This is a genomic window from Devosia sp. 67-54 (assembly GCF_001899075.1).
Taxonomy (GTDB): domain Bacteria; phylum Pseudomonadota; class Alphaproteobacteria; order Rhizobiales; family Devosiaceae; genus Devosia_A.
This window is the reverse complement of record NZ_MKVA01000011.1, coordinates 111854-221912: the sequence shown is the minus strand read 5'-3', so window position 1 is coordinate 221912 and position 110059 is coordinate 111854. Positions and strand designations below refer to the sequence as shown.

At 68.3% G+C, this 110059-nt stretch carries 121 protein-coding genes (1 of these 121 only partly in view); 45 read left to right on the top strand and 76 right to left on the bottom strand.

The window, feature by feature from the left end; all coding sequences use genetic code 11:
* Positions 1–33: 33 nt before the first annotated feature.
* Together rpsT and mutM are read right to left on the bottom strand one after the other, a co-directional pair.
* A complete protein-coding gene (gene rpsT, locus BGO82_RS17910) occupies positions 34–300 on the bottom strand; it encodes a 30S ribosomal protein S20 (protein ID WP_291306987.1) in 267 nt (88 codons plus the stop codon).
* Positions 301–499: 199 nt separating this feature from the next.
* The gene (gene mutM, locus BGO82_RS17905; protein WP_291306986.1) at positions 500–1384 is read right to left on the bottom strand and encodes a bifunctional DNA-formamidopyrimidine glycosylase/DNA-(apurinic or apyrimidinic site) lyase; all 885 of its coding nucleotides are present in this window, start codon (positions 1382–1384) and stop codon (positions 500–502) included.
* 146 nt (positions 1385–1530) lie between these two features.
* Here mutM and ubiE point away from each other — a divergent pair, with 146 nt between their 5' ends.
* From ubiE to BGO82_RS17875, 6 genes are all read left to right on the top strand, one after another.
* Positions 1531–2286 carry a bifunctional demethylmenaquinone methyltransferase/2-methoxy-6-polyprenyl-1,4-benzoquinol methylase UbiE gene (gene ubiE / locus BGO82_RS17900; protein ID WP_291306985.1) on the top strand — a complete coding sequence of 252 codons (756 nt, stop codon included), beginning with the start codon at positions 1531–1533 and terminating at the stop codon, positions 2284–2286.
* A gap of 3 nt (positions 2287–2289) precedes the next feature.
* On the top strand, positions 2290–3825 hold the full coding sequence (gene ubiB, locus BGO82_RS17895; RefSeq protein ID WP_291306984.1) for a 2-polyprenylphenol 6-hydroxylase: 1536 nt from the start codon (positions 2290–2292) through the stop codon (positions 3823–3825).
* 105 nt (positions 3826–3930) lie between these two features.
* Positions 3931–4530: a hypothetical protein gene (locus BGO82_RS17890; RefSeq protein ID WP_291306983.1), complete on the top strand. Its 600-nt coding sequence runs from the start codon at positions 3931–3933 to the stop codon at positions 4528–4530.
* 8 nt (positions 4531–4538) lie between these two features.
* On the top strand, positions 4539–4997 hold the full coding sequence (dut, locus tag BGO82_RS17885) for a dUTP diphosphatase (RefSeq protein WP_291306982.1): 459 nt from the start codon (positions 4539–4541) through the stop codon (positions 4995–4997).
* Positions 4951–5718 (top strand): DUF2259 domain-containing protein, encoded by a 768-nt coding sequence (locus BGO82_RS17880; protein WP_291306981.1) that lies wholly within the window; start codon positions 4951–4953, stop codon positions 5716–5718. The genes dut and BGO82_RS17880 overlap by 47 nt, the downstream gene beginning before the upstream one ends.
* Positions 5715–6428 (top strand): HesA/MoeB/ThiF family protein, encoded by a 714-nt coding sequence (locus BGO82_RS17875; RefSeq protein WP_291306980.1) that lies wholly within the window; start codon positions 5715–5717, stop codon positions 6426–6428. The genes BGO82_RS17880 and BGO82_RS17875 overlap by 4 nt, the downstream gene beginning before the upstream one ends.
* Before the next feature lies 1 nt (position 6429).
* Here the strand turns inward: BGO82_RS17875 and BGO82_RS17870 are convergent, their stop codons facing one another.
* The 4 genes from BGO82_RS17870 to fabA all read right to left on the bottom strand — a co-directional run bounded on the left by BGO82_RS17870 (position 6430) and on the right by fabA (position 8909).
* Positions 6430–6753: a helix-turn-helix transcriptional regulator gene (locus BGO82_RS17870; protein WP_291306979.1), complete on the bottom strand. Its 324-nt coding sequence runs from the start codon at positions 6751–6753 to the stop codon at positions 6430–6432.
* Positions 6750–7052, bottom strand: a complete 303-nt coding sequence (locus BGO82_RS17865) for a type II toxin-antitoxin system RelE/ParE family toxin (protein WP_291306978.1) — start codon at positions 7050–7052, stop codon at positions 6750–6752. The genes BGO82_RS17870 and BGO82_RS17865 overlap by 4 nt, the downstream gene beginning before the upstream one ends.
* Before the next feature lie 90 nt (positions 7053–7142).
* On the bottom strand, positions 7143–8369 hold the full coding sequence (gene fabB / locus BGO82_RS17860) for a beta-ketoacyl-ACP synthase I (protein ID WP_291306977.1): 1227 nt from the start codon (positions 8367–8369) through the stop codon (positions 7143–7145).
* Positions 8370–8387: 18 nt separating this feature from the next.
* Complete coding sequence (gene fabA, locus BGO82_RS17855; RefSeq protein ID WP_291306976.1) at positions 8388–8909, bottom strand: 3-hydroxyacyl-[acyl-carrier-protein] dehydratase FabA; 522 nt, start codon at positions 8907–8909, stop codon at positions 8388–8390.
* 147 nt (positions 8910–9056) lie between these two features.
* On the opposite strand from fabA, the gene irrA reads away from it, so the two are divergent.
* Entirely contained in the window at positions 9057–9515 is a 459-nt protein-coding gene (gene irrA / locus BGO82_RS17850; RefSeq protein WP_291306975.1) for an iron response transcriptional regulator IrrA, read from the top strand.
* Between the two features lie 206 nt (positions 9516–9721).
* Here irrA and BGO82_RS17845 read toward each other — a convergent pair whose 3' ends face one another.
* Entirely contained in the window at positions 9722–10246 is a 525-nt protein-coding gene (locus tag BGO82_RS17845) for an SH3 domain-containing protein (RefSeq protein WP_291306974.1), read from the bottom strand.
* Positions 10247–10408: 162 nt separating this feature from the next.
* Between BGO82_RS17845 and BGO82_RS17840 the strand changes: the two genes are divergently transcribed.
* From BGO82_RS17840 to BGO82_RS17830, 3 genes are all read left to right on the top strand, one after another.
* Positions 10409–11416: a D-glycerate dehydrogenase gene (locus BGO82_RS17840; protein WP_366246984.1), complete on the top strand. Its 1008-nt coding sequence runs from the start codon at positions 10409–10411 to the stop codon at positions 11414–11416.
* A gap of 102 nt (positions 11417–11518) precedes the next feature.
* Positions 11519–11776, top strand: coding sequence for a hypothetical protein (locus BGO82_RS17835; protein ID WP_291306973.1), 258 nt, complete (start codon positions 11519–11521; stop codon positions 11774–11776).
* 54 nt (positions 11777–11830) lie between these two features.
* Positions 11831–12811 (top strand): SDR family oxidoreductase, encoded by a 981-nt coding sequence (locus tag BGO82_RS17830; RefSeq protein WP_291306972.1) that lies wholly within the window; start codon positions 11831–11833, stop codon positions 12809–12811.
* A 233-nt stretch (positions 12812–13044) separates the two neighbouring features.
* On the opposite strand, the gene BGO82_RS17825 is transcribed toward BGO82_RS17830, so the two are convergent.
* Positions 13045–14742: a GGDEF domain-containing protein gene (locus tag BGO82_RS17825; protein WP_291306971.1), complete on the bottom strand. Its 1698-nt coding sequence runs from the start codon at positions 14740–14742 to the stop codon at positions 13045–13047.
* A gap of 161 nt (positions 14743–14903) precedes the next feature.
* Here BGO82_RS17825 and BGO82_RS17820 point away from each other — a divergent pair, with 161 nt between their 5' ends.
* Both BGO82_RS17820 and BGO82_RS17815 read left to right on the top strand, forming a co-directional pair.
* Entirely contained in the window at positions 14904–15272 is a 369-nt protein-coding gene (locus BGO82_RS17820) for a YciI family protein (protein ID WP_291306970.1), read from the top strand.
* A complete protein-coding gene (locus tag BGO82_RS17815; RefSeq protein WP_291306969.1) occupies positions 15269–16492 on the top strand; it encodes a DUF6596 domain-containing protein in 1224 nt (407 codons plus the stop codon). Before BGO82_RS17820 ends, BGO82_RS17815 begins: the two co-directional genes overlap by 4 nt.
* A gap of 226 nt (positions 16493–16718) precedes the next feature.
* Here the strand turns inward: BGO82_RS17815 and pnp are convergent, their stop codons facing one another.
* From pnp to BGO82_RS21090, 3 genes are all read right to left on the bottom strand, one after another.
* The gene (gene pnp, locus BGO82_RS17810; RefSeq protein ID WP_291307572.1) at positions 16719–18866 is read right to left on the bottom strand and encodes a polyribonucleotide nucleotidyltransferase; all 2148 of its coding nucleotides are present in this window, start codon (positions 18864–18866) and stop codon (positions 16719–16721) included.
* Between the two features lie 347 nt (positions 18867–19213).
* Entirely contained in the window at positions 19214–19483 is a 270-nt protein-coding gene (gene rpsO / locus BGO82_RS17805) for a 30S ribosomal protein S15 (protein WP_291306968.1), read from the bottom strand.
* 171 nt (positions 19484–19654) lie between these two features.
* Complete coding sequence (locus BGO82_RS21090; protein ID WP_366246975.1) at positions 19655–19852, bottom strand: hypothetical protein; 198 nt, start codon at positions 19850–19852, stop codon at positions 19655–19657.
* Positions 19853–19922: 70 nt separating this feature from the next.
* Here BGO82_RS21090 and BGO82_RS21085 point away from each other — a divergent pair, with 70 nt between their 5' ends.
* On the top strand, positions 19923–20309 hold the full coding sequence (locus tag BGO82_RS21085; protein WP_366246974.1) for a hypothetical protein: 387 nt from the start codon (positions 19923–19925) through the stop codon (positions 20307–20309).
* Positions 20310–20413: 104 nt separating this feature from the next.
* Here the strand turns inward: BGO82_RS21085 and BGO82_RS17795 are convergent, their stop codons facing one another.
* From BGO82_RS17795 to BGO82_RS17755, 9 genes are all read right to left on the bottom strand, one after another.
* Positions 20414–22126, bottom strand: coding sequence for a sensor histidine kinase (locus BGO82_RS17795; RefSeq protein WP_291306966.1), 1713 nt, complete (start codon positions 22124–22126; stop codon positions 20414–20416).
* 142 nt (positions 22127–22268) lie between these two features.
* The gene (truB, locus tag BGO82_RS17790) at positions 22269–23159 is read right to left on the bottom strand and encodes a tRNA pseudouridine(55) synthase TruB (protein ID WP_291306965.1); all 891 of its coding nucleotides are present in this window, start codon (positions 23157–23159) and stop codon (positions 22269–22271) included.
* A gap of 129 nt (positions 23160–23288) precedes the next feature.
* A complete protein-coding gene (rbfA, locus tag BGO82_RS17785) occupies positions 23289–23711 on the bottom strand; it encodes a 30S ribosome-binding factor RbfA (RefSeq protein WP_291306964.1) in 423 nt (140 codons plus the stop codon).
* Between the two features lie 9 nt (positions 23712–23720).
* Positions 23721–24287, bottom strand: coding sequence for a hypothetical protein (locus BGO82_RS17780; protein ID WP_291306963.1), 567 nt, complete (start codon positions 24285–24287; stop codon positions 23721–23723).
* Positions 24288–24550: 263 nt separating this feature from the next.
* Positions 24551–27316: a translation initiation factor IF-2 gene (infB, locus tag BGO82_RS17775; RefSeq protein WP_291306962.1), complete on the bottom strand. Its 2766-nt coding sequence runs from the start codon at positions 27314–27316 to the stop codon at positions 24551–24553.
* A gap of 22 nt (positions 27317–27338) precedes the next feature.
* Positions 27339–27956, bottom strand: a complete 618-nt coding sequence (locus tag BGO82_RS17770; protein ID WP_291306961.1) for an RNA-binding protein — start codon at positions 27954–27956, stop codon at positions 27339–27341.
* 20 nt (positions 27957–27976) lie between these two features.
* Entirely contained in the window at positions 27977–29572 is a 1596-nt protein-coding gene (gene nusA, locus BGO82_RS17765; RefSeq protein WP_291306960.1) for a transcription termination factor NusA, read from the bottom strand.
* The gene (gene rimP / locus BGO82_RS17760) at positions 29573–30199 is read right to left on the bottom strand and encodes a ribosome maturation factor RimP (RefSeq protein ID WP_291306959.1); all 627 of its coding nucleotides are present in this window, start codon (positions 30197–30199) and stop codon (positions 29573–29575) included. It abuts the gene before it with no gap.
* 171 nt (positions 30200–30370) lie between these two features.
* The gene (locus tag BGO82_RS17755; protein ID WP_291306958.1) at positions 30371–31042 is read right to left on the bottom strand and encodes a flavodoxin reductase; all 672 of its coding nucleotides are present in this window, start codon (positions 31040–31042) and stop codon (positions 30371–30373) included.
* Positions 31043–31321: 279 nt separating this feature from the next.
* Here BGO82_RS17755 and BGO82_RS17750 point away from each other — a divergent pair, with 279 nt between their 5' ends.
* Positions 31322–31579, top strand: a complete 258-nt coding sequence (locus tag BGO82_RS17750) for a hypothetical protein (RefSeq protein WP_291306957.1) — start codon at positions 31322–31324, stop codon at positions 31577–31579.
* A 60-nt stretch (positions 31580–31639) separates the two neighbouring features.
* Here BGO82_RS17750 and BGO82_RS17745 read toward each other — a convergent pair whose 3' ends face one another.
* From BGO82_RS17745 to miaB, 11 genes are all read right to left on the bottom strand, one after another.
* Entirely contained in the window at positions 31640–32044 is a 405-nt protein-coding gene (locus tag BGO82_RS17745; protein WP_291306956.1) for a helix-turn-helix domain-containing protein, read from the bottom strand.
* Positions 32045–32197: 153 nt separating this feature from the next.
* On the bottom strand, positions 32198–32911 hold the full coding sequence (trmB, locus tag BGO82_RS17740) for a tRNA (guanosine(46)-N7)-methyltransferase TrmB (RefSeq protein ID WP_291306955.1): 714 nt from the start codon (positions 32909–32911) through the stop codon (positions 32198–32200).
* 5 nt (positions 32912–32916) lie between these two features.
* The gene (locus tag BGO82_RS17735; protein ID WP_291306954.1) at positions 32917–33156 is read right to left on the bottom strand and encodes a DUF433 domain-containing protein; all 240 of its coding nucleotides are present in this window, start codon (positions 33154–33156) and stop codon (positions 32917–32919) included.
* A gap of 74 nt (positions 33157–33230) precedes the next feature.
* Positions 33231–34490, bottom strand: coding sequence for a methionine adenosyltransferase (gene metK, locus BGO82_RS17730; protein WP_291306953.1), 1260 nt, complete (start codon positions 34488–34490; stop codon positions 33231–33233).
* Positions 34491–34662: 172 nt separating this feature from the next.
* Positions 34663–36276 carry an apolipoprotein N-acyltransferase gene (lnt, locus tag BGO82_RS17725; protein ID WP_291306952.1) on the bottom strand — a complete coding sequence of 538 codons (1614 nt, stop codon included), beginning with the start codon at positions 36274–36276 and terminating at the stop codon, positions 34663–34665.
* 71 nt (positions 36277–36347) lie between these two features.
* Positions 36348–36716, bottom strand: coding sequence for a helix-turn-helix transcriptional regulator (locus BGO82_RS17720; RefSeq protein WP_291306951.1), 369 nt, complete (start codon positions 36714–36716; stop codon positions 36348–36350).
* The gene (locus tag BGO82_RS17715) at positions 36709–36912 is read right to left on the bottom strand and encodes a type II toxin-antitoxin system RelE/ParE family toxin (protein WP_366246972.1); all 204 of its coding nucleotides are present in this window, start codon (positions 36910–36912) and stop codon (positions 36709–36711) included. The genes BGO82_RS17720 and BGO82_RS17715 overlap by 8 nt, the downstream gene beginning before the upstream one ends.
* A gap of 81 nt (positions 36913–36993) precedes the next feature.
* On the bottom strand, positions 36994–38037 hold the full coding sequence (locus BGO82_RS17710; RefSeq protein WP_291306949.1) for a hemolysin family protein: 1044 nt from the start codon (positions 38035–38037) through the stop codon (positions 36994–36996).
* 3 nt (positions 38038–38040) lie between these two features.
* Positions 38041–38433 (bottom strand): rRNA maturation RNase YbeY, encoded by a 393-nt coding sequence (gene ybeY, locus BGO82_RS17705; protein ID WP_291307571.1) that lies wholly within the window; start codon positions 38431–38433, stop codon positions 38041–38043.
* Positions 38434–38596: 163 nt separating this feature from the next.
* Positions 38597–39616 (bottom strand): PhoH family protein, encoded by a 1020-nt coding sequence (locus tag BGO82_RS17700; RefSeq protein ID WP_291306948.1) that lies wholly within the window; start codon positions 39614–39616, stop codon positions 38597–38599.
* Positions 39617–39679: 63 nt separating this feature from the next.
* The gene (gene miaB, locus BGO82_RS17695; RefSeq protein WP_291306947.1) at positions 39680–41080 is read right to left on the bottom strand and encodes a tRNA (N6-isopentenyl adenosine(37)-C2)-methylthiotransferase MiaB; all 1401 of its coding nucleotides are present in this window, start codon (positions 41078–41080) and stop codon (positions 39680–39682) included.
* A 73-nt stretch (positions 41081–41153) separates the two neighbouring features.
* Between miaB and BGO82_RS17690 the strand changes: the two genes are divergently transcribed.
* The gene (locus BGO82_RS17690) at positions 41154–41528 is read left to right on the top strand and encodes a VOC family protein (RefSeq protein ID WP_291306946.1); all 375 of its coding nucleotides are present in this window, start codon (positions 41154–41156) and stop codon (positions 41526–41528) included.
* Between the two features lie 30 nt (positions 41529–41558).
* Here BGO82_RS17690 and BGO82_RS17685 read toward each other — a convergent pair whose 3' ends face one another.
* The 7 genes from BGO82_RS17685 to trpS all read right to left on the bottom strand — a co-directional run bounded on the left by BGO82_RS17685 (position 41559) and on the right by trpS (position 46370).
* Positions 41559–42392 (bottom strand): lysophospholipid acyltransferase family protein, encoded by an 834-nt coding sequence (locus BGO82_RS17685; protein ID WP_291306945.1) that lies wholly within the window; start codon positions 42390–42392, stop codon positions 41559–41561.
* Between the two features lie 10 nt (positions 42393–42402).
* Positions 42403–42843: a Fur family transcriptional regulator gene (locus BGO82_RS17680; protein WP_291307570.1), complete on the bottom strand. Its 441-nt coding sequence runs from the start codon at positions 42841–42843 to the stop codon at positions 42403–42405.
* Positions 42844–42853: 10 nt separating this feature from the next.
* Positions 42854–43336 carry a ribosomal protein S18-alanine N-acetyltransferase gene (rimI, locus tag BGO82_RS17675; RefSeq protein ID WP_291306944.1) on the bottom strand — a complete coding sequence of 161 codons (483 nt, stop codon included), beginning with the start codon at positions 43334–43336 and terminating at the stop codon, positions 42854–42856.
* Positions 43333–43935, bottom strand: coding sequence for a tRNA (adenosine(37)-N6)-threonylcarbamoyltransferase complex dimerization subunit type 1 TsaB (gene tsaB / locus BGO82_RS17670; protein WP_291306943.1), 603 nt, complete (start codon positions 43933–43935; stop codon positions 43333–43335). Before tsaB ends, rimI begins: the two co-directional genes overlap by 4 nt.
* A gap of 137 nt (positions 43936–44072) precedes the next feature.
* Positions 44073–44630, bottom strand: coding sequence for a NifU family protein (locus tag BGO82_RS17665; protein WP_291306942.1), 558 nt, complete (start codon positions 44628–44630; stop codon positions 44073–44075).
* A gap of 144 nt (positions 44631–44774) precedes the next feature.
* Positions 44775–45245, bottom strand: coding sequence for a universal stress protein (locus BGO82_RS17660; protein ID WP_291306941.1), 471 nt, complete (start codon positions 45243–45245; stop codon positions 44775–44777).
* A gap of 90 nt (positions 45246–45335) precedes the next feature.
* Entirely contained in the window at positions 45336–46370 is a 1035-nt protein-coding gene (gene trpS / locus BGO82_RS17655; RefSeq protein WP_291306940.1) for a tryptophan--tRNA ligase, read from the bottom strand.
* A 166-nt stretch (positions 46371–46536) separates the two neighbouring features.
* On the opposite strand from trpS, the gene BGO82_RS17650 reads away from it, so the two are divergent.
* Positions 46537–47697: a glycosyltransferase gene (locus tag BGO82_RS17650; protein WP_291306939.1), complete on the top strand. Its 1161-nt coding sequence runs from the start codon at positions 46537–46539 to the stop codon at positions 47695–47697.
* A 16-nt stretch (positions 47698–47713) separates the two neighbouring features.
* Here BGO82_RS17650 and murJ read toward each other — a convergent pair whose 3' ends face one another.
* From murJ to BGO82_RS17615, 7 genes are all read right to left on the bottom strand, one after another.
* Entirely contained in the window at positions 47714–49270 is a 1557-nt protein-coding gene (murJ, locus tag BGO82_RS17645; protein ID WP_291306938.1) for a murein biosynthesis integral membrane protein MurJ, read from the bottom strand.
* A gap of 216 nt (positions 49271–49486) precedes the next feature.
* Positions 49487–52300, bottom strand: a complete 2814-nt coding sequence (locus tag BGO82_RS17640) for a [protein-PII] uridylyltransferase (protein ID WP_291306937.1) — start codon at positions 52298–52300, stop codon at positions 49487–49489.
* Positions 52281–54956 carry a DNA mismatch repair protein MutS gene (gene mutS, locus BGO82_RS17635; RefSeq protein ID WP_291306936.1) on the bottom strand — a complete coding sequence of 892 codons (2676 nt, stop codon included), beginning with the start codon at positions 54954–54956 and terminating at the stop codon, positions 52281–52283. Before mutS ends, BGO82_RS17640 begins: the two co-directional genes overlap by 20 nt.
* 209 nt (positions 54957–55165) lie before the next feature.
* The gene (locus BGO82_RS17630) at positions 55166–56773 is read right to left on the bottom strand and encodes a glycoside hydrolase family 43 protein (protein WP_291306935.1); all 1608 of its coding nucleotides are present in this window, start codon (positions 56771–56773) and stop codon (positions 55166–55168) included.
* A gap of 125 nt (positions 56774–56898) precedes the next feature.
* Positions 56899–58206, bottom strand: coding sequence for a xylose isomerase (gene xylA / locus BGO82_RS17625; protein ID WP_291306934.1), 1308 nt, complete (start codon positions 58204–58206; stop codon positions 56899–56901).
* Positions 58203–59666, bottom strand: a complete 1464-nt coding sequence (xylB, locus tag BGO82_RS17620; RefSeq protein WP_291306933.1) for a xylulokinase — start codon at positions 59664–59666, stop codon at positions 58203–58205. The genes xylA and xylB overlap by 4 nt, the downstream gene beginning before the upstream one ends.
* A 115-nt stretch (positions 59667–59781) precedes the next feature.
* Positions 59782–60822: a LacI family DNA-binding transcriptional regulator gene (locus BGO82_RS17615; RefSeq protein WP_291306932.1), complete on the bottom strand. Its 1041-nt coding sequence runs from the start codon at positions 60820–60822 to the stop codon at positions 59782–59784.
* Between the two features lie 117 nt (positions 60823–60939).
* On the opposite strand from BGO82_RS17615, the gene BGO82_RS17610 reads away from it, so the two are divergent.
* The 4 genes from BGO82_RS17610 (at position 60940) to BGO82_RS17595 (ending at position 63343) form a co-directional block, all read left to right on the top strand.
* Complete coding sequence (locus BGO82_RS17610) at positions 60940–61950, top strand: aldose epimerase family protein (RefSeq protein WP_291306931.1); 1011 nt, start codon at positions 60940–60942, stop codon at positions 61948–61950.
* A complete protein-coding gene (locus BGO82_RS17605) occupies positions 61947–62468 on the top strand; it encodes a DUF1697 domain-containing protein (protein WP_291306930.1) in 522 nt (173 codons plus the stop codon). The genes BGO82_RS17610 and BGO82_RS17605 overlap by 4 nt, the downstream gene beginning before the upstream one ends.
* Before the next feature lie 168 nt (positions 62469–62636).
* A complete protein-coding gene (locus BGO82_RS17600) occupies positions 62637–63089 on the top strand; it encodes a MarR family transcriptional regulator (RefSeq protein WP_291306929.1) in 453 nt (150 codons plus the stop codon).
* A complete protein-coding gene (locus tag BGO82_RS17595) occupies positions 63086–63343 on the top strand; it encodes a TfoX/Sxy family DNA transformation protein (protein ID WP_291306928.1) in 258 nt (85 codons plus the stop codon). Before BGO82_RS17600 ends, BGO82_RS17595 begins: the two co-directional genes overlap by 4 nt.
* A 168-nt stretch (positions 63344–63511) precedes the next feature.
* On the opposite strand, the gene BGO82_RS17590 is transcribed toward BGO82_RS17595, so the two are convergent.
* From BGO82_RS17590 to dnaK, 4 genes are all read right to left on the bottom strand, one after another.
* Positions 63512–64120 carry a histidine phosphatase family protein gene (locus tag BGO82_RS17590; RefSeq protein ID WP_291306927.1) on the bottom strand — a complete coding sequence of 203 codons (609 nt, stop codon included), beginning with the start codon at positions 64118–64120 and terminating at the stop codon, positions 63512–63514.
* 1 nt (position 64121) lies between these two features.
* Complete coding sequence (locus tag BGO82_RS17585) at positions 64122–64697, bottom strand: NAD(P)H-dependent oxidoreductase (protein WP_291306926.1); 576 nt, start codon at positions 64695–64697, stop codon at positions 64122–64124.
* 175 nt (positions 64698–64872) lie between these two features.
* A complete protein-coding gene (gene dnaJ, locus BGO82_RS17580; protein ID WP_291306925.1) occupies positions 64873–66012 on the bottom strand; it encodes a molecular chaperone DnaJ in 1140 nt (379 codons plus the stop codon).
* A gap of 124 nt (positions 66013–66136) precedes the next feature.
* Positions 66137–68044, bottom strand: a complete 1908-nt coding sequence (dnaK, locus tag BGO82_RS17575) for a molecular chaperone DnaK (protein ID WP_291306924.1) — start codon at positions 68042–68044, stop codon at positions 66137–66139.
* A gap of 306 nt (positions 68045–68350) precedes the next feature.
* On the opposite strand from dnaK, the gene BGO82_RS17570 reads away from it, so the two are divergent.
* From BGO82_RS17570 to BGO82_RS17555, 4 genes are read left to right on the top strand one after another with little or no spacing between them, the layout of a single operon-like run.
* Positions 68351–68776, top strand: a complete 426-nt coding sequence (locus BGO82_RS17570) for a hypothetical protein (RefSeq protein ID WP_291306923.1) — start codon at positions 68351–68353, stop codon at positions 68774–68776.
* 7 nt (positions 68777–68783) lie between these two features.
* Positions 68784–69410, top strand: coding sequence for a bifunctional nicotinamidase/pyrazinamidase (gene pncA, locus BGO82_RS17565; protein ID WP_291306922.1), 627 nt, complete (start codon positions 68784–68786; stop codon positions 69408–69410).
* Positions 69411–69466: 56 nt separating this feature from the next.
* On the top strand, positions 69467–69808 hold the full coding sequence (locus BGO82_RS17560; RefSeq protein ID WP_291307569.1) for a type II toxin-antitoxin system RelE/ParE family toxin: 342 nt from the start codon (positions 69467–69469) through the stop codon (positions 69806–69808).
* Positions 69805–70143 (top strand): transcriptional regulator, encoded by a 339-nt coding sequence (locus tag BGO82_RS17555; protein WP_291306921.1) that lies wholly within the window; start codon positions 69805–69807, stop codon positions 70141–70143. Before BGO82_RS17560 ends, BGO82_RS17555 begins: the two co-directional genes overlap by 4 nt.
* A gap of 24 nt (positions 70144–70167) precedes the next feature.
* On the opposite strand, the gene grpE is transcribed toward BGO82_RS17555, so the two are convergent.
* Positions 70168–70758 carry a nucleotide exchange factor GrpE gene (gene grpE, locus BGO82_RS17550; RefSeq protein WP_291306920.1) on the bottom strand — a complete coding sequence of 197 codons (591 nt, stop codon included), beginning with the start codon at positions 70756–70758 and terminating at the stop codon, positions 70168–70170.
* A 179-nt stretch (positions 70759–70937) separates the two neighbouring features.
* Positions 70938–72029 carry a heat-inducible transcriptional repressor HrcA gene (gene hrcA, locus BGO82_RS17545; protein WP_291306919.1) on the bottom strand — a complete coding sequence of 364 codons (1092 nt, stop codon included), beginning with the start codon at positions 72027–72029 and terminating at the stop codon, positions 70938–70940.
* Positions 72030–72149: 120 nt separating this feature from the next.
* Between hrcA and rph the strand changes: the two genes are divergently transcribed.
* From rph to hemW, 3 genes are read left to right on the top strand one after another with little or no spacing between them, the layout of a single operon-like run.
* On the top strand, positions 72150–72866 hold the full coding sequence (gene rph, locus BGO82_RS17540) for a ribonuclease PH (RefSeq protein ID WP_291306918.1): 717 nt from the start codon (positions 72150–72152) through the stop codon (positions 72864–72866).
* Positions 72859–73512 (top strand): non-canonical purine NTP pyrophosphatase, encoded by a 654-nt coding sequence (locus BGO82_RS17535; protein ID WP_291306917.1) that lies wholly within the window; start codon positions 72859–72861, stop codon positions 73510–73512. Before rph ends, BGO82_RS17535 begins: the two co-directional genes overlap by 8 nt.
* Positions 73499–74671 (top strand): radical SAM family heme chaperone HemW, encoded by a 1173-nt coding sequence (hemW, locus tag BGO82_RS17530; RefSeq protein WP_291306916.1) that lies wholly within the window; start codon positions 73499–73501, stop codon positions 74669–74671. The genes BGO82_RS17535 and hemW overlap by 14 nt, the downstream gene beginning before the upstream one ends.
* Here hemW and rhuM read toward each other — a convergent pair.
* Both rhuM and BGO82_RS17520 read right to left on the bottom strand, forming a co-directional pair.
* Complete coding sequence (gene rhuM, locus BGO82_RS17525; RefSeq protein ID WP_291306915.1) at positions 74668–75711, bottom strand: RhuM family protein; 1044 nt, start codon at positions 75709–75711, stop codon at positions 74668–74670. The two genes, hemW and rhuM, sit on opposite strands and share 4 nt — an antisense overlap.
* Before the next feature lie 48 nt (positions 75712–75759).
* The gene (locus BGO82_RS17520; RefSeq protein WP_291306914.1) at positions 75760–76947 is read right to left on the bottom strand and encodes a penicillin-binding protein activator; all 1188 of its coding nucleotides are present in this window, start codon (positions 76945–76947) and stop codon (positions 75760–75762) included.
* Positions 76948–77051: 104 nt separating this feature from the next.
* Between BGO82_RS17520 and rsmI the strand changes: the two genes are divergently transcribed.
* From rsmI to gshB, 3 genes are read left to right on the top strand one after another with little or no spacing between them, the layout of a single operon-like run.
* Positions 77052–77933, top strand: coding sequence for a 16S rRNA (cytidine(1402)-2'-O)-methyltransferase (gene rsmI / locus BGO82_RS17515; protein WP_291306913.1), 882 nt, complete (start codon positions 77052–77054; stop codon positions 77931–77933).
* On the top strand, positions 77902–78297 hold the full coding sequence (locus BGO82_RS17510; protein ID WP_291306912.1) for a YraN family protein: 396 nt from the start codon (positions 77902–77904) through the stop codon (positions 78295–78297). The genes rsmI and BGO82_RS17510 overlap by 32 nt, the downstream gene beginning before the upstream one ends.
* A complete protein-coding gene (gshB, locus tag BGO82_RS17505) occupies positions 78298–79242 on the top strand; it encodes a glutathione synthase (RefSeq protein WP_291306911.1) in 945 nt (314 codons plus the stop codon).
* Positions 79243–79251: 9 nt separating this feature from the next.
* Here gshB and BGO82_RS17500 read toward each other — a convergent pair whose 3' ends face one another.
* Positions 79252–79962 carry a DUF930 domain-containing protein gene (locus BGO82_RS17500; protein WP_291306910.1) on the bottom strand — a complete coding sequence of 237 codons (711 nt, stop codon included), beginning with the start codon at positions 79960–79962 and terminating at the stop codon, positions 79252–79254.
* 4 nt (positions 79963–79966) lie between these two features.
* Positions 79967–80983 (bottom strand): DUF930 domain-containing protein, encoded by a 1017-nt coding sequence (locus BGO82_RS17495; RefSeq protein WP_291306909.1) that lies wholly within the window; start codon positions 80981–80983, stop codon positions 79967–79969.
* Between the two features lie 79 nt (positions 80984–81062).
* Between BGO82_RS17495 and BGO82_RS17490 the strand changes: the two genes are divergently transcribed.
* Positions 81063–81722 (top strand): MarC family protein, encoded by a 660-nt coding sequence (locus BGO82_RS17490; protein WP_291306908.1) that lies wholly within the window; start codon positions 81063–81065, stop codon positions 81720–81722.
* A gap of 255 nt (positions 81723–81977) precedes the next feature.
* Here BGO82_RS17490 and BGO82_RS17485 read toward each other — a convergent pair whose 3' ends face one another.
* Positions 81978–82832 carry a GH25 family lysozyme gene (locus BGO82_RS17485; protein ID WP_291306907.1) on the bottom strand — a complete coding sequence of 285 codons (855 nt, stop codon included), beginning with the start codon at positions 82830–82832 and terminating at the stop codon, positions 81978–81980.
* A gap of 206 nt (positions 82833–83038) precedes the next feature.
* Here BGO82_RS17485 and BGO82_RS17480 point away from each other — a divergent pair, with 206 nt between their 5' ends.
* On the top strand, positions 83039–84562 hold the full coding sequence (locus tag BGO82_RS17480) for a YifB family Mg chelatase-like AAA ATPase (RefSeq protein ID WP_291306906.1): 1524 nt from the start codon (positions 83039–83041) through the stop codon (positions 84560–84562).
* A 566-nt stretch (positions 84563–85128) separates the two neighbouring features.
* Here the strand turns inward: BGO82_RS17480 and BGO82_RS17475 are convergent.
* On the bottom strand, positions 85129–86361 hold the full coding sequence (locus BGO82_RS17475; RefSeq protein WP_291306905.1) for an MFS transporter: 1233 nt from the start codon (positions 86359–86361) through the stop codon (positions 85129–85131).
* Between the two features lie 152 nt (positions 86362–86513).
* On the opposite strand from BGO82_RS17475, the gene BGO82_RS17470 reads away from it, so the two are divergent.
* The gene (locus tag BGO82_RS17470; protein WP_291306904.1) at positions 86514–87341 is read left to right on the top strand and encodes a DUF1295 domain-containing protein; all 828 of its coding nucleotides are present in this window, start codon (positions 86514–86516) and stop codon (positions 87339–87341) included.
* Positions 87342–87400: 59 nt separating this feature from the next.
* Here the strand turns inward: BGO82_RS17470 and BGO82_RS17465 are convergent, their stop codons facing one another.
* Genes BGO82_RS17465 through BGO82_RS17455 form a run of 3 tightly spaced genes read right to left on the bottom strand, consistent with a single transcriptional unit; the run spans position 87401 to position 89228 of the window.
* On the bottom strand, positions 87401–88087 hold the full coding sequence (locus tag BGO82_RS17465; protein ID WP_291306903.1) for a CPBP family intramembrane glutamic endopeptidase: 687 nt from the start codon (positions 88085–88087) through the stop codon (positions 87401–87403).
* A complete protein-coding gene (locus BGO82_RS17460; protein ID WP_291306902.1) occupies positions 88077–88736 on the bottom strand; it encodes a TMEM175 family protein in 660 nt (219 codons plus the stop codon). Before BGO82_RS17460 ends, BGO82_RS17465 begins: the two co-directional genes overlap by 11 nt.
* Before the next feature lie 48 nt (positions 88737–88784).
* On the bottom strand, positions 88785–89228 hold the full coding sequence (locus BGO82_RS17455) for a MarR family transcriptional regulator (RefSeq protein WP_291306901.1): 444 nt from the start codon (positions 89226–89228) through the stop codon (positions 88785–88787).
* A 104-nt stretch (positions 89229–89332) separates the two neighbouring features.
* On the opposite strand from BGO82_RS17455, the gene BGO82_RS17450 reads away from it, so the two are divergent.
* From BGO82_RS17450 to BGO82_RS17435, 4 genes are all read left to right on the top strand, one after another.
* Entirely contained in the window at positions 89333–89767 is a 435-nt protein-coding gene (locus BGO82_RS17450) for an Ohr family peroxiredoxin (protein WP_291306900.1), read from the top strand.
* A 98-nt stretch (positions 89768–89865) separates the two neighbouring features.
* Entirely contained in the window at positions 89866–90561 is a 696-nt protein-coding gene (pyrF, locus tag BGO82_RS17445) for an orotidine-5'-phosphate decarboxylase (protein ID WP_291306899.1), read from the top strand.
* 56 nt (positions 90562–90617) lie between these two features.
* Complete coding sequence (dapB, locus tag BGO82_RS17440) at positions 90618–91430, top strand: 4-hydroxy-tetrahydrodipicolinate reductase (RefSeq protein WP_291306898.1); 813 nt, start codon at positions 90618–90620, stop codon at positions 91428–91430.
* 5 nt (positions 91431–91435) lie between these two features.
* Positions 91436–92050, top strand: a complete 615-nt coding sequence (locus tag BGO82_RS17435; RefSeq protein ID WP_291306897.1) for a 2,3-bisphosphoglycerate-dependent phosphoglycerate mutase — start codon at positions 91436–91438, stop codon at positions 92048–92050.
* A gap of 148 nt (positions 92051–92198) precedes the next feature.
* On the opposite strand, the gene BGO82_RS17430 is transcribed toward BGO82_RS17435, so the two are convergent.
* Together BGO82_RS17430 and BGO82_RS17425 are read right to left on the bottom strand one after the other, a co-directional pair.
* A complete protein-coding gene (locus BGO82_RS17430) occupies positions 92199–93068 on the bottom strand; it encodes a bifunctional helix-turn-helix domain-containing protein/methylated-DNA--[protein]-cysteine S-methyltransferase (protein WP_291306896.1) in 870 nt (289 codons plus the stop codon).
* 62 nt (positions 93069–93130) lie between these two features.
* Positions 93131–93610 (bottom strand): DUF2244 domain-containing protein, encoded by a 480-nt coding sequence (locus tag BGO82_RS17425; RefSeq protein WP_291306895.1) that lies wholly within the window; start codon positions 93608–93610, stop codon positions 93131–93133.
* A 36-nt stretch (positions 93611–93646) separates the two neighbouring features.
* Here BGO82_RS17425 and nth point away from each other — a divergent pair, with 36 nt between their 5' ends.
* Entirely contained in the window at positions 93647–94345 is a 699-nt protein-coding gene (gene nth, locus BGO82_RS17420; protein ID WP_291306894.1) for an endonuclease III, read from the top strand.
* 91 nt (positions 94346–94436) lie between these two features.
* The gene (locus BGO82_RS17415; protein ID WP_291306893.1) at positions 94437–95441 is read left to right on the top strand and encodes an adenosine kinase; all 1005 of its coding nucleotides are present in this window, start codon (positions 94437–94439) and stop codon (positions 95439–95441) included.
* A 21-nt stretch (positions 95442–95462) separates the two neighbouring features.
* Here BGO82_RS17415 and BGO82_RS17410 read toward each other — a convergent pair whose 3' ends face one another.
* The 9 genes from BGO82_RS17410 to BGO82_RS17370 all read right to left on the bottom strand — a co-directional run bounded on the left by BGO82_RS17410 (position 95463) and on the right by BGO82_RS17370 (position 101181).
* Positions 95463–96329, bottom strand: coding sequence for a hypothetical protein (locus tag BGO82_RS17410; RefSeq protein WP_291306892.1), 867 nt, complete (start codon positions 96327–96329; stop codon positions 95463–95465).
* Between the two features lie 92 nt (positions 96330–96421).
* Complete coding sequence (gene coaA / locus BGO82_RS17405; protein ID WP_291306891.1) at positions 96422–97375, bottom strand: type I pantothenate kinase; 954 nt, start codon at positions 97373–97375, stop codon at positions 96422–96424.
* Positions 97376–97693, bottom strand: coding sequence for a phosphoribosyl-ATP diphosphatase (locus BGO82_RS17400; protein ID WP_291306890.1), 318 nt, complete (start codon positions 97691–97693; stop codon positions 97376–97378).
* Positions 97694–97710: 17 nt separating this feature from the next.
* Positions 97711–98499 (bottom strand): imidazole glycerol phosphate synthase subunit HisF, encoded by a 789-nt coding sequence (gene hisF / locus BGO82_RS17395; RefSeq protein WP_291306889.1) that lies wholly within the window; start codon positions 98497–98499, stop codon positions 97711–97713.
* Complete coding sequence (locus tag BGO82_RS17390; RefSeq protein ID WP_291306888.1) at positions 98496–98933, bottom strand: hypothetical protein; 438 nt, start codon at positions 98931–98933, stop codon at positions 98496–98498. Before BGO82_RS17390 ends, hisF begins: the two co-directional genes overlap by 4 nt.
* Entirely contained in the window at positions 98930–99253 is a 324-nt protein-coding gene (locus BGO82_RS17385; protein ID WP_291306887.1) for a hypothetical protein, read from the bottom strand. The genes BGO82_RS17390 and BGO82_RS17385 overlap by 4 nt, the downstream gene beginning before the upstream one ends.
* On the bottom strand, positions 99250–99984 hold the full coding sequence (gene hisA / locus BGO82_RS17380) for a 1-(5-phosphoribosyl)-5-[(5-phosphoribosylamino)methylideneamino]imidazole-4-carboxamide isomerase (protein WP_291306886.1): 735 nt from the start codon (positions 99982–99984) through the stop codon (positions 99250–99252). The genes BGO82_RS17385 and hisA overlap by 4 nt, the downstream gene beginning before the upstream one ends.
* Positions 99985–100141: 157 nt before the next feature.
* Positions 100142–100795 carry an imidazole glycerol phosphate synthase subunit HisH gene (hisH, locus tag BGO82_RS17375; protein WP_291306885.1) on the bottom strand — a complete coding sequence of 218 codons (654 nt, stop codon included), beginning with the start codon at positions 100793–100795 and terminating at the stop codon, positions 100142–100144.
* Complete coding sequence (locus BGO82_RS17370; protein WP_291306884.1) at positions 100792–101181, bottom strand: DUF2628 domain-containing protein; 390 nt, start codon at positions 101179–101181, stop codon at positions 100792–100794. The genes hisH and BGO82_RS17370 overlap by 4 nt, the downstream gene beginning before the upstream one ends.
* A gap of 76 nt (positions 101182–101257) precedes the next feature.
* On the opposite strand from BGO82_RS17370, the gene BGO82_RS17365 reads away from it, so the two are divergent.
* A complete protein-coding gene (locus tag BGO82_RS17365) occupies positions 101258–101413 on the top strand; it encodes a hypothetical protein (protein WP_291306883.1) in 156 nt (51 codons plus the stop codon).
* A 115-nt stretch (positions 101414–101528) separates the two neighbouring features.
* Here BGO82_RS17365 and hisB read toward each other — a convergent pair whose 3' ends face one another.
* Positions 101529–102116 (bottom strand): imidazoleglycerol-phosphate dehydratase HisB, encoded by a 588-nt coding sequence (hisB, locus tag BGO82_RS17360; RefSeq protein WP_291306882.1) that lies wholly within the window; start codon positions 102114–102116, stop codon positions 101529–101531.
* 105 nt (positions 102117–102221) lie between these two features.
* On the opposite strand from hisB, the gene hslV reads away from it, so the two are divergent.
* From hslV to recQ, 4 genes are all read left to right on the top strand, one after another.
* Entirely contained in the window at positions 102222–102779 is a 558-nt protein-coding gene (hslV, locus tag BGO82_RS17355; protein ID WP_291306881.1) for an ATP-dependent protease subunit HslV, read from the top strand.
* Between the two features lie 148 nt (positions 102780–102927).
* Positions 102928–104220, top strand: coding sequence for an ATP-dependent protease ATPase subunit HslU (gene hslU, locus BGO82_RS17350; RefSeq protein ID WP_291306880.1), 1293 nt, complete (start codon positions 102928–102930; stop codon positions 104218–104220).
* A 112-nt stretch (positions 104221–104332) separates the two neighbouring features.
* Positions 104333–105769 (top strand): hypothetical protein, encoded by a 1437-nt coding sequence (locus tag BGO82_RS17345; RefSeq protein ID WP_291306879.1) that lies wholly within the window; start codon positions 104333–104335, stop codon positions 105767–105769.
* 39 nt (positions 105770–105808) lie between these two features.
* Positions 105809–107626 (top strand): DNA helicase RecQ, encoded by a 1818-nt coding sequence (gene recQ / locus BGO82_RS17340; RefSeq protein ID WP_291306878.1) that lies wholly within the window; start codon positions 105809–105811, stop codon positions 107624–107626.
* On the opposite strand, the gene BGO82_RS17335 is transcribed toward recQ, so the two are convergent.
* The 4 genes from BGO82_RS17335 to BGO82_RS17320 form a co-directional block, all read right to left on the bottom strand.
* Complete coding sequence (locus tag BGO82_RS17335; RefSeq protein WP_291306877.1) at positions 107623–108066, bottom strand: hypothetical protein; 444 nt, start codon at positions 108064–108066, stop codon at positions 107623–107625. The two genes, recQ and BGO82_RS17335, sit on opposite strands and share 4 nt — an antisense overlap.
* Before the next feature lie 56 nt (positions 108067–108122).
* Positions 108123–108482: a helix-turn-helix transcriptional regulator gene (locus BGO82_RS17330; RefSeq protein WP_291306876.1), complete on the bottom strand. Its 360-nt coding sequence runs from the start codon at positions 108480–108482 to the stop codon at positions 108123–108125.
* Positions 108479–108988, bottom strand: a complete 510-nt coding sequence (locus tag BGO82_RS17325; RefSeq protein ID WP_291306875.1) for a Smr/MutS family protein — start codon at positions 108986–108988, stop codon at positions 108479–108481. Before BGO82_RS17325 ends, BGO82_RS17330 begins: the two co-directional genes overlap by 4 nt.
* 76 nt (positions 108989–109064) lie before the next feature.
* Positions 109065–109784 carry a Tim44/TimA family putative adaptor protein gene (locus BGO82_RS17320; RefSeq protein WP_291306874.1) on the bottom strand — a complete coding sequence of 240 codons (720 nt, stop codon included), beginning with the start codon at positions 109782–109784 and terminating at the stop codon, positions 109065–109067.
* Positions 109785–109999: 215 nt separating this feature from the next.
* On the opposite strand from BGO82_RS17320, the gene secB reads away from it, so the two are divergent.
* A protein-coding gene (gene secB / locus BGO82_RS17315; protein WP_291306873.1) for a protein-export chaperone SecB crosses the window boundary here: on the top strand, positions 110000–110059 show its 5' portion. The gene runs 441 nt beyond the window's last position; 60 of the gene's 501 nt are visible here — the first part of the coding sequence; the start codon lies at positions 110000–110002; its stop codon lies off the right edge, out of view.

The following is a 110059-nucleotide window of genomic DNA, read 5'->3' as shown; positions in this document are numbered from 1 at the left end:
GCCTCGTTTCGAGCTCGCGGCGAGAGCGCCGGATCAGGCCTTGAGGGCCTTCACGCGCGAGTTCAGACGGCTCACCTTGCGGGCCGCGACATTGGCGTGGACGATGCCCTTCTGCGCCGAGCGCGCGATCTCCGGCTCGGCCGCCTTGAGGGCCGCCACCGCGTCGTCGTGCTTGCCACCGGCAATCGCTTCCTCGACCTTGCGGATGAAGGTGCGCATGCGCGAGCGGCGCGACTTGTTGATCTCGGTGCGCGCGGCGATCTTGCGGGCGGCTTTCTTGGCCGAGGCGGTATTTGCCATCGTCGTCCTCTTTGTCCGGCGCGCGGAACGCCGCGCGAAACCCCCGGAGATGAAATGAAATCGGCGGCACCGGGCCGCCTAAGCTGGCGGGTCTATAGTTGGAAAATTTCCAACCGTCAATCGGAGTCTGGAGCGACAGGTCTTTGCATTGCTCTGGCCGATCGATCCCGAAACGGGATCGATCGACCAACCGCTTGGGTCAAAGCTTCTGGCACACCGGGCAGAAGAAGGTGGAGCGGCCGGACTGCACGATGCGCGCGATGGTGCCGGTGCAGCCGGGGGTGGGGCACGGCTCGCCCTCGCGGTCGTAGACGGCGAAACGGTGCTGGAAATAGCCGGAGCCGCCATCGGCGGCGCGGAAATCACGAAGGGTCGAGCCGCCCGCATCGATGGCCTCGGTGAGCACGGTGCGGACGCCGTCGGCCAGGAGGTCGAGCCGGGCGGAGGGTTTGCCCGATTTCAGCACCAGCTTGCCGGCCGGGGCGGTGGGGCGGATATGGGCGCGGTGCAGGGCCTCGCTGGCGTAGATGTTGCCGATGCCGGCGACCACCCGCTGGTCGAGCAGGGCCGCCTTGATCGGCGCCGCCTTGCCCTTGAAGCGCTGGGCCATCTCCTCGGCGTTGAAGGCGTTGCCCAGCGGCTCGGGCCCGAGGCCGCTGAGATAGGGCGAGTCCTCCTCGTGCTCGAACAGATCCATGAAGCCGAAGCGGCGGGCGTCGGCATAGATCAGCGTCAGCTTGCCGCGGCCCGGATGGGTGAGATGGACCACCACGTGGTCGTGTTTGACGTCCTCGCCCGGCTCGTAGTAGCGCGACGGCTCCTTGAACTTGCCCTCGGCGAAGCGATAGGCGCCGGTCATGCCCAGATGGCTGAGCCAGGTCTTGCCCGAGCTCAGATGGACCAGCAGATATTTGGCGCGGCGGCCGACGGAGGTGATGGTCTGGCCCTCGAGCGCGGCAGCGAAGCCGCGCGGAAACGGAAAGCGCAGATCCTTGCGGTTGAGGGTGACCTTGTCGATGCGGGCGCCTTCGAGATAGGGCGCAAGGCCGCGGCGGACGGTTTCGACTTCGGGGAGTTCTGGCACTCGCGGACTCTCAAGGCTGCCGGCTCTTGTTGTGGCGTTTCCGAACCGGAAGCCGCATGCACCTTTGCTGGAAACGCTCTATGGCCAATTCCAAGCGGCGCACTCCTTCTATATAGACACGGCCAGCACGCGAAAGGCTGACAACAATGGCTGAAACCACGCATTTCGGCGAACGCACGGTGCCGCTCGAGGCCAAGCAGGGGCTGGTCAACGAAGTGTTCCATGCCGTCGCCGACCGCTACGACCTGATGAACGACCTGATGTCGGGCGGCGTGCACCGGCTGTGGAAGGACGCGCTGGTGAGCCGGCTGGCGCCGCCCAAGACCGGCACCCTGCCCTATCGCGTGCTCGACATGGCCGGCGGCACCGGCGACATCGCCGAGCGCATCCTCAATGCCTCGGTGGGCTATGCCGAAGTGACGGTGGGCGACATCAACACCGACATGCTGCGGGTGGGCGAGGAGCGCGCCAGGCACTGGCGCTTCGGCAGCCAGGCGAGGTTCGTTGAGGCGAACGCCGAGGCGCTGCCGTTCGCCGACGAAAGCTTCGACGCCTATACGATCGCCTTCGGCATCCGCAACGTGCCGCGGATCGAGGTGGCGCTGGGCGAAGCGTACCGCGTGCTGAAGCGCGGCGGACGCTTCCTCTGCCTCGAATTTTCGGCGGTGGACGTGCCCGGCTTCGACCGGCTGTACAAGGCGTGGAGCGACCGCGCCATTCCGCCGATCGGCAAGGCGGTGACCGGCGACGGCGAACCGTATCAATATCTGGTCGAATCCATCCGCAAATTCCCCCCGCCCGGGCGCTTCACGGCGATGATCGAGCGCGCCGGATTCAAGCGCGTCACGCATACGGCGATGTCGGGCAATATCGCGGCGCTGCACGCGGCGTGGAAGCTCTAGCGTATGGGCATTGCCGCCACCTTCCGCCTGATGCATGCCGGATTCGTGCTGGCGCGCGAGGGCGCGTTCTCGATCGTGGACATTGCGGCGCTGCCGCCGGTGATGCGCACCGGGGTGCGGATCGGCCGGCTGCTCGAGCGCGGCTCGGTGAAGCGGCGCGGGCCGCAGGAGAATCTGCGGGCGGCGCTCGACCGGCTCGGGCCGACCTATGTGAAGATCGGGCAGACGCTGGCGACGCGCCCCGACATCGTCGGGCTGGAGGTGGCGGCGGACCTGGCGCAGCTGCAGGACAAGATGGAGCCGTTCGACCCGGCGCTGGTGCCGGTGCTGCTGAAGCAGGCGCTGCTCGAGCGGGCGGCGGACCTCACCGACATCTCGCCGCCGATCGCGGCGGCCTCGATCGCGCAGGTGCACCAGGCGACGCTGCATCGCAACGGCACCAGCGGCCGGGTGGCGGTGAAGATCCTCAGGCCGGGGATCAAGGAGCGCTTCCGCGCCGACCTCGAGGCGCAATATGCCGGCGCGGCGCTGGCCGAGCGCTTCATGCCCTCGCTGCGGCGGCTCAGGCCGACCGACGTGGTGTCGACGCTCGACCGCTCGGCGCGGCTCGAGCTCGACCTTCGGCTCGAGGCGGCGTCGATCTCGGAGATGGCCGAGAACATCAAGGACGACGAGGGCTTCGTCATCCCGGAGGTGAGCTGGGACCACACCGCCGAGACGGTGCTGACGACGAGCTGGGTCGACGGCATCCCGATCCGCGACCATGCGGCGCTCGACGCTGCCGGGCTCGACCGCAGGGCACTCAGCAGAATACTGCTCCAGTCGTTCCTGAAGCATGCCATCCGCGACGGCTTCTTCCATGCCGACATGCATCCGGGCAATCTGTTCGCCGATCCGAGGACCGGCGACATCATCGCCGTCGATTTCGGCATCATGGGGCGTATCTCGCGCAAGGAGCGGCGCTTCCTCGCCGACATCCTCTACGGCTTCATCACCCGTGACTACCGGATGATCGCCCAGCGGCATTTCGAGATCGGCTATGTGCCCAGGCACCAATCGGTCGACGATTTCGCGCTGGCGCTGCGCTCGATCGGCGAGCCGCTGCACGGGCGCAGCGCCACCGACATCTCGATGGCCAAGGTGCTGGGGCAGCTGTTCGCCACCACCGAGCTGTTCGAGATGCAGACGCGGCCCGAGCTGGTACTGCTGCAAAAATCCATGGTGCTGGTCGAGGGCGTGAGCCGCGGGCTCGACCCCGAGCTCAACATCTGGACGGTGGCCGAGCCGGTGGTGGGCGATTTCGTGCGGCGCGAGGCGGGGCCGCTGGGCCGGATCGAGGATTTGCGGGACAATCTCGCCGTGGCCGCGGACACGGTGGGCAGGCTGCCGGGGCTGATCAGGCGGGCCGAGGCGGCGCTCGACGATTACGACGCGGAAAAGCGCTCGCCGCAGCGGCACGGCACGCGGCGGCTGATGGTCGCCGCGTTCTGGGTGCTGGTGGTGATCGCCATCGCGCTGATCGCCAGCCTGTTCAGGTAGCATTCAGCCGTGCCACCCTACCGATCCGCTGCGCTTGCGGTGGCTCGGACCCGCCCATAGATTGGCGCCACTTCCGGCGGGGCGCGGAAAAAAGAGGGCAATGAGATGAAATTTGCAACCATCGGCCGCATCGCCGGCGTGCTGGCGCTGACCATGGGCCTGGCCGCCTGCGTCGACATGACCGAAGAACTCGCCGTCACCTCCGACACCACCGCCAAGGCGACCATGACCATGCAGATGGGCGCCGACGTCTATACCATGGTGAAGAGCGCCGACGCCTCCAACGACAAGGCCGAGGACAAGTTCTGCGGCAAGCAGGGCGAGACGCTGACCGAAAATGCCGACGGCAGCGCCACCTGCGTTGCGATCAGCGAAGGCACGTTCGACCAGCTCAAATTCGACGAGGGCGACAGCAAGCCGACCTTCACCCAGGTGTCGCCGGGCGTGGTGCGCGTGGCGTTCCCGACCAAGGACATGGCGGGCGATCTGGGCAAGGACAGCGATCCGCAGACCGCAGCGATGATGAAGCAGATGTTCGACGGCCATTATGTGACGCTGCGCGTCACCGGCCGGCAGATCACCGACTCCAACATGACGATCAATGGCGACAGGACCGCGGCCGAAATCAAGATCGCGTTCCTCGACCTGATCAACGGCACCGCCAAGCTCCCCGACGAGCTCTATGCGGTGGTGCAGACCAGGTAAGGACCAGCATGCCCGGCCGGATCGACATAGCGCTCACCTGGCTCGATCACGGCCGCGGGCTGGAGCTGCCCAGACAGCAAAGCGCGGGCGCGGCGGGAGTCGATCTCCTCGCCGCGCTCGCCTCCGACGCGCCGCTGACGCTGGCGCCGGGCCAGCGCGCCACCATTGCCTGCGGCTTCGCCATGGCGCTGCCCGCGGGCTACGAGGCGCAGGTGCGGCCGCGCTCGGGCCTCGCCGCCCGGTACGGCGTCACGGTGCTCAACACGCCGGGCACGATCGACGCGGATTATCGCGGCGAGGTGAAGGTGATCCTGATCAATCTGGGCGAGGCGCCGTTCGTGGTGCAGCGCGGCGACCGCATCGCGCAGATGGTGGTGGCGCCGGTGAGCGCGGTCGGCTTCACCGAAAAGGAGAGGCTCGATGCGACAGAACGTGGTTCTGGCGGCTTCGGCTCGACTGGCCGCTAGCCTTGCCGGGCTGGCGCTGGCGGCGGCCGGTCCGGCCTGCGCCGCCGACCGCGCCGAGATCGGCTTTCTCGGCTACGACGAGCGCGGCAGCTATTTCGCCTTCGAGGAATACGGCATCCACGACGGCTCGGGCGCGGCGTTTTCGAACATCTATGTGGTCGATGTCGCGACCGACACGTGGGTGCATGGCGCGCCGTTCACGGTCGATGCGACGCGCGACGCCGACCCGGAGGCAAGGCCGCTGAACCAGGTGCGGCGCGACGCGCGTGCCAGGGCCGACGCCACGCTCGAGCAATTGGGCATCGGCTGGCCGGTGCAGATCCTGGCGCTCAACGGCGATGGCGAGCACGGCGACACGAAATCCGTGGTGTTTTCGACACCCATTTGCTGCGGCCCGGCCACGACCGCGGACGACAGGCTGACCGTGACGCTGACCACCGCACCGGTCGCCAGGCTGCCCGAGATGTGCGCCGGCATTGCCGGCGACGATATTCCGATCGTCGGCTACACGCTCAACTTCACCACGCCCGAGGGGGCGCGGATCGTGCATGCCGACGGCGACACGCTGCCGAAATCACGCGGCTGCACGCTGGATTATGCGATCTACGCCATCGTCGGCGCGGCGGCGACCGGCGGCAGCCGCATCGCCATCGTCGCCAGTTCCCCCTTCGGCTTCGAGGGCCCAGACCGCCGCTTCCTCGCGGTGCCGCTCGACCGATGAGCCTGTCGCCCGACGAGACCCGGCGCTATGCGCGGCATCTGGTGCTGAAGGATGTCGGCGGCGCCGGGCAGCAGAAACTCAGGGCGGCACGCGTGCTGGTGGTGGGCGCGGGCGGGCTCGGCAGCCCGGCCATCGCCTATCTCGCTGCGGCCGGCGTGGGCACGCTGGGCATCGTCGACGACGATGTGGTGGGGCTCTCCAATCTGCAGCGGCAGATCATCCACCGCACGGCCGATGTGGGCGCCGCTAAGGTGGCGAGCGCCGGCGCCTTCGTCTCAGCGCTCAACCCGCAGGTGCAAATTGTCATCCACCGGATGCGGCTCGACGCCGGCAATGCCGACGGCGTCGTCGCCGGCTACGATCTGGTGCTCGACGGCACCGACAATTTCGAGACGCGCCGCATCGTCGCCGAGGCTTGCGAGCGCGCGGCAAAGCCGCTGGTGTCAGGGGCGGTGTCGATGTGGGACGGGCAGCTCACCGTGTTCCTGCCCGGCGGCCGGCGCTTCGCCGACCTCTATCCGATCGCGCCCGCACCCGAGGATCTGCCGAGCTGCGAGGTGGTCGGCGTGCTCGGCCCGGTCACCGGCGTCGTCGGCACGCTGATGGCGATGGAAGCCATCAAGCTGATCACCGGCACCGGCACGCCGCTCGCCGGCCGGCTGCTGCTCTATGACGGCCGCAGCGCCCGGTTCACCGAACTGGACTATTGATCTAGCGAACAGCGCTGACCAGCACCCGGCCGGCCTGCCGGTCGCGGCGGGGACGGATGATGATCTCGACATCCTGGTTGAGTGCGGTCAGGAACGCCATCAGCCGCTCGACCGAAAAGCCATCGAGCCGATAGTTGGCGAGCGCCGAGATTTTCGGCTGCGGCACACCGAGGATTTCGCCCGCTTCGGCTTGCTTCAGCCGGCGGGCTTTGATCAATCCGTTGATCTCGAGCGCCAGCCGCGTCTTGGTCTGCCGCTCCCCGGCATCGGCATAGCCGAGATCGGCAAAGACGTTGGCGGTGCCGCGTGTGATCTTGTCGCTCATTTTCGTGCCTCGTAGTCGGCGCGCGCCAGCCTGAGCCGCGCCGCAACCAGCTCCACATCCGTCGCGGCGGTGCGTATGCCGCTCGGGCTCTTTTTCTGAAACGCGTGCAGCACGTAGATCGCCTCGCCATAGCGCACGGTATAGATCGCCCGATAAGCGTTGCCGTCGAAGCTTTCGACCAACTCGAACACACCCGGCCCTTCGCCCTTCCACGGCTTGGCCCTGGGGTGTTTGCCGCCCAGTTGCGCGACGCCGAGGGCGAAGCCCATCTCGTCCTGCACGGGGCCGGGAAACGCCATATAGTCGCGCTTGGACGAGCCGATCCAGTGAACGGGCTTTTCGCTGGCTATCCTCCAGATATACCCTTTCGGGTATATCTGCAAGCCGCGTCAGAGCAGATCCGGGTGGCGGAACACCAGCGTGGCGTTGGTGCCGCCGAAGCCGAAGCTGTTGGATAGCGCGACGCCGATGTCGACGCCGTCGCGGCGGGCGCGCAGGATCGGCATGTCGGCGAAGGCCGGATCGAGCTCGTCGATGTTGGCGCTCTCGCACAGGAAGCGGTGCTGCATCATCAGGATGCAGTAGATCGATTCCTGCACGCCGGTGGCGCCGAGCGAGTGGCCGGTGAGCGATTTGGTGGCCGAGATCGGCGGGCAAGCCTCGCCGGTGCCGAACACCTGGCGCAGCGCCTCCATCTCCTTGGCGTCGCCGATCGGGGTCGAGGTGGCGTGCGGGTTGATGTAGTCGACCTTCTCGCGGACGGTCTCGAGCGCCATCTTCATGCAGCGCGTGGCGCCCTCGCCCGACGGAGCGACCATGTCGTAGCCGTCGGAGGTGGCGCCGTAGCCGACGATCTCGGCGAGGATGGTGGCGCCGCGGGCCCGGGCATGTTCGAGCTCCTCCAGCACCAGCACGCCGGCGCCGCCGGCGATGACGAAGCCGTCGCGCTTCGCATCATAGGCGCGCGAGGCCTTTTCCGGGGTGGCGTTGAAATCGGTCGACATGGCGCCCATGGCGTCGAACAGATTCGACATGGTCCAGTCGAGATCCTCGTGGCCGCCGGCGAAGACGATGTCCTGCTTGCCCATCTGGATCTGCTCGTAGCCATTGCCGATGCAATGCTTGGAGGTGGCGCAGGCCGAGGTGATGGAATAGTTGATGCCCTTGATGCCGAAGGGCGTGGCGAGCGTCGCCGAAGCGGTGGAGCTCATGGCCTTGGGCACGGCCAGCGGGCCGATGCGCTTGGGGCCCTTTTCGCGCGTGATGTCGGCGGCTTCGACCACGGTGTGGGTGGAGGGGCCGCCGGAGCCCATGACGAGGCCGGTGCGCGGATTCTGGATGTCGTGCGGCTCGAGCCCGGAGCTTTCGATCGCCTGCTGCATGGCGATGTAGTTCCAGGCGGCGCCGCGCCCCATGAAGCGGGTGGTGCGGCGGTCGAGCACCTCGAACGGGTCGAGCCTGGGGGCGCCATGCACCTGGCAGCGGAAGCCGAGCTTTTCGTATTCCGGCGCGAAGACGATGCCCGGGCGGGCGGCGCGCAGGCTCTCCACCACCTCGGAGGTGTTGTTGCCGATCGAGGAGACGATCCCCATGCCGGTAACGACGACGCGTCTCATGCCCTGCTCCTCCCGCCGCTAGGATGCGGCCGCCACAGCCGGGAACAGCCCGACGCGCAGATCCCTGGCCTCGTAGATAAGGTTGCCGTCGGCCTTCACGAAGCCTTCGGCAATGCCCAGCGCCACCTTGGAGCGGACGACGCGCTTGATGTCGATGCCATATTCGATCAGCTTGACATCGTCGGTCACCTGGCCGGTGAACTTGATGTCGCCGCCGCCGAGGGCGCGGCCGCGGCCGGGCGAGCCGCCCCAGCCGAGAAAGAATCCGGTCATCTGCCACAGCGCGTCGAGGCCGAGGCAGCCGGGCATCACCGGATCGCCCATGAAGTGGCATTTGAAGAACCACAAATCGGGGCGGACATCGAGCTCGGCGCGGACCTGGCCGCGATGGTGCGAACCGCCGGTGTCGTCGATCTGCGTGATGCGGTCGAACATCAGCATGGGGGGGAGCGGCAATTGGGCATTGCCGGGGCCGAAGAGCTCACCGCGCCCGCAGGCGATCAGCTCGTCATAGGCATAGGCGTTCTTGCGCTCCGCCATCAGGCTCGGTTCCACTGGTTAACGTGACCCGTGTGTATTGGGGGGACCGGAAGGGGTCAAGGCGAGCCGCCGCGACACCGCAACGCTTGTGCGGAAAACCCCGCAAAGCTATAAGTTTGCCGCAAAAGTCGAGTTTTTCGGGGATCCATGCACGACCGCCACATCTTCAGCCGCAACGTGCCGTCGCGACGCCCGTGCCTCACGGCGGTGCTGCGCATGGCGGGATTGCGGCCGACGCGGCAGCGCGTGGCGCTGGCCGAGATCCTGTTCGGCGGCGAGCACCGGCATGTGAGCGCCGAACAATTGCTGGCCGAGGCGCAAGCCGCCAAGGTCAACGTCTCGCTGGCGACGATCTACAACACGCTGCACCAGTTCCGGTCGGCGGGGCTGCTGCGCGAAGTGGCGGTGGATGCCTCGCGCAGCTATTTCGACACCGACACCTCGGACCACCACCATTTCTATCTCGAGGACGAGCAGCGGGTGACCGACATCCCGGCCTCGGCGATCGTGATCCAGAACCTGCCGGCGCCGCCGGACGGCATGACCATCACCCATGTGGACGTGGTGGTGCGGGTGAAAAAGGGCCCGGTGCCCGAACAGGTCTAGCCGACGCGCGGACGCAGCGCCGCAAGGGCGGAGAGTCCTTTTGCTCTGGCCGGTCAAGCCCGGAAGGCTCGATCGACCAACCGCTGGGGTCCTTTTCGCTCTGGCCCGATCAAGCCCGGGAAGGCTTGATCGACCAACCGCTGGGAGAAGAGTCCTTTTTCGCTCTGGCCGATCGAGCCCTATCGGGCTTGATCGGCCAACCGCTGTCAGTCGAAATTTTCGCCCTGGTAGACGCCCCAGAGATCGGCTTCGGGCAGATAGCCGGAGTAGTTCGACGGCGCGCCGCTGGCGGGATGGTCGGTGGCGACGACGGCGCACCAGCCCTTTTCGCAGCTGTTGATCTTGACCGGAAAGCCGGGCCCGACCCAGGCAACGACGCCGGATTCGTCGGAGGCGCCGGCATGCAGGCCGACCTTGTCGCCGGCGGCCTGGGTGACATAGCCGGCGCGGTTGCCCGATAGCATGTTCTGATGCACCCAGCCGGTGGAGCCGTCGACATCGCGGATCTTCCGCCAGACGTCGAATTCCTGGATGATTTCGACCGGAACGCCCGCCACCTGGTATTGCCAGGCGATGTCGTACTGGTAGCCGGGACCGACGCGGACGTTGGATTCCTTGGCCTTGACGGTCACGAAGCGCGGCAGCGGCAGGCCGCTCGGATTGGTGGCGGCCGCTTCGGCGAGACTGGGCAACAGGACGAGGGATATAAGAGCGAGGGCACGCAGCAACACGGCAGGACGCCTCATAGGCAGTTTGATCTTGGGCAGCTTGGCCCGGAAGTCGCGCTTTTCAGTCGATGGATGCATCGCGTGACGCAAAACCGGTTCCCACTTCTGCGCGCGATGCTCTATCGTTAGGCGATAGACCTTAATGGTCCTTGAAAGGCACGCGAGCTGACGGCAAATCGCCCCAAGATCCTGGTGACGCGGCGGCTGCCCGAGCCGGTGGAGCAGCGCATGGCGACGCTGTTCGACGCGCGCTTCAACCCGGCCGACGCGCCCTACAGCGCCGACCGGCTGGTGGCCGAGCTCGCCGGCGCCGACGTGCTGGTCAGCTCGATCACCGACCGGCTCGATGCCGAGCTGATCGCGCGGCTGCCGCGCGGCCTGAGGCTGATCGCGCAGTTCGGCAACGGCTTCGACAACATCGACATCGAGGCGGCCTATGCGGCGGGACTGACCGTCACCAACACGCCTTCGGTGCTGACCGAGGACACCGCCGACATGGCGATGCTGCTGATGCTGGCGCTGCCGCGGCGGCTGGTCGAGGGCGCCGAGGTGCTGCCGCGCGAGGGCACCTGGCCGGGCTGGTCGCCGACCTGGATGCTGGGGCGGCGGCTGCGCGGCAAGACGCTGGGCATCGTCGGCATGGGCCGGATCGGCAGCGCGGTGGCGAGCCGGGCCCGCAATTTCGGGCTCAACATCCACTATTTCTCGCGCAACCGGCGGCCGCCGCAACTCGAGGACAGGCTGGGCGCGACCTATCACGACAGCCTCGACGCCATGCTGCCGGCGGTCGACATCCTGTCGCTGCACACGCCGCTGACGCGCGACACCCACCACATCCTCAGCCGGGCGCGGCTGCTGACGATGCGGCCCGACGCGGCGGTGGTGAACGTCAGCCGGCCGGAGCTGATCGACGAGGCGGCGCTGGTCGACGCGCTGGCGGCGGGCCGGCTGTCGGGCGCGGCGCTCGACGTGTTCGAATCGAGCGCCGGCATCAACCCCGGGCTGCTGGAGCTGGCGCGGGCGCACAAGGTGGTGCTGACCCCGCACATGGCGTCGGCGACGCTCGAGGCGCGGCTGGAGATGGGCGACACGGTGATCGTCAACATCCGGGCGTTCGTCGACGGCCACCAGCCGCCGCACCGGGTGCTGCCGGAGACGCGGGCGCGGGCGTAGCGCCCCGGGCGCAAGGCGCGAAAGCGTGATCGGCGGCGGCTCGCAACCGTTTCGGGGCGGGCCTATTTATGGCGTATGCGAACGCTGCTGATAGCTGCAATCATGCTTGTGCCGAGCGCCGCGCAGGCGATGTGCGTGCCGGTACCGCCGGGCGACAACAGGGCGGAAAACCTTGCAAATGCAAGGGCTTTGACGCTGTGCCGGGTGCAGGAGCTGAGCGACGCCACGGCGCTCAAAGCCCAGCAATTGCAGGTGCAGGCGGACCTTGAGGCGCAGGCGCGCAGCTTCGAGCAGCAGCTCAGGATGCAGCAGACCTATGCCGCGGCGCAGCCACCGGCGGTGAGCCTGCCGCCGTTCTGACGCTTGCCAGGTCCAGGCCGATCCGCCACAGTTCGTGGAGTTTTGGAGGCGGCAATGGCGAAGGTCCTGTTCATTGGTGGTACGGGGCAGATTTCGCTGCCCTGCGTGGAACTTGCGGTCCAGAAGGGACACGCGGTCTCGGTGTTCAACCGCGGGCAGCGCCGTGACAGACTCCCAGGAAATGTCGCGTCGATCACCGGCGACATGGCGGATGCGTCAGGGTACGCACAGCTCGGCGGGCAGAATTGGGACGTGGTGGCGCAGTTCATGGTGTTCACGCCCGAGCAGATGCAGCGCGACATCGCCACCTTTGCCGGCAAGACCGGGCAGTACATCTTCATCTCGTCGGCGTCGGTGTACCAGAAGAGCATCGACAGCTATGTGATCACCGAACAGACGCCGGCGATCAATCCGTACTGGGCCTACAGCCAGGCCAAGATCGCCTGCGAGACGCTGATGAAGGCGGCCAAGGGGCTGCCCTGGACCAATGTGCGGCCCTCGCACACGGTGCGCACCGGGCTGCCGACGATGCTGAACGACGGCGACGCGGTGGCCAACCGCATGCTGACCGGCAAACCGGTGATCGTCGCCGGCGACGGCAATGCGCCGTGGACGCTGACGCGCTCGGAGGATTTCGCCGTCCCGTTCGTCAATCTGTTCGGCAACCCGCACGCGCTCTACGAGGATTTCCACATCACCGGCGACAAGGGCTTCACCTGGGACGCGATCTATACCGCGATCGGGCGCGGGCTCGGGGTCACGCCGAAGCTGGTGCATGTGCCGACGGACACGCTGTGCGCCTACCGGCCGGAGTGGACGGGCCCGCTGCGCGGCGACAAGAGCTGGACGGCGCTGTTCGACAACTCCAAGGTCAAGCGCATCGCCGGCGACTTCCGCTGCGAGACCAACCTCGACAAGATCCTCGAACAGCCGATCAAGTATTTGAAGCAGCGGATCGCCGACAAGGCGCCGTACAGCACCGAGCTCGAGGCGCTGACCGATCGTATCATCGCGGCGCAGACGGCGCTGCATTAGAACGATATTGTAGCGCTGGTGGTTGCGGCCCCCACCCCCGGCCCCTCCCCGGCGGCGCGGATGGCGCTGCATTAGGACGATACTATGTAGCCTGGTGGTTGCGGCCCCCACCCCCGGCCCCTCCCCGCAAGGGGGAGGGGGGCGATAGAGCCGCATTCGCTGGCGGCGCAATCATCGAGCGAAGGGATGCAGCAACAGGGTCCGCTTGCAGGCAAGCACCCCAGAACGCCAGCCTATTCGGCGGCCTGGAGGGCCGGAGCGGGGAGGCCGTCTTCGAGGCGGTCGAGCTGGAACGGGCGGGTGGGGGCGGTGGCGACGCGGTTGCGGCCGGCCTGCTTGGCGCGGTAGAGGGCGCTGTCGGCGGCGGCCAGCAGATCCATGACGCCGCTCGACGTGTAAGGCACCGAAGCGACGCCGAAGGAGGCGGAAATCTCGGCGGCGTGCGTCTCGCCGAGCGCGGCGATGCGCACGCGCAGCAGCTCGGCCTTGTCGGCGGCGCGGTCGAGGTTGCAGTCGGGCAGGATCACCACCAGCTCCTCGCCGCCGTAGCGGCAGACGATGTCGGTTTCGCGCAGGGCGCCGACGATGGTCATGGCGGTGTCGCGCAGCACGCTGTCGCCGAAGGCATGGCCGTGCTTGTCGTTGAGCGCCTTGAAGTGGTCGAGGTCGACCATGACCACGCTCACCTCGCGGTTCTCGCGGTCGGCGAGGCGGACGAAGCGCTGCAGGCAATCCTCCATGTAGCGGCGGTTGTAGAGGCCGGTGAGCGGATCGCGCAGCGCCTGGTTCCTGAGCTTTTCCCTAAGGCCCATATTGGCGAGGGCGAGGCTCATGCCGTCGGCGAGCGCCGAGCCGAGGCCGGTGATCGCCTCGAGCCGCTGTTCGGCGCGGGGCCCGGCGGCAAACAACTGGAACAGGCCCATGATCTCGCCGCGCGCGATCATGGGGATTTCGAGCACGGTGTCGTCGCCATGGTGATGCTCGCAGCACAGCTTGCTGCCATCGACGCGGTTGAGGTGCGGCTTGCCGCGCTTCAGCGCCCAGCACTGGTCGGCGGCGATGGCCTCGGGCGGCGCCCCGTCGTCGGGCCGGCCCCAGCTGGTCGACAGCACCAGCCGGTCGCGCGAATTGTTGAAGACGTAGAGGGCGCCGGAATAGCCGGGCAAGAGCTCGGTGGCGGTGGCCTTGAGCACCTGGTTGGCATCGCCATAATCGGTGGCGCTCTGCAGCACGTCGGCCATTTCGAACAGCCGCGCCACCTGCTCGCGCGAGGTGTCGGCGGACCTGAGCGCCGCCGAGCGGCCGAAGGCCTCGCGGGCGCTGGAGCGGAAGGCGAAGAACATGCCGCTCATCGCCAGCGTGCCCGACAGCACCTGCAGCACCAGCACCGCGAGGGTGCCGAGGCGGCTCGACTCGTCGTGCTGGCCGAGCGTCACCTGCGCCCCCTGCAACGCCGCCTGCGCCGTGTTGGTGATGGCGGCGACGGTGGCGGCGGTCTGCCGCTCGGTGAACAGCGCCCGCGCGTCGTCGGCATGGCCGTCGGCGCTCAGATTGACCGCCTCGGTCCAGTCCTGCACCAGCCGGTCGAGGGCGGCCGGCACGTCGGCCAGAGCATCGAGGGTGCCGCCGCGCTGGGTCTTGAGCAGCTCGAGATCGCGGAAATAGCTGGCCAGCGCGCCGCGTTCGCCGTTCAGCACGTGCGCCGCATCGCCATCGACCAGCTGCAGGGTGTTGACCGCGGCGCGCAGATCGTCGGCCTGGTGGCGCACCGCGCTCAGCGCCTGCTGCTGGCTGCTGACATAGGCGAAGCCGCCGATGGCGATGACCACCATGGCGAAGACCAGCAGGATGATGGCCGGCGGCAGCAGCACCTCGCTGCGCGGCCGGGGCACCGGGTCGGCGGCAGGCGGGTGGTCGCTGACGACGGACATGCTGACGGGCCCCGCATTGCCTCCAAGGTCTGCCGATGATGCCTGCCGGGGTTTGCGCGAAGGCTTCCCCGGCGGCGACAATTTCAGGCAAATTGCAACGGCGATGTCGAATTGGCCAAGGGGCGGTCGACCATAGGCAGCAGAACCATGGAGGCGTTGCGATGCGCTATATGTGCCTCGTGCATTTCGACACGAGCGTGATGGACACGGCCAGCCGGAGCGCGCGGCAGGACCTCGACCGCCGCTCGCTGGCCTATGACGACACGCTGCGGGCCGCGGGCCACTATCTCGCCTCGGCGGCGATCGAGGGTGGCGACAGCGCCGTGCTGGTCAGGGTGCGCGACGGGCGGATGTCGACCACCGACGGGCCCTATATGGAGAGCAAGGAACAGATGGCCGGCTTCATTCTGATCGAGGCGCGCGACATGAACGAGGCGGTGCGGCTGGCCGCCGGCATTCCGATTGCCGCGCTCGGCACCATCGAGGTGCGGCCGGTGTACGAAATCCCGACACCGCCGCCGCTGACGTGACCGGGTTCGACCTCGAGGGGATCTATCGGGCCGAGCGCGGCCGCGTGCTGGCCAGCCTGATCCGGCTGCTGGGCGGGTTCGAGCTGGCCGAGGAGGCGCTGGCCGACGCGTTCCTCGCGGCGGCGCAGCAATGGCCGCGCGACGGCGTGCCGGCCAATCCGCGCACCTGGCTGGTGTCGGCGGGCCGCTTCAAGGCCATCGACAAGCTCAGAAGGAGCGGCCGCTTCAAGGCCATCGCGCCGGAGATCAGCCGGCAGCTCGAAGACGAGGAGGCCGAGATGCCGGCCGAACGCGAAACCATCGCCGACGACACGCTGCGGCTGATCTTCACCTGCTGCCACCCGGCGCTGCCGCTCGACGCGCAGGTGGCGCTGACGCTGCGCGAGGTGTGCGGGCTGACCACCGAGGAGATCGCGGCGGCCTATCTCAGCAAGCCGGCGACGGTGGCGCAGCGCATCGTGCGGGCCAAGGCGCGCATCCGCGACGAGCGCCTGCCCTATGAGGTGCCGGCGCCGGCGGAGTGGCCGGACCGGCTCGATGCGGTGCTGCACACGATCTACCTGATCTTCAACGAGGGCTACGATGCCTCGTCGGGCGCGGCGCTGCTGCGGCGGGAGTTGTGCCAGGAGGCGATCCGGCTGGCGCGGCTGCTGCGGGAGCTGCACCCGGCCGCCGATATCGACGGGCTGCTGGCGCTGCTGCTGCTGCACCAGTCGCGCGCGGCGGCGCGCACCGGACCCGACGGCGGGCTGGTGCTGCTCGAGGCGCAGGACCGCACGCGATGGGACCGGGCGCTGATCGCCGAAGGCACGGCGCTGGCGGAGGCCGCCTTCGCACAGCCGCCGGTCGCCAGCTACACCATCCAGGCGATGATCGCGGCAACGCATGCACGGGCGCCCGACGCGGCGGCCACCGACTGGCGGCGCATCGCGGCGCTCTACGATGTGCTGCTGCGGGCCGAGCCGTCGCCGGTGGTCGAGCTCAACCGCGCCGTCGCCATCGCCATGCGCGACGGGCCGGCGGCCGGCCTGGCGCTGATCGCGCCGCTGGCGGCCGGGCCGCTGGCGCGCTACCGCTTCGCGCATGCGGCCGAGGCGGATCTGCTGCGGCGGCTGGGACGGAACGATGCGGCGGCAGCGGCCTATCGGCGGGCACTGGAGCTGAGCGAGCAGCAGGCCGAGCGGGCGTTCCTGGAGCGGCGGCTGGCGGAGCTGGAGTAGGGGGAACGGGGACGGCTCGCCGGTGTCGTTTCCGCTCCTCCGCGAGCCCGGTCTGGATTCCCGCTTTCGCGGGAATGACGATGTGGAGGGGGAGAGATGCTGACGGCCCCTCACCCGCCTCGCTGTGCGAGGCACCCTATCCCCGGAGGGGCGAGGGGAGAGGCGGCCTTGCAAAGCAAAAGGCCCGGGAGTGCTCCCGGGCCTTTTGTAGAACGCTGCTACAAGCTCACTCGGCGGGTTCGGCCGGGGCGTCTTCCCTGGCTTTTTCCTTGCCGGTCTCCTGGTCGACGACCTTCATCGACAGGCGCACCTTGCCGCGCTCGTCGAAGCCGAGCAGCTTGACCCACACCTTGTCGCCTTCCTTGACCACGTCGGTGGTCTTGCCGACGCGCTGGTCGGCGAGCTGGCTGATGTGCACGAGGCCATCCTTGGAGCCGAAGAAGTTGACGAAGGCGCCGAAATCGGCGGTCTTGACCACGGTGCCCTGGTAGACGGCGCCGATCTCCGGATCGTCGGTGATGCCGCGGATCCACTTGATGGCGGCGTCGATCGCCTTGCCGTCGGAGGACGAGACCTTGACGGTGCCGTCGTCCTGGATATCGACCTTGGCGCCGGTCTTTTCGACGATCTCGCGGATCACCTTGCCGCCGGTGCCGATCACTTCGCGGATCTTGTCGGTCGGGATCTTGATGGTCTCGATGCGGGGAGCGAACTCGCCCACCTGGCCGCGCGAGGCGGTGATGGCCTTGGCCATTTCGCCCAGGATGTGGGTGCGGCCTTCCCTGGCCTGCGCCAGGGCGACCTTCATGATCTCCTCGGTGATGCCGGCGATCTTGATGTCCATCTGCAGCGAGGTGACGCCGTCGGCGGTGCCGGCGACCTTGAAGTCCATGTCGCCGAGATGATCCTCGTCGCCGAGGATGTCGCTCAGCACCGCGAACTTCTCACCCTCGAGGATGAGGCCCATGGCGATGCCCGCCACCGGCTTCTTCATCGGCACGCCGGCATCCATCAGGGAGAGCGACGTTCCACACACGGTCGCCATCGAGGACGAGCCGTTGGACTCGGTGATCTCGGAGACGACGCGCAGCGTGTAGGGGAACTCTTCCGGCTTGGGCAGCAGCGGGTGGATGGCGCGCCAGGCGAGCTTGCCGTGGCCGATCTCGCGGCGGCCGGGCGAGCCCAGGCGGCCGGTTTCGCCGACCGAGTAGGGCGGGAAGTTGTAGTGCAGCAGGAAGGTTTCCTTCTTGGTGCCCTCGAGCGAGTCGATGAACTGCTCGTCGTCGCCGGTGCCGAGGGTCGCCACCACCAGCGCCTGCGTCTCGCCGCGGGTGAACAGCGCCGAGCCGTGGGTGCGCGGCAGCACGCCGACTTCGGCGGTGATCGGACGCACGGTGCGCACGTCGCGGCCGTCGATGCGGGTGCCGGTGTCGAGGATGTTCCAGCGCACGATCTTGGCCTGGAGGTTGTGCACCACCTCGCCCAGATGCTCGGCATTGACGGTGCCGGCCTCGATGCGGGCGGCGAAGGCGTCCTTCACCTTGGCGTTGGCGGCATCGACCGCGGCGTAGCGCTGCTGCTTGTCGGTGATCCTGTAGGCGGCGCGGAGGTCGTCCTCGGCGATCGCCAGCACGTCCTTTTCCAGATCGGAATAGTCGGGCGGGGTGAAGTCGCGCGGGTCCTTGGCGGCAAGCTCGGCGAGCTTGATGATGGCGTCGATGACCTTGCGCGACTGCTCGTGGCCGAACATCACGGCGCCGAGCATCACCTCTTCGCTGAGCTCCTGGGCTTCCGATTCGACCATCAGCACGGCGTCGGCGGTGCCGGCCATGACGAGATCGAGCTTGGAATCGGCGCGGCGGTCGACGGGCAGGTTCAGCACGTATTCGCCATCGACCCAGCCGACGCGGGCGGCGCCGATGGGGCCCATGAAGGGCACGCCGGAAATGGTCAGCGCGGCGGAAGCGGCGACCATGGCCAGCACGTCGGGATTGTTCTCCATGTCATGCTGGAGGACGGTGACGATGACCTGCGTCTCGTTCTTGTAGCCATCGGGAAAGAGCGGGCGGATCGGCCGGTCGATGAGGCGGCTGGTCAGCGTCTCGGCTTCGGTCGGACGGCCTTCGCGCTTGAAATAGCCGCCCGGAATCTTGCCGGCGGCGAAGTATTTTTCCTGGTAGTTGACGGTCAGCGGGAAGAAGTCCTGGCCGGGCTTGGCGGTCCTGGCCGAAACCACGGTGGCGAGGACCACGGTCTCGCCGAGCGTGGCGAGCACGGCGCCGTCGGCCTGGCGGGCGATCTTGCCGGTCTCGAGGGTCAGCGGCTGGCCGCCCCAGTTGAGCTCGACCTTGTGGTGATCGAAATTGATGGGCATGAGTGTCATGTCTTTCCATTCTGCCGGGCTGAGCGGGAACGCGGGGGCGTAGCCACCCCGCGAACTCATCCGGTGTGCCAGCTCGCCCCTCGCACCCCATGTGCAGGAGCGGCCCAAAATCGGCACGGTTTCCGCGCTGACGACCCCTTTGTCGGAGGGGGGCGGAACATGGACAAGACGATGAGCGGTTCAGTTTGCGGGTGGTCGCCGGGTGGCCGCAACAGCCCTGAGCCGCCGATGATCTCGCCATGCTCCGCATGGTTGCATCAGCCTACGCTTGGTCCGGCGCCACCAGGGCGGCGCCAGATGTGACAAGGGGAGCCGCAGCTCCCCACGCCGGATCGAAATCAGCGGCGGATGCCGAGGCTTTCGATCAGTTTCTTGTACCGCGGCTCGTCGACGCGCTTGACGTAGTCGAGCAGGCTGCGGCGGGTCTGCACCAGCTTGAGCAGGCCGCGGCGCGAATGGTGATCCTTGCCGTGGGTCTTGAAATGCTCGGTGAGGTTGTTGATGCGCTCGCTGAGGATCGCAACCTGGACCTCGGGCGAACCGGTGTCGCCCTTCTTGGTGGCATATTCGGTGATGAGCGCGGTCTTGCGCTCGGCCGTGATCGACATCGGGTGATCCTTTCAAAACGGAGGATTTGGGACACCCAGCCCCGGGATGTCGTCCAGGGCGGGCCACGAAAATCCGGGCCGAAACCACGGATTGGGCGCGCATATAGGGGAAATGTGGCACGAATGCCAGCGTTTTTCCTGCAAGGCGTCCGCGCGATGGCGGTGATCCGCCTAGAGGACAAGGTCGGTGTGCGCTTTCAGATCGCGTTTAACGCCGTGTCCCATGTGGTCAAGATAGACGCGCACCCCTTCGCGCCGTGCGAACTTGAAGGCCGGGATCATGTCGCTGTCGCCGGTGACCACGACGAGGACGCGGACCAGTTGGCGGAGCGACAACCTTGCGATGTCGAGGCCAATGCGCAGATCCACGCCCTTCTGGGCTGATGTTGGGCACGAGGTCCCTTGCGGTAATCACGCGCGGGCCACCGGCGGTGAGATTGTGAAGCGCGGCGCTCCCCAACGCCCAGCCATCCACCGACATTTCGCCGGAGCGGAGCGCAAAGTCCGGCAGCATCTCCAAGGCCTGCTGCAGCCCGAAATTCTGCGCATATTGCGGGTGTTGCGACAGGTCGAGCCGGGTCTGGTCGATCGGGTTGGTCAGGGTGCCGATCGCGGGCGGGGCGTCATAATAATAGACGCGAAGCAGTTCGTGCTCCTGCAGTTCGGCAATAGACTTTATCCGGTCGATTTCGGCCGAAACTTCCGCGACGGTCGGGAAATGCCTGTTCTTGACCTGCAGGCGAACCCGCATGAACCCGCCATCAACAAGAATGGCGTAACTCGGCTTCATCAAATGCTCAAAAAAACTGACCCCGTCCACTCGTAGCACTTTCGTGCTTTCCATCAAGGACGAATGAACGGGGCCGGATATCAGTGCATGTCATGTAAGACTGTTTGCCCCAAGCGTCAATCAAAGCGCCGGGGCACGCTTCAAGCGCCAGGCTTTTCGGCGTCTTCGGGGCCTTTGGCGGGGTCGATGGCGGTGAGGGGGATGGCGAAGCGCCATTCGAGGCCGTCGTCGTGGATGGTGCGCTCGACGGTGGCGCCGAGGGAACGGCCGACCATGTTTTCGAGCACGGTGGTGCCGAAGCCGCGGCGTTCGCTGGGGGGAGTGAACACCCGGACGTGCTCGCGCCAGTCGAGATCGAGGGTTTCGGCGGTGCGCGACCAGACCACCGCAAGGCTGCCGCCATCCTTCTGGAAGGCGCCGTATTTGACGGCGTTGGTGGCGAGCTCGTGCGCGGCCATGCCGAGGATCTGCGCCGCCTGGATGTTGAGGCGGACCGGCGGGCCCTCGAGCGTCATGCGGCTTTCGTCCTCGGGGCGGAACGGATCGAGCTGGCCGGTCAGCAGCTCGCGCAGATCGACGCCGACCACGCCGTTGGCGAGCAGCAGATCGGTGGAGCGGGCCAGCCCGAAGATGCGGCGCTCGAAGCTCTGCACGAATTCGGGCACGGATTCGGCGCCGCGGGCGGTCTGCTTGGCCATGGCGGCGATCACCGTCATCTGGTTCTTGCTGCGGTGCGCCAGCTCGCGCATCAGGAAGCGCACCTCGACCTCGGCCTGCTGGCGGCGGCGGCTCGCCTCTTCGAGCGCCGAGGAGACGGTGGCGATCTCGGAAATGGGATAATCGCGCGCCAGCACCGGCTGGCCGGCGCCCATGCGCTTGGCGTCGCTTTCGAGGCCGCGCACCGAGCGGCCGATCTGCAGCGTCACCCAGTACACCACCAGCACCACGATGGCGGCAAGCAGCAGGCCGCCGACCGCCAGCGACCACACCGCATCCATCAGCGGCTGCGAGATCACCGCGGCGGGGGCCCAGGCGATCAGCGTCCAGCCGGTCAGCGGCGACTGCCGGATGGCGGCGCGGTAGGTGAGATTGTCGGAGCGGATGGTGATGAGCCCGGCGGTGGTGTGGAGGTCGGCGACGCTGGCGAGGGTGAAGGGCCGCCCGCTGTCGCCGGGCCCTTCGGAGGAGGCGATGATGGTGCCCTTGTCGTCGAGCATGGCCACCTTCCAGCCGGTGGGCAGCTTGTCGGAGAGCAGCGAGGTTTCGAGCGAGCTGGCGTCGCGCGAGATGCCGAGGACGAGCGGCGCGTCGCGGCCGGTGAAGACGGGCAGCATGACGTTGACCACGGGGATGCGCGAAATGCTGCCGATGACGAGGCCGGAGACCACGGGGTCCTTGCTGTCGAGCGCCTTCCGGGCGCTCACCGGGTCGGAGCTGCGGACGGGTGGGGCGCCATGCGCGCTGCGGGTCGAGACGACGACGTCGAGGGCCTTGTCGAGCACGTAGACATAGGTGCTGGTGCCGGCGAGGGCGGCCTTCACCTGGTCGTAGAAAGCCTCGTATTCGCCGGCCTGCAAGGTGTCGGTGGTGGCGAGCACCTTGAGGGTCGAGATGTTGGCGTTGATCTCGCGATCGGCGGCCTGGCTGATCGAGCGGGTGGACCCGGTGATCAGGGTTTCGACCACGCGCTCCTGCGCCTCGTTGTTGCGCTGCAGCAGGATGGCGGAAAAGGCGAAGGCGGGGACCAGCGCCACCAGCGCCAGCACGAACAGATAGACCGCAATCGAGCGCGGCCGGCTCAGAGCCGCGGCCTTGCGAGCCGGGTCGGCGGGACTGGGCGGGACTGTGGCCACGAAAGATGCGACTCCGAACGCAGGCAGGAACCATAGTCGAGGCAAGCCGACGCGTCGATTCTGGCCGCATTCGCCCCCGCGACCTAGTATGCGCGAGGCCGGCCATTGGTTCCGCCGGGCGATGAAATTGTGCGCAGGCGCCCTAGCGCAGCACGCGCGCCGGGCGGAAATGGCCGGCGACCACGGCGCCGACCGCCACCACCGTGCCGTTGCAACTGGCCCAGGCCTCGTCGAGCGCGATGGGGGCATTGGCGCCGCGCAGCAGCACCTGGCCGCCATGACGCAGCAGCGCCGCCTCGTCGGGGCTCATGCGCAATTCGGGCACGTGCCGCAGCGCGATGGCGGTGGGCCTGAGCAGGGCGTCGCGGTCCGGGGCGGCCTCGATGGCGGCGAGCTCGACCATGTCGGCTTCGGCAAAGCCGCCGACGGCGGTGCGGCGCAGCATGACGACGTGGCCGCGGGTGCCGAGCGCCCGCGCCAGGTCGCGCGCGAGCGAGCGGACATAGGTGCCCTTCTCGCACGCCATCTCGAAGCGCGAGCGGTCGGGCCCATGGTCGAGCAGCGTCAGGGCGGTGACGGTCACCGGGCGGGCCTCGAGCTCGACCGCGGCGCCGGCGCGCGCCAGATCGTAGGCGCGCTCGCCAGCGACCCTGATGGCGGAGAAGGCCGGCGGGCGCTGCAGGATGGTGCCGATGAAGGCGGGCAGCGCGGCGCGCACCGCGTCCTCGGCGGGACGCAGATCGGCAGTGGCCACCACCTCGCCCTCGGCATCGTCGGTGGTGGTTTCGGAACCCCATTCCAGATCGAAGCGATAGCGTTTGCCGCCCGCCTGCACGTAGGGCACGGTCTTGGTCGCCTCGCCCAGGGCGATGGGCAACAGGCCGGTGGCCAGCGGATCGAGCGTGCCGGCGTGGCCAGCCTTTTCGGCGGCGTACAGCCAGCGCAGCTTGCCGACCGCCTGGGTGGAGGTCATGCCGTAGGGCTTGTCGAGGAGGATCCAGCCGGAGATGGGACGCTTGCCTGCCTTGGTCATGCGCCGGCCGTGGGGCAGCGCCCCCCTCCCCCTTGCGGGAAGGGGCCGGGGGCGGGGGCCATATGCACGGCCGGAGCGCGCTGCCCCCCTCCCCAACCCTCCCCCGCAGGGGGGGAGGGGGCCTGACTGCTAGCCCTTTGACGCGTTGTCGTCATCGTCGTGGTGATTGAGGTCGCGCTGCACGCGGTCGGATTTGAGCAAAGCGTCGATCTTGCCGAATTCCTCGAAGGTCTGGTCGACGAAGAAGCGGATTTCGGGGGCGTATTTGAGGTCGATCTCGGGGGCGACACGGCCGCGGATGAAGCGCTGGTGGCGGTTGAGGGCGGCGACGATCTCGGCCGCGCGCTCGCCGCCGAGCGGCATGACGTAGGCGCTGGCGAGCTTGAGGTCGGGCGACATGCGCACTTCGGGCACGGTGATGACGGCGCCGGCGAGCTCGGGGTCCTCGATTTCGCCGCGGGCGAACAGGCCGGCCAGCGCGTGGCGCACCAGCTCGCCGACGCGCAGCATGCGCTGGCTCGGGCCGGTGGATTTGTGGCGGTCGTGTTTCATCGCCCCGACCTAGGCGCTTGGCGGGCCGGGGTCAACGGGGGGCGGCGTCGCTGCGACCGCCGCCGGCGCCGCGGGCCGGCCCTCGATGCGGGCGGCCATGTCCTCGATGGTGCCCTCCTCGGGGAAGGCGCGGCGCGGCAGGATGATCACGTCCTCGTCGGTTTCGAGGAAGAGGTGGGTGCGGGTGAGGATGGAGCGGCGCACGTCGGCGAAGCGTACGGCATCGAGCTTGCCGGTGCCGACGAGGTCGAGCCGGTCGGGCCAGTCGCTGACGGTCACTTCGCTGGGGCGGCGGAAGCGGCGGCGGGCGCGCCACCATTGGCGCAGCGCGATGAGCAGCAGCGCCACGACGTAGCCGACCGCGACGGCGACGAGGACGAGCAGCGACGAGGTCATCGAGAGGCGCGGGCCGGCCCAGTCGTCGGGGACGAGCAGCGCCGCCGCGCCGCAGAGGCCGAGCCAGCAGATGAGCGCGATCACCCCGAGCGGACTCAGCCGGCCGGCCGCCTGCTCATAGGCCAGCGAGTCGGCGCGGGTGAGGGTGAAGGTCGCGATATGCAGCGGCTCGTCGGGCATGGGGGAAGTGTAGCACGGCGGCGTGACTATCGGCGACGATGGTGCAGTCGCGACCCTTTTCCCGCTTGCGAGGGAAGGTGGCACGCGCAGCGTGACGGAAGGGGGCGGCCACTAGCACCGAGCATGGGGCCGCCCCCTCCACCACGCTATCGCGTGGTCCCCCCTCCCCCGCGAGCGGGAGAGGAGCGCCGACTGCAAAATGCGAAGGGCGCGGATCACGCCGCGCCCTTTTGCCATGCCCTGTCGTGCGGCCAACCGCTGGCTTACAGCGAGCGCGTGACCTGTTCGACGCGGAAGCATTCGATGACGTCGCCGGGGCGGATGTCTTCGTAGTTCTCGAAGGCCATGCCGCATTCCTGGCCGGCGGGGACTTCCTTGACCTCGTCCTTGAAGCGCTTGAGCGTCTTGAGCTTGCCTTCGTGGATCACGACGTTGTCGCGCAGCAGGCGGACGCCGGCGCCGCGTTCGACGATGCCCTCGGTGACCTGGCAGCCGGCGACCTTGCCGACCTTGGTGATCTGGAAGACTTCCTTGATCGAGGCGTAGCCGATGAAGGTCTCGCGGCGCTCGGGCTTCAACAGGCCCGACATGGCGTTCCGCACGTCATCCACGAGGTCGTAGATGATGTTGTAGTAGCGGATCTCGATGCCGCCGCGGGTGGCGAGATCGTTGGCCTGCTTGTTGGCGCGGACGTTGAAGCCGATGATGATGGCGTTCGACGCCTCGGCCAGCGTGACGTCGGATTCGGTGATGCCGCCGACGGCAGAGAGCAGGATCTGCGCCGAGACTTCTTCGGTGCTCAGCTTGTTGAGCGAGGCGACGATCGCCTCGACCGAGCCCTGCACGTCGCCCTTGATGATCAGCGGGAATTTGGCGACGCCGGCGGCCTTGAGCTGGTTCATCATCTGCTCGAGGCTGGTGGCGCCGCCGGTGGCCGATTTCTCGCGCAGCTGGCGCTGGCGGTAGTCGGTGACCTCGCGGGCCCGCGCCTCGGTCTCGACCACCGAGAAGCGGTCGCCGGCCGAGGGCACGCCGGTGAAGCCGAGCACCTCGACGGGGGTCGAGGGGCCGGCGTCCCTGACCTGCTGGCCCTTGTCGTCGATGAGCGCGCGGACGCGGGCGAACTCCGTTCCAGCGACGACGATGTCGCCGACCCGGAGGGTGCCGCGCTGCACCAGCACGGTGGCCACGGCGCCGCGGCCGCGATCGAGCTTGGCCTCGATGACGAGGCCTTCGGCGCGACCGTCGCGCGGCACCTGCAGCTCCAGCACCTCGGCCTGCAGCAGGATGGTTTCGAGCAGCTTGTCGAGGCCGGTCTTCTTGACCGCCGACACTTCGACGTCGAGCGTCTCGCCGCCCATCGATTCCACCTGCACGTCGTATTGCAGCAGCTCGGTGCGGACGCGCAGCGGATTGGCCGAAGGCTTGTCCATCTTGTTGATGGCGACGATGATCGGGACGCCCGCCGCCTTGGCGTGCTTGATGGATTCGATGGTCTGCGGCATGACGCCGTCGTCGGCCGCCACCACCAGCACGGCGATGTCGGTGGCCTGGGCGCCGCGGGCACGCATGGCGGTGAACGCTTCGTGGCCGGGGGTGTCGAGGAAGGTGATCTTCTGCCCGTTCACCTCGACCTGGTAGGCGCCGATGTGCTGGGTGATGCCGCCGGCTTCGCCGGACACGACGTTGGTCTCGCGGATGGCGTCGAGCAGCGAGGTCTTGCCGTGGTCGACGTGGCCCATGATGGTGACCACCGGGGCGCGCTCGGTCAGATCCTCGGCCTTGTCGTCGGCGGGGATGTCGAACAGACCCGCCTCGACGTCGGATTCGGAGACGCGCTTGACGGTGTGGCCGAGCTCGGTGGCGATCAGCTCGGCGGTGTCGGCGTCGATGACGTCGTTGATCTTGAGCATCTGGCCCTGGGCCATCAGCAGCTTGATGACGTCCACCGAGCGCTCGGCCATGCGGTTGGCGAGCTCCTGCACGGTGATGACTTCGGGGATGGTCACCTCGCGGCTGAGCTTGGGCGCAGCCTGGACGTTGCGGCCCATCTTCTTGTCGCGGCGGCGGCGCATGGCGGCGAGCGAGGGCCCGCGGTCACGGTCGGATTCGGTGGTGGCGCTGGAGAGCGTCAGCCGGCTGCGGCCGAAGGCATCCTCGCCGGCGCGGCGGGTCGGCCGCTCGGGCGTGGCGCCGGCGCGGCGGTTCTCGGTTTCCATCGGCCGGCCGCCGACGGGCGCCACGGTGCGGGTGCGGCGGCCATCGGCTTCCGAGGGCGGCGCGGGCACGTTGGGGATCGGCGCCGGACCACGGCCGAAGCCGGGGCGCGCGCCGGCGGGGCCGGCCGGACGGCGATCGGCGCCGGGCGCGCCGGGACGACGGTCGGCACCCGGGCCGCCGGGGCGGCGGTCGGTGGAGGGGCTACCCGGACGGCGGTCGGCGCCGGGGGCGGCCGGACGGCGGGCCTCGTAGCCGCCGGTGCTGCGCGGCGCGGGCGCCGAACGCTCCTCGGCGGTGGCCTGCGGCGCCGGGCGCTCGGCCTCGAGCGTGGCGGCTTCGGCAGCGGCGGCCTCGGCGGCGCGCTCGGCCTCGGCGCGGGCGGCAGCCTCGCGCAGCTCGCGGCGGCGGGCATCCTCCTCGGCGCGGCGGGCCTCGGCCTCGGCGGCGCGGCGATCGTCCTCGGCCTGGCGGGCACCGGCCTCGCGCAGCGCCCGGACGCGGGCTTCGGACTCGGCGGTGGACAGGCCCGGCGAGCGCGGCACGGCGGACGGAGCGCGCAGCGGCGGACGGCCGCCATCGCGCGCCGGAGCGCCGCCCGCAGCCGGGCGCGGCGTCGCCGCGGCGTTGCCGCTCGGACGCGCCGGAGCCCCGGCATTGCCGTGCGGCACCACCCGGGTCTTGCGCTCGACGACGACGGTCGGACGTCCCGAGCGCGACAGGCCGGGACGTGCGCCGACCGCCGGACCGCCCTTGAGCGTCAGGGTCTTCTTGTGGGCACCGTCTTGCGTCTTGTCGTCGCTGTCAGCCATAAAAACTCGTCTCTTTCAAAGGTCAGTTGGCGATGTAACGTGCCAATTTCTCGGCCCGTTTCACCGCTGCTTCACCTGCTGCCCCTTGGGTCGGCGCAGCATGTATCACATTTTCGATCCCGAGCGCCAAACCCAATTGCGCGGAATCGAGCAATTCGAAATGCGGCCGCCGGGGGCGGTCAAACCCCTGCTCCGCCGCGGCCCTGTCGGCGGCGGTGAGGGTCGCCAGGAGCTTCCTGCGGCCATCCTCGGCGGCGTCGGTGGCGGTCAGCAGCGCGATCGCCTCGCCGGTTTCGAGCGCCGCCTTCACCTTGGTGGCGCCGGTCAGCAGCTGGCCGGCCTTGCGCGCCATCTGCAGCGCCGACACGAAACGCTGCTCCAGCCGGCGGCGGGTGAGCGCCGGCAAATCCTCGGGCACCGCGACGGCGCCCTTGAGGCTCCTGGCGAAGGCCTTCCTGCGCACCGCCTCGGCCACGGCCTTTTCGCCCAGGCTGATCCAGACGCCGCGGCCCTCGGCCCTGGCGTCGGTATCGGGCACCAGCACATCGTCCGGACCGACGACGAAGCGGATGAGCTCCGCCGCCGGCTTCACCGCATGGGTGAGCGCGCAGCGCCGTTCGATCTCGTCCTTGCCGGGCACCGGGCGGTGGTCGCCCGCATTTACGCGGGCGCTCCTTCCTCGAGCTCTTCGGCCGGCGGGGCCAGGTCGGCCTCGGTGATCCAGCCGGCCTTGAGGCGGGCATTGAGGATCATGTCCTCGGCCTCCTCGCGCGACACCGGGAAGTCCTTGAAGGTGCCGTCGAAGCGCTTCACCTCGCCGTCCTTGCGCTCGGTCCAGCCGACGAGGTCGTCGGCGGCGTTGCCGGCAAAATCCTCGACGGTCTTGATGCCGTCCTTGCCGAGGGCCACGAGCATGGCGGCATTGAGGCCGGGAATGTCGTAGAGCGCGTCGTCGACGCCGAGCGCGATGCGCTCCTCGTCGTTCTGGCGCTCGATCTCGGCGAGATATTCGGTGGCGCGGTTCTGGATTTCCGCCGCCGTTTCCTCGTCGAAGCCCTGGATCGAGGCGATCTCGCCGACGTCGATATAGGCGAGCTGCTCGACCGAGGAGAAGCCTTCGGACGCCAAGAGCTGGGCCACCATCTCGTCGACATCAAGGGCCTGCATGAACAAAGCCGACCGCTCGGTGAATTCCTTCTGCCGGCGCTCGCTTTCTTCCTGCTCGGTCAGGATGTCGATGTCCCAGCCGATGAGCTGGCTGGCGAGGCGGACGTTCTGGCCGCGGCGGCCGATGGCGAGCGAGAGCTGCTCGTCGGGCACCACGACTTCGATCTTTTCGGCCTGCTCGTCGAGCACCACCTTGGCGACATCGGCCGGCTGCAGCGCCGAAACCACGAGGTCGGCGATGTTCTCGGTCCAGGGGATGATGTCGATCTTTTCGCCCTGCAATTCGCCGACCACCGCCTGCACGCGGCTGCCGCGCATGCCGACGCAGGCGCCGACCGGATCGATGGACGAATCGTTGCTGGTCACCGCGATCTTGGCGCGGCTGCCGGGGTCACGGGCAATGGAGCGGATGGTGATGATGCCGTCGTAGATCTCGGGCACTTCCTGCATGAACAGCTTGGCCATGAACTGCGGATGGGTGCGGCTCAGGAAGATCTGCGGGCCGCGCTGCTCGCGGCGCACGTCGTAGATGTAGGCGCGGACGCGGTCGCCATAGCGGTACATTTCGCGCGGGATCAGCTCGTCGCGGCGGATGATGGCCTCGCCGCGGCCGAGATCGACGATGACGTTGCCGTATTCGACGCGCTTGACGGTGCCGTTGACGATCTCGCCGACGCGATTGATGTACTCGTCGTACATGCGCTCGCGCTCGGCGTCGCGCACCTTCTGCACGATGACCTGCTTGGCCGATTGCGCGGCGATGCGGCCGAATTCGATGGGCGGCAGCGGCTCGGTGACGAAATCGCCGAGCTTGGCGGCGGCGTTGCGGCCCTGCGCGTCGCCGAGCGAAATCTGCTTGCTCGGATCCTCGACCGCCTCGACCACTTCGAGCAGGCGCCACAGGCGCAATTCGCCGGTCTTGGGATTGATCTCGGCGCGGATCTCGGTCTCGGCGCCGTAGCGCGTCTTGGCCGCCTTCTCGATGGCGTCCTGCATGGAGGCGATGACGATCATGCGGTCGATCGACTTTTCCCGCGCCACCGCATCGGCAATCTGCAGCAGTTCAAGCCGGTTCGCACTAACGGCCATTTATTCAACCTCCTGGGAGAGTTCGGTATTGTCTGTAGAATCGACTTCTATCGTCTCGACGTCGTCGCCGGCATCGATCGGGTTCGCTTCCTGATCGGCTTCCGCCATGTGCAGGAGCTTGTCGGTCATCAGCAGCTTGGCCTCGGCGATGGCGCCCAGCGGCAGCACGTGGTCGGGGTCGGTGTCCCTGGGTGCATCGGGCAGGTGGATGGTGACGGTGTCGTCGCCCACCGCCGAAATGATGCCGCGGAAGCGCTTGCGGCCCTCGAGCGCGTCGGCCAGCTCGATCTTGGCTTCGTGGCCGAGATAGGTCCGGTAGTCGCGGGCGCGCACCAGCGGCCGGTCGATGCCGGGCGAGCTGACCTCGAGGTGATATTCGCGGTCGATCGGATCCTCGACGTCGAGCACCGGCGACAGGTCTTTGCTCAGCCGCTCGCAATCGGCGATGGTGAAGCGGCCATCGGCGTCCTCGGCCATGATCTGCAGCGTGCAGCCGTTCTCCTGCGTGACCTTCACGCGGACCAGCGCATAGCCCAGATCGTTGGCGACCGGCTCGACGATGCGCGCGATGCGCTGCTCGAGCCCGGTCTCGCGGATGTAGCGTTTCTCAGTCAGGTCGAAAGCCAATTGGCCCCTTAGTGCAAAAACAGCGTCTAATGCAAAAAGAGCGGGGGCCGGTCAGGGCACCCACTCTCCAAAGAGAGCATCGATGTTGGGAGCTATATAGCGCCGGAGGCGGGCTGGCGCAAGGGTGGGGCCTCCACCACGCCGTGTGTGGTCTCCTCCCCCGCGACTGCGCTACTTCTCCCACGTCACGTTTTCGACGTCGGCGCCGAGGTCCTTGAGGGTGCCGCGCAACTGCTTGACCATGGGGTCGGGGCCGCAGAGGTAGAAATTCTGGGCGAAGTCCCTGATGCGGGATTTGAGGAATTTGGCGTCGATCCGCTCGTGCGGCAGGCTCGATTGCGGATCGTCGGTGACGGTCCAGACGATGTCGAGGCCGCGCATGGCCTCGAATTCCTCGCGCAGGATGATGTCGGCCTCGGTGCGGTTGGAGACGATGAGGGTGTGGCCGTCGAGCTGCCGGCGGTGATGCAAATCGCGCAGGATGGCGATGAACGGCGTCACCCCCGCGCCGCCGGCGATGAACACGCCCGGCCCCTTGTAGGTGATGGTGCCCCAGACGTCGCGGATGAGCAGCCGCTGGCCCGGCCGGTAGCCGTAGAGGCGCTCGGTGACGCCGGCGCCGCCGGTGTCGAAATAGCTCTTGATGGTGAATTCGAGCTCAGGGTCGTCGGTGAGCGCGGTGAAGGTGAAGGGGTGCTTGTTGTCGCGCCAGCCGTCCTCGTCCAGCGACATCTCCGTCGCCTGGCCGGGCGTGAAGCCGTAACCGGCCGGGCGCTGCAGCCGGTAGCTGCGGACATTGTGGGTGACGTCCTCGATGCCGAGAATCTCGACGCTGTGTTCCATGCGGGGCCTCCGGAGATGCAACACACCCTAGCGCGAAATCATCCCGGCGGCCGCGGCGAAACAGCGGCATTTCCGCCTGGACCGCCGATGGTTTCGCAATGGAAACCGAGGCGCTTCGCGGCACGTGAGGTGCCGCGCGGCACCTCGCTCCCTTCCCCGTAACACTCTCTATTCATTCAGCTATTTCAAGAGCGTGCAGGGCAGCTATGCGGGCTTGGCGCGGCCGGGCGGGGCACGCATCTGAGGCTGGTCCAAGCATTTTCAGAAAGGGACACCAAAATGACCATCACCAAGCTTTCCGCCCTCGCCCTCACTGCCGCCGTCGCGCTGGGCGCGGCCGCGCCGGCCCTCGCGAACGATGGCTCGCCCGAGTTCGACGGCGCCTACTACCTGCAGCAGCTGCGCTATGACGGAGTGAACGCGATCGCGGTCAACGAAGTCACCGGCGACACCTTCCAGGCGACAGTGGTCGGCCCGAACGGGCACACCCTGTTCGAGCTGTTCGACAAGGACTCGCTGCGGCTGCTGAAGCGCTGAGCCGACGGGACTACACAAAGGAGCCGGCGGACCATCCTGCCGGCTCTTTTGCGTCCGGCGTCAGGCGCCGGGGCCGGACTGGGCGGCAAAGGCCGGCAGCGGCCCGGTGGAGCGGGCATCGAACAGGCGGCGCGCCTCGACGACGCTCTGCCAGTGCGTGGCGGCAAAGGCCTCGAACGCCTCGAACACTTTGAGGGCCTCGGCCCCGAGCGCGGTCAGCGCGTAGTCGACGCGCGGCGGAATGGTGGCGTAGCTGGTGCGCGAGATGAAGCCGTCGCGCTCGAGCGCCCTGAGGCTGGCGGTCAGCGCCTTCTGCGAAATGCTGCCGATCTCGCGCTGCAGCTCGGAGAAGCGCTTGGTGTCGCGCCGCAGATGCAGCACCACCGTGAGGTTCCACTTGCTGTGGCGGGCGGTGAGCAGGTCTTCGAGAATGGCGCCGTCGAGCGGCTGGCGGTTGGGCCCCATGTATAGACTCCGGCAGGCGCGGCCCCTCGCCACGCGGGTTTCCCTCGCGACGGCTCATGTTGGAAGCGGCAGGCCGGATGTCCAGAGGCGGCGATCGGCGCGATGCGAGATAAATCCGCTCGACCGGCCGCAGATCGCCGATTCGCCGGCGCCCTAGCGGCGGATGAATTCGAAATAGAACGAGACGGAGCGGCCTGCGGCGCGGGCCTTCTCCTCGTAGCGCGTCGGCTGCCAGCCGGGATAGGGCTCGTGCCATTGGCCGGGCCGCGCCGGCGCGAAGCGGAAGGCCGGGGCGCGCAGGATGTGGGCCAGCGTCCAGTCGGCATAGTCCTCGATGTCGGTGGCAAAGCGGAAGACGGCGCCGGGCTTCAGCACGCGGGCCAGCTCGCCCAGCGTCGTGGGCGAGACGAAGCGGCGCTTGTGATGGCGCGTCTTCGGCCAGGGATCGGGATAGAGCAGGTAGGCGGCATCGAGGCTCGCATCCGGCAGCTCGAGCAGGAGCTTCAGCGCGTCGTCGGTGAACAGCCGGACGTTGTCGAGGCCGGCCACGTCGACGGCTTCGAGCAGCTTGGCGATGCCGCCCGAAAACACCTCGCAGCCGATGAAGCCGGTGTCGGGATGTGCCGCCGCCAGCCGCGCCAGATGCTCGCCGCCGCCATAGCCGATCTCGAGCTCGACCCGCCGCGGTGCCGTGTGGAACAGCGCTCCAGGATCGAGCCCGCCCTGGGGCAGCTCGATTTCGATCGCCGGCAGCTTCTCGCGAAACAGCCGGTCCTGCCCCTTGTGCAGGCGCTTGCCGGAGCGGCGGCCGAAGAACGCCCGCGGCTCGCCGGCGACGGTGAGGGGATGGTGGGGATTGGTGGTCACGCGGCCTAGTCCGCTGCTCTGGCGACTACAGGGGTTTCCATGCATTGGGCGGCATAGTTGAGCGCGGCGGAAATGTCCTCACGGGACAAGTATGGAAAGTCGGCCACGAGTTCATCGATCGTATCCCCCGCGCCCAAGGCCGCCAGAATATCGCAAACCCGGATGCGCGTACCGCGGATGCGAGCGCGGCCGCCACACACACCCTCGGCGGCGGCGATACGATCACCCAGATCGATCTCATTCATTCCAGCCTCCTGCGCCCGACATATGGCCGCGCGCAGAAGGTTGCAAGTCGGACGCGGCCGCTAAGAGAGCGTGTTCACGCCGCCTTCACCGCCGCCTTGAGCGCGGGGACGAGGTCGGTCTTTTCCCAGCTGAAGCTGCCGTCGCGGCCGGGCTTGCGGCCGAAATGGCCGTAGGCCGAGGTCTTGGCGTAGATCGGCTTGTTGAGCTGCAGATGGTTGCGGATGCCGCGCGGCGAGAGGTCGAAGACGTTGCCAAGCACCGCCTCGAGCTTGTCCTCCTCGACCTTGCCGGTGCCGTGCAGGTCGACATAGATCGACAGCGGCTTGGCGACGCCGATGGCGTAGCTGAGCTGGATGGTGGCGCGGTCGGCGAGGCCGGCAGCGACGACGTTCTTGGCGAGATAGCGGGCGGCATAGGCGGCCGAGCGGTCGACCTTGGTGGGGTCCTTGCCCGAAAAGGCGCCGCCGCCATGCGGGGCAGCGCCGCCATAGGTGTCGACGATGATCTTGCGGCCGGTCAAGCCGGCATCGCCGTCGGGACCGCCGACCACGAATTTACCGGTGGGGTTGACGTGCCAGACGGTGTCCTTGCCGATCCAGCCTTCGGGCAGGGCCTGGCGCACATAGGGCTCGATGATCCGGCGCACGTCGTCCGAGCTCAGCGAGGCATCGACGTGCTGGGTCGAGACCACGATCTGGGTGACGCCGACCGGCTGGCCGTTCTCGTACTTCACCGTGACCTGCGACTTGGCGTCGGGACCGAGCTTTTTGGCATTGCCCTCGCCGGCCTTGCGGGCCTCGGCGAGCACTTCGAGGATCTTGTGGGCGTAGTAGATGGGGGCCGGCAGCAGCTCCGGGGTCTCGCGGCTGGCATAGCCGAACATGATGCCCTGGTCGCCGGCGCCGACATCCTTGTTGCCCTTTTCGTCGACGCCCTGGGCGATGTCGGCCGACTGGCCGTGCAGCAGCACGTCGATGCGCGCCTTCTTCCAGTGGAAGCCGTCCTGCTCGTAGCCGATGGCCTTGATGGCCTTGCGCGCCGTCGACTTGAACTTGGCCGGATTGACGATCGGAGCGCCCGAGGCGTCGTGCAGCACCTTGCCGTCCTTGCCCTTCTTGAGCAGCGTTTCGGGCACGCGCACCTCGCCGGCGATGATCACGCGGTTGGTGGTGGCCAGCGTCTCGCAGGCGATGCGGACCTGGCTGGGGTCCATGCCGGTCTTCTTGGCCTCCTTGAAGACGAGGTCGACGATCTCGTCGGAGATGCGATCGCAGACCTTGTCCGGATGACCCTCGGAGACGGATTCGGAGGTGAAGAGATAAGAAGACCGCAAGGCTGAAACCCCGAAAAGATGGCCAAAAACGCGAAAAATCGCGTGGTTCGGCTGGTCTTCTGTCACCGCGGCGGGGTGCGGTCAATGGGGATATAAAGAAAGCTTGATATGTCCCGGCGCCATGTGGCGGAAAATCCATGCGGGGGCGCGGGAGCCGAGCCGGACCCGTCGGTCAGATCCGGCGTGGCCGGCGGGTGCGGGTGACGAGGCCGGCGAGGATGCCCAGCAGCACGGCGGCGAGGAAGGGCCAGTTGCCGAAGCGGTCGAACATGGTCTCGGGCAGTTTCTGGCGCGGCACGACATCGAGGATGCCGGGCTCGCCGGGCGGCAATTGATCGGTGATGCGGCCGAGCGGATCGGCGGCGAAGGTGATGCCGGAATTGGTGACGCGCAGCATCGGCAGGCCGGTCTCGATGGCGCGCAGCAGCGCGTGGCGGGCGTGCTGGGCCGGGCCGATGGAGCCGTCGAACCATTCGTCGTTGGAAATGTTGAGCAGGAACTCGGCCTTCTGCGGATCGGCGCCGAGATCGCCCGAAAAGATCGCCTCGTAGCAGATCAGCGCGATGAAGGCCGGCATGCCGGGCGGGCTCATCAGCCGCCGGCCGTCGCCGGGGGCCCAGCCATTGGTGCCGGGCACGAACTGGCGGATGCCGAACAGCTTCCAGAAGTCGGCGAAGGGCAGATATTCGCCGAACGGCACGAGGTGCGACTTGTCGTAGCTGGCGACGATCTCGCCATCGGTGTTGATGGCGAGCAGCGAATTGTAGCCGGGGTTGGGCGCGTTCGGATCGGCCCCCACCGCCTCGGGCTCGCGCGGAGCGCCGGTGAGCAGCATGGTGGTGTCGGGCAGCATGCGGGCGATGCGCGCGAGGCCTTCGGGATACTGGCTCATGAAGAAGGGGAACACCGATTCCGGCCAGATGAGCTGGGTCTTGTCGGCAAGGCCGGGATCGTTCGGGCCGGTCCTGGCCGAGCTCAGATCGATCAGCCGGCCGACGATCTGCGGCGGATTGGCGGCGGCCCAGTCGGAATGCTCGGTGACCACTGGCTGCACCATGCGCACCTTCATGTCGGTGCGCTCGGCAATGGCGGTGCTGCGCAGGCGGTAGCCGCCATAGCCGATCTGCGCAGCGAGCACGGCGATGGCGAGAAAGAACGGCACCAGCCGCGTGGCAAGGCCGCGGCCGTCGGCGGGCCAGATCAGCGCCGGGGTCATGGCGAGGAGCGCGGCAAGCAGGGTCAGCCCGTAGACGCCGACCAGCGAGGCCAGCTGCATCATCTCCGTGTTGGCGGTGAGCGCATAGCCGAGCAGGTCAAACGGAAAACCCGAGAACAGCGTTCCACGCGCGTATTCCGCCGCGGCGAGGAAGGCGGCGAGCGTGACGATGCGCCAAGCGCCGTGGCTCCAGCAGAGATGGGCCAGCGCCGAGGCCAGCCCCCAGAACAGCGCGATCAGCGCCGCGAGGGCGAGGATCGCGAACGGCATGGGAATGAGGTAGAGCCCGCCCTCGAGCAGGAAGGCGGCGCCCAGCCAGTGGAAGGCGACGATGAAATAGCCCCAGCCGAAGGCAAAGCCGATGGCGAAGGCCGGGCCGAACAGGCGGCCGAGGCCGGTGCGACGCTCGGCGCCGTCGAGGGCCCAGACCCAGAACGGCATGGTGACGAACAGCGCCGGCAACACGTAGAGCGGCGGCACCGACAGCCCGGCCACGGCGCCGGCGACGAGCAGCATGAGGAAGCGCCGCCAGCCATGCGAGAGCATGGCCCACTCAGCCAGCCGGGTCATGGCGACGAATCAGGAGGCGGGATCAGCACGCCGGACCGTCGCCGCAGCGCGGCGCGCGGTCAAGGGCGAGGTCAGGGGACGAGATCGTCGAGCGTCAGGTTCAACACCGCGGCAATTTTGCGCAAAGTTTCAACCCCACCCTTCTTCTTGCCGCTTTCGAGCTCGGAGAGATAGGCGGCACTGATCTTGGCACGTGCTGCCAGCTCCGTAGCGCTCAGGCCCCGATATTCACGCCACACGCGAATGGAGTTCTCGCCATCGAGGAACCGATAAACTGTCTCGGCGGGGATGAGTTCTTCTTTGCCCGCTGCAATCTCCGCCTGAATGCGCCGGGCCTCGGCAATATCGAGGGCATCGATCAGTGCTTCATATTCGGCCAGAGGAACGAGGATCAGCGTCTCTCCGCCGGGGGTGATGATCTTTTGCGCGTGGCTACCCATAGATGCTTCCTCTCGGACCGATCCGCACGACGTCGAGCACGGCGCCTCGATCATCCATGACGACGCGCCAATCACCGACCCTGAGGCGAATATAAGGCTCGCCCTGCAACGCCTTGACGTTGTTCGCAAGACTGGCCGGATCGCGGGCGTATTGCTCGACCTTCTGCCGGACCCGTGCCGCATCGTTGGCCGGCATCCTAACCAAAGCGTTGCGAGCCGCCCTTGTGTAGCTGATCTGCCTCACAGGCACAAAGTTAGCAGAAAGCGATCCAAAAGCTCAAGAGTTATTAGCTGAGAGCGAAGCATCGGGCTTTGCTGCCTTGCCCGGGGCGGCGGGGGGCTTGCGCTGCTTCAGGCGCTTGATCTTGACGCGGCGGACCTGGCGGCTGTCGGCCTGCATCACCTCGAATTCGAAATTCTTGATGCCGCCGATCACCTCGCCCTTGACCGGCACGTGGCCGGCCAGCGCGAACACCAGGCCGCCGATGGTGTCGACCTCGTCGCCATGCTCGCCCGGATCGAAATCGGGGCCGATGACGCCCTCGACCTCGCCGATCTCGGCGCGGGCGGCGGCGATGAAGATGTTGGAATTGATCTTGCGGATCAGCGGGCCGTCTTCGGTGTCGTGCTCGTCCTCGATCTCGCCGACCACGGCCTCGAGCAGATCCTCGATGGTGACGACGCCGTCGGTGCCGCCATATTCGTCGATGACGATGGCCATGTGCACGCGCTTCAACTGCATCTGCTGTAAGAGGTCGCCCACCGGCATCAGCGGCGGCACGAACAGCACCTGGCGCGCGATGTCGAGCTTGCCCAGCTTGGATTTGAGCGCCGGCGACACCAGGCGGATCGGCATTTCCGGCTTCTTGTCGGGGTCGGTGATTTCGGCGGTGATGCGCCTGAGCGCATCCTTGACGTGGATGAAGCCGGTGATGTTGTCGATATTGTCGGCATAGACCGGGATGCGCGAATGGCCGACCTTGCGGAAGCGGGCGATCATGTCGCCCAGCGAGCACTCGATATCGATGGCCTCGATATCGGCGCGCGGCACCATCACGTCCTCGACATGCTTGTCGGAGAGCTGCAGCACATTCTGCAGGATGGTGCGCTCGGGCAGCGAGAAATCGGCGGTCTCGCCCGAAGCTTCGGATTCGAGCGCGTCTTCGAGGTCGTCGCGCAGCGAGGCGGGGCGCAGCGAAAACCGGCTCTTGAGCCGCGCCCACAGCGAATGCCCCCGCGCCGGCGCGGGGGCGGTGGTCGACGGAGGTTCGGTGGAACTTTCGGCCGCAACAGGCCGGGAGGCAGTGGTGCTATCGCTCATCGTTCAATCGTCGGCATAGGGGTCCGCCACCCCCAGGGAAGCCAGAATCTGGGTTTCGAGGCCTTCCATGGCAAGGGCCTCGTCATCATCCATGTGATCATAGCCCAGCAGGTGCAAAAAGCCATGCACCACCAGATGGGTGAAATGGTCCTCGACGCTGACCCCCTGCTCGGCAGCCTCGCGCTCCAGCGTTTCGCGGGCGAGGATGATGTCGCCGAGCAGCCCGGAGACCGGCGCGAAGGGCTCGATCTGCGGGAAACTCAGCACGTTGGTGGATTTGTCGATGCCGCGCCAGTCGCGGTTGAGCACGCGCTGCTCGGCATCGTCGGTGAGGACGATGGAGAGCTCCGCGGGCCCGGCGATTCTGGCTTTCGACTGCGCCAGCGCGGCGCGCACCGCCTGGTCGGCGCGGGCGTCGAAGGCGTCCGGCCAGCCCTCGCTGTTGCGGGAGATGTCGATGCTGAGCGGGGCGGGCACGATCAGGCGCCAGGCGTGCAGTCAGGGCTCCCTCCCCCCTTGCGGGGGAGGGCTGGGGAGGGGAGCCCGTCCAGCGCCAGGATCATGCGTTCGGCTTGGTCGCGCTGGCCTGGTCGTAGGCGCGCACGATGCGGCCGACCAGAGCGTGCCGCACCACGTCCTTGTCGTTGAAGCGCGAGACGTGGACGCCCTCGATGCCGTCGAGCAGGTGCACCGCCTCGATGAGGCCGGATTTTTCGCCGCGCGGCAGGTCGACCTGGCTGGGATCGCCGGTGACCACCATCTTGGAGTTCTCGCCCAGGCGGGTGAGGAACATCTTCATCTGCATCGAGGTGGTGTTCTGCGCCTCGTCGAGGATGACCACGGCGTTGGCGAGGGTGCGGCCGCGCATGAAGGCGAGCGGGGCGACTTCGATGACCCCCGAAGTAATACAGCGTTCCACGTGCTCGGGGCGCATCATGTCGTAGAGCGCGTCGTAGAGCGGACGCAGGTAGGGGTCGACCTTTTCCTTCATGTCGCCGGGCAGGAAGCCGAGGCGCTCGCCGGCCTCGACCGCGGGGCGGCTGAGGATGATGCGGTTGATGTCGCCGCGCTCGAGCAGGGTCGCGGCGTGCGCCACCGCGAGATAGGTCTTGCCGGTGCCGGCGGGGCCGATGCCGAACACCAGCTCGGCGCGCTCCATGGCGCGCATATAGGCGTCCTGCGCCGGGGTGCGGGCGACGATGGTGGCCTTGCGCGTGGCGATCTGCGCCATGCGCACGCGCCCCTTCTTTTCGAGCGTCGGCAGGCTGAGCTGACTGTCCTCGGTTTCGATCATGCGGATCATGGTGTCGACATTGGCGATGTCGAGGGCGCGACCCTCCTCCAGCATGCCGTAGAGCGATTCCAGCACGCGGCGGGCCTGGTCGACGCCGCTGGCGCTGCCCTTGAGCATCAGATGGTTGCCGCGCGGCGTGGCGGTGACCTTGAGGCGCTGTTCGATGAGGGCGAGGTTCTGGTCGAAATCGCCGTAGAGCTGGGCGGCGAGCCGATTGTCTTCGAAGGCCAGTTCAAGCTGCGAGGAGAGGGCGTTGTCGGGCGTTGCGGACAAATGCCTGTTCAAACTCGGTTTTCTCTTTCCGCGGCGACAGCCGCAAATCGGCCTGACCGGGTGCGGAGACGGCGGTCAGGCGAAAGCCTGGGACTCAATCACGCTAGCACCTTTGGGTTCCGCGTGTGTGACAATCTTGCCTTCAATTGAGTTATTTCCGGCACCCACGATCAGCACCTGCTGCACCGTGCCGAGCAGGTGCTCGGGCGCTTCGAGGTGCACCGCCTGCAGGTAGGGCGAGCGGCCGCCGAGCTGGCCCGGCAGGCGGCCGGGCTTGTCGAGCAGCACGTCGAGGGTGCGGCCGACGCAGGACCTGGCGAAATCGCGCATCTGGCGCGTCACCAGCGCATTGAGGCGGGCGAGGCGCTCGGCCTTTACGGGCTCGGGCACCTGGTCGTCCATGTCGGCGCCCGGAGTGCCGGGGCGGATCGAGTATTTGAAGGTGAAGGCGGAGGCGTAGCCGACCTCGTGCACCAGCGACAGGGTCTCGGCGAAATCGGCCTCGGTCTCGCCGGGGAAGCCGACGATGAAATCGCCCGACAGCGCCATGTCGGGGCGCGCCGCCTTGATGCGGTCGATGACCGCCAGGTAGTCGGCGCGCGTATGGCGACGGTTCATCGCCTTGAGGATGCGGTCGGAGCCCGACTGCACCGGCAAATGCAGATACGGCATGAGCTTGAAATTGTCGCGATGCGCCGCGATCAGCTCGTCGGTCATGTCGAGCGGGTGGGACGTGGTGTAGCGGATGCGGGCGAGGCCTTCGAGCTCGCCGAGGCGGGCGCAGAGCTCGCCGAGGCCGACGCTGCGGCCATGCGCGTCGAGGCCGTGCCAGGCGTTGACGTTCTGGCCGAGCAAAGTGAGCTCGCGCACGCCGGCCGCGACCAGGGTGCGGGCTTCGGCCAGCACCTGCTCGAGCGGGCGGCTCTGCTCGGCGCCGCGCGTGTAGGGGACGACGCAGAAGGAACAGAATTTGTCGCAGCCCTCCTGCACGGTGAGGAAGGCGGTGAGGCCGCGGCTGCGGATCACCCTGGGGCTCGCGGCCGGCAGATGCTCGAACTTGTCCTCGGGGGGAAATTCGGTCTCGACCACCTTTTCGCCGCGGCCGACGCGGGCCACGAGCTCGGGCAGGCGGTGGTAGGATTGCGGCCCGAACACCATGTCGACGGCCTTCGAGCGGCGGGCGATCTCCTCGCCCTCGGCCTGCGCCACGCAGCCGGCGACGCCGATCATGAAATCGCGCCCCTCGCGCCGCAGCTCGGCCAGCCGCCCGAGCTCGGAAAACACCTTCTCGGAGGCCTTTTCGCGGATGTGGCAGGTGTTGAGCACGACGAGGTCGGCATCGTCGATGACCGGCGTCGGCTCGTAGCCGTGCGGCGCCAAGGCGTCGGCCATGCGGTCGCTGTCATAGACGTTCATCTGGCACCCATAGGTCTTGATGAACAGCTTCTTGGGGCGGATTTCGCTGGCTTCGGTCATGGCGGGGGTGAATACACCCTCACCCGGCGGGTGTCATCCCGGCCCGCAGGGACCCGGCAAGAGGAGGCGAGCGGTGGCGAAGCTCAAGGACATCGTGGTCGATGCCGACCATCCGGCGCAACTCGCCCGGTTCTGGGCGCAGGCGGCCGAGGGCTATGCGGTGCGGGCCTATGATGCGGCCGAAATCGCGCGGCTCGCGGCAGAGGGCCGGACGCCCGAGACCGACCCGGTGGTGATGGTCGACGGGCCGGGGCCGACGCTGTGCTTTCATCTGCGGCATGGACCGCGGCCGTTCCGCAACCGCATGCATCTCGATTTGAGCGCGCCCGACCGCGAAGCGGAGGTCCGGCGGCTGCTGGCCCTCGGCGCCACGGTCTGGCGCCGCGAGGCCGGCTACACCACGCTGCGCGATCCCGAGGGCAATCCGTTCTGCATCGTGGATGCGTGAGGGCGCGAAACGGCCCCCTCACCCGACAGGCTAGGCGTTCGCGGGCTGCACCACGACCGGCGGCGCCGCCATCACCCTGGCGATGTCCTCGTGGCGGTTGAGGGCCACCAGCATGCGGCGCACCTGGTCCTCGGCGAGCTTGGTGATCTGCTTGCGGTCGGTTGCGGCCGACATCGGGATGGGCGCGCCGAAGGCGATGGTGATGTCCTTCATGCCCGAGCCGAGGATGCCGGCGACCACCGCCTTGAAGCCGCGGGCGTTCATGCCGGAAATGCCGCTGCGCTCGTTGCGCGACACCGGCAGGCCCTGCAGATGCGTGTAGGCGATGGCGACGGGCTGGATGGCGACGTCCTTGGCGCCGCCTTCGACCATGGCCGCCTGCGCCGCGCCGACCAGCGCCGAGCGGAACGGCTGCACGTGGTCGCCGAGGTCGCGATGGCCTTCGGCGAACAGCAGCACGGCGCCGTTCCTGGCGAGGCGCTGGCCCATTTCGGCGCTGGTGCGGCGGGTGTCGGCGCGGCGGTTGTAATCGACATAGAGGGTGCGCTGCAGCGACGCCATGAAGCCGACGAAGAAGGTGTCGCGCACCCCGGTCTTGGCAACGAAGGTGACGTCGGCCACCGAGCCGATGGCGACGATGTCGGTCCAGCTGATGTGGTTGGAGAGCAGCAGCGTCGGCCGGTTGTGCAGCGGCTCGCCGATGACCTTGACGCGCAGCCCGCAGAAGATGCAGCCGATGCGGTGGAACAGCATGGTGAGGAACGGCGAGAACAGGCCGAGCCGGGTGATGACGAACTGCACCGGGATGCCGACCAGCATGAACGGCACGAAGACGAAGATGAAGAACAGCGTTCTGAAGATCATGGTGTGACGGTCAGGGCTTGCCGGGGTCGGACTTGAGCGGCACGGCGTAGAGCTCGAGGCGGTGGTCGACGAGGCGATAGCCGAGCCGCTTGGCGATCACCTCCTGGATGGCCTCGATCTCCTCGTTGCGGAATTCGATGACCTTGCCGGAGCGGATATCGATCAGATGGTCGTGGTGCTCGTCGGGGATCGGCTCGAAGCGGGCGCGGCCATCCTTGAAATCGTGCTTGGTGACGAGGCCGGCTTCCTCGAACAGATTGAGGGTGCGGTAGACGGTGGACAGCGAAATGCGCGGATCCTGCGCGGCGGCGCGGCGATACAGCTCCTCGACGTCGGGATGGTCGATGGCCGCCTCGATGACCTGGGCGATGACGCGGCGCTGCTCGGTCATGCGCATGCCCTGCTTGACGCATTGCTCCTCGAGGGTCTCGCTGTGGCCGGGCTTCAGCATCGACAACGCGCTACTCCAGGTTACGGGCCATGACCAGCGCGGTGGCCGGCCGGCCGTCGGGGCGGGCGTAATAGCCCTGGCGCTCGGAGAGCTTGGTGAAGCCGAGCTTCTGGTAGAGCCGGATCGCCGACGGGTTGTCGGCGGCGACTTCGAGGATCATGCGCCGGACGGGCGTCATGCGCAAATCCTCGAAGCAGGCCTGCATCAGCGCCCGGCCGAGGCCCTTGCCGCGGTATTTGGGCTCGACCGCGATGGTCATCAGCTCGACGTCGTCGCCGAGGATGCGCAGCATGGCGAAGCCGACGACGCGACGCTTGGCGTCGCAGGCGACCAGCGTGGGCGTGTCGGGGTCGATGATGTAGGCCTCGATGTCCTGGCGCGGCCAGCCGCGATAGAAGCTCGCGGCATGCAGCTTTGCCACCGCGTCGGCGTCGCGCGGCGTCGCCGGCTCGATGTGGAGCCCCATCGGCGCCATCCAGCTGCGCAGCATCATGCCGGCACCCGTGCGACGCGGAATTTCTCCTGCGGCCTGGCGTCGGCGTCGCGGATGTAGCTGGCCTCGGGCGGATAGAGCGCCGGATCGGCGGTCATGGCGAAGCGGGCCAGCGCGCCGATGTCGACGAAGGGCGTGGTGTGCAGCTCGGCGCCGTGCGGCAGGCGTGCCCGCGCCGCGTCCATCGGCAGCAGCGCCGGCGGATCGAGGGGGCGGCCGGGGCCGGCAAAGCTCTGCACATAGGCCTCGTTCCGCCGCGCATCGAGCAGCACGGCGGCGGGGCCGGCGGCGGCCAGCGACAGCGCCAGCAGCGAGGGAATGCCGAGCACCGGGATATCCAGCGCCAGGCCCAGCCCTCGCGCCGCGCTGAGCCCGATCCTGAGGCCGGTGAAGGAGCCGGGGCCGGTGGTGACGGCGATGCGGGTCAGATCGGCGTAGCCGGCGTGCGCGCGCTCGAGCAGCTCGGCAAGCGCCGGGAACAGCCGCTCGGCCTGCCCCGTCGCCATGTCCTCGACCAGCGTCTCAAGCGAGCCATCCGCGCCGAGCAGGGCAAGCTGCAGCCGCGGCGCGGCGGTATCGATGGCGAGGAGCATGCCCATGCGGCTGATGTAGGCCGGGCAACGCCGTGGGGCAAGCGCGGCCCCTGCCCGCGGACCGAGAGACGGTGCGACGGCCCCTCACCCGGCCGCCTCGCGGCCACCCTCTCCCCGGAGGGGCGAGGGGAGGCAAAGCCGGCTCAGACCTGCTGCACGGCCTCGACGCCGGGCACGAAATGGCGCAGCAGGTTTTCGATGCCGGACTTCAGCGTCGCGGTGGAGCTGGGGCAGCCCGAGCAGGCGCCCTGCATGTGCAGGTACACCGTGCCGTCCTTGAAGCCTTTGAAGGTGATGTCGCCGCCATCCATGGCCACGGCCGGGCGGACGCGCGTCGAGATCAGCTCCTTGATTACCTCGACGGTCTCGGTGTCATCGTCGTCGAAGAATTCCTCGACCTCGCGGGCGAGCGCCCCGCCCTCGTCGAGCACCGGCTTGCCGGACAGGAAATGCTCCATGATGACGCCGAGCACCGCCGGCTTCAGATGATTCCACTCGGTCTCGTCCTTGCTGACCGAGACGAAGTCGGAGCCGAGGAACACGCCGGTGACGCCCGGGATCGAAAACAGCCCCGAGGCCAGCGGCGAGATCGCCGCATCGTCGGCGGTGCGGAAGTCGCGCGGCTCGCCCACCAGCACGTCGCGGCCGGGCAGGAATTTCAGCGTGGCCGGATTGGGCGTGGCTTCGGTCTGGATGAACATGGCGATTCGATCTTTCTGCTCTGGATCACGCCATCGCACAGCGCTGGCTCGACCCACCGCAAGCGGTTTTGGAACGGTTCTAAAATAGGCCTGCGACCCAGAAATAGCAAGCATCAGGGCAATCGGGAAGCCCCTGCCGCGCCTTCAGGCCACGGCGACGATTTCGGCGTCGGTCATGGCCGGGGGGACGATGGTGACGAGGATGTGCAGGCGGTTGTGGCCGACGAAATGCTGGATCAGCGGCCCGGGGCCCTTGTCGTTGATGCCGGCGGCCAAAACCAGGATGGCGATGCCGGGGTCGGCCGTCACCAGCGCCTCGATGGCGTCGGCGGGGGTGCCCTCGCGGATCACGGTTTCGATGCGGATCTGGCCGATCTCGGCCAAGCGGGCGATGCGGGCGTCGAGATTGCGCTCGGCCTCGTGCCGGGCCTCGGCGCGCATGGCGTCGGCGACGCCGATGAACTGGGTGAAGTCCTGCGTATCGATCACCGACAGCAGCACCAGCGTGCCGCCGGTGCGCTTGACGCGGTGCGCGGCAAAGCTGACGGCGCGGTCGCATTCGGGCGACTCGTCGATCAATACGAGGAATTTCCGATTGTAGCCGCTGTCCGCCACGCGCCGCCTCGCGCCGGTTAAGGGACGCCATCATCCCATCGCCCGGCGCGCTCGACAAGTCGCGCCGGAAAGTGTCTTTGCTACAAAGCCTTAGCGGATGAAGCCGACGATGCGGCGAACTTCGCTCATGGTCTGCTCGGCCAGCACGCCGGCGCGCTCGGCGCCATCGGCCATGAAGCCGTCGACATAGGCCGGATCGGCCAGCATGCGGCGGGTTTCGGCGGCGATGGGAGCGAGCTCGGCCACCGCGAGGTCGGCCAGCGCCGGCTTGAACGCGCCCCAGCCCTGGCCGCCGAATCGGCGCAGCACCTCGGCCTTGTCGATGCCGGCCAGCGCGGCGTAGATGCCGACGAGGTTGCCGGCCTCGGGCCGGCCCTCGAGGCCCTTTTCCTCCGACGGCAGCGGCTCGGCGTCGGTGGTGGCGCGCTTGAGCTTTTTGGCGATGGTGTCGGCATCGTCCATCAGCAGGATGCGGGCCTGGTCCGAGGCGTCGGATTTGCTCATCTTCTTCTTGCCGTCGCGCAGGCTCATGACGCGGGTCGCAGGCCCGGTGATCACCGGCTCGGTGAGTGGGAAATAGGGGTCGTCGAGGCCCTGCTCGCGGATCGAGGGGCCGAAATCATTGTTGAATTTCTGCGCGATGTCGCGGGTCAGCTCGAGATGCTGCTTCTGGTCGTCGCCCACCGGCACGTGCGTGGCCTTGTAGAGCAGGATGTCGGCGGCCATCAGCGAGGGATAGGCGAACAGGCCCAGCGATTCCGCCTCGGCATTCTTGCCGGCGGTCTTATCCTTCCACTGCGTCATGCGGCTCATCCAGCCCATGCGCGCGACGCAGTTGAAGATCCACGCCAGCTCGGCGTGCTGGACGACGCGCGACTGGTTGAAGACGATGTGCTTTTGGGGATCGACGCCGGCCGCGACATAGGTCGCCGCCACCTCCCGCGTGGCCCTGCGCAGCGCATCGGGGTCCTGCCAGACGGTGATCGCGTGCATGTCGACGACGCAATAGAGGCACGGAAACTGCTGCTGCAACGGCACGAAGCGCTTGATGGCGCCGAGGTAGTTGCCGAGATGCAGCTCGCCCGAAGGCTGGATGCCGGAAAAGACGCGCGGGGTGAAGGGCATGGTTCGCCTGGATGCTTGGTTCGCCGCGGCCTTACCGCCCGGCGACAGCGAGCGCAAGCCGGTGCCGGTGCCGGTCGCGGGGGAGACAGCGCCGCCGCGGCTTGCACTGGCAGGACAAAGCTGGCTAGCGTCGCCTGCTCCTCTTGTCTGACGAATGCATTGCCTCGTGCCCAAAGTCCTGCTTGCAAACAATCAACTAAGCGAGCGGGCCGGCTCCGAACTCTATGTCTGCGAGTTGGCCGAATCGCTCGCCAGGCGCGGTGTCGACGTTGCCGTCTTCGCGCTGTTTCCCGGAGCGCTGGCCGAGGCGTTCAGCACCAGAACCGGGCTGCCGGTCTATGGTCCGCAGCAGCTCGAAGAGCTGATGCGGTGGGCGCCCGACATCATCCACTCGCACCACGTCACCACCTTTCACCTACTGGGCGACCTGTTCCCCGGCGTGCCGCGCGTGCACGGCATTTTGGGGCTGGTCCCCGACCTCGAGCAATTGCCGGTCAACCTCGCGGAGGCGAGCCGGGTGCTTGCCGTCTCCGAGCGGGACCGCGACGTCATCCGGGCGCGAGCGCCGGACCTCGAGGTCGAGGTGGTGCGCAACTGGTTCGACGACCGCGAATTGCGGCTCGCCGCGCGAATGGCTCCCGCCAGCAATGCCTGCCATCGGCTGCTGGTGGTCTCCAGCCACCACGCGCCCGAACGCGATGCCGCGCTCGACACACTGGCGGCGGAAGGGCTGGTGAGCTGGGAGCGCGCCGGTGCCGGCGCCGTGCCGCGCGAGATCACCGGCGCGTATTTGGCGGAGTTCGACCTGGTGATGAGCATCGGGCGGACGGTGCTGCTGGCCGGCGCGGTCGGCGTGCCGTGCATCGTCGCCGACCAGCACGTGTCGGACGGCCTGTTGTCGGCCGAGGTCGTCGACGAGCTGGCGTACCACAATTTCACCGGGCGGGCCCGACGCCTGGCGCTGACCGCCGAGCATCTGCGGGCGGAAATCGAACGCAGCAGCCGGCTGGACCGCGATGCGCTGTCGCGGCGAATCCGGGCCGGCTACAGCCTGTCGGCGCGCAGCCTCCACTTCCTCAACGTCTATGAGGAGGTGCTGGCGGGGTGGAACCGCAACGAGACGCAGCTCGCGCCACGGCGCGGCGAGGGCATGGTGTATCGCGACATGGCCATCCACATCGCGCAGCTCGAGGCGATGATGCAGTCGTATCGGAACTCGATGTCGTGGCGGATCACCGCGCCGATGCGCAAGGCGAGAGCCATGGCGCGGCGCTGGCTGTCGAGGAGCCCCGGCCGGCATACGGCGGCGCAGCAGCAGAGCCACTAGGCGGCGGCGCGCCGCGCTATCGCTTCAGCCGGCGCAGCAACTGGCCGAAGGGTTGGGCGCCGCTTGCATGTATCAGCGCGAAATAGAGGGCGGCGCCGAAAACGCACAGGGCGCCGAGCGCCACCAATTGCACCAGCAGCGGCGCCCTGGGCGTTAGGTACGGCGCGAGCGGCAGCGACAGGCCCCACAGCACGAGCGCCATGGCCAGTGCGGCGGCGATGATCAGTGCGTGGCGGCGCCAGTCTTCGGCGGGCAGGCGGAAATGGCCGCGGCGGCCGAGCCAGATGGCGAGCAGCACCGCATTGGCCCAGGCGGCGACCGACGTCGCCACGGCGATGCCGACATGCTTGAGGATAGGGAACAGCAGCAGCGACAGCGCGATGTTGACCACCACCGAGATGCCGGCAAAGACGGTGGGGGTGCGGGTGTCCTCGCGGGCGAAAAAGCCCGGCTGCAGCACGCGGATCAGCACATAGGCGGGCAGGCCGGCCGAGAACCAGATCATGGTTTGCGCCGTCTCGTAGGTGTCGGCGGCCGAGAAGGCGCCGCGCTGGAACAGCACGGCGACGATCGGCTGCGCCAGGGCGATCAGCGCCGCCGCGGCGGGCATCGACAGCAGCATCGAGATCAGCAGCGCCTGGTTCTGGCTGGCGTCGGCTTCCTTGTCGCGGCCGCCCTTGAGGTGCCGGCTGAGCTCGGGCAGCAGCACGGTGCCGATGGCGATGCCGATGATGCCGAGCGGCAATTGGTAGAGCCGGTCGGCGTAATAGAGGTAGGCGATGGCGCTCGGCGCCGACGAAGCGATGATGGTGCCGACGAAGATGTTGACCTGGGTGATGCCGCCGGCGATCACCGCCGGGATGGCGAGGATCCAGAAGCGCTGCACCTCGGGGTCGAGGCGCGGCCAGTGCAGCTTCGGCACGAAGCCGGCGCGGCGGATGGCGGCATAGACCATCAGCAATTGCGCGATGCCGCCGGCGATGGTGCCGACGGCGATCCAGATGGCCGTCTGCACGTCGGTGTTGGGCCACAGCACCAGCGGCGCCATGAACACGATCATGACGATGTTCAAGAGGATCGGGGCGAAGCTCGAGGCGGTGAAGCGGTTGAGGCCGTTGAGGATGGCGGCATAGGCCGCCATCAGCGACATGCACATGAGGTAGGGGAAGCAGATGCGCGTCAGCAGCACCGTGAGATCGTATTTGCTCTGGTCGCCCAGAAAGCCGGGGACGAAGAGCGGCAGGATCCACGGCATGAAGATTTCGACGGCGATGGTGACGCCCGTCACCACCACCACCAGCCAGCTCATGATGCGGGCCGCCCAGAGGCGGGCCGGCTCCATGCCGTCGTGCTCGAGATGCCTGGCGAACAGCGGGATGAAGGCGGTGTTGAAGGCGCCCTCGGCGAACAGCCGGCGGAACAAATTGGGGAAGCGGAAGGCGGCGAGATAGGCATCGGCCGCCGGCCCGGTGCCCAACACCGCCGCGACCAGCGCATCGCGCACGAAGCCGAGGATGCGGCTGCCGGTGGTCATCAGACCGACATTGAGGAAATTGCGGTGGAGGTTGCTCATGAGGAACCGCGTCCCGACAGGCGCAAAGTTCCCACCGGGTCATTCCCACGAAAGCGGGAACCTCGGTTTGCCGGCCCCAGGATGAGCCTCGTGGACCGGACCGGGCCTCGCCCGGCTCTGCCGCGCCGCGCGTCGTTGCCGATCCCGTAAACGGAGGTCCCCGCTTTCGCGAGGGTGACGCCGTGGACTATCGGGACCATCGTGGTTGCGGCAGCCTCAGCCATTGACCACTTTCGCGGCCGGCGCCTCGCCCTGCGGCCTGAGCGGCTCGAACACTTTCAGCAGCGCGTCGCGGATGGATTTCTGGCGCGGCTTGCTTTCGATCTTATGGCCGGTGAGGTCGGTGACGTAGAAGACGTCGACCGCCTTTTCGCCATAAGTGCCGATATGGGCCGAGCCGATGGTGAGGTTGAGGTCGGAGATGGCGCGGGTGAGCTGGTGCAAGAGGCCCGTGCGGTCGAGGCCCGAGACCTCGATGACGGTGAATTTGTCGGAAAGCGTGTTGGACACTTCGACCGAGGCCGGCAGGGTGAAGGGCTTCAGGCGGCGGTTGTGGCGGCTGTCCTTGCCGAGGTCGATCAGCACCTGGCGCTTGCCCTGCAGCAATTGCTTGACCGTCTCGATGATGCGGTTGGCGCGGACCTTCTCGTCCTCGTCGGAGGTGAAGGCGCGCCTGAGCCGGAAGGTGTCGAGCGCCTGGCCGTCGCGGGTCGAAAAGATCTGGGCGCCGATGATCGAGGCCTCGCACATGGTGCAGGCGCCGGCGATCAGCGACAGCAGCCGCGGATGGTCGGGGGTATAGAACGAGACTTCAGTGATGCCCTCGAAGGCGCGCACCCGGATGGAGCCAGCGAAGGGCTGGTGCGCCTGGTCGGCGGCGCGGATCATCTTGGCGTGCTCGACCTGAAGCTCGAGCTCGGCGCGCAGCCAGTAATGGTTGTAGTGGCGCGCCATGTAGGCGTCGAGCTCGGCGCGCGGCCAGGCGCCCAGAGCCTTCTCCAGGTCGGCCTTGGCGGCGGCGATGCGGTCGGACTGGGTGACGCGGGAATGGCCGCCCGACAGCAGCGGCTCGGTGGCGTAATAGAGGGTGCGCAGCAGCGAGCCCTTCCAGCCGGTCCAGACGCCGGGGCCGACCGCGCGGATGTCGCAGGCGGTGAGAATCATCAGCAGGGCAAGCCGCTGCGGCGACTGCACCACTTCTGCAAACGAGCGGGCCGTCGCCGGATCCTGCAGATCGCGGGCCTGCGCCACTTCGCTCATTTCCAGATGATGTTCGACCAGCCAGGCGACGGTGTCGGTCTCGGCGGCATCGAGGCCGAGGCGCGGGCAGAATTTGCGGGCGATACGGGCGCCGGCAATGGAATGATCTTCCGGACGGCCCTTGGCGATGTCGTGCAGGAACAGGGCGACGAACAGCAGCCGCGTGTCGTTGAGCGAGGGCAGCAGCTCATGGGTCAGCGGCAGCTCGTTGCGCAGCCCGCCATTGGCGATCTCGGCCATGACGCCGACGGCGCGGATCAGATGCTCGTCCACCGTGTAGTGGTGGTACATGTTGAACTGCATGAGCGCGACGATCTTGCCGAACTCGGGCACGAATTTGCCGAGCACGCCGCTCTCGTTCATCTGCCGCAGGATGCGCTCGACGGTGCGCGGGCTGGTGAGGATTTCGAGGAACCAGGCATTGGCCCGGGGGTCGTTCTGCACGGCGCGATCGACCAGGTGCAGCGAGCGGCGGATCTGCTTGATGGCGTCGGGATGGAACAGCAGGTCGTTGCGGCCGGCGACGAGGAAGCTCCTGATGATCGCCAGCGGATCGGCCTCGAAGGTCTCCGGGCGCGCGGTGTTGAGGCGGCCGGAATCGATGACGAAATCGGGCTCGCCCTTGATCGCCACCCGGCCGCGCCGGAAGATGCCGGTGACGCGGCCGAACATGTCGAGCGGCTTGGCGTGGTCGAATTCGAGGCTGGTGCAGAAGATGCGGGTGAGGTCGCCCACGTCCTTGGCGACGAGGAAGTAGCGCTTCATCATGCGCTCGACCCCGAGCATGCCCGGCCGGTCGGCGAAATTGAGGCGGGCGGCGAGCTCGGGCTGCAGCTCGAAGGTCAGTTTTTCATCAGCGCGTCCGGTGAGAACGTGCAGGTTGCAGCGGATGGCCCAGAGGAAGTTTTCCGCGCGCTGGAACAGCCGGTATTCGTCGGCCTGGAACACGCCCTTGTCGACCAGCTCGGCGGCGGTCTTGACGCGGTAGACGTATTTGCCGATCCAGAACAGGGTGTGCAAGTCGCGCAGCCCGCCCTTGCCGTCCTTGATGTTGGGCTCGACCACGTAGCGGGTGTTGCCCATCTGGCGGTGCCGCTCCTCGCGCTCGGCCATCTTGGCGGCGATGAATTCGGGGCCGGTCCTGGGCATGATCTCGGTCTCGAAGCGCTTCACCAGCGCATCGAACAGGGTTTTTTCGCCGGTGAGGTAGCGCGCCTCGAGGGTGGCGGTGCGCACCGTCATGTCGGCGCGCGCCATGCGGATGCAATCGTCGACCGAGCGCACGGCGTGGCCGACCTTCTGGCCCAGATCCCACAGCATATAGAGGATGTATTCGGTGACCTGCTCGCCCCAGGGCGTCTGCTTGTAGGGCAGGATGAACAGCAAATCGATGTCGGAGCCCGGCGCCAGCGTGCCGCGTCCGTAGCCGCCGACGGCGGCGATGGAAATCGCCTCGGCGCCGGACGGGTTGTCGACCGGATAGACGTGGCGGATGGCGAACAGATGGATGGCGCGGATGATCTCGTCTTCCGCCGCGCTCAAATTCTGGGCGCAGCGGGTGCCCTTGCCCGTCGCCTCGAGCTCGGCGATGGCCGACTGGCGCGCATCGGCCAGGGTGCGGCGCATGGTGGCGAGGACGACGGCGCGGGCGGCCGCCGACTTCGGCGACTCCTGGCCCAGCGCCGCCAGGATGTCGGCGAGGATGGCGTCGGCGGTTTTCAGGTGGAACTGCGCCTTTTTGGGGCGAAGTTCAGCTTCGGCGACCGGCATCGCGTGCTTTCTTCAGCTCGTAGATCAGCTCGAGCGCCTCGCGGGGGGAGAGATCGTCGGGGCGCACCTGGTCGAGCATGGCATCGAGAGCATTAATTTCCGGCTTTTTCGGCGGCGGCGCCGCCGCGAAAAGCGGCAGATCGTCTAGCATGGGCGCGGAATGGCCGGAAGAGCGGCTTTCGAGCACACCCAGCACCTGCCGGGCGCGGGCCAGCACGGTTTCGGGCAGGCCGGCGAGCCGCGCCACCTGGATGCCGTAGGAGCGGTCGGCGGCGCCCGGCACCACTTCGTGCAGGAACACCACTTCGCCCTCCCATTCGCGCACCGCCATGGTGACGTTGCGGACCCGAGCCAGGGTCTTGGCCAGCCCGGTCATCTCGTGGAAGTGGGTGGCGAACAGGGCCCGGCAGCGGGTGTCGTCGTGCAGCGCCTCGACCGCCGCCCAGGCGATGGAGAGGCCGTCGAAGGTGGCGGTGCCGCGGCCGATCTCGTCGAGGATGACCAGCGATCTGCTGGTGGCGCGATTGAGGATGGCGGCGGTTTCGACCATCTCGACCATGAAGGTCGAGCGGCCATGGGCGATGTCGTCGGAGGCGCCGACGCGCGAGAACACGCGGTCGACGACGCCGATGCGGGCGCTGTCGGCGGGCACGAAGCTGCCGATCTGCGCCAGGATGGCGATCAGCGCGTTCTGGCGCAGGAAGGTCGATTTGCCGCCCATGTTGGGGCCGGTCACCAGCCACAGGGCGCCGCCCGTGAGGTCGGTGTCGTTGGCCACGAAGGGCTGGCCCGCCGCCTTGACGGTGGTTTCGACCACCGGGTGGCGGCCGCCCCTGATTTCGAACGCCAGCGTCTCGTCGACCACCGGCCGGCAGAAGCCGCGGGCGGCGGCGAGATGAGCGAGGCCGGCGGTGACGTCGAGCTCGGCCAGCGCGTCGGCGAGGGCGCGGAGCGTGTCGGTTTCGCCTAGGGTCGCGGCGACCAGCCGGGCGAAGATCGCGGTTTCGAGCTCGAGCGCCTTTTCGTGGGCACGGGCGATGCGGCCCTCGAGCTCGGCGAGCTCGGGGGTGGTGAAGCGCATGGCCGAGGCCAGCGTCTGGCGGTGGATGAAGGCCTGGCGGTGCGGCTCTTCGAGCAGCTTGTTGCCCTGCCCCGCCGGCACCTCGACGAAATAGCCGAGCACGCCGTTGTGGCGGATCTTCAGGGATTTGATCTCGGTCTCGGCGACGAGCCGCGCCTGCAGCGCCGCCACCACGGCGCGGGTCTCCGACGCCAGCGCCCGCTCGGCATCGAGGCCTGCGTCATAGCCTTTGCGCACGAAGCCGCCGTCGCGGCTGAGGAGCGGCAGCTCGTCGTCGAGGGCGCCGGCCAGCTCGGCGGCGAGGGCAATGGGCGCGGTGGCGAGCGTGGCGCCGATGCCGGCCAGCACCGCCGGCGCCGCGTCGAGGCCACGGAGCGCCGCCGCGAGCTCGCCGGCGCCGGCGATGGCGCGGGCCACGGCGTCGAGGTCGCGCGGGCCGCCGCGGCCGAGCGCCAGCCGGGTCAGCGCGCGGGTGAGGTCGGGCACGGATTTGAGCGCGCCGCGCAGCCGGGTGGCGAGGATGGTTTCGCCCACCAGCGCCACGACGGCGTCGAGACGGGCGTTGATTGCCGCCGGATCGCAGAGCGGGGCACTGAGCCGGCGAGCGAGGAGGCGCGAGCCGGCCGGGGTGACGCAGCAATCGATCTCGGCGAGCAGCGAGCCCTTGAGGCTGCCGCGCTGGGTGACCAGCAGCTCGAGCGAGGCGCGGGTCGAGGCGTCGATGGCCATGTGCGCCTGCAGCCGCTCGGTGGAGGGCGGGCGCAGCGCCACCGCCACGCCCTTCTGACTTTCCCGGATGTAGCCCAGCAGGGCCCCGAGCGCGGCGCGTTCGACGCGGGTGAAGGCGGAGGCATCGACCGCGCCGGCGAAGGCGGCGTCGATGAGTGCGGTGGCGGCGCCGGAGTCGAAGGCCTCGAGCGGCAGCACCACGGTGACGCCCGGCGGCACGATTTTGAGGTCCCGCAACGCCTGCTGCGTGGCGTCGGCAAAGAGCAGCTCGGCCGGATCGATGCGGGCCAGCTCATCGGCCAGCGCCGCCGCGCCGAGCGGCAGCACCGTGAGCTCGCCGGTGGAAACGTCGGCGAAGGCGAGGGCGAAATCGGCGTCGCCCTGCCGGAGCATGGCCAGCGCGGCGAGGAAATTGCTGGCGCGAGCGGGCAGCAGATCGTCCTCGGTGATGGTGCCGCGCGTCACCAGCCGCACCACGTCGCGCTTCACCGGCGATTTGCTGCCGCGCTTCCTGGCCTCGGCCGGGTCCTCGATTTGCTCGCAGATGGCGACGCGATGGCCGAGGGCGATGAGCTTTTTGAGGTAATCCTGCGCCGCGTGCACCGGCACGCCGCACATCGGAATGTCGGCGCCCTGATGCTTGCCGCGCTTGGTGAGCACGATGCCAAGCGCCGCCGAGGCGGTTTCGGCGTCGTCGAAGAACATCTCGTAGAAATCGCCCATCCGGTAGAACAGCAGGTAGCCCGGATTGAGCCCCTTGATCTCGAGATACTGCCCCATCATCGGCGTCACCGGGCCGGCGACGGGCTCGGGCGGTTCGGCGGTGTCGAAGGGCGTCTGGTCCATCAGGCTGCGGGCTGGTCGCGGGAAAGCTCGCGAACTTAGGGGCTTTGGCGGAAAATACCAACAGCGGCGGCGGGGGTTTCCCCGCTATGCCGCAAGATAGGACGACTTGCCCGACTGCGACATTGTGCGACGGCCCCTCGCCCGCCTCGCTGGCGCGAGGCACCCTCTCCCCGGAGGGGAGAGGGGAGGCTCGACCGCGGAGTCGGGTGTCAGTAGCGATCGCTGTCGTGCTGCACGGGGCGGTAGACGAAGTCGGTGAAGTCGGCGTGGAGCGCCGTTCCATTGAGGTCGGAGGCGGCCATGCCGACGAAGGCGCCGGTGAAGCTGCCGTGCTCGGCGTGGCCGCCGCATTCGTCCGAAAGGATGGAGGCATCGAGCACCGGGCCGATCGCGGTCCAGTCGCCGCCTTCGAGGGCGTAGAAGAACTGCAGCGCCGGGCCGCGGATTTCGAGCTTCAGGCGCACCTTGCCGGCCGGGGGCAGCGGCACCGGCGCGGCGGGATAGGTCAGCCTGCCGTCGGGCCAGGAGACGATCGAGCTCATGATCAACAGCTCGCGCCGGCCGTCGGAATGGGCGGTAATGGTGAGGTAGTGGAAATTATAGCGCGAATAGTAGCCGGTGAGGCCAGCGAACTGCCGCTCGTCGGTGGGCGCGAAGTCGACCGTCACCTCGGCATCGAAGGAAAAATGCGTCTGCCGGCGCGCCACCAGCGCCTGCTCGAACCACGAGCCGATGGATTCGCGGCCATAGAGGCGAAGCCTGTCGCCTTCGACCGCGAATATCCGTTCGGTCTCGGGCGTTCTGAGCCACTGGAAATCCTGGTGCAGGCCCTCGCTGAAATCGTAGCGCTGCTCGGCCCAATATTTCTGTTCGTCGCGCGTGCCGGGCACATCGACCTCGAGCTGCGCCACGTTGCCGCCGGATTTGAGCCAGGGCCAGCCGTCGTCGCGCCATTCGAGTTCCTGGATGGCGGTCTCGCGGCCGAGCACGCAGCGGCGCTTCTGCGTCGTCGGGCGGCCGGTGAGGTGGACGAGGTAGGAGCGGCCATCGGGGGTGTCGACCCAATCGCCATGGCCGGCGCGCTGCAGCGGATTGAGCGGCGTGTCCTTGGCGGTGACGAGATATTTGAGCGGATGCAGCTCGTAGGGGCCATCGATCCGGCGCGAGCGGGCGAAGGTGACGGCGTGCTCGTAGCCGGTGCCGCCTTCGGCGGTGAGCAGATAGTACCAGCCGTTCTTTTTATAGAGATGCGGGCCTTCGACCAGCTTGAGGTCGGTACCGGTGAAGATGTTCTTGCGCTCGCCGACCAGCTTTTGCGCCTCGGGATCGTATTCCTGCAGCGCGATGCCGGCGAACAGCAGCGGCCGCACGCGATGGTCCCACAGCATGTTGACGAACCATTTGCGGCCGTCGTCGTCGTGGAACAGCGAGGGATCGAAGCCCGAGGAATTGATGTAGACCGGATCGGACCACGGCCCCTCGATCGCCGGCGCGGTGACGATGTAATTGTGCGCGTCCTTGAACGAGCCGTCCTTGCGCTTGACGTCGGTATAGACCAGCCAGAACTGCGTTCCATCGTGGCTGAGGCAGGGCGCCCAGATACCGCAGCTGTCGGGGTCGCCGCGCATGTCGAGCTGGCTCTTGCGGGTCAGCGGGCGGGTGACAAGGTCCCAATTGGCGAGATCGCGGCTGTGGTGGATCTGCACGCCCGGGTACCACTCGAAGGTGGAGGTGGCGATGTAGTAGTCGTCGCCGACGCGCAGGATCGAGGGATCGGGGTTGAAGCCGGGGAGGATGGGGTTGCGGAGCGTGGGCATCTTTCGTCCTCGATGCGTCCTCTCCACCAGATGTCATCCTCGCGACAGCGGGGACCCAATTTCGTTCTGGCGCAAGAGGAAGAATGGGTCCCCGCTGTCGCGGGAATGACATCTTTTGTACTGGTTTACACGAAGCGGTTGACCAGGTTTTCGAGATATTCCTGCCGGCCGGAGCGCGGCTCTGGATTGATGTTCTGCTTGTCGACGCGGGCGGCGATCTGCTCGAGGCTGCGCTTGCCGGCAAGCATGGCCTTGGCCTCCTTGTCCTGCCAGCCGGCGTAGCGGTCGGCGACGAATTTGTCGTAGGTGCCGTCCTCGATCAGCGCCGCCGCGGATTTGAGGCCGCGGGCCAGCACGTCGAGGCCGCCGACATGGCCATGCACGAGATCGACCGGATCGAGCGACTGGCGGCGCACCTTGGCATCGAAATTGAAGCCGCCATTGCCGAGCCCGCCATTCTTCAGGATCTCGTAGAAGGCCAGCGTCATTTCGCCCGGGTTGTTGGGGAACTGGTCGGTGTCCCAGCCGGACTGCAGATCGTTGCGGTTGGCGTCGACCGAGCCGAGGATGCCGAGCGAGCGGGCGAGGTGCAGCTCGTGCTCGAAGGAATGGCCGGCGAGGAAGGCGTGGCCGACTTCGATGTTGACCTTGACCTCCTTTTCGAGGCCGAAATCCTTGAGGAAGCCGTACACGGTGGCGACGTCGTAGTCGTATTGGTGCTTGGTCGGCTCCTGCGGCTTGGGCTCGATCAGGATGGTGCCCTTGAAACCGATCTTTTTGGCGTGCTCGATGACCAGCGTCAGGAAGCGGCCGGCCTGCGCGCGCTCCTGCCGCATGTCGGTGTTGAGCAGCGTCTCGTAGCCCTCGCGGCCGCCCCATAGAACGTAGTTCTCGCCGCCGAGCTCATGGGTGAGCTCGAGCGCGGTCTTCACCTGGCCGGCGGCATAGGCGAAGACGTCCGGGTCGGGGTTGGTGGCGGCGCCCGCCATGTAGCGGCGGTTGGAGAACATGTTGGCCGTGCCCCACAGCACGCGGGTGCGCGACTTCTGCATCTTTTTCGCAAAGATGTCGCCGATGACGCGCACATTGCGGCTGCTCTCGGCGAGGGTGTCACCCTCGGGAGCGATGTCGACGTCGTGGAAGCAGAAGAACGGCACGTCGAGGATGTCGAACAGCTCGAAGGCCACGTCGGCCTTGAGCTTGGCCCCCTCCATGCCCTTGCCGAACCACGGCCGGTCGAAGGTGCGGCCGCCGAACGGATCGCCGCCCTCCCAGGCGAAGCTGTGCCAATAGGCCACCGCCGGGCGGATGTGGTCTTCCATGCGCTTGCCGAGGACGAGCTCGTCCTTGTTGTAATGGTGGTAGGCCAGCGGATCCTTCGAGCGCGGGCCCTTGTAGGTTACGGGTTTGATCCCCTTGAAGAAATCGGTCACTTATGGGCCTCCTCGATGGCAGGATAGAGCGCGCGGTAGCGTGCGTATTGGGCGGTGTAGGCGTCGCGCAGCGCGGCGTCGGGCGCGATGATCTGGCGGATCGGCGGCATGGTCATCACCGCGGCAGGATCGGCGGCTTCGGCGGCGCAGAGGCCGAGGCGGGCGGCGCCGAGGGCACCGCCGAAATCGCCGTCCTCGGGCAGCGCGATCTCGATGTCGAGATTGGTGGCGATGAGCTTCAGCCACAGCGCCGACCGGCTGCCGCCGCCGACGGCGAGCAGCCGGTCGAATGTCGTTCCAGCGGCGTTCAGCACGCGCTGGCAGTCGCGGAAGGCGAAGGCGACGCCCTCCATCACCGCCTGCGCCAGCCTGGCCTGGTCGCTGAGATGGCTCAGGCCGACGAAGCTGCCGCGGGCGCCGGCATTGTTGTGCGGGGTGCGCTCGCCGCTGAGATAGGGCAGGAAGATTTCTTCGCCCGGCCCCGTGAAGCTTGCTTCGGCGGCGGCCGAAAGCTCGGCCTGCTTCCTGCCGGTGACGGTCGAGAGCCAGTTGAGGCTGTCGGTGGCGGAAAGGATCACGCCCATCTGGTGCCAGGTGGCGGGGATGGCGTGGCAGAAGGCGTGCACGGCGCCGGCGGTGTTGGGGCGGAAGCGGTCGTTGCTGACGAACAGCACGCCGGAGGTGCCGAGTGACACGAAGCCCTCGCCCGGGCGGATGGCACCGATGCCGCAGGCCGCAGCGGCGTTGTCGCCGGCACCGCCCGCCACCACGACCGTGCCGGTCATGCCCCAGCGCCGGCGAAGCTCGGAGCTCAGCTCGCCCGAGGGCGCCGAGCCTTCGACGAGGCGCGGCATGTGGGCGCGGGTGAGGCCGGTAACGGCGAGCAGATCGTCGGACCAGTCGCGCTTTTTGACGTCGAGCCAGAGCGTGCCGGAGGCGTCGCTCATCTCCTCGACATGCTCGCCGGTCATCAGCAGGCGCACATAGGCCTTGGGCAGCAGCACCCGGGCGAGCTTCGCGTAGACCTCGGGCTCGTGCTTGCGCACCCAGGCGATCTTGGGCGCGGTGAAGCCGGGCATGGCGATGTTGCCGGCGATGTCGCGCAGGGTGGGCAGCGCCCGTTCCATCTCGGCGCATTCGGCGGCGGCGCGGCCGTCGTTCCACAAAATGCAGGGGCGCAGCACCTCGTCATTGCTGCCGAGCAGCACCGCGCCATGCATGTGACCGGAGAGGCCGATGCCGCGCACCGCCGCGAGCGCGGCCGGATGCGCCTGGCCCAGCGCGTCGACGGCGGCGAGGCAGGCGGTCCACCAATCGGCCGGATTCTGCTCGGACCAGCCCGGATGCGGGCGCACCGGCTCGACCGATCTGGCCGTCGCCTCGCCCAGCGGCGCGCCGGCGCGGTCGATCAGGATGGCCTTGACGCCCGAGGTGCCGATATCGAGCCCGAGATAGGTCATGAGGCACGTACCTCACGCTGTCTCAGACAGAGGCCGGCCAAGGTGCTCGATGCCGATCGCATGCTGATGGTCCCCTCCCGAAGCGGCGCCGCCATATCGCTGCTGCCGTTTGGCCTTAACGCAAATTGTCGCGCAGGAAAATGCCGATTTCAATGGGGTCGGAGTGAATCTCGGCGTCCGGCGACAGCGCCACCTGCCGGGCGGCGGCGATGGCGGCGCGGATTTCGCCGTCCGGATTCTGGTCGAGCACCACGTCGAGCGTGCCGGCGCGCAGCGCGTCGCGGGTGGTGTCGGTGAGCTCGTGCGCGACGACGCGGATATTGCCGGCGCGGTGAGTGCGGCCGAGCGCGGCCACCAGCCCGGCATTGCCGGCGCCGAGGCTGTAGATGCCCGACAAATCCGGATGCGCCTCGAGCATGCTCATGGCGGCGGCCTCCGTGGCGGCATCGTCGTCGAAGCCTTCGACCGGGCCGACGACCTTGAGCTGGGCGAATTCGCGCCCGAGAACGCCGGAAAAGCCCTCGAAGCGCTCGCGATGGTCGCGCAGGCCGAGCGAGCCGGCGATGATGCCGACCTTGCCCGAAGCGCAGAAGCGGCCGAGCAGCGAGGCGGCGCTGCGGCCGGCGGCCTGGTTGTCGATGCCGATGAACTGCCGGCGGGCCGAGCCGGGCAGGTCGGAGACCAGGGTGAGCACGGCGACGCCGCGGCGGGTGACGGCGTCGATGGCCCTGGCCACCGCCGGATCGTCGGGCGCCACCACCACGGCGCAATCGGCCTCGCGGGCGCCGAGGCCGTCGAGCCGGGCAACCAGGGCCGAGGGATCGAGCGCATGGTATTGCACCGCCGCCAGCGTCAGCCGCTCGTTGCGGGTGGCGCGGGCGCGGCGGGCGATGGCGGCGGTGAGGCTTTCCATGAAGGCGTTGCTGCCGCCGGGGATGAGGAACACCACGCGCAGGTCGCGGGCGCGCGCCAGGAGCGAAGCGGAAAGATCGCGGCGAAAGTCCAGGGCCTTGATCGCGGCCTCGACCTTTTCGGCGGTTTCCGGCCGCACCCCGGGACGCGCATTGAGCACGCGGTCGACGGTGGCGAGCGAGACCCCGGCGGTGCGCGCCACATCGTGCACGGTGGCGCGCCGCCCCTCCAGCTTGTCGTCCAAATCCGACCTCCTGATAGTGTGGACGTTGCGGCGCAAGCCTTGTCCCGTCAACCGATTTCGGCTTGGTGGGGCAAGGTTATCCGGGCTACATCGTCACCCGGAACGGCGGAGGAACAGATGGTCGCGGTGAAGTCTTTCGGCAGCTATGACGGCAAGCGCGTCGACCAGTTCACGCTCGTGTCCAGCACCGGCGCCGAAGTCGACCTCATCAATTGGGGCGTGGTGGTGCGCGACTGGCGGGTGCCGGTCAAGGGGGGCCGGCGCAACGTGGTGCTGGGCTTCGAGCAGTTCGACGACTATCCCGAGCATTCGCCGCATTTCGGCTCGCTGGCCGGGCGCGTCGCCAACCGCGTGCGCGGCGCGAGCTTCGAGCTCGACGGCAAGACCTACCATCTGCCGGCCAACCACGGCACGAGCTCACTGCATGGCGGGCCCAACGGCATCGGCCGGCTGGTGTGGGAGGCCGAACCGGACGACGCCACCAACGCCGTGGTGTTCTCGCTGACCTCGCCGGACGGCGATGCCGGCTACCCCGGCACGGTGAAGATGAAGGCGACCTACCGGCTCGACGGCAACAAGCTGCGGCTCGAGCTCGGCGCCACCGCCGACCGGCCGACGCCGCTGAGCCTGGTGCAGCATCAGTATTTCAACCTCGGCAGCGGCGACCACATCCTCGACCATCGCTACCGCATCGCGGCGCACGCCTATACCGAGACCGGACCGGACCTGGTGCCGACGGGCAATATCCTCGAGGTGAGACCGGGCAGCGAGCGCGACTTCCTGGCGCCGCGCACGCTGCGCGACGGCAACGGCGCGCCGATCGGCTATGACGGCAATTTCGTGCTCGACGCCGGTCGCGACGTTGCCGACCCGATCGCCGAGGTGACCTCGCCGGACGGCGATCTGACGCTGCGGCTGTGGTCGGACCGGCCGGGGCTGCAGTTCTACAATGCGCTCACCACCGACGTGCCGGTGCCCGGCCTCAACGGCAGGCGCTACGGGCAATATTCCGGCTTCTGCCTCGAGGACCAGGCGTTCCCCGACGCCATGCACCACCCGCATTTCCCCTCGATCATCATCACGCCCGACCGGCCTTACAGCCATTGGTGCGAATTCGAGATCTCGTGACCGCCTACGTCGCGCTGCTGCGCGCCATCGGCCCGGTCACGCATGCGGCGATGCCGCTCGGCCGGCTGGCCACGGCATGCAGTGCGGCCGGGCTCGAGACGGTGAGTACCATCGGCAACACCGGCAATCTGGTGTTCGCCTCGCCCCGGCCGCAGGCGGAGGTGGAGCGCCTCGTCGGCGACGCCATCACGGGGTTCGGGCTCGCCAACGACGTGTTCACCCGCACCGCACGGCAATTCCGCAAGCTGATCGACGCCGCGCCTTTCCCCGATGCCGCCGCCGAACGGCCGGCGCAGCTCGGCGTCTGCTTCTTCCACAAGGACCCGAGCTGGCCGGCCGCATATCTGCACTATCGCGGCCCGGAGCGGCTGACGATGCTCTCCAACCATCTGATCATCGACTATGGCGGGGCGGCGTCGACGAGCCGGCTGACGGTGGAAAAGACGGTGGGCGCGCGCATGACGCAGCGCAGCTGGAGCAGCATTCTTCGCATCGCCGCGGCGCTCGCGGCGATGTAAGCCGCCGGCGTCGCGCAGAGGCCTACTGACGGTTCGCCTAGACGGGCCCGCGGGCCGGCATTTCCACTGCCGGGTGCGGCCGGATCGCGCGCAACGCCCGGCGCTTCCTCGCTGCTATGACGGCATAGCAGCTTGCGGCGCAGCTATTATGCTGCCATAATATATGCCATGCAGCAGCAAGCCCTTTCCGCCGTCGTCGCCTGGGTCCGGCTCGAGGCCGCGATCCAGAGCTTCAACCAGACGCTGCGCAAGCAATTCGGCATCACCGGACTGCAGCTGGCGGTGCTGCGCATCCTGGGCGAACGCCCGGCCCTGCCGCTGGCGGCGCTGCGCAAATCGCTGGTGATGCACCCGGCGACGCTGGGCCAGTCGATCGACGAATTGCGCACGATGGGGCTTTGCACCGTGACCCGCGACGGCCGCGACAAGCGGGCGCGGCTGGTGGCGATCACCGAGGCGGGGCGCGAGCTGGTGGCGCGGGCGCCGCTGGCAGGGCCGGTGCGGCTGCGCGAGGTCGAGCACGATCCGGCGCGGCTCGACCGGCTGAAGCTGGCGTTCGAGGATGCGATCGACCTGTTCGGGCTCGGCGAGCACGTGCCGGCAAAGACGGAGGGACGATGAGCGATCTCGAAACGCTGCCCAATATTGGCAAGGTGCTGGCGCGGCGGCTGCAGACGGCGGGGATCGGCAGCAGCGCCGAGCTTCGGCGGCTGGGCGACGCCGCGGCGTTCCGGCGGCTGCGCGCCGTGCTGCCCGACGATGCCTGCGTGTCGACGCGGCTGGCGCTGGCCGGGGCGGTGCGCGGCGTGCGCTGGCACGATCTCGACCCGGCGCTGCGCCAGAAGCTCGCCGCCGAGGCGAAGGCCCCGAGCTAAGGCCTTCGCGATGCGATGGGCTTCGGTGGGTGTGGCCCCCACCCCCATCCCCTCCCCGCAAGGGGGAGGGGAGCCCGACTGAAACATCAAAAATGCGGTTCTATCGCCCCCTCCCCCGTTTGCGGGGAGGGGCCGGGGTGGGGGCAACGGGCACCAGACGCGCGCCAGCTAAAGCCCGGCGATCTGTTCCGGCAGGCGCTCCATCGCGGTCCAGTCGCAGAGCAGCGCCCGGTCGGCGAGGCGGATCGCCAGCACATTGCCGCCGCCCGGATCGCCGATGCGCCGCTGATCCTCGGCGCGGGCGATGGCGCGGCTGCCCAGCGCGCATTTGAGCAGCGTGCCGACGGCGCCGTGGCCGGCAAACAGCAGCGGCTGCGCCGGATCGTGCGCGGCCAGCGCCGCCTCGACCGCGGCGACGATGCGCGCCTGGGCGTGCCGCGCCGTCTCCCAGCCTTCGACCGCGTCGTCGGGGTGGCCGAAAAAGGCGTCGGCCAATCGCTCGAAGCGCTCGGCGGACACGTAGCCGGTGGCGCTACGGTCGTTCTCGTTGAAGGCGTCGGCGTGCTCGACCGGGGCGCCCGAGGCGGCGGCGAGGATCGCCGCGAGCTCGAGCGCCTTGGTCTCGCGGCTGCTGATGATGCGGCGCGCCGCCAGCGCCAGGGGATGGCGGGCGAACGCTTCGGCGCGGGCCCGCCCCTTGTCCGACAGGCCCCAATGCGGCACCGGCACCGCCGGGTCCATGCGCACCTGCGGATGCGTCACGTAGAGCGCGTACATCTCAGATGCCGCCGCGCGAAAAGTGCGTGAGCTCGCGCACCATCTGGCCGACCTTCCACTGGATGTTGGCTTCGTTGGGGGCGCCGTCGGTGAACACGTCCGGATAGGGACCGAGTCCGAGCAGGGTCGGCACCACCAGCGCGCCGAGCTTGCTGAGGCTGTCGCGCAGATGCGAGAGCGCAAACAGCGTGGCGTATTTGCCGTCGCTCATGCCGGCGATGCCGAACACCGCATGCTTGAACGGATTGGGCTTCTGCCGGCTGACCCAGGAGATGGTGTTGGCGACGAGCGGGGTGACGCCGCCATTGTATTCGGGCGAGACGATGAGCACGATGTCGTGCGTGCAGAACAGATCGGCGAGCGCTCCGGCGGCCTCGGGGGTCTCGCCGGCGTCCTCGATGTCCTGGTCGAACACCGGCAGGGCAAAATCGTTGAGGTCGAGATCGGTGACGGCGACGCCCGCCTCGCGCAGCTTTGCCGACAGGTGGCGGCGCAGATGCTCGTTGATCGAGCCGGTGCGCAGCGAGCCGCAGAGGGTGACGGCGGTCCGGGGCTGAGTAGAAGCTGGTTCTGGCATGCTACACCGGGTCATTCCCGCGCAAGCGGGACCTTCCGTTGACGGGACAGGAAAGAAGGCTCAGTCGTCGGGCCGGGCGTCGCCCGGCTCTGCGCGCCGGGATCACAGCACCCGCGGCCAACGGAGGTTCCCGCTGTCGCGGGAATGACTCCGTGGGTGTGCCGGACCGCGTAGGTCACGCCTCGAAGATGTTCTTCAGCTTGGCGAAGAACCCGTCGCTGGTCGGCGAGGTGTCCTTGGTCGTCAGCTTGTGGAATTCCTCCAGCAGCTCGCGCTGGCGGCGGGTGAGGTTCTGCGGCGTCTCGACGTCGAGCTGGACGTAGAGGTCGCCGGTGTCCTTGCTGCGCAGCACCGGCATGCCCTTGGATTTGAGGCGCACGCGCTGGCCGGGCTGGGTGCCGGGCGACACCTTCACCTTGGCGCGGGCGCCGTCGAGGGTGGGCACCTCGAACTCGCCGCCGAGCGCGGCGGTGGTCATGGCGATGGGGACGCGGGCATAGAGATCGGCGCCGTCGCGGTGGAAGAGGTCGTGCGGCTTCACCGACACGAAGATGTAGAGATCGCCCGGCGGACCGCCGCGCAGGCCGGCCTCGCCCTCGTTGGCGAGGCGGATGCGGGTGCCATCCTCGATGCCGCGCGGCACGTCGACGCTGAGCTTGCGGTTTTCCTGCCGCCGCCCCTGGCCGCCGCAATCGGTGCAGGGCTGTTCGAGGATCTGGCCGCGGCCCTGGCACACCGGACAGGTGCGCTCGATGGTGAAGAAGCCCTGCGCCGCGCGCACCTTGCCGTGACCGCCGCAATGCTTGCAGGTGGACATGCCGGTGCCCGGCTTGGCGCCGGAGCCGTCGCAGGTGTGGCAGGTGACCAGCGTCGGCACGTCGATCTCGACGGTGCGGCCGAGGAACGCCTCCTCGAGGCTGATCTCGAGATTGTAGCGGAGGTCGGAGCCGCGCAGGCGCGATTGCTGACTGCCGCGGCCGCGGCCACCGCCCATGAAGTCGCCGAAGATGTCCTCGAAGATGTCGGACATCGAGGAGGCGAATTCCGGCCCGAAGCCGGCGGCGCCATTGGCGCGGCCGAAGCCGCCCTGCTCGAAGGCGGCGTGGCCGAAGCGGTCGTAGGCGGCGCGCTTCTGCGGGTCCTTCAGCGTGTCGTAGGCTTCGTTGATTTCCTTGAAGCGGTGCTCGGCCTCGGTGTTGCCGGGATTGCGGTCCGGATGGAACTGCATGGCGAGCTTGCGGTAGGCGCCCTTGAGCGCAGCTTCGTCCGCCCCCTTCTGCACCCCGAGCACGTCGTAATAGTCGGCTTTAGCCATCGAAGTCTTTGTTCCGCTGCGCCCACGCGATCCGACCAATCGCGAATGGTCTTATCCAAAATGAAGGCGCCGCGGGAGACCCGCAGCGCCCTTTGTTATGTGCCAAACTGCGCGAGCATGAGGCTCAGGCCGACTTCTTGTCGTCCTTCACTTCCTCGAAGTCGGCGTCGACGACATCGTCGTCGGCCGGCTTGGCGCCGCCCGAGGCCTTGGCTTCGGCTTCCGCCTGGCTGGCCTTGTACATGGCCTCGCCGAGCTTCATCGACGCCTCGGCCAGGGCGTTGGTCTTGTCCTTGATGGCCTCGGCATCCTCGCCCTCGAGCACGCCCTTGAGATCGGCCAGGGCCGTCTCGATGGCGGACTTCTCGTCGGCGCCGACCTTGTCGCCATAGTCCTTGAGCGACTTCTCGGTCGAGTGGATCAGGCTCTCGGCCTGGTTCTTGGCCTCGACCGCCTCGCGCTTGGCTTTGTCGGACGCGGCGTTCGCCTCGGCTTCCTTGACCATGCGGTCGATGTCGGCGTCGCTCAGGCCACCCGAGGCCTGGATGCGGATCTGCTGCTCCTTGCCGGTGCCCTTGTCCTTGGCCGAAACATTGACGATGCCGTTGGCGTCGATGTCGAAGGTGACTTCGATCTGCGGCACGCCGCGCGGCGCCGGGGGGATGCCGGCGAGGTCGAAATTGCCGAGCAGCTTGTTGTTGGCCGCCATCTCGCGTTCGCCCTGGAAGACGCGGATGGTCACCGCGCTCTGGTTGTCCTCGGCGGTCGAGAAGACCTGGCTCTTCTTGGTCGGGATGGTGGTGTTGCGGTCGATCAGCCGGGTGAACACGCCGCCCAGCGTCTCGATGCCGAGGCTCAGCGGGGTCACGTCGAGCAGCAGCACGTCCTTGACGTCGCCCTGCAGCACGCCGGCCTGGATGGCCGCACCGGCCGCCACGACCTCGTCGGGGTTGACGCCCTTGTGCGGCTCCTTGCCGAAGAAGGACTTCACCACCTCGATGACCTTGGGCATGCGGGTCATGCCGCCGACCAGCACGACTTCGTCGATCTGGCTGGCGTTGACGCCGGCATCCTTGAGCGCCTGCCTGCAGGGCTCGACGGTCTTCTGGATCAGGTCGTCGACCAGCGATTCGAACTTGGCGCGGGTGAGCTTGGTGGTCAGGTGCTTGGGACCGGAGGCATCGGCCGTGATGAACGGCAGATTGATCTCGGTCTGGGTGGCCGAGCTCAGCTCGATCTTGGCCTTTTCGGCCGCTTCCTTGAGACGCTGCAGCGCCAGCTTGTCCTTGCGCAGGTCGATGCCCTGGTCCTTCTTGAACTCGTCGGCCAGGTAGTCGACCAGGCGCATGTCGAAATCTTCGCCGCCCAGGAAGGTGTCGCCGTTGGTGGACTTCACCTCGAACACGCCGTCGCCGATCTCGAGCACCGAGATATCGAAGGTGCCGCCGCCGAGGTCATAGACCGCGATGGTGCCGGAATTCTTCTTGTCGAGGCCGTAGGCGAGCGCCGCCGCCGTCGGCTCGTTGATGATGCGCAGCACGTCGAGGCCGGCGATCTTGCCGGCGTCCTTGGTGGCCTGGCGCTGGGAATCGTTGAAATAGGCCGGCACGGTGATCACCGCCTGCGCGACCTTCTCGCCGAGGTAGGCCTCGGCGGTTTCCTTCATCTTGGTGAGGATCATCGCCGAGACTTCCGCCGGCGACATCTTCTTGCCGTCGACCTCGACCCAGGCGTCGCCATTGTCGGCGCGGACGATCTTGAACGGCACCAGATGCTTGTCTTTTTCGACCATCGGGTCGTCGTAGCGGCGGCCGATCAGGCGCTTGACCGCGAACAGCGTACCCTCGGGATTGGTGACCGCCTGGCGCTTGGCCGGCTGGCCGACGAGACGCTCGCCATCCTTGGTGAACGCCACCATCGAGGGCGTGGTGCGCGCACCCTCGGAATTCTCGATGACCTTGTAGGTGCTCCCCTCCATCACCGCGACGCAGCTATTGGTGGTGCCGAGGTCGATACCGATTACTTTAGCCATTATTTGTGCCTCTTTCCTAAGCGAACCCGGACCCGCGAACTCCAAAGCATTTCGGCAGTTACGCTGACCCCGCGTGGGGCGTCGGGCTCCTCGCTGAATTTGGGATTTCGACCCGTCGCCGGGCCTCGGGGCGTATATAGGGGCGGGGTTTTTGGCCTGCAAGCGCCACACCCGTTATTTTCCGGGGCTTTGCCGCGGTCTGACTTCGGCCACATTGGTCCGGCCAAAGGGCGCCCAGCGTCGTCCATTGGCGCTGATGCGCCGATATGCTCTAACTCGCATCGCCAACAGCAAACCGGAAATTTCATGAACAGGTTCATCCTCACGCTCGCGTTCGCGCCGGCGCTCGTTTCCACGGGCGCCTTCGCCCAGACGGTCAGCGACGACGTCTCCAAGCAGCTCTGGTGCGGCGAAGCGCTGGTGGCGGCCTTCTCCAACCCGCCGCCGGGCGTGCCCTCCGAGCAGCTCACCCAGGCGCAGGTGTTCATCGACGGCGGCAACCGGCTGATCGACGACGCCGGGCAGAAATATCTCGACGCCGGCTTCACCGAGGAACAGCTCACCAAGGTCAAGACCGACCTCGTGACCGAAGTCACCGCCGTGGTGACCGGCAGCGGCGCCAACGCCAAATACAGCTTCGACGATTGCAACGCCGTGCTGAACGGCGGCGCGTCGGCGCCGGCCGACGCATCGTCCAGCGCCGCCCCCGCCTCGTCCTCGGCAGCGCAGTAGGCCCGGCATGAAACTCGGAGCCGGGGACGCGCTGGTCGTCGTCGACATCCAATACGATTTCCTCCCCGGCGGCAGCCTTGCCGTTGCCGGGGGCGACGAGATCATCGCGCCGGTCAACGCGCTGGCGCGGCGGTTCGAAACCGTGGTGCAGACGCAGGACTGGCACCCGGCCGGGCACATCTCCTTCGCCTCGAGCCACCCCGGCAAGGCGCCGTTCGAGACCATCGCGCTCGCCTATGGCCCGCAGGTGCTGTGGCCCGACCATTGCGTCATCGGCTCGCACGGCGCGGCATTCGCCGCCGGGCTCGAGCTGCCCAACTGCCAGATGATCGTGCGCAAGGGCTTCCACCCCAGGGTCGACAGCTATTCGGGGTTCCGCGAGGCCGACCGCAGGACGCCGACCGGGCTTGCCGGCTATCTCAACGAACGCGGCTTGCGGCGGCTGTTCGTGGTCGGCCTCGCCACCGATTTCTGCGTGAGCTGGACCGCCGAAGACGCCGCCGCGGCCGGGTTCGAGGCCATCGTCGTCGAGGACCTGACCCGTGCCATCGACACCGCCGGCTCGCTCGCGGCCGCCTGGACCCGGATGACCGCCGCCGGCGTCAAGCGCGTGCAGATGGCGGACCTCGGGTAGCGCACGTCGCTCTTGTCCTATCTACGGGTATCCCGTATACTCCTGACTTGCAGACCGTGGTCGAGACGCCCGGCTATTTGGCGACGGCAAAGGCCGCAGGCGTCTCCGACGCGGTGCGGTACGACATTGTTACGGCTGTCGGGCTCGACCCGAGCCTCGGTGAACTCGTTGTTGGAACGGGAGGCCTGCGCAAGTTCCGGTTCGCGCGTCCGGGCGGCGGCAAGCGAGGCGGTTATCGCGTCCTGTCCTACTATGTGTCGGCGGCGCTTCCGGTGTTCCTGGTCGGCGTGTTCGCGAAGAACCAGAAGGAAAACATCACTCCGGCCGAGCGTGCTGCCATAGCCAAGCGGCTGAAGACGATGTCCGAGAGCTACCCGAAGAAAGCTGAGCTGGAATGACCAAGACCTTCGACATGATCATGAGCGGCCTCGATGAGGTCGAAGATTTTCTAAAGGGCGAGCGGAAAGGTTTCGCCGTTCACATCCCGGACCAGGTCGATGTCAAAGCGATCCGGCAAAAGCTCAATTTCTCGCAGCCGAAATTTGCCGAAACGTTCGGCTTCTCCGTTGGCCGGATACGCGATTGGGAACAAGGGCGTTTTCCGGTCGATGCGCCGTCGCGGGTCTTTTTGACCGTAATCGATCACGAGCCGGAGGCCGTGCTACGAGCCCTGAATACAAAGCGTCGCGCGCCGCGAAAGCCCACGGACTCGCTGCCAGCCAAACGGGCGTAGCATCTGCCCGCGGGTCACCACCGTTCAGGCGTTCTTGTCGATGTGGGCCTCGCCGGCGGGAGGGGCGGCGGCGGGGCCGCCCTTGGCGATGCCGACCATGGCGGGCCGCAGCACGCGGTTGCCGATGGCGTAGCCGGTCTGCACCACCTGCACCACGGTGCCTTCGGGGCGCGTCGGATCGGGCACCTCGAACATCGCCTGGTGCTTGTGCGGATCGAATTTCTGGCCCTCGGCCTCGATCGGCTTGACGCCGTGCACGGCGAGCAGCCGCTGCATCTCGCGCTCGGTGAGCTCGATGCCGTCGATCAGCGATTTGAGCGCACCATCGGCGGTGTCGCGGGTTTCCGCCGGCAGCACGACGAGGGCGCGGCTCAGCGAATCGGTGGCCGTCAGCATGTCGCGGGCGAATTTGGTGATGGCGTAGGCGCGGGTGTCCTCGATCTCGCGGCCCATGCGCTTGCGCAGATTTTCCATTTCGGCCGCCAGCCGCAGCAGCCGGTCCTTGAGATCGGCATTTTCCTTCTGCAGCGCCTCGACGGGATCGGCTTCGGGCGCCGGCGTCTCGATCTCGGGCCGGGGCTCAAACCCGTCCTGCGCCATGGTGTCGTCGCTCATAACAGGTCCTGTAACTTGGGGATTGGCCGGACGTTCCGGCGATTTGACCCGGGATATCGGCCAGATGGGCGAAAGATTCAACCCTACGTCAGGGATCGCACGTCGGACGGGGATGAACAAAGGCCCGGCCAGCAGCACCCCGGCTACGGCCGCACATCCTTTTACTGCCGCGCGCGCCACTATTTCTTCCGCGCCATCACGGCAGAGATGGCCTGGGCGGTATAGTCGACCACCGGGACGATGCGGGAATAGTTGAGGCGGGTGGGGCCGATGACGCCGAGCACGCCGATGACCTTCTCGCTGGCGTCGCGATAGGGGGAAAGGATCACCGACGAGCCGGAGAGCGAGAACAGCTTGTTCTCGCTGCCGATGAAGATGCGCACGCCGTCGGCGGTCTCGGCGTCGCCGAGCAGGTCGATCAGCCCGTCCTGGCGTTCGAGCTCGTCGAACAGCCGGCGCATGCGGTTGAGCTCCTCGGATTCCATGGCGTCGTTGAGCAGGTTGGAGCGGCCGCGCACGATGACGGTGGGCGCCTGCGCCGTGCTGCCCTCGCTGAGGGTGGCGAGGCCGGTGTCGACCAGCCGCTGCGTCAATTCATCGAGCTCGGCGATGCGCTGGGCGCGCTGGCGCGTCACTTCGGCGCGCGCCTCGGCCAGGGTGCGGCCGACCGCGATGGTGGCGAGATAGTTGGAGGCCTGCGTCAGCGCCGAGGCGGTGAGGCCCGGCGGCAGCGGCACGACGCGGTTTTCCACGGTGCCGTCCTGGCCGACCAGGATGGCCATGGCCTGGTTGGCGTCGAGGCGCACGAATTCGACGTGCCGCAGGACCATGTCGGCTTTGGCGGCGATGACCACGCCGGCGCCGTGGCTGAGCCCGCTCAGCAGCGAGGAGGCCTCGGTGAGCATCTCCTCGAGGCTCTGGTGCTGGCTCTCGATCTGGCGGGCGATCTGGCTGCGCTCGGCCTCGTCCACCGCCCCCACTTCGAGCATGGCGTCGACGAAAAAGCGCAGGCCCTGCTGCGTCGGCTGCCGCCCGGCCGAGGTGTGCGGCGCCGCGATCAGCCCCAGATCCTCGAGATCGGCCATGACGTTGCGCACCGAGGCCGGCGACAGCCCCACCGCCAGCATGCGGCTCAGATCGCGCGAGCCGACCGGCGAGCCGGTCTCGAGGTAACGCTCGACGATCTTGCGGAAGATGTCCTGGCTGCGGGCGTTTAGGCTCTGCAGGAAATCGTCGGGGATCTTCGCCATCAGCGGGCCGGGGTTTTCCATCAAATTGCGCCTGTAACCATCTAGGCAAAAACGCCGGTCGATGAAAGGCGGGGCCGGGTTGTCGGGGCCGGGCGCGAGGGTTAAGAGGCGGTTAACGTTGATTGACCCGAGAGTTGTCCGATGCGCCCTTCCGGCCGCAGCCCAGACCAGATGCGCGCCGTCAGGATCGAGCGCAACGTGGCGCAGAAGGCCGAGGGAAGCTGCCTCGTCAGCTTCGGCAACACCAAGGTGCACGTGACGGCGTCGGTCGAAACCAGCCTGCCGAGCTGGCGGCGCGGTTCCGGACTCGGCTGGGTCACCGCCGAATACGGCATGCTGCCGCGCTCGACCGGCAGCCGCACCAAGCGCGAGGCGGCGACCGGCAAGCAATCGGGCCGGACGCAGGAAATCCAGCGGCTGATCGGCCGCAGCTTGCGCGCCGTGGTCGACATGCATGCGCTCGGCGAGAACCAGATCACGCTCGATTGCGACGTGCTGGAGGCCGATGGCGGCACCCGCACCGCCTCGATCACCGGCGCCTATATCGCGCTTTACGATGCGGTGCAGTGGCTCAAGGCCCGCTCGCTGACGCGCGGCGAGCCGCTGCGCGATTCGGTGGCCGCCATCTCGTGCGGCATCTATCGCGGCACGCCGGTGCTCGACCTCGATTATCTCGAGGACGTGGAGGCCGAGACCGACGCCAATTTCGTGCTCACTGGCGCCGGCCGCTTCGTCGAGATCCAGGGCACCGCCGAGCAGACGCCGTTTACCCGCGAGGAGCTCGCGGCGCTGATGGCGCTGGCCGAGAAGGGCATCGGCGAGCTGACGCAATTGCAGCAGGCAGCGCTCGATGGCTAACCTCCCCCGGCTCAAGCGCGGCGAAAAGCTGCTGATCGCAACGCACAATGCCGGCAAGCTCGCCGAATTCCGCGAGCTGTTCTCGCCGCTCGGCATCGTGTTGATCTCGGCCAAGGATCTCGGCCTGCCCGAGCCGGAGGAGACCGGAACCAGCTTCGTCGAGAATGCACGGCTCAAGGCGCATGCGGCGGCCAGCGCGGCCGGCATGGTGGCGCTGGCCGACGATTCCGGCCTGTGCGTCGATGCGCTCGGCGGCGAGCCGGGGGTCTATACCGCCGATTGGGCGGCGACGCCGACCGGGCGCGACTACCAGATGGCGATGCGGCGGGTCGAGGACCGGCTGCAGGCGATTGGCGCCAATTCGCCCGGGCTGCGCAAGGGTTCGTTCAACGCCACGCTCTGCCTCGCGCATCCGGACGGGCGCGACGACCTCTATGTCGGGCAGGTGAGCGGCACCATGGTGTGGCCGCCGCGCGGCGACAAGGGGTTCGGGTTCGACCCGATGTTCATGCCCGACGGCTTCGACATCACCTTCGGCGAGATGCCGTCTTCGGCCAAGCACAGCTGGGCGCCGGGGCAGGTCGGCCTCAGCCACCGCGCCCGCGCCTTCGCCAAATTCGTGGAGGGCGCGATTGAGCAGTCCTGACGCCACCGGGCGCTCCAACGGGCTGTTCGGCGTCTATGTGCACTGGCCGTTCTGCGCGGCGAAGTGCCCGTATTGCGACTTCAATTCGCACGTGCACCGCGGCGAATTCGACGAAGCCGCCTATGTCGAGGCGTACAGGCAGGAGATCGGCCATTTCGCGCGGCTGACCAGGGGCCGCACGGTGCGCTCGATCTTTTTCGGCGGCGGCACGCCGTCGCTGATGGACCCGCGCTCGGTGGATGCCATCCTCGGCAGCATCGCACAGAACTGGACCATTGCTCCAGACGCCGAGATCACGCTCGAAGCCAACCCGACCTCGGTCGAAGCGGAGCGGTTCCGCGGCTATCGTTCGGCCGGCGTCAACCGCGTGTCGCTGGGGGTGCAGTCGCTGCGCGAAGGCCCGCTCGCCGAGCTCGGCCGCCGCCACACGGTCGACGAGGCAATCCGCGCCGTACGCCTCGCGCAATCGATCTTCCCGCGCTCGAGCTTCGACCTCATCTACGCACGGCCCAAGCAGTCCTTGAGCGATTGGGAGGACGAGCTCAAGGAAGCGCTGTGGATGGCCGAAGGCCACATCTCGCTCTACCAGCTCACCATCGAGATGGGGACGCGCTATTTCGATCTGTGGAACAGCGGCAAGCTCAAGATGCCCGACGAGGATCTGAGCGCCGATTTCTACGAGCTGACGCAGGAGCTGACGCGCGCCGCCGGCCTGCCGGCCTACGAGATTTCCAACCACGCCCGGCCGGGGCAGGAATCGATCCACAACCTCATCTACTGGCGCTACGGCGAATATGCCGGCGTTGGCCCGGGCGCGCACGGCCGGCTTCTGATCGACGGGCAGCGCCACGCCACCGCGGTCGAGAAGCTGCCCTTCGAGTGGCAGAACAAGGTTCTGGCGCGCGGCCACGGCATGGCCACCGACGATATCCTCACCTGGGAAGAGGAAGGCGACGAGCTGCTGGTGATGGGCCTTCGGCTGCGCGAAGGCATCGACCCCAACCGCTTCGCCACGCTCAGCGGCCGCCGCATCGAGCAGCGCCAGATCGACGAGCTCAAACGCATCGGCTTCGTCGAAACCCTGCCGAACGGCAATCTGCGCGTCACCGACAAGGGCTGGCCGGTGCTCGACGCCGTTGTGGCGGATCTGGCGGCTTAGCTTTTGCGAGGCCGCCTGGGCAGCGCCTTTTCTGCCTTGACCAGCGCCGAGATGACCTCGTCGGCGTCCTTGTGGCGCGCCAGTTTGCGCGCAGCGCTGAATGTCTCGTATTGCCGGGCGGCCAGCTCTTTGGCGTCGGACATTTTCATCCGGCCGCCATGCGACAGGACCGTGCGGTGGAGCGAGCGCAGCTGCTGGTCGAGCAGGTGCTCGACATCCCGCATGAGCACCAGCCGCCCCAACTCCGCCTGATCCTCGAAGATGTCGAGCAGGATCGTGGTCAGCCGGTTGAGCTCCCTGATCTCGGCGTCGGCGAGATAATTCTTGGAGGTGGCGGTGTCCTCTTTCCGAATGTTCTCGTTCGGCCAGTTGGTGAGGCCCATATTGGGCTGCCGGGCATCAGCGCGGCTGGCAACGATCTCGGCCGGGGTGTGCGAGGTGACGGCATAGACGAGCTTGGCCTGCGTCAGCTGGTAGAACTCACGCCACGCCTCCGAGGCGCCGTCATAGTCCTGGCACAGCGCACAGATGCTGCGCAACTCGCGATAGACATTGGCCTCGTCCGCCCGGATATCGCGGATGATCTCGCGGAGTTCGGCGATGCGGTCGGCATTGCCGGGCCGCTTCAGCCGCTCGGCATCGACAACGAATCCGCGGGTTGCAAACTGCACCAGCTTCTGCGTCGCCCATTTGCGGAACAGGGTCGCCTGGGTCGAGGACACGCGGTAGCCGACGGAGATGACCATATCCAGGCTGTAAAGCACCGCCGGGCGACCGCCACTTGTTTGCGCTTTCTGCAAACAAGTGTCGTCGAGTTCACCCTCCTGGAGCACATTCGCGATGTGCCGGGAGACGGTGGAGACGTCCTTGCCGAACAGTTCGCCGATCTGGGCCTGGGTCATCCACAGGGTGTCGCCGGCATAGCGGATGTCGAGTCTCAGACCTTTCGCCGTGCCGTAGACCAGGAACCGGTCGCCGGTCTGTGCATCTTCGGTGAGATGAACCGGCTCGTCCGGCCGTTCGATGCTGCTGTCGCCCATGCCCGAGCATAGGGCAAAAACCGCCAGGAACAAACCATAAACATGCAGCTACAGCTTCGCGCCGTCCGCCACCTGCGCGGTGCCGTTGCTGATCTTCTTGACCACCAGGGCGAACTGGCTGCGGCCGTCGCTCAAAAAGCGGAAAACGCCGTCGCGGCCGTTGAAGCCGCCGGGGGCGGTGAGCAGAGCGGCGTTGTATTTGGGCTGCGCCATGCTGAGGGTCGAGGCGTTGGCGAGCACCACGGCGGTGTAGGCGATGGTGACCAGCGGGTGCGGCGCGCCGCCGAAGCGCTGCTGGTATTGCGGCAGGATGGCCTGGTAGCCCTTGTCGTCGAGCGCCGGATAGATGGCGCCGTCGAGATAGGGCGTCGCCAGGATCTGTGGATCGCCGTTCCAGTCGGCCGAGCCGACGATGAGCTGGCCGCCGGCAGGGATGTTGGCCTGCTGCAGCAGCACACCGAAGCTCGGGGCGGTGGCGCGGTCGGGCAAGAACAGCGTGTCGACCTGCCGGGCGCTGAGCGTCGGGCCGATCTGGGCGACGACATTGCGGGCCTCGGCCTCGGAGCCGAACGAATACATGCCGACGATCCTGAGGCCCAGATCGGCGGCCGCCTGCTGGAAGGCGGCCTGCTGGATGCGGCCGAAATCGTTGTTGGGAAAGATACCGGCCAGCGCCTGGCGCCCCTGCGCCTTGGCGTAGGCGAGCGAGCGCCTGGCCTCGCTTTCGGGCAGCACGTTGAGCAGATAGACGCCGGGCGCGGCGGCGCCGGAATTGTTGGAAAAGCCGATCAGCGGAATGCCGGCGGAGCGCGCCACGCTGCCGGCGGCGCTCACCTGGTCGGCCTTGAGCGGCCCGAGGATCAGGCTCGCGCCCTCGGCCACCGCCTGGCTCGCGGCGGCGGCGGCACCCCGCGCCGAGGGGCCGGTGTCCTTGACCACCAGGGTGATGTTGTCGGCCATGTTGGGGTTGGACGACACGAACTCCATGGCGAGGATGGCGCCGTTCTGCATGGAGGTCGCGACCTTGCCGAGCGCCACATCGCCGCTCAGCGGCAGCAGCATGGCGACGCGGACCGGGCCGCTGCCGATGGTCTGGCCGTTCACCGCGGGGGCGGAGGGCGCGCTGGGTCCGCCGAGGCGCGGCAGGTTGAGGTCGAAGCTCGAGCAGCCCGACAGCGTCAGGAGCGACAGGCCGCCCAACAGCGCCTGCCGGCGCGTCACCGATAGCCCTGTCAAATCGAAGTGATTCCCCTGCCCTCGCACCCGTCCCTCCCGTTCTATACAAAACGCCGGGGGGTCCTTAAAGACTAAAGGCTCCGTCTGAGGCCAGGAGCCGGCTCGTGCACGAGCGCCGCTATTTCATCGCCGGGACGGCGTTCGACGCACCCGAGCTGGCGCCGGGCCTCTACGTGGTGGCGACGCCGATCGGAAATCTGCGCGACATGACGCTGCGCGGGCTCGAGACGCTGGCGGGGGCCGACGTCGTCTACTGCGAAGATACCCGCACCAGCGCCCGCCTGCTCGAACATTTCGGCATCACCACGCCGCGCAAGGCGCTGCACGAGCACAATGAGCGGGCGCTGGTCGACACCATCCTCGACGATCTCAGGCGCGGCGGGCGGGTGGCGCTGATCTCGGACGCGGGGACGCCGCTGCTCTCCGACCCCGGCTTTCCGCTGGTGCGGGCGGCGCGCGAAGACGGGCTGCCGGTGTTCGCGGCGCCGGGCGCCTCGGCGCTGCTGGCGGCGCTGGCGGTGGCCGGGCTGCCGACCGATGCCTTCGGGTTTTTCGGCTTCCTGCCACCGCGGGCCGAGGCGCGGGAGCAGGCGCTGCGGCATCTGGCCGGCCGGCGCGAGACGCTGGTGTTCTACGAATCGCCGCGGCGGCTGGGCGACAGCCTTGCCGGCATGGCCAAGGTCTTCGGCGCCGAGCGCGTCGGCGTGGTGGCGCTCGAGCTCACCAAAAAGTTCGAGCGGGTGTTCCGCGCGCCGCTCGGCGATCTGGCGCAGCAATTCGGCGAGGCCGACCCCAGGGGCGAGGCGGTGATCGTGGTGGCCGGGGCCACCGAAGCTGCAGTGAGCGAGGAGCAATGGACGGCGGCGCTGGCCGAGGCCATGGCGACGCAGCCGCTGCGCTCGGCGGTCGACGCCGTCGCCGCGCAGTTCGGCCTCAAGCGCAAGGACGTCTACGATGCCGCGCTCGCCCTCAAAGCCAAAGAGTGAGTACCGCAAATTTGCCGAGGGCGCCGGCCGCCGCGGCGAGACGCTGGCGGCGCTGTACCTGATGGCGCAGGGCTATCGCGTCCTGGCGCGGCGGGTGAAGACCCCGGTGGGCGAGATCGACCTAGTCGTCCGGCGCGGCGGCACGGTCGTGTTCGTCGAGGTCAAGACGCGCAGCTTCTCGCACCAGGAAGCCGACGCGCTGGCGGCGGTCAACCGCAGGCGCATCGTGCGGGCGGCGCAGGCCTGGCTGATCCGCAATCCGCGCTACGCCGGGGGCGGATTGCGCTTCGACGTGATTTTCCTTGCGCCCTTCGCCTGGCCGCGCCACATCGTCAGCGCCTTCGATGCCACCGGAATTGCGTGAATGAGCCTCAGCGTCGCCGTCCAGATGGACCCCATCGCCTCGATCAACCCGGTCGGGGATTCGACCTTCGCCATGATGCTGGAGGCGCAGGCGCGCGGCCACCGGCTCGACTATTACACCGTCGGCTCGCTCGGCCTGCGCGACAATGTGCTGTCGGCGGAGGTGGCGCCGGTCGAGGTGTTCGACAAGCCCAGGGGCGAGCACTACCGGCTGGGCGAGGCCAGGCGGCGCAACCTTGCCGAATACGACGTGGTGCTGATGCGGCAGGACCCGCCCTTCGACATGAATTACACCACCATCACCCACATGCTGGAGCGCATCCACCCGCGCACCTATGTGGTGAACCCGCCGGCGGCGGTGCGCAATTCGCCCGAAAAGATCCTGGTCACCGAATTTCCCGAGCTGATGCCGCCGACGCTGGTGACGCGCGACCGGCAATTGATCCAGGAGTTCCGCAAAGAGCATGGCAACATCATCGTCAAGCCGCTCTACGGCAATGGCGGCGCCGGGGTGTTCTTCATCGAGGAGGGCAGCCACAACCTCGTGAGCCTGCTCGAGCTGTTCGAGACGGCGTTCCGCGAGCCCTTCATGGTGCAGCGCTATCTGCCGGAGGTGCGCCAGGGCGACAAGCGCATCATCATTGTCGACGGCGAGGCGGTGGCGGGGCTCAACCGCGTGCCCTCGGACGGCGAGGCGCGCGCCAACATGCATGTGGGCGGGCGCGCCGAGCTCAGCCCGCTGACCGCGCGCGAGCGCGAGATCTGCGCCGCCATCGCGCCGCGGCTCAAGGCGCTCGACATGATCTTCGTCGGCATCGACGTGATCGGCGGCTACCTCACCGAGATCAACGTCACCTCGCCCACCGGCATCCGCGAGATCAAGCGCTTCGGCGGCCCCGACATCGCGCCGATGATCTGGGACGCCATCGAAAAGCGCCGCGCCTGAGCAGCTAAGCTATTCGTCGCTGTCCTCGGCGTTGAGGTTGTGCGCCTCCCATTCGCTTTGCGGGATGGGCTTGCCGAGGCGGAACTCGAAGCCGGTGACGCTTTCGAGGTCGGCGGCGACGGTGCATCTGACCGCGACCCCATACCATTTGCGGCGCGATCGGAAGGCGGCGCCGGGCGCCGTCAGCGTCAGCCCGGCGACCAGCGGATCGGACATGGCGTAGGTGACCAGCGTGTCGGGATCGTAGTCGGGGGCGCCGCGCCGGATCTGCTCGAGCCCTTCGATATTGCACAATTGCACCAGCCGCTCGCTGGGGGCGAAGCTTTCGAGCGTGCGCTTCATTTTCGCCATGCCCGGCTCGGCGAGGATGCCGCCGGCGTAGAAATCGGTGGCGATGTGGACGCCGAGGATGGTCGAAGGCGGCGCCCCCGGGTTTTTTTGCGCCGGCGCGGCGGTGGATGGTGGCGCGGCCGCGCCGGCGCCGGTCGGCGCGGTCAGCTCCGGCGTCTGCGCCGGCTGCTCCAGCGCCGCGAGCTCGGCATCGGTCACGATCTCGACCGACACCGGCCGCGGCGGCGGCACCACCATCTGCTTGAGCGGCGTCAGCAGCAGCAGCGCCGCGAGCAGCGCGCCATGCGCGAGCAGCGAGGCCAGCGTGCCTGCGGCGAGGCGGCGGTCGGGCAGCAGCAGCAGGCGCGCCTCGGCGGCGAGGTCGGTCATGGCGCTAGCCGCCCATCTTCGGCTTGAGCGTGGCGGTGACGTCGGCGCCGATGCGATAGGAGAAGGCAGTCACCGCATCCATGTCGTGGCTGAGCGTGCAGGCATAGGCGAGCGCATACCATTTGCCGCCCGAGCGGAACGCGCCGCCCGTGACGGTGAAGCTCGACCCCGACACGACCGGCGGAACGAAGGCGTTGGCGACCACCGCGTCGGGCGAAAAGCCGCGGCCGGCATTGCCGAGCTGGCCCACCGCCTCGATGTTGCAGGTCTGCACCAGACGCTTTTCCGGCGGCAGCTTTTTGATCGCCTCGCGCGCCCGGGCCATGGCCGGCGCATCGAGCACCGCATCGAGATAGAAGCGCTTGGCGGCATGCAGCGCGCCGGCCAGCGACGGCGGGGGCGTGGCCGTTTCGCCCGGCTCGGCGATGCTGTCGCCGGCAGCGGGATCGGTGGTGGCGAGCGCCGAGACCGCGTCCGCGGCGCTTGCCTCCGCCGAGGAGAGCGGCTCGGAGGCGGCCGAGGACACCTCCTCCGAAGCGGACGCGGCTTCGGCCGACGACGCCTCGGAAGCGGAGGCGCTCGGCCCGACGGGAATGACGATCGGCCGGGCGGCGGGAACCGGCGGCGCGACCGAGGATGGCGGTTCCGACGCGGAGGCGGATTCGGCGGCGGACGAAGTGGCGGCGGATGACGGCTCCTGCGATGACGCCGCCGGTTCCGACAAGGGCGGTTCGGCCGAGGACGGCGCCTCGGACGACGGGGCCGAGGCGGGTTCCGCGGACGACACCGGCGGCGCGGCGGACGAGGACGGCAGCTCGGCCGACGACAACGCCGCCGGCGGCACCAGCTCAACGGCGATGGCGGGCGGGTCGGACGGCTCGGGCAGAGGCAGCCGCGGCAGCACCAGCCAGCCGATCAGGACCAGATGCAGCGCCACCGACACCATGGCGGTCGCCACGATCCGCCGGTCGCGCGGCGCCACCGGAGGCGCGATCAGGCTGTCGGGGGCGGCGTCGCTCATGCCGGCGAGCTTGCCATGAGGATCGCGGCGATTGCGAGATGGCTCGCCTTTCGGCGCGGCTTGCGCCATGCTGGCCGGCATGCGTCTCGATACCCTGCTGCTGGCCCTGTCCACCTTCTTCGCCGTGCTTGGGCCGGCCGATCTGATCCTCGTCTATGCGGCGCTGACCGAGCGCAGCACGCGCACCGAGCGGCGGGTATTCGCGCTGCGCGGCATCCTGATCGCCACCGGTATCCTGCTGTTCTTTGCCGTGTTCGGGCAGGCGCTGCTCGGGATTTTCGGCATCACGCTGCCGGCGCTGCGGATCGCGGGCGGCGTGCTGCTGCTGCTGATCTCGATCGACATGGTGTTCGCCCGCCATTCGGGCGGCACCGGCACCACCGCGGAGGAAGAGAACGAGGCGCGCACCCGCCCCGACATCTCGGTGTTCCCGCTGGCGACGCCGCTGATCGCCGGGCCGGGCGCCATCTCCGGCGTGATCCTGCTGGCGACGCCTGCCGGACTGTTCACGCTCGAATGGGTCGAGGTGGTGGTGGCGCTGCTCGCCATCCTGCTGCTGTGCTACCTGGCGATGCTGGTGGCGATCCCGATCCAGCGGCTCCTGGGGCTCACCGGGCTGGCGGTGGTGGGCCGCGTCGTCGGCGTGCTGCTCGCGGCGCTCGCCATGCAGTTCCTGATCGACGGGCTCAAGACCTCCGGCCTGTTCGCCGCGGCAGCGGCGGCGACGACCGGCAGCTAGAACGACAAGGCCGCCCGGAGGCGGCCCTGCGGGCGCTGCGCCCTATTTCTTCTTGCCGACGGCGGGCGCCGGCGTGCTGAGGCCGGCCGTCGCCAGGACCTTGGGCTTTTCCTTCTTGGGCTTCTTGGCTTCTTTCTGCTTGCGAACCTGACCCTTGGCCATGTCTGTCTCCCTTCCTGTGGAGGCCGGCCGCGCCGGCGAATACGAAGCGTCAGGCTAGGCCGGCGCCCGCCGCCCCGCAAGGCGGCTGAAGCGTCATTTCACCAATTGGCAGCGGCCTTCCGGCCCCAGCGCGTCGACCACGCGCGGGTCGCAGCCGGTGAGCAGGAACACCGTCCAGTCGTTCTCGTCGCCGTAGAAGGCGTTGCGGTCGACCTCGCCGACGACGCCGTTGAGCACGCCGGTCTGCGTCCACTGCCACAGCATCCAGCGGCGGTTGCCGTAGCGCTCGGGCGGCTCGGCGGCGGTGGAGCGCAGCCAGAACGCGTTGTCGAAATGCTCGCCCTCGAGGATGTCGTGGTGGAAGGTCATGTCGGTATAGATGATCGGCAGCTTGCCGGTGTGCTGCTCCATGGCCTTGAGCATGACGCGGATCTTTTCGAGCACGTCGGCCTTGGGGAATTTGTTCTTGCACGAGCTGCCGTGGTTCCATTCGAGATCGAGCACCGGCGGCAGCGCGGTGGGATCCTGCGGCACGTTCTTGACGAACCACGCCGCCTGCTGCGCCGCGGTCGAGCACCAGGTCATGAAGTGGTAGGCGCCATGCGCCATGCCCGAGGCGCGCGCCTTGCGCCAGTTGGCGGCGAAGGCCGGGTCGACATAGTCCTTGCCCTCGGTCGCCTTCATGTAGACGAAATGCACCCCGGCGGCGCGCACCTTGGCGTAGTCGATGGCGCCCTGGTAGCGCGCCACGTCCATGCCCTGGATCGGCAGCGCGCGGGCGCGCGCCACGCCCGGATGCGGGCGGTTGTCGCCGTGGATCGGCGGGCCGACCTCGCTGCGGATGCCCACCGGGCTCTGGGCGCAGGCCGACAGGATCGCCAGCACCGCCGCGACGGCGGCAAGCTTGAGCAGAGACGGCAATTGCGGGCGGACAGCAGCAGTGACCATGGCTTTTCGGGGCGCGTGGCAAAAATGAAACTCGCCTTCGATTCAACATGGCTCAGTAAACGAAACCTTGCGCTAACCCATTGAAATTCCAGCATGGTTAACGGCCGAAAAGAGGCCGTGAACGCGGCGCTGCGGCGCTGTTCCCGGAACGTTCTTGCGGGCCTTAACCACGCTTGTTAGGGTTTGCCCGACGGATGGGGGGTCCGATGGTTGCCCGCGTGCAGACCGTGGCGTTCCAGGGCATCGAGGCCGTGCCGGTGGACGTGCAGGCGCAGATCACCAGCGGCCTGCCGCCGGGCGTGGTCATCGTCGGGCTGCCCGACAAGGCGATCAAGGAGGCGGGCGAGCGGGTCAAGGCGGCGCTGATCTCGTCGGGGCTCAGCCTGCCGCCGCGGCGCATCGTCGTGAACCTGGCGCCGGCCGATCTGCCCAAGGAGGGCAGCCATTACGATCTGCCGATCGCGCTGGCGCTGATGGCCACCATCGGCGCCTTCCCCGCCGACGCGCTCGACGGCTATGTGGCGATCGGCGAGCTCGGGCTCGACGGCCGGCTGGCGCGCGTCGACGGGGTGCTGCCGGCCGCGATCGCGGCGCACGGGCGCGACCTCGGTATCATCTGCCCGGCGCCCTCGGGGCCGGAGGCGGCGTGGGCGGGCGACGACATCGAGATCGTGGCGCCCGAAACGCTGCTGGCGCTGGTCAACCACCTGGGCGGCTACCAGCTCTGCCCCCGGCCGGTGCCGCGGCGGCGCGAGCTCGCGGCGGGACTGCCCGACCTCGGCGACGTGCGCGGCCAGGAGGTGGCGCGGCGGGCGCTGGAGGTGGCGGCGGCCGGCGGCCACAATTTGCTGATGGTCGGGCCGCCCGGCGCCGGCAAGTCGATGCTGGCGCAGCGCCTGCCCTCGATCCTGCCGCCGCTCGATCCGCGCGAGCTGCTCGACGTGTCGATGATCGCCTCGATCGCCGGCGAGCTCGCCGGCGGAGCGCTGTCCGACCGCCGGCCGTTCCGCGCGCCGCACCATTCGGCCTCGATGGCGGCGCTGGTGGGCGGCGGGCTCAAGGTGCGACCGGGCGAGGCCAGCCTTGCCCATAACGGCGTTCTATTCCTCGACGAGCTGCCGGAGTTTGCGCCCTCGGTGCTCGACAGCCTGCGGCAGCCGCTCGAGAGCGGCGAGACGGTGATCGCCCGCGCCAATGCGCGCGTCACCTTTCCGGCGCGCTTCCAGCTCGTCGCGGCGATGAACCCGTGCAAATGCGGCCTCGCCGGCACGCCGGGGCACACCTGCAAGCGCGGCGACGCCTGCCGCGCCGACTACCAGTCGCGCGTCTCCGGCCCGTTCCTCGACCGCATCGACCTGCGCATCGACGTGCCGGCGGTGAGCGCCGCCGACATGATCGGGCCGGCTACCGGCGAGCCGTCGGCGGCGGTGGCGGCGCGGGTGCGCGCGGCGCGCGACACGCAGCGCCGGCGCTATCGCGAGGCCGGGCACCCCGGCGTGTTCACCAACGCCGCGGCGCCCGCCAGCCTGATCGAAACGCTGGTCGACCCCGACCGCGACAGCCAGGCGCTGCTGCTGCAGGCGGCGGAGCGCTTCTCGCTCTCGGCCCGCGCCTATCACCGCGTGCTGAAGGTCGCCCGCACCCTCGCCGACCTGGCGCAGAGCGAAAAAGTCACCCGCCCGCACATCGCCGAAGCCCTGAGCTACCGGCTGAATTTTGCCGGGAGTTGAATCAACGTAAGTATGTCGCTGCAAGGGAGATCTACACGTGCCATTTTACCACCTAGCCAGCACTTGGCTTGAGCCTGGTGCAGTGATCTTGCCCGGTAATTGGGGGCGCACAATTGCCGCGACAGGACCGGGGCACACACGGTGGGTTTACGAGTCCGCGCTGGAACAGGTTCGACAGGATTCATTTCCCAAATTACCCTCAAGGCTCAATGCAGCGTTCTATTTTGACAATCTCGTTGAGGCTCAGTTCTACCGAGGTCAAGTCAACTCGCAGGTGCCCCGGATACTCATTCCCTACGAGGTAGCTCTTCAGTATCCAGCCGCACCGGGCCACAGCACAGACTGGCGATTGGTCTCGCCGCAAAACCCCCAAACATCAGTCAACTTAGATTGGGCGAGAAGATACTGGCAGGGCAATATGCTGGCCCCCCATACCGACACCGGATACCCCTATCCTTGTCGTGAATATCTCGCCGACTCACCGCTTGTGATCGTGCAAGCAATCCTTCCGTGACCACATGCGCCGAGCAGCGCCTCGGCCTCACCAAGTAGGCACACGCTGACTGTTAGCGCTCAGGCTGCTCGAAGGTCTGCACCTTGGGCAGCGCCGGGAACAGTTTCGTCCACAGCAGCACCACGGCGATGGTGCCGACGCCGCCCAGCGCCACTGCCGCGACCGGGCCGACGAGCGCGGCGAGGGTACCGGATTCGAACTCGCCGAGCTGGTTGGAGGTGCCGATGAACAGCGAGTTGATGGCGTTGACGCGGCCGCGCATGGCGTCGGGCGTCCACAATTGCACCAGCGAGGTACGGACGACGACGCTGATGGTGTCGGCGGCACCCAGCACCAAGAGCATCGCGACCGACAGCGCCACGCTGCGCGAGAAGGCGAAGACGATGGTGGCGGCGCCGAAGATGGCGACGGCGATCAGCATGGTCTTGCCGACATTGCGGGTGATGGGGAAGCGCCCGAGCAGCAGCGACATGGCGACGGCGCCGATGGCGGGCGAGGTGCGCAGCAGGCCCAGCCCGACGGGGCCGGCCTCGAGGATGTCGCGGGCGAACACCGGCAGCAGCGCCGTGGCGCCGCCGAGCAGCACCGCGAACAGATCGAGCGAGATGGTGCCCAGCATCACCGGCTTCGAACGGATGAAGGCCGCGCCAGCGAACACCGAGCCCAGCGTCACCGGCTCGCGCTTGGGCACGGCGCCCGGATGCGGGATGGCGATGACGGCGAGGCTGGCGAGCGCGAACATCGCGGTGGCCACGGCGAACGGCACCACCGGCCCGACGCCGTAGAGCAGGCCGGCCAGCGACGGGCCGATCACCAGCGCCGTCTGCATCACCGAGGTGGAGTTGGCGATGGCGCGCGGCAGCGCGGCGGCCGGCACGATGGCGGGCAGCAGCGCCGCCATGGTGGGACGCTCGAAGGCCTGGGTGGCGCCGAGCAGCGTCACCGCCACGAAGATGCCGGCGATGCCCAGCCAGCCCTGCCAGACGCCGAGCAGCACCAGCAGCAGGGTCACCGCCTCGACCACCTGGCAGACGAAGCCGATGCGGCGGCGGTCGAACTGGTCGGCGACGTGGCCGACCACGAAGGTCAGCACCACCATGGGCAGGAACTGGCAGAGCCCGATGAGGCCGAGGTCGAACGGGTTGCGCGTCTGGTCGTAGACCAGCCAGCCGATGGCGACGCCGGTGCCCTGGAACGCCATCGAGGACAGGGCCCGCGAGGCCATGAAGAACAGGAAGGGGCGATGGGCGAACAGCGAGCCCGATGGAGCGGTGGTGTCTGACATGAAATCTGGGGCGATGCCCGGGGAAGGACGATCCCCTATAGCGCCGCCTTGCGCTGCGGCGCCAGCCGGGCAATGTCACAAGGTGTTCAAAGTCGATGCATTCGCGGGCTGGACGGTGATCCGCCGCCGGCCGCCGTGCGTTCAAATTCGCCATGAGTGAGCTGCTTTTCGCCGATCTTCCCTGGGCCGCGCTGGGCCTGTCGCTCCTGCTCTGCCTCGCCATTTCGGCGCTCGGCTTCCGCCGCGTCGACTGGTTCATCAGCCTCGGCTACGGTTTTTTTATCGCCGCCCAGGCGCTGCTGTTCGCGCTGCTCTACCGGGAAGCGCTGTCGTTCTGGCTGGTGGCGCAGCTGGTGCTGCTGTTCGCCTACGGCCTCCGGCTCGGCGGCTATCTCATCGGGCGCGAGCGGGCCAGCTCCTTCGCCCGCGAGCTCGAGGCCTCCCGGGCGCGCAGCGCCGGCATCGCCGGGCCGGTGAAGTTCGCCATCTGGGTCAGCGTCTCGGCGCTCTATGTGGCGATGGCCTCGCCGGCGCTGTTCGGCCTGGTGCAGGCGGCGGCCGGCGCGGCGGTGCCGTCGCTGCCGGCGGGCGTCGCCATCATGCTGGCGGGGCTGCTGCTCGAAGCCCTGGCCGACTGGCAGAAATCGCGCTTCAAGGCGGCGAACCCGCGCGCCTTCATGCGGCAGGGGCTCTATGCCATCGTCCGCTGCCCCAATTATTTCGGCGAGATGCTGTTCTGGCTCGGCGGGTTCGTCGCCGGCCTCTCGGCCTATCGCAGCCTCGGCGCCTGGCTGATCGCCGGCATCGGGCTCGTCTGCATCGAGCTCATCATGCTGGGCTCGGCGCGGCGGCTCGAGCTCAAGCAGGCCGAGCGCTATGGCGGCGAGCCGGCCTATCGCGACTACGTCGAGCGCGTGCCGATCCTCATTCCGCTGCTGCCGCTCTATTCGCTGCGCCGGCTCAGGATCTATCTGGGCTAGAGCCTTTGTTTTTCGCGTTTCCGAACCGGAAAACCGTTGCCACTTTTCCTGGAAACGCTTCAGCCGGCACGGCCGCGCAGCAGGTAGAGGCCGACGCCGAACAGGATGACGTCCTGCACCACCGCCACCGGGATCAGCGGCAAATTGCCCAGCTGCAGGAACAGGTCGGTCAGCATGTGGGTGACGATCAGCGGCACCACGGTGCCGGTGCGCTGCCGGAGCGCGGCATAGCCGAAGCCGAAGGCGGCGGCGCCCACCGCCTGCGCCGCGATCACCGGCACGTTGCCGCGGATGACGATGTTGCTGAGATGGACGAGGCCGAACAGGATGGCGGTGATGGCGGCGATGGCCATGGGCGAGCGCCGCTCCAGCAGCTTGACCAGCACGCCGCGGAACATCGTCTCTTCGGCAAAGCCGGTCAGCGCATAGCCGGCGAGCAGCAGCAGCAGGGTGTCGGTCTCGAGCGGCTTGATGCCGGTGACGAGTGGCAGCAGCGTCAGCAGCGCCGGCACCGCCAGCCAGGCGGTGTCGCGCCATGCGGCCGGCGGCGTGTAGCCGACGGCGCGCCACCAGTGCAGCGCGCTCACGCCGGCGGCGAGCAGCAGCGCGACGATGGCGATGATCCACAGCGAGGCCAGCCGCGGCGCCATGCCCGGCAGCACCGCCTGCAGGATGAAATAGACGCCGAGCGTGACGGCGAGCCAGGCCAGCCAGACGAGCAGGGTGCGGGTGAGATCAGTCGGCATGGCGCCGGTGCTCCGGATACGGCACCCCCGGATGCGCCTGGTTCCAGCGGTAGCGGGACCACCAGCGGAGCACGATGCCCGCCGGCCACAGCACGATCCAGAAATATTTGGCGGCGTCGGCATGCGCCAGCGACAGCGGGATGGAGATGGCGAAGATCAGCGAGATCAGCAGCGTCGCGCGCAGGTTGTCGCGCCGCTCCTCGCGGGTCATCTTGGGGTCGATCAGGCCGTTGACGTCGGCATAGAGCCAGGTGCCGGCGAGCGACAGGCCGCTCACCGCCATGGAGGCGGCGTAGATCATGGTCGAGACGCTGCCGCCGCTTTCGGCGATGAGGTTGGTGGTGAACGGCACCAGCCCCACGGTCAGCAGGAACAGCATGTTGATCCACATCAGCCGGCCGTCGGTCTTGAGGATGTGGTTGAATTTGGAGCGATGCGACAGCCAGAAATTGGCGATGACGTAAAAGCTCAGCAGATAGGCGAGCAGCCGCGGCCACAGCGCCACCAGCGCCGTCCACAGCTCGGCGTCGGAATACTCGCCGAAGCCCTCGGGCAGGCGGATGTCGAGCACCAGGAGCGTGATGGCGACGGCGATCACGCCGTCGGACAGCGCCAGGAGGCGCGCATTGGGATTTTCGTCATCGCCCATGCCGCCTTGGTAAAACAGCGTTCGCCAGTTTGCAACGGCGCCGCCGGCTCAGGCGGCCTGCGTCGCCGCGTCGAGGTCGTCGCGCAGGGAAAACAGCAGCCGGCGCAGGGCGTCGAGCTCGGCGGCCGAGCAATTGGCGGCGGCGCCGATCCGCTGCGGGAAGCCGGCGGCGCGGGCTTCGAGCCGGCGGCCCCGGGCGGTGAGGTGGACGCGCAGCACGCGCTCGTCCTGCACATCGCGGCTGCGGCTGACGAGGCCGGCCTGCTCCATGCGGCGCAGCAGCGGCGTCAGCGTGCCGGAATCGAGGCCGAGCCGGTCGCCGATGGCCTTGAGCGGCAGGCCGTCGGCCTCCCACAGCGCCAGCAGCACCAGATATTGCGGATAGGTGAGGCCCAGCGGGCCGAGCAGCGGCTTGTAGAAGCGGTTGAAGGCGTGGCCCGCCGCATAGATCGAAAAGCAGAGCTGGTCCTCGAGCCTGAGGGATTTCGCCATCGGAGCCTCCATGTCGCGATGAATTGCACACAATTGGATTGCACGCAATTGATATCCGCGCTACAGCGGTCGGCGTTCCCAAGCATTGCACAAGGCATTTGAGCATGACCAAGATCCTTTACACCGCACACGGCACCGCGACGCATGGCGGCCGCGGCAATGGCGAGGCACGCACCGACGACGGCAAGGTGGCCGTCAAGCTGTCGGTGCCCAAGGCGATGGGCGGCGACGACGGCCCGGGCACCAACCCCGAGCAGCTGTTCTCGCTGGGCTATTCGGCGTGCTTCCTCGGCGCCATGGTCAATGCCGCCCGGCGGCAGGGCAAGACGCTGCCCGAGGGCGCCGAGGTCAGCGCCGACGTGAGCTTCGCCGATCGCGAGGACAAGGTCGGCTTCGCCATCGTTCCGGTGCTCACGGCGCGGGTGCCGGGCTGGTCGAAGGCCGACATCGAAGCCAACATGAAGCTGGCGCACGACATCTGCCCCTATTCCAATCTGATCCGCTTCGCCCACGAGGTGGAGCTGCGCGCCGAGGGCTGAGGCCCCGTACCCCGCCGCTGCGGCCGGATGGGCACGGCGGCGCGCCCCTTGCGTTCGCCGCCTGACTCAGGCATCAGCGGCCAAACGGGGAGACCGCCATGGCCGCAACGCTGATCGTCGCCCTCGATCTCGACAGCCGGGCCGAGGCCGAAGCGCTGGTCGCGCGGCTCGGCGACACCGTCGATTTCTACAAGATCGGCTACCAGCTCACCTATGGCGGCGACGGCCTGGCGTTCGGCAAGGCGCTGATCGCGGCCGGCAAGCGCGTGTTCTTCGACCTCAAGCTGCTCGACATCGACAATACGGTCGAGCGCGGCACCGCCGCGATCGCGCGGACCGGCGCCAGCATGCTGACCGTGCACGCCTATCCGCAATGCATGCGGGCGGCGGCGAAGGCGGCCGCCGGCTCGGGGCTCACCATCCTCGGGGTCTCGGTGCTGACCTCGATGGACGATGCCGACGTGGCCGAAGCCGGATTTGCCCGCGACACCGCCGGGCTGGTGGCACTGCGCGCCGGCCAGGCCAAGGCGGCGGGCATCGGCGGGCTGGTGTGCTCGCCGCGCGAGGCGGAAACCGTGCGGGCCCTGGTCGGCCCGGCGATGGCCATCGTCACCCCCGGCATCCGCCCCAAAGGCGAGGCGGCGGGCGACCAGAAGCGCGTGATGGGCCCGGCCGAGGCGATCGCCGCCGGCGCCAGCCATCTGGTGGTCGGCCGGCCGATCACCGCGGCGCCCGACCCGGCGGAAGCGGCACGCCGCATCGTCGCCGAGATGGCCGGCCACCGCATCGTCTGATCGCGAGTCCGTGCTTCCCGCTTTCGCCGCAATGGCGATGTGGCTAAAGAGAGAGCATGACCGACCTCAGAATAGCCATCGCCGGAGCCGGCGGCCGCATGGGCGCCGCCAACATCCGCGCCGTCGCCGCCACCCCCGGCATGGTCGTCCATGCCGCCTTCGAGCGGCCCGGATCGCCGGCCATCGGCCGTGACGCCGGCGAGCTGGCGGGGCTCGGCGCATTGGGCGTCGTGGTCGGCGACGACCCGGAGGCGGCGGTCGGCGGCGCCGACGCCATCATCGATTTCACCGGTCCGGCGGTCAGCGTGATGCTGGCCGAGCTCGCGGCGGCGCGCGGTCTGGTCGACATCATCGGCACCACCGGCTGCACGCGCGAGGAAGACTGGGCCATCGCCAAATCCGGCTCGGCCGGGGCGCGCATCGTCAAGACCGGCAATTTCTCGCTCGGCGTCAATCTGCTGGCGGGGCTGGTGAAGCAGGTGGCGCGTGCGCTGCCCGACTACGATGTCGAGGTGCTCGAAATGCACCACAACCGCAAGGTCGACGCACCCTCGGGCACGGCGCTGCTGCTGGGGCAGGCCGCCGCCGAGGGCCGCGAGGTGGATTTCGACGCCAACGCGGTGCGCTCGCGCGAGGGCCATACGGGCCCGCGCGTGCCCGGCAGCATCGGCTTTGCGACGCTGCGCGGCGGCAACGTCATCGGCGAGCATACGGTGCTGTTCGTGGGCGACACCGAGCGCATCGAGATCGTGCATCGCGCCACCGACCGCGGCATGTTCGCGGCGGGCGCGGTGCGGGCGGCGCTGTGGGCCAGGGACCAGCCGCCGGGATTTTACGACATGGCCGACGTGCTCGGCCTCAAGGAGTAGTGCACATGGCCGGAACGCTGATCCTCGTCCGTCACGGACAGAGCGAGTGGAACCTCAAGAATCTGTTCACCGGCTGGAAGAACCCCGACCTCACCGAGCAGGGCATCGCCGAGGCACGCGCCGCCGGAAAGCGGCTCAAGGCGGCCGGCTACACGCCAACGGTGTTCTACACCTCGGCGCTGAAGCGGGCGCAGCACACGCTCGATCTGATCCTCGAAGAACTCGGCATCGTCAATTTGGTGATCACCCGCGACCAGGCGCTGAACGAGCGCGACTATGGCGACCTCGCCGGCCTCAACAAGGACGACGCGCGGGCGAAATGGGGCGAGGAGCAGGTGCTGGTCTGGCGCCGCTCCTATGACGTGCCGCCGCCGGGCGGGGAATCGCTCAAGGACACCGCCACCAGAACGCTGCCCTACTACGACAAGCACATCCTGCCGCAGGTCGAGGCGGGCGAGACGGTGCTGGTCGCCGCGCACGGCAATTCGCTGCGCTCGATGGTGATGGCGATCGAGGGGCTGACGCCCGACGAGATCCTGAAGCGCGAGCTGGCCACCGGCGAGCCGGTGATCTACCGCATCGGCAAGAGCGGCAAGCTCAAGGAAAAAGTGGCGCTGTAAGGCCCTCACCCGGCCGCTGCGCGGCCACCCTCTCCCCCAAGGGGGAGAGGGGAGGATGGAACCGCAGGCACGGCAGTCGGGACTCCCCTCTCCCCTCCGGGGAGAGGGTGCCTTGCGCAGCAAGGCGGGTGAGGGCCGCCTGTTCTTCCTACGCCGCTACCCCCGCTTCCCAGCCCAGGATCGCGCGCTTGCGCGGCACGCCCCAATGATAGCCGGTCAGCGCCCCGGTGGAACCCAGCACGCGGTGGCAGGGCACGACGAATGAAATGGGGTTCTTGCCGACGGCGGCGCCGACCGCGCGCGAGGCGCTGGGCCGACCGATATGGGCGGCGACGCTCTGGTAGGTGGTCGCCTTGCCCACCGGAATTTTGAGCAGCGTCTCCCACACCGAGACCTCGAAATCGGTGCCGATCAGCACCACCTTCACCGGCCGGTCGGCGTGCCATTGCGCCGGATCGAAGACCCGGGCGGCCACCGGTGCCACCCGGGCGTCGTCGCGCCGGAACCGCGCCTTCGGCCAGCGCGCCCGCAGATCCTCGAACGCCGCCTCGATGCTCATTTGCGCATCGGCGAAGCCGAGCCCGGCGAGGCCGTATTCGGTGACCACCAGCACCGCCGTGCCGAACGGCGAGGGCGCGGCGCCCCAGACCATGGCGAGGCCCTCGCCCTTCTGCCGGAAGGCGCCGGGCGGCATGGCCTCGTGCGCGACGAACAGGTCGTGCAGGCGCGAGGTGGAGCTGAGGCCGACCGCGTAGGTGGTCGACAGCACGCTGCTGCGGTCGGCCAGGAGCCGCCGCGCATGGTCGAGCGCCACCGCCTGGGCGAAGCTCTTGGGCGTCAGCCCGCACCAGCGGCGGAAGAGATCGGTGAGCTGCCGCTCGCTCAGCCCGAGCGAGCGCGCGAAGCGGTCGAGATCGAGGTCCTCGGCGCCGGTTTCGCTGATATGGGCGATGGCGGCGCGCACGGCCTCGTAGTCGTCGGCGGGGGTGAACATCTGGTGCTCTGTCATGATGGCCATGACATAGGCCTCCGCGCCCGCGGACGCGACCCGGTTTTGACGGCCCCGCAAGGGCCGCCGCGTCAGACCCGCGATTTGCGCAGGGCGGTGCCGAACACCTTGCTCAGGCTCAGCTTTTCGTCGGCGCTGAGGAAGGCGCCGAGCGGCACCTTCTTGCTGTCGGCCTTGAGCCAGAGGGCGGTGACGCGCTCGTTGTAGTCGCGGTCGACGAGGAATTTCACCGCCTTGGGGGTGAAATTCAGCACCTCCTCGCCGCCCTTGGCGTCGACCTTCTTGAGCTCGAGCGCCGTCGGCCACAGGGTGATCACCTCATAGGCCTTGCCGCCGCGCATCGAAATGGTCAGCGCCGCCCAGATGGCGAGGACGTCGAGCCCCATGAAGCCCACCACCGGCCAGGCGCCGGCGAGGTAGAAGACCAGGCCCGGCACCAGCGCCAGCGCCGCCACCAGCCCGATCACCACGCGCTTGCCGGCGGGCGTCAGCGAGCGGTGCGGCGTCAGGGTCGCGGCGAAAAGCGGCTTGGCTTGAGTTTTGGTCGACATCACGCTGACTATAGACCCCGAATCGGAGTGCTGAAAATGGCGAAGGCGCCTGTCCGGCGATCAACTCAACGTCTGACGCCGGCAGAAGTTGAGGCGGTATTTGCGGCTTTTGCACGCCATAACCCCGAGCCCAAGGGCGAACTGGTCGCCACCAACCCCTTCACCCTGCTGGTGGCGGTGGTGCTCTCGGCGCAGGCGACCGATGCCGGGGTCAACAAGGCGACGCCGGCGCTGTTCAAGCTGGCGGACACGCCGCAAAAGATGGTGAAGCTCGGGGTGGAGCGGATCACCGAGCTGGTCAAGAGCATCGGCCTTTACCGCACCAAGGCGAAAAACGTCTTCGCCCTGAGCCAGATCCTGGTCGACAGGTTCGGCGGCGAGGTGCCGGCCGACCGCGAAGCGCTGGAATCGCTGCCCGGCGTCGGCCGCAAGACCGCCAATGTGGTGCTCAACATCGCTTTCCGGCAGCCGACCATCGCGGTCGACACACATCTGTTCCGGGTTGCCAACCGCACCATGCTGGCGCCCGGCAAGACGCCGCTAGAGGTGGAAACCGGGCTGCTCGAGGTGGTGCCGCAGAAATATCTGCTGCACGCGCATCACTGGCTGATCCTACACGGGCGCTATGTGTGCAAGGCGCGCAAGCCGGAATGCTACCGCTGCATCATCGCCGAATGGTGCCGGTTCGAGCCGAAGACGCCGCCGCCGAAGGACTGGGACGGGGCGCCGGTCTAGGCGCCCTCCCCGCGAAACACGGCGCCGCCACGGTTGCGCGCGCCCCTGATCCCCGCTATCTCCGCGCCGGACCAACAGTTCAGGGCGGCCGATGGCTGACACACAGTTCGACGTGCTCACCATCGGCAACGCGATCGTCGACGTGATCGCCCCGATCGATCCGGGTTTCCTCGAGCGCGAGGGCATGGCCGAGGGCATCATGCATCTCGTCGACGCCGAGCGCTCGGCCTATCTCTACGAGCGCATGCCCGGGCAGAAACGCCAGGTTTCCGGCGGCTCGTCGGCCAATACGGCGGCGGGCGTCGCCAGCTTCGGCGGCCGCGCGGCATTCATCGGCAAGGTGGCGGCCGATCCGCTGGGCGACGTGTTCGCCGACGATCTGCGGCAGATCGGCGTGCACTATTCCATCGGCCGGCTCGGCGAGGGGCCGGCCACGGCGCGCTCGATGATCCTGGTGTCGCCGGGCGGCGAGCGCACCATGAACACCTATCTGGGCGCCTGCCAGCAGCTCACCACCGCCGACATCAAGGAAGCCGAGATCGGCGCCGCGGCGGTGACTTATATGGAGGGCTATCTGTGGGACCCGCCGGAGGCCAAGAAGGCGTTCGTGCTGGCGTCGCATTATGCCCACAAGCATGAGCGGCCGACGGCCTTCACCCTCAGCGACCCGTTCTGCGTCAACCGCTACCGCGAGGAATTCCTCGACCTGATGCGGTCGAAAACCATCGACTACGTCTTCGCCAACATCGAGGAGGCCAAGGCGCTGTACCAGACCGACAGCCTGCACGAGGCGGTGCAGCAGATCGCCCGGGATTGCGACCTCGCCGCCGTGACCATGGGAGCGCAGGGCGCCATGGCGGTGCACAATGGCGAGATCGTCACGGTGCCGGCCTTTCCGGTGCCGCAGGTGGTGGACGCGACCGGCGCCGGCGATCTGTTCGCTTCGGGCTTCCTCCTGGCCCTGGCGCGCGGGCGCGACCTCACGACGGCGCTCGCCGCCGGCTGCCTCGCCGCCAGCGAGGTGATCTCGCATATCGGCGCTCGCCCGATCCGCGCCCTCGACCAGATGGCGCTGGAACATACGGTCGGGATCTAGCCGCCGGCTGGGAGCGCGGCCTCAGCCGGCGCTGCCCCCGATGCCGCCGGTTCCTCCCGTCCCGCCGGTGCCGCCACGGCCACCCGTCCCGCCGGTTCCGAACATGCCGCCGTTCCCACCGGCGCCGCCGATTCCGCCGGTGCCACCATTGCCACCGTTGCCACCGGTGCCGGCATCGCCGCCCCTGCCGCCGTCGCCACCAGTGCCGCCGGCACCCCCGGTGCCCCCGGCGCCGGCCGCGCTACCGCCCGTTCCACCCGTGCCGGCACCGCCAAGGCCGGCGCCATTGCCGCCAGCGCCTCCCGTGCCACCGGTGCCGGCGTCACCGCCCTTGCCGCCGGTGCCACCGATGCCGCCATTCGTGCCGGCGCCACCCTGGCCGCCGGCCTTGCCGCCGGTGCCGCCATTCGCGCCGGCGCCACCCTGGCCACCGGCCGCGCCGCCCATGCCACCCGTGCCGGCGGCGCCCAGGCCGCCACCATTGCCGCCGCTGCCCCCGGCGCCGCCAGTGCCGCCATGTCCGGCCATCGCGCCATTGCCGCCTGCCGCCGCGGGACCACCCGTGCCACCCGTGCCGCCGGTATTGCCCATGCCGAACATCATGCCCATCAGGCCGCCGAAGCCGCCGGAACCCATGGCGCTGCCGCTCATCGGCGAACCCATATGGCCGGCATCGCCGATAGCGACGCCGTCGGGCGCGGCGGCCGCCCCGCCGGCCGTGCAATTGGCGGCGTGCAGCGCCGGGTCGGACAGCATCCAGCCCAGGCAGTCGACGAAATGCCGGATCTGCGTCTTGTCGGCGGCCGCGGCCGGCCCGGTGACGGTCAGGGCGCCGAGCAATACGGCGCCAACGGCAAGCGCCTTCGGCGCGTTCGATGCAAAGGTCATAAGCAATCTCCTCTCGGCCCCACCTAAAGGCCAAGCGAAAGATCGTTCAAGACACTTACCGATCACGCAAATGCGCCGGGCCCGCGAGCGGCCTAGACGCGGCGGAGCTGGACCTCGGCCACCGCGTGGTTGCCGGCCTTCTTGAGGATGAGGTCGGCGCGGCCGCGGGTGGGCAGGATGTTGTCGCGCAGATTCGGCAGGTTGATGCTGTCCCAGGCCTGCAGGGCGAACTTCTCCGCCTCGGCGGCAGGCATCTCGGCGAGCCGGCGGAAGAAGCTCTTGGGGTCGGTGAAGGCGCTCTCGCGCAGGGCGCGGAAGCGCACCATGAACCAGTCGCGCAGATCGGCCTCGTCGGCGTCGATATAGATGGAAAAGTCGATAAAATCCGAAGCGAACAGGATCGGCCGGCCGGTGCGCGGCAATTCCCCCGGCTGCAGGATGTTGAGGCCTTCGACGATGAGGATGTCGGGCCGGTCGACGGTGATGAACTGGTCGGGCAGCACGTCGTAGATGAGGTGCGAATAGACCGGCACCCTGACCTCGGCCTTGCCCGATTTGATGTCGGAGAGGAAGGCCAGCAGCGCGGCGCGGTCGTAGCTTTCGGGGAAGCCCTTGCGCTCGGCGAGCCGACGCTCCTCCAGAACGGCGTTCGGCAGCAGGAAGCCGTCGGTGGTGATGAGGTCGACCTTGGGCGAGGTGCGCCAGCGCTGCAGCAGGGCGCGCAGGATGCGCGAGGTGGTCGACTTGCCCGACGCCACCGAGCCGGCGACACCGATGATGAAGGGCACCTTGGTATCCTCGGTGCCGAGGAACCGCGTCGAGACGCGATGCACCGCCTGCGCCGCCTCGACATAGAACGAGATGAGGCGGCTCAGCGGCAGGTAGATCTGCTCGGCCTCGGTCAGCGAGATCGGATCGGTCAGCGCGCGCAGCCGCTCGATGTCGGCGGCGGTGAGCGTCATCGGCTCGCCGTCGCGGTATTTCGCCCATTCGGCCTTGGAGAAGCGGTGATAGGGGTTGAGGTCGAGCTTGCGCTTTTCGGTCATCTACTTGGTCCGCGAGGCCTTTTCGGCAAGGCCGGATTGTCCGGTTCTGCGTTCGAGCTCGGCCAGCACCTGGGCGAGCGGCACATCGGCGGCGCGCAGCAGCACCAGCAGATGATAGATCACGTCGGCCGCCTCGCCGGTGAGCCCGGCAGTGTCGCGCGACACGGCGGCGACGATGGCCTCCACCGCCTCCTCGCCGAACTTGCGGGCGCAGCGGTCGACGCCGTCGCGCAACAGCTTGGCGGTGTAGCTTTCGTCGGGCGAGGCCTTGGCCCGTTCGGCCAGGCGCGCGTCGAGCTCTGCGATTGAGAACGCCATTTCAGTCGAACCTCGTTTCAGTCGAGCCGCATGGGGATGCCGTGTTCGGCGAGATACGCCTTCGCCTCGGCGATGGTGAAGGTGCCGAAATGGAAGATCGAGGCGGCGAGCACGGCGTTGGCGTGGCCGATGCGGACGCCGTCGACCAAATCGTCGAGCGAGCCGACGCCGCCCGAGGCGATCACCGGCACGTGCACGGCGTCGGCGATGGTGCGGGTCAGCTCGAGGTCGAAGCCCGCCTTGGTGCCGTCGCGGTCCATCGAGGTCACCAGCAATTCGCCGGCGCCGCGCTGCACCATGCGCACGGCGAACTCCACCGCGTCGAGCCCGGTAGGGTTGCGGCCGCCATGGGTGAACACCTCCCAGTCGGAGCGGTTGGCGCCGCCGACACTGACGGTCTGGCGGCGGCGCGCATCGACCGAAACGACGATGCACTGGTCGCCGAACTTGTCGGCAGCGCGCTCGACGAAATCGGGGTCGTTCACCGCCGCGGTGTTGATCGACACCTTGTCGGCGCCGCTGAGCAGGAGCTTCCTGATATCCTCGATGGTGCGCACGCCGCCGCCCACCGTCACCGGCATGAAGCATTGCTCGGCGGTGCGTGCCACCACGTCGAAGATGGTGTCGCGGTTTTCGGCGCTGGCGGTGATGTCGAGAAAGCAGAGCTCGTCGGCGCCCGCCGCGTCGTAGGCGATCGCCGCCGCCACCGGATCGCCGGCGTCGACGAGGTCGACGAACTGCACGCCTTTCACGACGCGTCCATCTTTGACATCCAAACACGGAATGATGCGGGTCTTGAGTGTCATTTGGCCCTGGATTTGCGGCGCAGGGTGGCAACCAGCGCGAAGACGAACGAGAACAGCCAGAAGATGGCGGCGAAGGCGACCAGCAGCAAGACCGGCGCCGGCAGCCAGGCGCTGAGCGTCGCATAGCCGAGCGCGAGGATGACCGCCAGCGCCAGCGCGTAATAGAGGAAATTGATCCGCGCCGTCGAGGCCGTCGCCACGCCGGCCCGGCGGCGGACATAGGCGTTCCAGGCGATCATCAGCACCACCAGCCAGAGCGCCGCGGCGAGCGCGCCCATGGGCAGCGACACCGCGGCGAGGCTTTTCAGCCCGAACGGCAGCGGCCAGAGGGCGAAGACCGCAATCGCCGCCAGCGCCAGCCAGTAGGCGCGCATGCGGAACCGCCCGACCGGCGGGGCGCCCGTGGGGTCCTGGCTCGATGCGTCCTGACTCATGGCCGCCGGCTCCGGGCGAACAGGTGGATACCCAGCACCACGGCCCAGGCAAGAATGGCAACGACCCCGAGCGGCAGGCTCGCCAGCATCAGCCAGCCGAGCACGCCCAGCGTATAGAGGGTTTCGCCATAATCGGTGCCGGCGATGAGGCAGGGATGGGCCGAGCCCTCGTCGAGCCGGCAGCCATTGGCCGAGGCCACCATGCCGGCCAGGGTGACGCTGAGCACCGGCAGCGCCGCCAGCAGCACGATCCCCGCCAGCACGACGAGATAGATCGGCCAGGGAAAGCGGCGCCGCGACGGGGCCGGCGTGCTGCTCACGCCGGCACGCCCTTGAGCAGCGCCAGCGCCGCCGCAGGGTCGATGCGGCCGTCATAGAGGGCGCGGCCGGTGATGGCGCCGGCGAGGATGCGGCAGTCGGGCCGGCTCAGTCGCTCGATATCGGCCATCGAGGCGAGGCCGCCCGAGGCGATCACCGGAATGGAGACGGCGCGGGCGAGCGCCAGGGTGCCATCCCAATTGATGCCGCTCAGCACGCCGTCGCGGTCGATGTCGGTATAGATGATGGCAGCAACGCCGGCGCCCTCGAAGCGCTGGGCCAGCTCGATGGCCGTCAGCTCGGAGGTTTCGGCCCAGCCTTCGACCGCCACCCTGCCGCCGCGCGCGTCGATGCCGACGGCGATGCGGCCGGGGAATTTTCGCGCGGCTTCCCGGACCAGGTCCGGGTCGCGCAGCGCCACGGTGCCGAGGATCACCCGGCTCAGACCCTTGCCGAGCCAACCCTCGACGTGGGCGAGGGTACGGATGCCGCCGCCGAGCTGCACCGGCATCTTGACCGCAGCGAGGATAGCCTCGATGGCGCGGCTGTTGCGGCTCTCGCCGGCAAGGGCGCCGTCGAGGTCAACGACGTGCAGGTACTCGAACCCCTGCGCCTCGAACAGTTTCGCCTGCGCCGCCGGATCGTCGTTGAACACCGTCGCCTGCGCCATGTCGCCGAGCTTCAGCCGCACCGCCTGCCCGGCCTTGAGGTCGATGGCGGGGAAGAGGATCACGATGCGCCTCCGGGAAAGGCCACGGAGGACGCATCGGCCCGCATCGTCATTCCCGCGAAAGCGGGAATCCAGACGGAGCTTTCGGACGTCCGCGAGCCTGGTCTGGATTCCCGCTTTCGCGGGAATGACGTTGGGATGACGTCGAAACTCATCATCGTCACGGCCGCCACTCCAGGAAATTCTCGATCAGGGTCAGGCCGAGGGTCTGGCTCTTTTCCGGGTGGAACTGCGTTCCGAACAGATTGTCGCGGCCGACGCAGGCGGTGACCTGCTGGCCGTATTCGGCGACGGCGAAGAGCTGGCGGTCGTCGGCGGTGACGAGATGGTAGGAGTGGACGAAATAGGCGTGCAGCCCGGCCTCGCCGTCGGGGATGTTGGCCAGCAGCGGGTGGGGTTGCGTGATGCGCAGCGTGTTCCAGCCCATATGCGGCACCTTGAGGCCGCCGCGCGGCTCGAGCCGCACCACCGGCCCCATGATCCAGTTGAGGCCGGCGAAGACGCCCTTCTCGTGGCCTTCGGTGGCCATCAATTGCATGCCGACGCAGATGCCGAGGAACGGCGCGCCGCCCTGGATCACGCGCTCGTCCAGCGCCTGGCGCATGCCGCGCACCGCCAGCAGCCCGTTCATGCAGTCCTCGAAGGCGCCGACGCCCGGCAGCACGATGCGGTCGGCGCGGCGCACGACATCCGGGTCGGCGGTGACGGCGACGTCGGCGTCGGCGCGCAGCGCCCTGACCGAGCGCTCGAAGGCTTTGGCGGCCGAGCGCAGATTGCCCGAGCCGTAGTCGATGATGGCGACGCTGGCTGTCATTTCGGGCCGGCCGTGACCGCCAGATAGTCGTGCGTCGCGAGATCCTCGCCGCTCGCCACCACGTCGCCGCGCCAGACGAAGCCGCGGGCCAGGAGCCCGTCGCGGCGGAAGGCCGGCGCCTCGAAGCCGAGGAACAGCGCCACCAGCGCATAGAGCGCGACGGCGGCGTCGGGGCCGATGACGCGCGACACGTAGGCCAGGCCCAGCACCAGCGCGATCCAGAACACCAGCAGCAGCCACAGCCCGTTGAACAGCGCGAACAGCGGGGTGAACAGCATCGCCGTCCAGGAGAAGCGGTCGGCCACCGCCACCGGCAGCACGGGCCGGGGCGCGCGGTTCTTTGCCGCCTTCCCTTGCGGTTTTTCGAAGATAGAGTAGACGGTCATGGCACCGCCTTAGAGCAAATCAGCCGCGCATGGAAGCGAGGCGCGCGCCGGGCAGGTTTTGATGGAGACGACGAGCATGGCCACCCCGAGCAACAGCCCCGCGCCCACCGAGCCCCGGGAAACCCCGAGCCAGGGCATCTTCATCGGCCGGCTGGCCCTGGTGCTGTTCATTTTCGCCGTCGCCGTCGCCGCTTTCGGCCTCTACGCCGGCGCCAGCCACGGCTGGCAGTAAGCCGCGGACGGCGCCCTCGCCGGGCCGCTACGGGGCAGACTGACCAAAACTCCGAGTTCTCCCCTGCTCTCCCTTCCGGGGAGAGGGTGCCTCGCATGGCGAGGCGCGTGAGAGCCTACAGCGTCCCCTTGGTCGACGGAATCCGGTCCTTGGCCCGGGGATCGATCTCCACCGCATCGCGCAGCGCCCGCGCCAGCGCCTTGAACGCCGATTCGGCGATGTGGTGGTTGTTGTCGCCATACGGCGTTTCGACGTGCAGCGTGATCCCGGCATTCATGGCAAAGGCCTGGAACCACTCGCGAAACAGCTCGGTGTCCATGTCGCCGACCTTGTCGCGGCTGAACTCCACCTGCCAGACGAGGAACGGCCGGCCGGACACGTCGAGCGCCACCCGGGTCAGCGTGCCGTCCATCACCAGGTCGGCGCTGGCGTAGCGGCGGATGCCTTTCTTGTCGCCCAGCGCCTTTTTGACCGCCTCGCCCAGCGCGATGCCGACATCCTCGGCGGTGTGGTGGAAATCGATGTGCAGGTCGCCCTTGGCCCGCACGTCGATGTCGATCAGCGAGTGCTTGGACAATTGGTCCAGCATGTGGTCGAGAAAGCCGATGCCGGTCTCGATGTCGTAGACGCCGGTGCCGTCGAGGTTCACCGCCACGACGATGTCGGTCTCGTTGGTCTTTCTTTTGATCTCCGCGCGGCGCATGCCCTAACCTCGATGTCATCGGTGCGGCAGGTTCATCGGCAAAAGGCGATGATTGAATTCCGGCAACAGCACCCTAAATACGGAAAAATCCTTTTGGAGTGTTGAATGCCCACAAACAACGACTTTCCGGGCTGGCACGGCACCACCATCGTCTCGGTGCGCAAGGGCAACAAGGTTGTCATTGCCGGCGACGGGCAGGTCAGCGTCGGCAATACGGTGATGAAGCACCACGCGCGCAAGGTGCGGCGGCTGGCCGGCGACAAGGTGATCGGCGGCTTTGCCGGCGCCACCGCCGACGCCTTCACCCTGTTCGAGCGGCTCGAGAAAAAGCTCGAGCAATACCCCGACCAGCTGATGCGCGCCGCGGTCGAGCTGGCCAAGGACTGGCGGACCGACCGCTATCTGCGCCATCTCGAGGCGATGATGATCGTCGCCGACAAGACCGACACGCTGGTCCTGACCGGCAATGGCGACGTGCTGACGCCCGACCACGGCGTCATCGCCATCGGCTCGGGCGGCAATTACGCGCAGAGCGCGGCGCTGGCGCTGGCCGACAACACTGATCTCGACGCCGAGACCATCGCCCGCAAGGCGATGAAGATCGCCGCCGAAATCTGCATCTATACCAACGAGAACGTGACGCTCGAAGCGATCGAGCTCTGAGGAGCGGGATCAGGAAAAGTTGCAGACTTTTCCGGTTCGATCCCGCGACAGATAGAGGACTATCATGCTGAATGAACCCAACAGCCCGGCCGGCTACGGCGGGAATGACGACGCGCTTCACCCCGAAGGCGTCCGGAAAGGCGGATCGATGGCTGAAAATCTCTCCCCCCGGCAGATCGTGGCCGAGCTCGACCGCTACATCGTCGGCCAGACCGACGCCAAGCGCGCCGTCGCCGTGGCGCTGCGCAACCGTTGGCGGCGCCAGCAGCTCAGCGACGACCTCAAGCACGAGGTGACGCCCAAGAACATCCTGATGATCGGGCCGACCGGCGTCGGCAAGACCGAGATCTCGCGGCGTCTGGCGAAGCTCGCCCAGGCCCCGTTCATCAAGGTCGAAGCCACCAAATTCACCGAGGTCGGCTATGTCGGCCGCGACGTGGAGCAGATGATCCGCGATTTGGTGGAAGCCGGCATTTCGGTGCTGCGCGATCTGCGCCGCGACGAGGTCAAGGCGCAGGCGCACCAGAACGCCGAAGAGCGCGTGCTCGACGCGCTGGTCGGTGCCAGCGCCGGCTCGGCGACCCGCGACAGCTTCCGCAAGAAGCTGCGCGCCGGCGAGCTCGACGACAAGGAGATCGAGGTCGAGGTCTCGGGCCAGCAGCCGCAGGGCGGCATGTTCGAGATTCCCGGCCAGCCCAACGTCATCAACATCCAGGACATGATCGGCAAGGCGCTCGGCGGCAAGCCGACCAAGCGCAAGGTCAAGGTCAAGGACAGCCACGCGCTGCTGATGGCCGACGAGGCGGACAAGCTGCTCGACCAGGACCAGCTGGTGCGCGAGGCGGTGGAGCTCAGCGAGAACCACGGCATCGTGTTCATCGACGAGATCGACAAGGTGGCCTCGGGCGGCAATTATTCCGGCCCGAGCCGCGAGGGCGTGCAGCGCGACCTGCTGCCGCTGATCGAAGGCACCACGGTCTCGACCAAATACGGGCCGGTCAAAACCGACCACATCCTGTTCATCGCCTCGGGCGCATTCCACGTCAGCAAGCCCTCGGACCTGCTGCCGGAGCTGCAGGGCCGCCTGCCGATCCGCGTCGAGCTCAAGGCGCTGAGCAAGGACGACCTCATCGGCATCCTCTCGGACACCGACGCCTCGCTGATCAAGCAGTATGTGGCGCTGATGGCGACCGAGGGGCTGACGCTCGACTTCACCAAAGACGGCATCGAGGCCATCGCCGACGCCGCCGTCAAGGTGAACTCGACGGTCGAGAACATCGGCGCCCGGCGGCTGCAGACCATCATGGAGCGGCTGGTCGAGGAGCTGAGCTTCGAGGCACCCGACAAGACGGGCGAAACCGTCACGATCGATCGCGCCTATGTGGGTGAAAAGGTCGGCAGGATGGCCGGCGACACCGACCTCAGCCGCTTCGTGCTGTAAGCACTGAAACACCGATTCAGACAAGGGCGGCGCCACGGCGTCGCCCTTGTCATTTCGACAGCCGGATTCGGCTGCCCTATCCTCGCCTGATCGCGGCACTACACTGGCGCGCATGAGACCGCTCGAACTCGCGCTGCTCGCCGCCGACCTGCTGACCCTGGTCCTGCTCGCGTTGCCGCGCCTGCGCCACACCTGCTGGCCGCTCGGCGCCGGCCTCCTCGCCGCGCTCCTTGCCATCGTCCAGCGCATCGTCGAGGGCGCGCGCTGGCAGATGCTGCCGGCCGATGTGCTGACGGCGCTGCTGCTGGTCGTGGCCTTCGTCTTCTGGCGCCGCCCCGCCGGCAGCAGAACGCCGCTCCGGCGCGTCGCGACCGGCCTCGTTCTTGCGCTGGCCGCGCTGCTCTTCGCCGTTGCGGCACTCCTGCCGGCGGCGTTGCCGATGTTCCGCTTTCCGGCGCCTTCCGGGCCCTATGCCGTCGGCACGCTGACCTATCATTGGGTCGACCGCAGCCGCGCCGATTTCGGCGCCCCGAACGCGCCGCGCGAGCTGATGGCGCAGATCTGGTATCCGGCCGTGCCCACGCCCGGCGCCGAGCACGATACCTACATCCAGGACGACATGCATTTCGGCCCGCTGCCGGGCACGCCGTTCCCGGCGATCTTTTCCAGCCACCTCAACCAGGTGCGCACCAACGCGCTGAAGGCGGCGCCGGCCGCCGCCGGCGGGCCGTTCCCGGTGCTGGTGTTTTCGCCCGGCGCCGAGGGCTTCCGCCAGCACAACACCTTCGAGGTCGAGAGCCTCGTGTCGCACGGCTACGCCGTCATCGGCATCGACCATCCGCGCGCCGCGCGCGAGGTGGTGTTTCCCGACGGCCGCTGTGTCGAATTCGACCCGCAACTGGTCGACGTGCCCCGCTTCCTGCGCGACGAGGCCTTCGGCGAGCGCATCTACAATTACCTCGCGGGCGACGTGTCGTTCGTGCTCGACCGGATGACGGCGCTCGACGCCGCCGATCCCAACGGCATCCTCACCGGGCGGCTCGATGTCGGCCGAGCCGGCATGCTCGGCGTGTCGCTCGGCGGCCTCGTGGGCGCCGAGGCCTGCCGCACCGATCCACGGCTCAAGGCCTGCCTGACCGAGGACGTATTCGTGCCGCGCGACGTGATCGCAGCCGGCCTCGCACAGCCGGCGATGTGGCTCGCCAGCGACGCCGCCAGCATGGCCCGGGAGGGCTGGCCGCAATGGGAGGTCGATCTGCACCAGCAGACCATGCGGGCGGCCTACGAGGCGGCGCGCGCCGACGCCTATTTCGTGCACGTGCCGGGGATGTTCCACCTCAATTTCACCGACTTCCCCTACACGCTGGCGACACCGATCGCGCGGGCGCTGCACCTCATCGGGCCGATCGACTGGCGGCGCGGCCACGACATTGTCGACGCCTATGCGCTCGCCTTCTTCGACCGTCACCTCAAGGCAAAGGACGCGCCGCTGCTCGCCGGCCCGTCACCGGCCTTCGCCGAAGTGAGTCTCGAGAGCCGCCACCCCTGACGGTTGCGTCCGCATCGGCGCCCGTGATCAATACCGGCGATGGATTCGCTTGCCCTCCCCCTCGTCAAAAATCCGCGCGACGTGCTGCACCAGGTGTTCGGGCACAGCGCCTTCCGCGGCCTGCAGGAGGATGCGGTCAGCCATATCGTCGACGGCGGCGATGCGGTGGTGCTGTTCCCCACGGGAGCCGGCAAGTCGGTGTGCTACCAGGTGCCGGCGCTGTGCCGGAATGGGGTGGGCATCGTCGTCTCGCCGCTGATCGCGCTGATGCGCGACCAGGTGGAGGCGCTGCGCCAGCAGGGGGTGCGGGCCGAAGCGCTCAATTCGTCGCTGAGCCCGGAAGAGGCCGCCGGCGTGCGCAATCTGCTGCGCCGCGGCGCGCTCGATCTGCTCTATGTCGCGCCCGAGCGGATCATGACGGCGGGCTTCCTGCAGCTCATCGCCGATGTCGACATCGCGCTCATCGCCATCGACGAGGCGCATTGCGTCAGCCAGTGGGGCCACGATTTCCGGCCCGACTACCGCGAGCTTTCCCGTCTCGCCGAGCTGTTTCCCAACGTGCCGCGGGTGGCGCTGACCGCCACCGCCGATCCGCTGACGCGCGACGACATCGTTGAGCGGCTGCATCTCAGGCGCGCCCGGATCTTCGCCACCAGCTTCGACCGGCCCAACATCAGCTACACCATCGTGCAGCGCAGCAACGGGCCGAAGCAGCTCCTCGGCTTTCTCGAGCGGCACAAGGGCGAGAGCGGCATCGTCTATTGCCTTTCCCGCAACAAGGTCGAAAAGACCGCCGAGTGGCTGACCGAGCATGGCGTGCCGGCGCTGCCCTATCATGCCGGCCTCTCCGCGCAGATCCGCTCGCGCCACCAGGACGCCTTCCTCAAGGAGGACGCGGTGTGCCTCGTCGCCACCGTCGCCTTCGGCATGGGCATCGACAAGCCCGACGTGCGCTATGTCGCCCATCTCGACATGCCGTCCTCGATCGAGGCCTATTATCAGGAGACCGGGCGCGCCGGCCGCGACGGGCAGCCGTCGGAGGCGTTCATGACCTTCGGCATGGGCGACGTGGTGCAGCGCCGGCGCATGATCGAGGAGGGCGAGGCGCCCGAAGAGATCAAGCGCATCGAGCGCGGCAAGCTCGATGCGCTCTTGGCGCTGTGCGAGACCACGGCGTGCCGGCGGCAGACCATCCTGCGCCATTTCGGCGAAGCGCATCCGGGCGATTGCGGCGGCTGCGACAACTGCCTCAGCCCGGCCGAGACCTGGGACGGCAGCGAGGCGGCGATCAAGGTGCTGGCCGCCATCTATCGCACCGGACAGCGGTTCGGCGCCGGCCACATCGTCGACGTGCTGGTCGGCCGCGAGACCGACAAGGTGCTCAGCAACGGGCACCACACGCAAGCCGTGTTCGGCAAGGGCGACGAGCTCGACGCCAAGGGCTGGCAGTCGGCGATCCGCCAGCTCACGGCGCAGGGCTTCATCGCCGTCGACACCGCCGGGTTCGGGGCGCTGCACCTGACCGAGGCGGCGCGGGCGGTGTTCCGGCACGAACGGGCGGTGACGCTGCGCAAGGATCAGCCGCGCGAAACCCGGCGGGCGCTGCGCCGGGCGCTGGCGGAGGACATGCCGCCGCCGGCCGCCGCGCTGTTCGAGGCGCTGCGCGCCGAGCGCAGCCGCCTCGCCAAGGCACAAAGCGTGCCGCCCTATGTGATCTTCCACGACACGACGCTGCGCGCCATGGCGCTCGCCCGCCCCGGCTCGGTCGCCGACATGGCCGAGCTGCCCGGCGTCGGCGACGCCAAGCTGCGCCGCTACGGCGATGCGTTCCTGGCGGTGATCAGAACGGCGCTCTAGGCCGTTGGCTTGGCCGGCCGCGGACTGCGGGCGTTGAACGCCGCCGCGCCCAGCGCCACCAGGACCGAGACGAACCCCCACATGGTGCCGAAGCCCCAGACCTCGAGCGCCGTCGGCAGGCACGCGGCGAAGAGCAGCGCGGCCGCCGCCCACCAGCCGAAGCGGGCGAACGATTTTCCATGCGGGAACTCGTCATTGGCGAAGAAGACGGCCAGCAGCAGCAGGATCGGCGCGGCATGCCAATGCAGCTCCCAGCCCGAGGCGCTGCCATAGCCCTCGGGCAGGATGACCCACAGCGCCCCATAGCCGTCGGTGCGGTAGGTCGGCACGCTCACCGGCGCGTCGGAATAGAGCAGGAACTGCGACAGGAAATTGAGCACGATGGCGCCCAGCATCCAGCGCTGCGGTCCCGGCTTGTCGCGAAAGAAGTCCCGGATCATCGATGCCCCCTGGTCTTTGGTAAGACGCCGGCCGGGGGCCGCACAATGGGGAAAATCTACCGCGCCCGCTTGATCAGCTCGGCCTTGAGCGCCCCCAGGTCCTCGGGGCTCAGCCGGGAAATGTCGCGGGCGAGGCGGTTGGCGAGCTCGGTGGCCTCCGGCGACAAGCCGCCGGTCTCGATGGTCACCTTGGGGTCGGAGAGCTCGGCCAGCCGCTGCAATTCCTCGGCCTCGTCCCAGATGACGTTGAAATAGTGGATGATGCGCTGCAGCAGGATCCAGGTCGGCTTGCCGCGCCGGCCGTGCTCGAGGGCGCTGAGATAGGCGCTCGACACGTTGAGCGCCGCCGCCATCTGCTTGAGGGTGACGCCGCGCGCCTCGCGCATTTCCCGCATCTTGAGGCCGAGCGGGGTCATCGCGCCGGCCGCCTGAGGCGCACATACCAGGCGCCTTCGCCGCCATGGCCCTGCGCCGACTGGTCCCAGCCGGCGACGAGCGGCCTCAGCTCAGGCGAATTGAGCCAGATCGGCAGCATGGTGCGCAGCACGCCGCGCTCGACGATCGAGGTCGGATCGCCGTTGAGCTTCTTCAGCCCCTTGCCGGTGATGACCAGCACGGTGCGGTCGCCCCGCCCGGCGCGGACATGCAGATAGCGGTGAAGCGCGGCGAAGGCCTCGTCCTGGCGCATGCCGTGCAGATCGAGCGTGCCGTCGATCGGCACCCGGCCGCGGCCGAGCTTCTGGCGGAGCCGCGGCTCGATCACGCCGGGCGCCTGCGATCCGGGCGTCTCCGGCGATTGGTATGACGGCATAGCGATGATTTTCGGCGCTTTCGGCAGCGGCGGCACCGCCGGCGGCAGCGGCAGCGGCGCCTTGAGCCGGACGCGCCGCCGCGGCTTCAGCGGCAGCACGCTCTCGGTCACTTCCGTCCATAGATGGAAGTCGGCAAGGGGCGGTTTCCTGCCTCCGCCCGTCCGTGCCATGGCGCCCTCGCCGGCCTCAGGAGAGCTGGTTGGTCGCAACCAGCTTCCAGTTGGGATCGCGCGATTTGGGGCTGCGCGCGAAGGTCCATTCGTCGGCGATGGTCTGCACCTGGTCGGCATTGCCTTCGATCAGGGTGCCGTCTTTGTCGCGGGTGGCCTGCACCACTTCGGCGGTGAAGCGCACGGCGACACGGGCGTCGCGGCGGTCGATCTCGGCGTCGGAGATCTCGACCTTGGGCAGGCCGACGAAGGTGAAATCGACCTTGCTGCCGGCCGCCTCGCGGGCGGCGATGGCCTGCTCGAAGCCGTCATAGACGTCCTTGTCGAGCAGGGTCCTGAGCGTCTTGCGGTCGCCGGTGGCGAAGGCGGTGACGATCATCTCATAGGCGGATTTGGCGCCTTCGAGGAACGCCTTGGGCGAAAAGCCGGCATCGGCGGCGGCGATGGCCTTGAGCCCGCCGGCCACGGCGGCGTCGCCATGGCTCATCTGCTCGATCTCGGTTTCGAGCTTGAGGGCGCGCCGTTCGGCGTCGCCATTGGCGGGGGGCGCCGCCGGCGCCGGCCGCAGCGGCGTCACCTTCTCGTCATTGGCCGGCTTCACCTGGTTCTGCTGGGCGCGCTGCAAGGGCGAGCGCTCATTGCCGGTGCGCGTGCCCAGCACCGAGCGCAGGCGGAACAGCACCACGATCGCGATGACGATCACGATAACGGTGGGAATGTCGAAGAACTCATCCATGCGCGCGCAATTCCGGTGGCGGGGCGGCCGGCTGGCCGTATTGAAGCCTATATAGGCAATGCCGTAGCCTGAAACCAGTTCACGAATGGTAGAGGCGCGCGGCAAACCGCCCGGCCCGCCCGCCGCAGCAATCGCGCGCCCCGCGTCCGTCTTGTGACGAAACGGCAAAACTGCTAGGCCCGCGCCCGCCCCTTTTCAGGACGAGGTACTAAAGTATGGCCGACGATACCGCGGCGAACGCGACTGCCCCGAGCTTCAACCTCATCGGCCAGTAC

Bases quoted from the DNA above. Each gene is read 5' to 3' on its own strand.
- rpsT (WP_291306987.1), bottom strand. From the start codon at position 300: ATGGCAAATACCGCCTCGGCCAAGAAAGCCGCCCGCAAGATCGCCGCG.
- ubiE (WP_291306985.1), top strand. From the start codon at position 1,531: ATGGCTGAAACCACGCATTTCGGCGAACGCACGGTGCCGCTCGAGGCC.
- ubiB (WP_291306984.1), top strand. From the start codon at position 2,290: ATGGGCATTGCCGCCACCTTCCGCCTGATGCATGCCGGATTCGTGCTG.
- BGO82_RS17890 (WP_291306983.1), top strand. From the start codon at position 3,931: ATGAAATTTGCAACCATCGGCCGCATCGCCGGCGTGCTGGCGCTGACC.
- dut (WP_291306982.1), top strand. From the start codon at position 4,539: ATGCCCGGCCGGATCGACATAGCGCTCACCTGGCTCGATCACGGCCGC.
- BGO82_RS17880 (WP_291306981.1), top strand. From the start codon at position 4,951: ATGCGACAGAACGTGGTTCTGGCGGCTTCGGCTCGACTGGCCGCTAGC.
- BGO82_RS17875 (WP_291306980.1), top strand. From the start codon at position 5,715: ATGAGCCTGTCGCCCGACGAGACCCGGCGCTATGCGCGGCATCTGGTG.
- BGO82_RS17870 (WP_291306979.1), bottom strand. From the start codon at position 6,753: ATGAGCGACAAGATCACACGCGGCACCGCCAACGTCTTTGCCGATCTC.
- BGO82_RS17865 (WP_291306978.1), bottom strand. From the start codon at position 7,052: ATGGCGTTTCCCGGCCCCGTGCAGGACGAGATGGGCTTCGCCCTCGGC.
- fabB (WP_291306977.1), bottom strand. From the start codon at position 8,369: ATGAGACGCGTCGTCGTTACCGGCATGGGGATCGTCTCCTCGATCGGC.
- fabA (WP_291306976.1), bottom strand. From the start codon at position 8,909: ATGGCGGAGCGCAAGAACGCCTATGCCTATGACGAGCTGATCGCCTGC.
- irrA (WP_291306975.1), top strand. From the start codon at position 9,057: ATGCACGACCGCCACATCTTCAGCCGCAACGTGCCGTCGCGACGCCCG.
- BGO82_RS17835 (WP_291306973.1), top strand. From the start codon at position 11,519: ATGCTTGTGCCGAGCGCCGCGCAGGCGATGTGCGTGCCGGTACCGCCG.
- BGO82_RS17830 (WP_291306972.1), top strand. From the start codon at position 11,831: ATGGCGAAGGTCCTGTTCATTGGTGGTACGGGGCAGATTTCGCTGCCC.
- BGO82_RS17825 (WP_291306971.1), bottom strand. From the start codon at position 14,742: ATGTCCGTCGTCAGCGACCACCCGCCTGCCGCCGACCCGGTGCCCCGG.
- BGO82_RS17820 (WP_291306970.1), top strand. From the start codon at position 14,904: ATGCGCTATATGTGCCTCGTGCATTTCGACACGAGCGTGATGGACACG.
- pnp (WP_291307572.1), bottom strand. From the start codon at position 18,866: ATGCCCATCAATTTCGATCACCACAAGGTCGAGCTCAACTGGGGCGGC.
- rpsO (WP_291306968.1), bottom strand. From the start codon at position 19,483: ATGTCGATCACGGCCGAGCGCAAGACCGCGCTCATCACCGAATATGCC.
- truB (WP_291306965.1), bottom strand. From the start codon at position 23,159: ATGACCAAGGCAGGCAAGCGTCCCATCTCCGGCTGGATCCTCCTCGAC.
- rbfA (WP_291306964.1), bottom strand. From the start codon at position 23,711: ATGAAACACGACCGCCACAAATCCACCGGCCCGAGCCAGCGCATGCTG.
- BGO82_RS17780 (WP_291306963.1), bottom strand. From the start codon at position 24,287: ATGCCCGACGAGCCGCTGCATATCGCGACCTTCACCCTCACCCGCGCC.
- infB (WP_291306962.1), bottom strand. From the start codon at position 27,316: ATGGCTGACAGCGACGACAAGACGCAAGACGGTGCCCACAAGAAGACC.
- nusA (WP_291306960.1), bottom strand. From the start codon at position 29,572: ATGGCCGTTAGTGCGAACCGGCTTGAACTGCTGCAGATTGCCGATGCG.
- BGO82_RS17755 (WP_291306958.1), bottom strand. From the start codon at position 31,042: ATGGAACACAGCGTCGAGATTCTCGGCATCGAGGACGTCACCCACAAT.
- BGO82_RS17750 (WP_291306957.1), top strand. From the start codon at position 31,322: ATGACCATCACCAAGCTTTCCGCCCTCGCCCTCACTGCCGCCGTCGCG.
- BGO82_RS17745 (WP_291306956.1), bottom strand. From the start codon at position 32,044: ATGGGGCCCAACCGCCAGCCGCTCGACGGCGCCATTCTCGAAGACCTG.
- BGO82_RS17735 (WP_291306954.1), bottom strand. From the start codon at position 33,156: ATGAATGAGATCGATCTGGGTGATCGTATCGCCGCCGCCGAGGGTGTG.
- lnt (WP_291306952.1), bottom strand. From the start codon at position 36,276: ATGACCCGGCTGGCTGAGTGGGCCATGCTCTCGCATGGCTGGCGGCGC.
- BGO82_RS17720 (WP_291306951.1), bottom strand. From the start codon at position 36,716: ATGGGTAGCCACGCGCAAAAGATCATCACCCCCGGCGGAGAGACGCTG.
- BGO82_RS17715 (WP_366246972.1), bottom strand. From the start codon at position 36,912: ATGCCGGCCAACGATGCGGCACGGGTCCGGCAGAAGGTCGAGCAATAC.
- BGO82_RS17710 (WP_291306949.1), bottom strand. From the start codon at position 38,037: ATGAGCGATAGCACCACTGCCTCCCGGCCTGTTGCGGCCGAAAGTTCC.
- miaB (WP_291306947.1), bottom strand. From the start codon at position 41,080: ATGACCGAAGCCAGCGAAATCCGCCCCAAGAAGCTGTTCATCAAGACC.
- BGO82_RS17685 (WP_291306945.1), bottom strand. From the start codon at position 42,392: ATGATCTTCAGAACGCTGTTCTTCATCTTCGTCTTCGTGCCGTTCATG.
- BGO82_RS17680 (WP_291307570.1), bottom strand. From the start codon at position 42,843: ATGCTGAAGCCCGGCCACAGCGAGACCCTCGAGGAGCAATGCGTCAAG.
- rimI (WP_291306944.1), bottom strand. From the start codon at position 43,336: ATGATGCTGCGCAGCTGGATGGCGCCGATGGGGCTCCACATCGAGCCG.
- tsaB (WP_291306943.1), bottom strand. From the start codon at position 43,935: ATGGGCATGCTCCTCGCCATCGATACCGCCGCGCCGCGGCTGCAGCTT.
- BGO82_RS17665 (WP_291306942.1), bottom strand. From the start codon at position 44,630: ATGTTCATCCAGACCGAAGCCACGCCCAATCCGGCCACGCTGAAATTC.
- trpS (WP_291306940.1), bottom strand. From the start codon at position 46,370: ATGCCCTTCACCCCGCGCGTCTTTTCCGGCATCCAGCCTTCGGGCGAG.
- murJ (WP_291306938.1), bottom strand. From the start codon at position 49,270: ATGAGCAACCTCCACCGCAATTTCCTCAATGTCGGTCTGATGACCACC.
- BGO82_RS17640 (WP_291306937.1), bottom strand. From the start codon at position 52,300: ATGCCGGTCGCCGAAGCTGAACTTCGCCCCAAAAAGGCGCAGTTCCAC.
- mutS (WP_291306936.1), bottom strand. From the start codon at position 54,956: ATGGACCAGACGCCCTTCGACACCGCCGAACCGCCCGAGCCCGTCGCC.
- BGO82_RS17630 (WP_291306935.1), bottom strand. From the start codon at position 56,773: ATGCCCACGCTCCGCAACCCCATCCTCCCCGGCTTCAACCCCGATCCC.
- xylB (WP_291306933.1), bottom strand. From the start codon at position 59,666: ATGACCTATCTCGGGCTCGATATCGGCACCTCGGGCGTCAAGGCCATC.
- BGO82_RS17610 (WP_291306931.1), top strand. From the start codon at position 60,940: ATGGTCGCGGTGAAGTCTTTCGGCAGCTATGACGGCAAGCGCGTCGAC.
- BGO82_RS17600 (WP_291306929.1), top strand. From the start codon at position 62,637: ATGCAGCAGCAAGCCCTTTCCGCCGTCGTCGCCTGGGTCCGGCTCGAG.
- BGO82_RS17595 (WP_291306928.1), top strand. From the start codon at position 63,086: ATGAGCGATCTCGAAACGCTGCCCAATATTGGCAAGGTGCTGGCGCGG.
- BGO82_RS17590 (WP_291306927.1), bottom strand. From the start codon at position 64,120: ATGTACGCGCTCTACGTGACGCATCCGCAGGTGCGCATGGACCCGGCG.
- BGO82_RS17585 (WP_291306926.1), bottom strand. From the start codon at position 64,697: ATGCCAGAACCAGCTTCTACTCAGCCCCGGACCGCCGTCACCCTCTGC.
- dnaJ (WP_291306925.1), bottom strand. From the start codon at position 66,012: ATGGCTAAAGCCGACTATTACGACGTGCTCGGGGTGCAGAAGGGGGCG.
- dnaK (WP_291306924.1), bottom strand. From the start codon at position 68,044: ATGGCTAAAGTAATCGGTATCGACCTCGGCACCACCAATAGCTGCGTC.
- BGO82_RS17570 (WP_291306923.1), top strand. From the start codon at position 68,351: ATGAACAGGTTCATCCTCACGCTCGCGTTCGCGCCGGCGCTCGTTTCC.
- pncA (WP_291306922.1), top strand. From the start codon at position 68,784: ATGAAACTCGGAGCCGGGGACGCGCTGGTCGTCGTCGACATCCAATAC.
- BGO82_RS17555 (WP_291306921.1), top strand. From the start codon at position 69,805: ATGACCAAGACCTTCGACATGATCATGAGCGGCCTCGATGAGGTCGAA.
- grpE (WP_291306920.1), bottom strand. From the start codon at position 70,758: ATGAGCGACGACACCATGGCGCAGGACGGGTTTGAGCCCCGGCCCGAG.
- hrcA (WP_291306919.1), bottom strand. From the start codon at position 72,029: ATGGAAAACCCCGGCCCGCTGATGGCGAAGATCCCCGACGATTTCCTG.
- rph (WP_291306918.1), top strand. From the start codon at position 72,150: ATGCGCCCTTCCGGCCGCAGCCCAGACCAGATGCGCGCCGTCAGGATC.
- BGO82_RS17535 (WP_291306917.1), top strand. From the start codon at position 72,859: ATGGCTAACCTCCCCCGGCTCAAGCGCGGCGAAAAGCTGCTGATCGCA.
- rhuM (WP_291306915.1), bottom strand. From the start codon at position 75,711: ATGGGCGACAGCAGCATCGAACGGCCGGACGAGCCGGTTCATCTCACC.
- BGO82_RS17510 (WP_291306912.1), top strand. From the start codon at position 77,902: ATGCCGCGCTCGCCCTCAAAGCCAAAGAGTGAGTACCGCAAATTTGCC.
- gshB (WP_291306911.1), top strand. From the start codon at position 78,298: ATGAGCCTCAGCGTCGCCGTCCAGATGGACCCCATCGCCTCGATCAAC.
- BGO82_RS17500 (WP_291306910.1), bottom strand. From the start codon at position 79,962: ATGACCGACCTCGCCGCCGAGGCGCGCCTGCTGCTGCTGCCCGACCGC.
- BGO82_RS17495 (WP_291306909.1), bottom strand. From the start codon at position 80,983: ATGAGCGACGCCGCCCCCGACAGCCTGATCGCGCCTCCGGTGGCGCCG.
- BGO82_RS17490 (WP_291306908.1), top strand. From the start codon at position 81,063: ATGCGTCTCGATACCCTGCTGCTGGCCCTGTCCACCTTCTTCGCCGTG.
- BGO82_RS17485 (WP_291306907.1), bottom strand. From the start codon at position 82,832: ATGGTCACTGCTGCTGTCCGCCCGCAATTGCCGTCTCTGCTCAAGCTT.
- BGO82_RS17480 (WP_291306906.1), top strand. From the start codon at position 83,039: ATGGTTGCCCGCGTGCAGACCGTGGCGTTCCAGGGCATCGAGGCCGTG.
- BGO82_RS17475 (WP_291306905.1), bottom strand. From the start codon at position 86,361: ATGTCAGACACCACCGCTCCATCGGGCTCGCTGTTCGCCCATCGCCCC.
- BGO82_RS17470 (WP_291306904.1), top strand. From the start codon at position 86,514: ATGAGTGAGCTGCTTTTCGCCGATCTTCCCTGGGCCGCGCTGGGCCTG.
- BGO82_RS17465 (WP_291306903.1), bottom strand. From the start codon at position 88,087: ATGCCGACTGATCTCACCCGCACCCTGCTCGTCTGGCTGGCCTGGCTC.
- BGO82_RS17460 (WP_291306902.1), bottom strand. From the start codon at position 88,736: ATGGGCGATGACGAAAATCCCAATGCGCGCCTCCTGGCGCTGTCCGAC.
- BGO82_RS17455 (WP_291306901.1), bottom strand. From the start codon at position 89,228: ATGGCGAAATCCCTCAGGCTCGAGGACCAGCTCTGCTTTTCGATCTAT.
- BGO82_RS17450 (WP_291306900.1), top strand. From the start codon at position 89,333: ATGACCAAGATCCTTTACACCGCACACGGCACCGCGACGCATGGCGGC.
- pyrF (WP_291306899.1), top strand. From the start codon at position 89,866: ATGGCCGCAACGCTGATCGTCGCCCTCGATCTCGACAGCCGGGCCGAG.
- dapB (WP_291306898.1), top strand. From the start codon at position 90,618: ATGACCGACCTCAGAATAGCCATCGCCGGAGCCGGCGGCCGCATGGGC.
- BGO82_RS17435 (WP_291306897.1), top strand. From the start codon at position 91,436: ATGGCCGGAACGCTGATCCTCGTCCGTCACGGACAGAGCGAGTGGAAC.
- BGO82_RS17430 (WP_291306896.1), bottom strand. From the start codon at position 93,068: ATGGCCATCATGACAGAGCACCAGATGTTCACCCCCGCCGACGACTAC.
- BGO82_RS17425 (WP_291306895.1), bottom strand. From the start codon at position 93,610: ATGTCGACCAAAACTCAAGCCAAGCCGCTTTTCGCCGCGACCCTGACG.
- nth (WP_291306894.1), top strand. From the start codon at position 93,647: ATGGCGAAGGCGCCTGTCCGGCGATCAACTCAACGTCTGACGCCGGCA.
- BGO82_RS17415 (WP_291306893.1), top strand. From the start codon at position 94,437: ATGGCTGACACACAGTTCGACGTGCTCACCATCGGCAACGCGATCGTC.
- BGO82_RS17410 (WP_291306892.1), bottom strand. From the start codon at position 96,329: ATGACCTTTGCATCGAACGCGCCGAAGGCGCTTGCCGTTGGCGCCGTA.
- coaA (WP_291306891.1), bottom strand. From the start codon at position 97,375: ATGACCGAAAAGCGCAAGCTCGACCTCAACCCCTATCACCGCTTCTCC.
- BGO82_RS17400 (WP_291306890.1), bottom strand. From the start codon at position 97,693: ATGGCGTTCTCAATCGCAGAGCTCGACGCGCGCCTGGCCGAACGGGCC.
- hisF (WP_291306889.1), bottom strand. From the start codon at position 98,499: ATGACACTCAAGACCCGCATCATTCCGTGTTTGGATGTCAAAGATGGA.
- BGO82_RS17390 (WP_291306888.1), bottom strand. From the start codon at position 98,933: ATGAGTCAGGACGCATCGAGCCAGGACCCCACGGGCGCCCCGCCGGTC.
- hisH (WP_291306885.1), bottom strand. From the start codon at position 100,795: ATGACAGCCAGCGTCGCCATCATCGACTACGGCTCGGGCAATCTGCGC.
- BGO82_RS17370 (WP_291306884.1), bottom strand. From the start codon at position 101,181: ATGACCGTCTACTCTATCTTCGAAAAACCGCAAGGGAAGGCGGCAAAG.
- BGO82_RS17365 (WP_291306883.1), top strand. From the start codon at position 101,258: ATGGCCACCCCGAGCAACAGCCCCGCGCCCACCGAGCCCCGGGAAACC.
- hisB (WP_291306882.1), bottom strand. From the start codon at position 102,116: ATGCGCCGCGCGGAGATCAAAAGAAAGACCAACGAGACCGACATCGTC.
- hslV (WP_291306881.1), top strand. From the start codon at position 102,222: ATGCCCACAAACAACGACTTTCCGGGCTGGCACGGCACCACCATCGTC.
- hslU (WP_291306880.1), top strand. From the start codon at position 102,928: ATGGCTGAAAATCTCTCCCCCCGGCAGATCGTGGCCGAGCTCGACCGC.
- BGO82_RS17345 (WP_291306879.1), top strand. From the start codon at position 104,333: ATGAGACCGCTCGAACTCGCGCTGCTCGCCGCCGACCTGCTGACCCTG.
- recQ (WP_291306878.1), top strand. From the start codon at position 105,809: ATGGATTCGCTTGCCCTCCCCCTCGTCAAAAATCCGCGCGACGTGCTG.
- BGO82_RS17335 (WP_291306877.1), bottom strand. From the start codon at position 108,066: ATGATCCGGGACTTCTTTCGCGACAAGCCGGGACCGCAGCGCTGGATG.
- BGO82_RS17330 (WP_291306876.1), bottom strand. From the start codon at position 108,482: ATGACCCCGCTCGGCCTCAAGATGCGGGAAATGCGCGAGGCGCGCGGC.
- BGO82_RS17320 (WP_291306874.1), bottom strand. From the start codon at position 109,784: ATGGATGAGTTCTTCGACATTCCCACCGTTATCGTGATCGTCATCGCG.